Annotated in this window: 92 protein-coding genes and 1 pseudogene (1 of these 93 running past the window's edge); 59 read left to right on the top strand and 34 right to left on the bottom strand. The window is 71.9% G+C overall.

The window, feature by feature from the left end; translation table 11 throughout:
• The 3 genes in view from OJ962_RS01755 to OJ962_RS01745 are tightly spaced (at most 11 nt apart) and all read left to right on the top strand, a layout consistent with a single transcriptional unit that may run on beyond the window.
• Positions 1–725: the 3' portion of an ATP-binding protein gene (locus tag OJ962_RS01755; RefSeq protein ID WP_202953139.1), read on the top strand. The gene continues 976 nt to the left of window position 1, outside the view; only the last 725 of its 1,701 coding nucleotides appear in the window; its start codon lies beyond the left edge, outside the window; it ends in the stop codon at positions 723–725.
• On the top strand, positions 722–2,128 hold the full coding sequence (locus OJ962_RS01750; RefSeq protein ID WP_202953138.1) for a SpoIIE family protein phosphatase: 1,407 nt from the start codon (positions 722–724) through the stop codon (positions 2,126–2,128). The genes OJ962_RS01755 and OJ962_RS01750 overlap by 4 nt, the downstream gene beginning before the upstream one ends.
• A gap of 11 nt (positions 2,129–2,139) precedes the next feature.
• Positions 2,140–2,472, top strand: coding sequence for an STAS domain-containing protein (locus OJ962_RS01745; protein WP_202953137.1), 333 nt, complete (start codon positions 2,140–2,142; stop codon positions 2,470–2,472).
• A gap of 11 nt (positions 2,473–2,483) precedes the next feature.
• Here the strand turns inward: OJ962_RS01745 and OJ962_RS01740 are convergent, their stop codons facing one another.
• Positions 2,484–3,623, bottom strand: a complete 1,140-nt coding sequence (locus OJ962_RS01740; protein WP_202953136.1) for a DNA polymerase domain-containing protein — start codon at positions 3,621–3,623, stop codon at positions 2,484–2,486.
• 101 nt (positions 3,624–3,724) lie between these two features.
• Here OJ962_RS01740 and OJ962_RS01735 point away from each other — a divergent pair, with 101 nt between their 5' ends.
• From OJ962_RS01735 to OJ962_RS01725, 3 genes are all read left to right on the top strand, one after another.
• Positions 3,725–4,054, top strand: a complete 330-nt coding sequence (locus OJ962_RS01735; protein WP_202953135.1) for an STAS domain-containing protein — start codon at positions 3,725–3,727, stop codon at positions 4,052–4,054.
• Positions 4,055–6,133: a SpoIIE family protein phosphatase gene (locus OJ962_RS01730; protein WP_202953134.1), complete on the top strand. Its 2,079-nt coding sequence runs from the start codon at positions 4,055–4,057 to the stop codon at positions 6,131–6,133. It abuts the gene before it with no gap.
• A gap of 70 nt (positions 6,134–6,203) precedes the next feature.
• A complete protein-coding gene (locus OJ962_RS01725; protein WP_202953133.1) occupies positions 6,204–9,653 on the top strand; it encodes a M12 family metallo-peptidase in 3,450 nt (1,149 codons plus the stop codon).
• A 19-nt stretch (positions 9,654–9,672) separates the two neighbouring features.
• Here OJ962_RS01725 and OJ962_RS01720 read toward each other — a convergent pair whose 3' ends face one another.
• From OJ962_RS01720 to OJ962_RS01705, 4 genes are read right to left on the bottom strand one after another with little or no spacing between them, the layout of a single operon-like run.
• Positions 9,673–10,485 carry a carbohydrate ABC transporter permease gene (locus tag OJ962_RS01720; RefSeq protein WP_202953132.1) on the bottom strand — a complete coding sequence of 271 codons (813 nt, stop codon included), beginning with the start codon at positions 10,483–10,485 and terminating at the stop codon, positions 9,673–9,675.
• The gene (locus tag OJ962_RS01715) at positions 10,482–11,432 is read right to left on the bottom strand and encodes a carbohydrate ABC transporter permease (RefSeq protein WP_202953131.1); all 951 of its coding nucleotides are present in this window, start codon (positions 11,430–11,432) and stop codon (positions 10,482–10,484) included. Before OJ962_RS01715 ends, OJ962_RS01720 begins: the two co-directional genes overlap by 4 nt.
• Positions 11,413–12,708 (bottom strand): extracellular solute-binding protein, encoded by a 1,296-nt coding sequence (locus OJ962_RS01710; protein WP_202953130.1) that lies wholly within the window; start codon positions 12,706–12,708, stop codon positions 11,413–11,415. The genes OJ962_RS01715 and OJ962_RS01710 overlap by 20 nt, the downstream gene beginning before the upstream one ends.
• A gap of 15 nt (positions 12,709–12,723) precedes the next feature.
• Positions 12,724–13,707 (bottom strand): LacI family DNA-binding transcriptional regulator, encoded by a 984-nt coding sequence (locus OJ962_RS01705; RefSeq protein ID WP_202953129.1) that lies wholly within the window; start codon positions 13,705–13,707, stop codon positions 12,724–12,726.
• Between the two features lie 29 nt (positions 13,708–13,736).
• On the opposite strand from OJ962_RS01705, the gene OJ962_RS01700 reads away from it, so the two are divergent.
• The 7 genes from OJ962_RS01700 (at position 13,737) to OJ962_RS01670 (ending at position 22,544) form a co-directional block, all read left to right on the top strand.
• The gene (locus tag OJ962_RS01700; RefSeq protein ID WP_202953128.1) at positions 13,737–15,113 is read left to right on the top strand and encodes a glycoside hydrolase family 5 protein; all 1,377 of its coding nucleotides are present in this window, start codon (positions 13,737–13,739) and stop codon (positions 15,111–15,113) included.
• 11 nt (positions 15,114–15,124) lie between these two features.
• Positions 15,125–15,955, top strand: coding sequence for a patatin-like phospholipase family protein (locus OJ962_RS01695; protein WP_202953127.1), 831 nt, complete (start codon positions 15,125–15,127; stop codon positions 15,953–15,955).
• A gap of 82 nt (positions 15,956–16,037) precedes the next feature.
• Positions 16,038–17,012 carry a 1-acyl-sn-glycerol-3-phosphate acyltransferase gene (locus OJ962_RS01690; protein WP_202953126.1) on the top strand — a complete coding sequence of 325 codons (975 nt, stop codon included), beginning with the start codon at positions 16,038–16,040 and terminating at the stop codon, positions 17,010–17,012.
• 10 nt (positions 17,013–17,022) lie between these two features.
• Positions 17,023–18,147, top strand: a complete 1,125-nt coding sequence (locus tag OJ962_RS01685) for an AAA family ATPase (RefSeq protein WP_270006152.1) — start codon at positions 17,023–17,025, stop codon at positions 18,145–18,147.
• 22 nt (positions 18,148–18,169) lie between these two features.
• Positions 18,170–18,496, top strand: coding sequence for a bpX5 domain-containing protein (locus OJ962_RS01680; RefSeq protein ID WP_270006142.1), 327 nt, complete (start codon positions 18,170–18,172; stop codon positions 18,494–18,496).
• Positions 18,493–20,148, top strand: coding sequence for a hypothetical protein (locus OJ962_RS01675; RefSeq protein WP_202953123.1), 1,656 nt, complete (start codon positions 18,493–18,495; stop codon positions 20,146–20,148). The genes OJ962_RS01680 and OJ962_RS01675 overlap by 4 nt, the downstream gene beginning before the upstream one ends.
• Positions 20,145–22,544, top strand: coding sequence for a bpX6 domain-containing protein (locus OJ962_RS01670; RefSeq protein ID WP_202953122.1), 2,400 nt, complete (start codon positions 20,145–20,147; stop codon positions 22,542–22,544). Before OJ962_RS01675 ends, OJ962_RS01670 begins: the two co-directional genes overlap by 4 nt.
• On the opposite strand, the gene OJ962_RS01665 is transcribed toward OJ962_RS01670, so the two are convergent.
• A complete protein-coding gene (locus OJ962_RS01665) occupies positions 22,525–23,349 on the bottom strand; it encodes a class I SAM-dependent methyltransferase (protein ID WP_270006151.1) in 825 nt (274 codons plus the stop codon). The genes OJ962_RS01670 and OJ962_RS01665 overlap by 20 nt on opposite strands.
• 128 nt (positions 23,350–23,477) lie before the next feature.
• On the opposite strand from OJ962_RS01665, the gene OJ962_RS01660 reads away from it, so the two are divergent.
• Positions 23,478–24,902 carry an alkaline phosphatase PhoX gene (locus OJ962_RS01660; protein WP_202953120.1) on the top strand — a complete coding sequence of 475 codons (1,425 nt, stop codon included), beginning with the start codon at positions 23,478–23,480 and terminating at the stop codon, positions 24,900–24,902.
• On the opposite strand, the gene OJ962_RS01655 is transcribed toward OJ962_RS01660, so the two are convergent.
• The 3 genes from OJ962_RS01655 to OJ962_RS01645 form a co-directional block, all read right to left on the bottom strand.
• Complete coding sequence (locus tag OJ962_RS01655; protein WP_202953119.1) at positions 24,899–25,438, bottom strand: hypothetical protein; 540 nt, start codon at positions 25,436–25,438, stop codon at positions 24,899–24,901. The genes OJ962_RS01660 and OJ962_RS01655 overlap by 4 nt on opposite strands.
• 102 nt (positions 25,439–25,540) lie before the next feature.
• The gene (locus OJ962_RS01650) at positions 25,541–27,163 is read right to left on the bottom strand and encodes a S8 family peptidase (protein ID WP_202953118.1); all 1,623 of its coding nucleotides are present in this window, start codon (positions 27,161–27,163) and stop codon (positions 25,541–25,543) included.
• 45 nt (positions 27,164–27,208) lie between these two features.
• Positions 27,209–28,120: an NAD(P)/FAD-dependent oxidoreductase gene (locus OJ962_RS01645; protein ID WP_270006141.1), complete on the bottom strand. Its 912-nt coding sequence runs from the start codon at positions 28,118–28,120 to the stop codon at positions 27,209–27,211.
• Positions 28,121–28,271: 151 nt separating this feature from the next.
• Here OJ962_RS01645 and OJ962_RS01640 point away from each other — a divergent pair, with 151 nt between their 5' ends.
• The 4 genes from OJ962_RS01640 (at position 28,272) to OJ962_RS01625 (ending at position 35,291) form a co-directional block, all read left to right on the top strand.
• Entirely contained in the window at positions 28,272–29,249 is a 978-nt protein-coding gene (locus OJ962_RS01640; RefSeq protein WP_202953116.1) for a PucR family transcriptional regulator, read from the top strand.
• 140 nt (positions 29,250–29,389) lie between these two features.
• Positions 29,390–30,700, top strand: a complete 1,311-nt coding sequence (locus tag OJ962_RS01635) for a proline dehydrogenase family protein (protein ID WP_202953115.1) — start codon at positions 29,390–29,392, stop codon at positions 30,698–30,700.
• Positions 30,697–32,244, top strand: a complete 1,548-nt coding sequence (locus tag OJ962_RS01630; RefSeq protein ID WP_202953114.1) for an aldehyde dehydrogenase family protein — start codon at positions 30,697–30,699, stop codon at positions 32,242–32,244. Before OJ962_RS01635 ends, OJ962_RS01630 begins: the two co-directional genes overlap by 4 nt.
• A gap of 170 nt (positions 32,245–32,414) precedes the next feature.
• Positions 32,415–35,291 carry a M14 family metallopeptidase gene (locus OJ962_RS01625; RefSeq protein WP_270006150.1) on the top strand — a complete coding sequence of 959 codons (2,877 nt, stop codon included), beginning with the start codon at positions 32,415–32,417 and terminating at the stop codon, positions 35,289–35,291.
• On the opposite strand, the gene OJ962_RS01620 is transcribed toward OJ962_RS01625, so the two are convergent.
• From OJ962_RS01620 to zwf, 3 genes are read right to left on the bottom strand one after another with little or no spacing between them, the layout of a single operon-like run.
• On the bottom strand, positions 35,281–35,673 hold the full coding sequence (locus OJ962_RS01620; RefSeq protein ID WP_202953112.1) for a VOC family protein: 393 nt from the start codon (positions 35,671–35,673) through the stop codon (positions 35,281–35,283). The two genes, OJ962_RS01625 and OJ962_RS01620, sit on opposite strands and share 11 nt — an antisense overlap.
• Positions 35,670–35,942 (bottom strand): ArsR/SmtB family transcription factor, encoded by a 273-nt coding sequence (locus OJ962_RS01615; protein ID WP_202953377.1) that lies wholly within the window; start codon positions 35,940–35,942, stop codon positions 35,670–35,672. The genes OJ962_RS01620 and OJ962_RS01615 overlap by 4 nt, the downstream gene beginning before the upstream one ends.
• Positions 35,943–35,986: 44 nt before the next feature.
• Positions 35,987–37,405, bottom strand: coding sequence for a glucose-6-phosphate dehydrogenase (zwf, locus tag OJ962_RS01610; RefSeq protein ID WP_202953111.1), 1,419 nt, complete (start codon positions 37,403–37,405; stop codon positions 35,987–35,989).
• A gap of 241 nt (positions 37,406–37,646) precedes the next feature.
• Here zwf and OJ962_RS01605 point away from each other — a divergent pair, with 241 nt between their 5' ends.
• Positions 37,647–39,863: an LVIVD repeat-containing protein gene (locus tag OJ962_RS01605; RefSeq protein WP_202953110.1), complete on the top strand. Its 2,217-nt coding sequence runs from the start codon at positions 37,647–37,649 to the stop codon at positions 39,861–39,863.
• 120 nt (positions 39,864–39,983) lie between these two features.
• A complete protein-coding gene (locus tag OJ962_RS01600; protein ID WP_202953109.1) occupies positions 39,984–42,212 on the top strand; it encodes an LVIVD repeat-containing protein in 2,229 nt (742 codons plus the stop codon).
• A 51-nt stretch (positions 42,213–42,263) separates the two neighbouring features.
• Here the strand turns inward: OJ962_RS01600 and OJ962_RS01595 are convergent, their stop codons facing one another.
• Together OJ962_RS01595 and OJ962_RS01590 are read right to left on the bottom strand one after the other, a co-directional pair.
• Positions 42,264–43,982 carry an EAL domain-containing protein gene (locus OJ962_RS01595; protein ID WP_202953108.1) on the bottom strand — a complete coding sequence of 573 codons (1,719 nt, stop codon included), beginning with the start codon at positions 43,980–43,982 and terminating at the stop codon, positions 42,264–42,266.
• Between the two features lie 87 nt (positions 43,983–44,069).
• Positions 44,070–44,480 carry an MFS transporter gene (locus OJ962_RS01590; RefSeq protein WP_202953107.1) on the bottom strand — a complete coding sequence of 137 codons (411 nt, stop codon included), beginning with the start codon at positions 44,478–44,480 and terminating at the stop codon, positions 44,070–44,072.
• A 32-nt stretch (positions 44,481–44,512) separates the two neighbouring features.
• On the opposite strand from OJ962_RS01590, the gene OJ962_RS01585 reads away from it, so the two are divergent.
• Both OJ962_RS01585 and OJ962_RS01580 read left to right on the top strand, forming a co-directional pair.
• Complete coding sequence (locus OJ962_RS01585) at positions 44,513–44,827, top strand: DUF4242 domain-containing protein (protein ID WP_202953106.1); 315 nt, start codon at positions 44,513–44,515, stop codon at positions 44,825–44,827.
• Between the two features lie 100 nt (positions 44,828–44,927).
• Positions 44,928–47,738, top strand: a complete 2,811-nt coding sequence (locus OJ962_RS01580) for a helix-turn-helix transcriptional regulator (protein WP_202953105.1) — start codon at positions 44,928–44,930, stop codon at positions 47,736–47,738.
• On the opposite strand, the gene OJ962_RS01575 is transcribed toward OJ962_RS01580, so the two are convergent.
• Positions 47,728–49,530: an AMP-dependent synthetase/ligase gene (locus tag OJ962_RS01575; protein ID WP_202953104.1), complete on the bottom strand. Its 1,803-nt coding sequence runs from the start codon at positions 49,528–49,530 to the stop codon at positions 47,728–47,730. The two genes, OJ962_RS01580 and OJ962_RS01575, sit on opposite strands and share 11 nt — an antisense overlap.
• Before the next feature lie 401 nt (positions 49,531–49,931).
• Here OJ962_RS01575 and OJ962_RS01570 point away from each other — a divergent pair, with 401 nt between their 5' ends.
• Entirely contained in the window at positions 49,932–50,720 is a 789-nt protein-coding gene (locus tag OJ962_RS01570) for a hypothetical protein (protein WP_202953102.1), read from the top strand.
• 63 nt (positions 50,721–50,783) lie between these two features.
• On the opposite strand, the gene OJ962_RS01565 is transcribed toward OJ962_RS01570, so the two are convergent.
• Positions 50,784–51,335, bottom strand: coding sequence for a TetR/AcrR family transcriptional regulator (locus OJ962_RS01565; protein WP_202953101.1), 552 nt, complete (start codon positions 51,333–51,335; stop codon positions 50,784–50,786).
• A gap of 69 nt (positions 51,336–51,404) precedes the next feature.
• Here OJ962_RS01565 and OJ962_RS01560 point away from each other — a divergent pair, with 69 nt between their 5' ends.
• From OJ962_RS01560 to OJ962_RS01550, 3 genes are read left to right on the top strand one after another with little or no spacing between them, the layout of a single operon-like run.
• Complete coding sequence (locus OJ962_RS01560) at positions 51,405–52,538, top strand: acyl-CoA dehydrogenase family protein (RefSeq protein ID WP_202953100.1); 1,134 nt, start codon at positions 51,405–51,407, stop codon at positions 52,536–52,538.
• A 2-nt stretch (positions 52,539–52,540) separates the two neighbouring features.
• Positions 52,541–54,304 carry an acetyl/propionyl/methylcrotonyl-CoA carboxylase subunit alpha gene (locus OJ962_RS01555; RefSeq protein WP_202953099.1) on the top strand — a complete coding sequence of 588 codons (1,764 nt, stop codon included), beginning with the start codon at positions 52,541–52,543 and terminating at the stop codon, positions 54,302–54,304.
• Complete coding sequence (locus OJ962_RS01550; RefSeq protein WP_202953098.1) at positions 54,301–55,803, top strand: carboxyl transferase domain-containing protein; 1,503 nt, start codon at positions 54,301–54,303, stop codon at positions 55,801–55,803. Before OJ962_RS01555 ends, OJ962_RS01550 begins: the two co-directional genes overlap by 4 nt.
• Here the strand turns inward: OJ962_RS01550 and OJ962_RS01545 are convergent.
• On the bottom strand, positions 55,793–56,467 hold the full coding sequence (locus OJ962_RS01545; protein WP_202953097.1) for a hypothetical protein: 675 nt from the start codon (positions 56,465–56,467) through the stop codon (positions 55,793–55,795). The genes OJ962_RS01550 and OJ962_RS01545 overlap by 11 nt on opposite strands.
• A 38-nt stretch (positions 56,468–56,505) precedes the next feature.
• On the opposite strand from OJ962_RS01545, the gene OJ962_RS01540 reads away from it, so the two are divergent.
• Positions 56,506–56,697: a hypothetical protein gene (locus OJ962_RS01540; RefSeq protein ID WP_202953096.1), complete on the top strand. Its 192-nt coding sequence runs from the start codon at positions 56,506–56,508 to the stop codon at positions 56,695–56,697.
• On the opposite strand, the gene OJ962_RS01535 is transcribed toward OJ962_RS01540, so the two are convergent.
• Positions 56,679–57,230: a cysteine hydrolase family protein gene (locus tag OJ962_RS01535; RefSeq protein ID WP_202953095.1), complete on the bottom strand. Its 552-nt coding sequence runs from the start codon at positions 57,228–57,230 to the stop codon at positions 56,679–56,681. The two genes, OJ962_RS01540 and OJ962_RS01535, sit on opposite strands and share 19 nt — an antisense overlap.
• A gap of 60 nt (positions 57,231–57,290) precedes the next feature.
• On the opposite strand from OJ962_RS01535, the gene OJ962_RS01530 reads away from it, so the two are divergent.
• On the top strand, positions 57,291–59,402 hold the full coding sequence (locus OJ962_RS01530) for a M1 family metallopeptidase (RefSeq protein WP_202953094.1): 2,112 nt from the start codon (positions 57,291–57,293) through the stop codon (positions 59,400–59,402).
• On the opposite strand, the gene OJ962_RS01525 is transcribed toward OJ962_RS01530, so the two are convergent.
• The 9 genes from OJ962_RS01525 to OJ962_RS01485 are packed head-to-tail and all read right to left on the bottom strand — an operon-like array spanning position 59,399 to position 68,072.
• Positions 59,399–60,265, bottom strand: a complete 867-nt coding sequence (locus tag OJ962_RS01525) for a zinc-binding dehydrogenase (protein WP_202953093.1) — start codon at positions 60,263–60,265, stop codon at positions 59,399–59,401. The genes OJ962_RS01530 and OJ962_RS01525 overlap by 4 nt on opposite strands.
• Positions 60,262–60,582: a luciferase domain-containing protein gene (locus OJ962_RS01520; RefSeq protein ID WP_238930988.1), complete on the bottom strand. Its 321-nt coding sequence runs from the start codon at positions 60,580–60,582 to the stop codon at positions 60,262–60,264. The genes OJ962_RS01525 and OJ962_RS01520 overlap by 4 nt, the downstream gene beginning before the upstream one ends.
• A gap of 49 nt (positions 60,583–60,631) precedes the next feature.
• Entirely contained in the window at positions 60,632–61,813 is a 1,182-nt protein-coding gene (locus OJ962_RS01515; protein ID WP_202953091.1) for a Gfo/Idh/MocA family protein, read from the bottom strand.
• On the bottom strand, positions 61,814–62,815 hold the full coding sequence (locus OJ962_RS01510) for a sugar phosphate isomerase/epimerase family protein (RefSeq protein WP_202953090.1): 1,002 nt from the start codon (positions 62,813–62,815) through the stop codon (positions 61,814–61,816). It abuts the gene before it with no gap.
• Positions 62,816–62,831: 16 nt separating this feature from the next.
• The gene (locus OJ962_RS01505; protein ID WP_202953089.1) at positions 62,832–63,623 is read right to left on the bottom strand and encodes a DeoR/GlpR family DNA-binding transcription regulator; all 792 of its coding nucleotides are present in this window, start codon (positions 63,621–63,623) and stop codon (positions 62,832–62,834) included.
• Entirely contained in the window at positions 63,620–64,486 is an 867-nt protein-coding gene (locus OJ962_RS01500; protein ID WP_202953088.1) for a creatininase family protein, read from the bottom strand. Before OJ962_RS01500 ends, OJ962_RS01505 begins: the two co-directional genes overlap by 4 nt.
• The gene (locus OJ962_RS01495; RefSeq protein ID WP_202953087.1) at positions 64,479–65,702 is read right to left on the bottom strand and encodes a Tm-1-like ATP-binding domain-containing protein; all 1,224 of its coding nucleotides are present in this window, start codon (positions 65,700–65,702) and stop codon (positions 64,479–64,481) included. Before OJ962_RS01495 ends, OJ962_RS01500 begins: the two co-directional genes overlap by 8 nt.
• Positions 65,702–66,604: a sugar phosphate isomerase/epimerase family protein gene (locus tag OJ962_RS01490; RefSeq protein ID WP_407697478.1), complete on the bottom strand. Its 903-nt coding sequence runs from the start codon at positions 66,602–66,604 to the stop codon at positions 65,702–65,704. The genes OJ962_RS01495 and OJ962_RS01490 overlap by 1 nt, the downstream gene beginning before the upstream one ends.
• Before the next feature lie 40 nt (positions 66,605–66,644).
• Positions 66,645–68,072 (bottom strand): FAD-binding oxidoreductase, encoded by a 1,428-nt coding sequence (locus OJ962_RS01485; RefSeq protein ID WP_202953085.1) that lies wholly within the window; start codon positions 68,070–68,072, stop codon positions 66,645–66,647.
• Positions 68,073–68,119: 47 nt separating this feature from the next.
• On the opposite strand from OJ962_RS01485, the gene xylB reads away from it, so the two are divergent.
• The 6 genes from xylB (at position 68,120) to OJ962_RS01455 (ending at position 78,568) form a co-directional block, all read left to right on the top strand.
• Positions 68,120–69,556 (top strand): xylulokinase, encoded by a 1,437-nt coding sequence (gene xylB / locus OJ962_RS01480; protein ID WP_202953084.1) that lies wholly within the window; start codon positions 68,120–68,122, stop codon positions 69,554–69,556.
• Positions 69,557–69,626: 70 nt separating this feature from the next.
• Positions 69,627–73,049: a ThuA domain-containing protein gene (locus OJ962_RS01475; RefSeq protein ID WP_202953083.1), complete on the top strand. Its 3,423-nt coding sequence runs from the start codon at positions 69,627–69,629 to the stop codon at positions 73,047–73,049.
• Between the two features lie 93 nt (positions 73,050–73,142).
• Entirely contained in the window at positions 73,143–74,375 is a 1,233-nt protein-coding gene (locus OJ962_RS01470; protein WP_202953082.1) for an ROK family protein, read from the top strand.
• A 146-nt stretch (positions 74,376–74,521) separates the two neighbouring features.
• A complete protein-coding gene (locus tag OJ962_RS01465; RefSeq protein WP_202953081.1) occupies positions 74,522–76,354 on the top strand; it encodes a DUF1800 domain-containing protein in 1,833 nt (610 codons plus the stop codon).
• A gap of 1 nt (position 76,355) precedes the next feature.
• Positions 76,356–77,948, top strand: a complete 1,593-nt coding sequence (locus OJ962_RS01460) for a DUF1501 domain-containing protein (protein ID WP_202953080.1) — start codon at positions 76,356–76,358, stop codon at positions 77,946–77,948.
• Entirely contained in the window at positions 77,945–78,568 is a 624-nt protein-coding gene (locus tag OJ962_RS01455) for a hypothetical protein (RefSeq protein WP_202953079.1), read from the top strand. The genes OJ962_RS01460 and OJ962_RS01455 overlap by 4 nt, the downstream gene beginning before the upstream one ends.
• A gap of 7 nt (positions 78,569–78,575) precedes the next feature.
• Here the strand turns inward: OJ962_RS01455 and OJ962_RS01450 are convergent, their stop codons facing one another.
• The 3 genes from OJ962_RS01450 to OJ962_RS01440 all read right to left on the bottom strand — a co-directional run bounded on the left by OJ962_RS01450 (position 78,576) and on the right by OJ962_RS01440 (position 84,070).
• Positions 78,576–79,067, bottom strand: coding sequence for an AfsR/SARP family transcriptional regulator (locus OJ962_RS01450; RefSeq protein ID WP_202953078.1), 492 nt, complete (start codon positions 79,065–79,067; stop codon positions 78,576–78,578).
• A gap of 288 nt (positions 79,068–79,355) precedes the next feature.
• Complete coding sequence (hrpA, locus tag OJ962_RS01445; protein WP_270006139.1) at positions 79,356–83,168, bottom strand: ATP-dependent RNA helicase HrpA; 3,813 nt, start codon at positions 83,166–83,168, stop codon at positions 79,356–79,358.
• Positions 83,169–83,179: 11 nt separating this feature from the next.
• Positions 83,180–84,070, bottom strand: coding sequence for a M48 family metalloprotease (locus OJ962_RS01440; protein WP_202953076.1), 891 nt, complete (start codon positions 84,068–84,070; stop codon positions 83,180–83,182).
• A gap of 72 nt (positions 84,071–84,142) precedes the next feature.
• Here OJ962_RS01440 and OJ962_RS01435 point away from each other — a divergent pair, with 72 nt between their 5' ends.
• Genes OJ962_RS01435 through OJ962_RS01425 form a run of 3 tightly spaced genes read left to right on the top strand, consistent with a single transcriptional unit; the run spans position 84,143 to position 86,306 of the window.
• Positions 84,143–84,418 carry a YciI family protein gene (locus OJ962_RS01435; protein ID WP_202953075.1) on the top strand — a complete coding sequence of 92 codons (276 nt, stop codon included), beginning with the start codon at positions 84,143–84,145 and terminating at the stop codon, positions 84,416–84,418.
• Positions 84,397–85,422, top strand: coding sequence for an enolase-like domain-containing protein (locus OJ962_RS01430; RefSeq protein WP_202953074.1), 1,026 nt, complete (start codon positions 84,397–84,399; stop codon positions 85,420–85,422). The genes OJ962_RS01435 and OJ962_RS01430 overlap by 22 nt, the downstream gene beginning before the upstream one ends.
• A gap of 32 nt (positions 85,423–85,454) precedes the next feature.
• Positions 85,455–86,306 carry a hypothetical protein gene (locus OJ962_RS01425; protein WP_202953073.1) on the top strand — a complete coding sequence of 284 codons (852 nt, stop codon included), beginning with the start codon at positions 85,455–85,457 and terminating at the stop codon, positions 86,304–86,306.
• A 487-nt stretch (positions 86,307–86,793) separates the two neighbouring features.
• Here OJ962_RS01425 and OJ962_RS01420 read toward each other — a convergent pair whose 3' ends face one another.
• Positions 86,794–88,380 carry an EAL domain-containing protein gene (locus OJ962_RS01420; RefSeq protein ID WP_202953072.1) on the bottom strand — a complete coding sequence of 529 codons (1,587 nt, stop codon included), beginning with the start codon at positions 88,378–88,380 and terminating at the stop codon, positions 86,794–86,796.
• Positions 88,381–88,581: 201 nt separating this feature from the next.
• Here OJ962_RS01420 and OJ962_RS01415 point away from each other — a divergent pair, with 201 nt between their 5' ends.
• The 7 genes from OJ962_RS01415 to OJ962_RS01385 are packed head-to-tail and all read left to right on the top strand — an operon-like array spanning position 88,582 to position 96,292.
• Positions 88,582–89,730, top strand: a complete 1,149-nt coding sequence (locus OJ962_RS01415) for an aromatic ring-hydroxylating oxygenase subunit alpha (RefSeq protein ID WP_202953071.1) — start codon at positions 88,582–88,584, stop codon at positions 89,728–89,730.
• On the top strand, positions 89,727–91,328 hold the full coding sequence (locus OJ962_RS01410) for a phytoene desaturase family protein (protein ID WP_202953070.1): 1,602 nt from the start codon (positions 89,727–89,729) through the stop codon (positions 91,326–91,328). Before OJ962_RS01415 ends, OJ962_RS01410 begins: the two co-directional genes overlap by 4 nt.
• Before the next feature lie 34 nt (positions 91,329–91,362).
• Complete coding sequence (locus tag OJ962_RS01405; RefSeq protein WP_202953069.1) at positions 91,363–92,640, top strand: polyamine ABC transporter substrate-binding protein; 1,278 nt, start codon at positions 91,363–91,365, stop codon at positions 92,638–92,640.
• Entirely contained in the window at positions 92,637–93,518 is an 882-nt protein-coding gene (locus OJ962_RS01400; protein ID WP_202953068.1) for an ABC transporter permease, read from the top strand. Before OJ962_RS01405 ends, OJ962_RS01400 begins: the two co-directional genes overlap by 4 nt.
• Positions 93,515–94,324 (top strand): ABC transporter permease, encoded by an 810-nt coding sequence (locus OJ962_RS01395; RefSeq protein WP_202953067.1) that lies wholly within the window; start codon positions 93,515–93,517, stop codon positions 94,322–94,324. Before OJ962_RS01400 ends, OJ962_RS01395 begins: the two co-directional genes overlap by 4 nt.
• A complete protein-coding gene (locus tag OJ962_RS01390) occupies positions 94,308–95,351 on the top strand; it encodes an ABC transporter ATP-binding protein (protein ID WP_202953066.1) in 1,044 nt (347 codons plus the stop codon). The genes OJ962_RS01395 and OJ962_RS01390 overlap by 17 nt, the downstream gene beginning before the upstream one ends.
• The gene (locus OJ962_RS01385; protein ID WP_202953065.1) at positions 95,348–96,292 is read left to right on the top strand and encodes a TetR family transcriptional regulator C-terminal domain-containing protein; all 945 of its coding nucleotides are present in this window, start codon (positions 95,348–95,350) and stop codon (positions 96,290–96,292) included. Before OJ962_RS01390 ends, OJ962_RS01385 begins: the two co-directional genes overlap by 4 nt.
• Here OJ962_RS01385 and OJ962_RS01380 read toward each other — a convergent pair.
• A complete protein-coding gene (locus OJ962_RS01380; protein ID WP_202953064.1) occupies positions 96,286–96,882 on the bottom strand; it encodes a TetR/AcrR family transcriptional regulator in 597 nt (198 codons plus the stop codon). The two genes, OJ962_RS01385 and OJ962_RS01380, sit on opposite strands and share 7 nt — an antisense overlap.
• A gap of 26 nt (positions 96,883–96,908) precedes the next feature.
• Here OJ962_RS01380 and OJ962_RS01375 point away from each other — a divergent pair, with 26 nt between their 5' ends.
• Genes OJ962_RS01375 through OJ962_RS01365 form a run of 3 tightly spaced genes read left to right on the top strand, consistent with a single transcriptional unit; the run spans position 96,909 to position 101,586 of the window.
• Entirely contained in the window at positions 96,909–98,033 is a 1,125-nt protein-coding gene (locus tag OJ962_RS01375; protein ID WP_202953063.1) for an acyl-CoA dehydrogenase family protein, read from the top strand.
• Positions 98,030–100,000 (top strand): CoA-binding protein, encoded by a 1,971-nt coding sequence (locus tag OJ962_RS01370; RefSeq protein ID WP_202953062.1) that lies wholly within the window; start codon positions 98,030–98,032, stop codon positions 99,998–100,000. The genes OJ962_RS01375 and OJ962_RS01370 overlap by 4 nt, the downstream gene beginning before the upstream one ends.
• Positions 99,997–101,586 (top strand): phytoene desaturase family protein, encoded by a 1,590-nt coding sequence (locus OJ962_RS01365; RefSeq protein ID WP_202953061.1) that lies wholly within the window; start codon positions 99,997–99,999, stop codon positions 101,584–101,586. Before OJ962_RS01370 ends, OJ962_RS01365 begins: the two co-directional genes overlap by 4 nt.
• 6 nt (positions 101,587–101,592) lie before the next feature.
• On the opposite strand, the gene OJ962_RS01360 is transcribed toward OJ962_RS01365, so the two are convergent.
• A complete protein-coding gene (locus tag OJ962_RS01360) occupies positions 101,593–103,266 on the bottom strand; it encodes a catalase (RefSeq protein ID WP_407697475.1) in 1,674 nt (557 codons plus the stop codon).
• Positions 103,230–103,637: a Fur family transcriptional regulator gene (locus tag OJ962_RS01355; protein WP_202953059.1), complete on the bottom strand. Its 408-nt coding sequence runs from the start codon at positions 103,635–103,637 to the stop codon at positions 103,230–103,232. Before OJ962_RS01355 ends, OJ962_RS01360 begins: the two co-directional genes overlap by 37 nt.
• A 77-nt stretch (positions 103,638–103,714) precedes the next feature.
• Between OJ962_RS01355 and OJ962_RS01350 the strand changes: the two genes are divergently transcribed.
• The 12 genes and pseudogenes from OJ962_RS01350 to OJ962_RS01295 form a co-directional block, all read left to right on the top strand.
• Positions 103,715–107,272: an ATP-binding protein gene (locus tag OJ962_RS01350; protein ID WP_202953058.1), complete on the top strand. Its 3,558-nt coding sequence runs from the start codon at positions 103,715–103,717 to the stop codon at positions 107,270–107,272.
• A 111-nt stretch (positions 107,273–107,383) separates the two neighbouring features.
• Complete coding sequence (locus tag OJ962_RS01345; RefSeq protein ID WP_202953057.1) at positions 107,384–108,733, top strand: FAD-binding oxidoreductase; 1,350 nt, start codon at positions 107,384–107,386, stop codon at positions 108,731–108,733.
• A gap of 12 nt (positions 108,734–108,745) precedes the next feature.
• Positions 108,746–109,315 (top strand): pyridoxamine 5'-phosphate oxidase family protein, encoded by a 570-nt coding sequence (locus tag OJ962_RS01340; RefSeq protein WP_202953056.1) that lies wholly within the window; start codon positions 108,746–108,748, stop codon positions 109,313–109,315.
• Positions 109,312–109,659: a VOC family protein gene (locus OJ962_RS01335; protein ID WP_202953055.1), complete on the top strand. Its 348-nt coding sequence runs from the start codon at positions 109,312–109,314 to the stop codon at positions 109,657–109,659. The genes OJ962_RS01340 and OJ962_RS01335 overlap by 4 nt, the downstream gene beginning before the upstream one ends.
• Positions 109,616–109,954: a CrcB family protein gene (locus OJ962_RS01330; RefSeq protein ID WP_202953054.1), complete on the top strand. Its 339-nt coding sequence runs from the start codon at positions 109,616–109,618 to the stop codon at positions 109,952–109,954. Before OJ962_RS01335 ends, OJ962_RS01330 begins: the two co-directional genes overlap by 44 nt.
• Positions 109,951–110,259, top strand: a complete 309-nt coding sequence (locus OJ962_RS01325; RefSeq protein ID WP_202953053.1) for a CrcB family protein — start codon at positions 109,951–109,953, stop codon at positions 110,257–110,259. Before OJ962_RS01330 ends, OJ962_RS01325 begins: the two co-directional genes overlap by 4 nt.
• 33 nt (positions 110,260–110,292) lie before the next feature.
• Positions 110,293–111,486 (top strand): PP2C family protein-serine/threonine phosphatase, encoded by a 1,194-nt coding sequence (locus OJ962_RS01320; protein WP_202953052.1) that lies wholly within the window; start codon positions 110,293–110,295, stop codon positions 111,484–111,486.
• A gap of 65 nt (positions 111,487–111,551) precedes the next feature.
• Positions 111,552–113,015 carry a sensor histidine kinase gene (locus tag OJ962_RS01315; protein ID WP_255525743.1) on the top strand — a complete coding sequence of 488 codons (1,464 nt, stop codon included), beginning with the start codon at positions 111,552–111,554 and terminating at the stop codon, positions 113,013–113,015.
• Positions 113,012–113,458 (top strand): response regulator, encoded by a 447-nt coding sequence (locus tag OJ962_RS01310; RefSeq protein WP_202953050.1) that lies wholly within the window; start codon positions 113,012–113,014, stop codon positions 113,456–113,458. Before OJ962_RS01315 ends, OJ962_RS01310 begins: the two co-directional genes overlap by 4 nt.
• A complete protein-coding gene (locus OJ962_RS01305) occupies positions 113,455–114,552 on the top strand; it encodes a PQQ-dependent sugar dehydrogenase (protein ID WP_202953049.1) in 1,098 nt (365 codons plus the stop codon). Before OJ962_RS01310 ends, OJ962_RS01305 begins: the two co-directional genes overlap by 4 nt.
• A gap of 73 nt (positions 114,553–114,625) precedes the next feature.
• On the top strand, positions 114,626–114,796 hold the full coding sequence (locus OJ962_RS01300; protein WP_202953048.1) for a hypothetical protein: 171 nt from the start codon (positions 114,626–114,628) through the stop codon (positions 114,794–114,796).
• A 33-nt stretch (positions 114,797–114,829) separates the two neighbouring features.
• A pseudogene (locus OJ962_RS01295) lies at positions 114,830–115,343 on the top strand (hypothetical protein); the annotation flags it as partial.

Here is a 115,343-nt window from a genome sequence, read left to right as displayed (position 1 = left end):
ACGAGGCCAAACTCATCCAGGTGCTGCGCAACCTGATCTCCAACGCGGTCAAGTTCACGCCGCAAGGCGAGGTCCTCGTGAGCGCGGAGGTGCTCGGGCCGCGCGTGCGGTTCACGGTCGCCGACACCGGCATCGGGATCGCCGCCGACGACCTGCCGCGGATCTTCGAGGAGTTCGTGCAGATCCCGGGGGAGCGGCAGAAGGCGCGGCAGGGGACCGGGCTCGGGCTGCCGCTGGCCAAGACGCTCGTGGGGCTGCTGGGCGGGGAGATGACGGTCCGCTCGACGGTCGGCGTGGGGACGGCGTTCACGATCGAGCTGCCGCTGCGGCACGACGTCGACTCGTCGGTGCCGGACGTCACGGGCGCCGTGCTGGTGGTCGACGACGACGAGACCTCGCGCTACGTGGTCGAGGCGCACCTGCGCGACACGGCCTGGCGCACGGTCGCGGTCGCCGGCGGCGAGCCCGCCCTGGCCGCCCTGGCGGAGGCGCTCCCGGCCGCCGTCATCCTCGACCTGTCGATGCCTGATCTGGACGGCGTGGAGGTCCTGCGCCGGATGCGCGCCGATGCCAGGATGGCCGCCGTGCCCGTGATCATCCACACCTCGCGTCTGCTCGAGCGCTGGGAGGTCGAGCGGCTCGAAGGGCTTGGCGCGCACGTGCTCGACAAGTCCCGGACGTCGCGTTCGCAGCTGCTGGAGGTGTTGTCGGTGGCGACGCGATGACCCGCGAGCCGTCGATCCTGCTCGCGGACGACGACGATGTCGGCCGCTACGTGATAGCGACGATGCTGCGACGGTCGGGCTTCACGGTGCGGGAGGTCGCGGACGGGCTCTCGGCCGTCGCCGCCGTGCTGGCGGATCCGCCCGACATCGCGGTGCTGGACGTCAAGATGCCGGGGCTCGACGGGTTCGAGGCGTGCCGGCGCATCAAGTCCCACGAGGACACGCGGCACATCCCGGTGCTGATGCTGTCGGCGACGTTCATGGAGACCGAGGCGAAGGTCGAAGGGCTGGAGACCGGCGCCGATGCGTATTTGACACAACCCGTCGAGGCGCCGGTGCTGGCCGCGACGATCCGGTCGATGCTGCGGGCGCGTTCCCTGGAGGCCGAGGTGCGCAGCGCCGCGACCGAGTGGCGCACGACGTTCGACGCGATCTCCGATGCCGTCGCCGTCCTCGATCCCGACGGCGTGGTGGTGCGGGCGAACCCGGCGTTCGAGGCGGTGTTCGGCTCTGACGCGGTCGGCACGCGCGTGGAGGCGCTCGAGGTGGGGCGCTCCAGCGGCGAGCTCGAGCTCGAGAACCGGACGCACAGTGTGCGCGTGGACGTCGTGCCCGGCTCGCAGCGGCTGGTGGTGACGCTCAGCGACGTCACCGCGGCGCGGCGCACCGAGCGCGAGCGCGCGGCGGCGCTGGCGCGCGAGCAGACGATCTCGCGCACCTTGCAGCAGACGCTGCTGCCCGAGCGCCTCCCGTCGGACGAGCGGCTGGCCGTACACGCGTGGCACCTGGCCGCCGAGCAGGAGCTGATCGTCGGCGGGGACTGGTACGACGTGATCGAGACGCGCAACGGCGTCTGGCTCGTGATCGGCGACGTGGCCGGGCACGGCGTGGCCGCCGCGGCGCAGGCCGGACAGCTGCGCCACTCGCTGCGCGTGTACGCGCACGAGGGCTTCGGGCTCGCGGAGTCCGTGCGGCGGCTGAACGAGCTGGTCACGGACACCGAGCTCACCGACATGGCGACGATGTGCATCGTGGCCATCACGCACGACGATGACGAGGTGCGGGTGGTGTCCGCGGGGCACCCGCCGCCCGTGCTGGTCCCGGCGGCCGGGCCGCCGCGGCTCGCCGTGGAGGGGCACGGGGTCGTGCTCGGCGTGGTCGGCGCGAGCTACGCGGAGTCGACGTTCGCGTTCGAGGCGGGGGACCGGTTGATGCTCTACACGGATGGGCTCGTGGAGCGGCCGGGGGAGCTGATCGACGACGCGATCGACCGGCTGGTGACCGAGTGCGCGACCGTGGACGGGCTGGAGGCGCTGCGCGCGCACGTGGTGGAGCGGCTGGTCGGGGACACGCATCCGCGCGACGATGTGGCCCTGCTGCTCGCCCAGCGCTGCGTCCTCTAAGGTGGTCGCAGATGAAGCTGCCGGTGTTCAAGATCGAGACGCGCGAGCAAGCCGGCGGCCTGGTGCTCGCGCTGTCGGGCGAGCTGGACCTGGCGGGCGCGCCGGAGCTGACCGCGGCGCTCAACGAGGCGCAGTCCGGCGGCCGCGCCCTGACGCTGGACCTGAGCGAGCTGGAGTTCATCGACTCCTCGGGCCTGGGCGCGCTGGTGCGCTTCAACAACGCCGCGACGGCCGCGGGCTATGAGTACTCCGTGATCGCCGGCCCGCCGCAGGTCCATCGCGCGTTCGTGCTCTCCGGGCTCGATCAGGCCCTGCCGTTCGCGGCGAGCTCCGCGCGTTCGTAACGCGCATCCGGCTAGGACTCGTCGAACTCGTGCTCGTGGCCCTGGCCGGTCCGGGGCTTGGCGCCGAACCCGCGCTGGTTCTGCAGCGAGAAGCCGGGGGGAGGGCCGCCGGGCTGGGGATCGCCGGCACGCCCGCGCTGGGACGGGCGGTCCGCGTCGCGTGAGGGTTGGACGCGCTTGGGCTCGCGTGCGGCCTTCGGGAAGTGCGGTGGCCAGGGCGCGTCGCCGAGCCCGCCCTCCTCGTCACGCCGAGCGAGGTCGAGCAGTCCGTCGAGCGAACCCGGGACGTCGTCGATCGACTCCGCGGGATCGCCGATCGCCTTCAGCCGAGCGGGCACCGTGTCCAGACGCAGGTCACCGGGCTCGACGGCCGCCACCTCCGACCACTCCAGCGCGCAGGACACGCGCGCGTCCGGAGTCGGACGAACGCTGTAGCCGGAGGCCACGGTGCGGTCGCGCGCGTTCTGGTTATAGTCGACGAACACGCCGTGGCGCTCCTCCTTCCACCACTTGGCGGTGGCCAAGTCGGGCGCGCGGCGGGCGATCTCGCGCGCCAGCGCGAGCGCCGCGCGCCGCACCTCGAGGAACTCCCACAACGGCTCGATCCGCACCAGCACGTGGATGCCCTTGGACCCTGACGTCTTCGGATAGCCGCGCAGCCCGTGCTCGCGCAGCACCTCGTCCGCCACCAGCGCGACGCGGCGCACATCGTCCCACCCGACGCCGGGCCCTGGGTCCAGGTCGACGCGCAGCTCGTCCGGCCGGTCCAGGTCGGCGCGCCGGCACGGCCACGGGTTGAAGTCGATCACGCCGAGGTTGACGGCCCACACCAGGTGCGCCTCGTCGTTGGCCACGAGCTCCTCGGCGGTGCGCCCGGACGGGAAGGCGACCGTCGCGGTCTGCAGCCAGTCCGGCACCTTCTGGGGCACGCGCTTCTGCCAGATCGGGTCCTCCAGGATCCCGTTGACGAAGCGCTTCATCATCGTCGGGCGCTCGCGGACGTGGCGCAGCGCGGCCTCGCCGACCTCGATGTAGTACTGCGCGAGGTCGAGCTTCGTCCAGCCGGGCTTCGGGAAGTAGACCTTGCCGGGGTTCGAGAGCCGGACCTCGCGCCCGGCGACCTCGAGCACCGTGTACTCGCTCTTGGCCATGTCGAGAGAGCCTATTCGCGGGCATCGACCGGGGCCCGGAAGTCGTCAACTGAACTCAACTGGACTGGTGCAGCGCTTCAGGTCCTGAAAGGATCGCGGGCATGGAGGTTGGTCCGGAGTTCTCGGTGACGCGTCGGCGCGTGGGCGAAACCATCGTCGTCGCCCCCGTCGGCGAGATCGACCTCGGCACGGTCGACGCGGTGGAGGCCGAGATCGAGCAGGGCCTCGCCGAGCCGCACCGCGAGCTGGTGCTCGACCTGCGGGCGGTCAGCTTTCTGGACTCGACCGGGATCCGCCTCGTGGTCGAGCTCGCGCGCGACCACGGGCCGGCGTTCGCAGTCGTGCGCGGCACGGGCGAGGTGGATCGCGTGTTCGGCCTCGTCGGTCTCGACGGCCGCGTGCGGATGCTCGACCTCGCACCCGGGGAGTAGATGCGCGGGTCGACGCTGGTGGCGGCGCTCGGCGTGGCGCTGGTCGCAGCTCTGACGGTCATCGGCGTCCCGCCGCTGGTGAATGTGGCGGTCGCGCTGGCCGTGCTTGCGGCCCTGCTGCACTTGGCCGCCGGCGAGCGGCGGGCGCTGGCGGGCGACCACGAGCGGTACGCGCTCATCCGCGGCGCCGCGGTGATCGCCGATTCCGACCTCACGGTCGCGGAGGTCATCGAGCGGTTGACGGCGCTGCTGACGCCGGGCTATGCGACCAGGTGCGAGGTCGACCTCGAGACCACCGAGCCGCCGCGTCACCGCCCGCAGGCGCTCACCGTTCCGCTGGTCGCGCGCGGCCGCGACATCGGCACGCTGCGCCTCACAGCGACCGAGCGCACGTACGCGCCGGAGGAGCTGGAGTTCGCCCAGCTGCTCGCCGGTCGCGTCGCGCTCGCGCTCGAGAACGCCCAGCTCCAGCGCGTCGAGACCCGGCTCACGGCGGCCCTCGACACGCTCGCCGAGGCGGTCACGATCCAGGACCCGTCCGGACGGCTGATCTACGCCAACCAGGCGGCGGCGCTCGCGGTCGGCTTTGACACGCCCGAGGCGTTCCTGGCGACCCCGTTGGAGCAGGTCGCCGAGAATTGGGACACCTACACGGAGGCCGGTACGCCGGTCCCGCTCGAACGGCTGCCGGGGCACCGCCTGGTCCGCGGCGAGACGCCGGAGCCGCTGCTGATCCGCACGGTGCGCCGCGACATCGGGGCCGAGTACTGGCGGATCCTGAAGGCGACGGCGGCGCCGGGCGGCTACGCCGTCAACGTCATCGAGGACGTCACCGAGGTCAAGCGCGCCGAGCACGCGCAGCGCTTCCTGGCCCAGGCCGGTGCGCTGCTCGCGTCCAGCCTGGACTACGAGCAGACGCTCAACCGGATCGCCCGGCTCGCCGTGCCCCGCCTGGCGGACTGGTGCAACGTGACGATGCCCAGCGGCGAGCACCTGCGCAGCGTCGCGCTCGTGCACGTGGACCCGGAGATGCTCGAGCTCGCCCACGAGTACCAGGAGCGCTACCCGGCGCGGCTCGACGCGCCCGGCGCCGTGGCCGTGCTGAACGGGACGTCGCTGCGCGTGAACGACATCACCGACGAGGTGCTGAAGGAGATCGTCTCCGACCCCGAGCAGCGCGTGGCCGCGCGCCGGCTCGGCCTGCGGGCGTTCATGGCCGTGCCGATGCTCGGCTCCGGCGGTCCGATCGGCTCGATCACGTTCGCGAGCGCGGAATCCGGGCGCACGTTCAGCGAGGACGACCTGCGGCTGGCCGAGGACCTGGGCCGGCGCGCCGGGATCGCGGTCGAGAACGCGCGCCTGTACCGCGAGCGCTCCGAGATCGCGACCACGCTCCAGCGCGGGCTGCTGCCCGACGCGCTCCCGACCATCCCCGGCCTGCGCCTGTCGAGCCTGTACCGCCCGGCCGGCCTCGAGAACCTCGTCGGCGGCGACTTCTACGACGCGTTCCCCACCGACGCGGGTTGGATGCTGCTCGTCGGCGACGTCACCGGCCGCGGCGCGGCGGCCGCCGCGCAGACCGGCCAGGCCCGGCACACGCTGCGCACGGCGGGCCGCTTGCTGTCGGATCCGGCGGCCGCGCTGCAGCAGCTCAACCACACGCTCGCGGACCGCAAGGAGCTCACGCCGTGCACGGTCGCGGTCGTGCATGTCACCGCGCAGACCACGGACGTGCTGTGCGCGGGTCATCCTCGGCCGCTGTTGATCCGGGACGGCGAGCCCCGGCCGGTCGGCCACTTCGGCCCGATGCTCGGCGCCTGGAGCGACAGCCGCTGGAAGCCCGACTCGCTCGCGTTCGAACCCGGCGACGTGCTGGTCCTCTACACGGACGGCGTCACGGACGCCGAGGGCGAGCACGAGCGCTTCGGGGACGAGCGCCTGGTCGAAGCGTTGCGCGGCGTGAGGGACGCGACCAGCGCCGTCGCGGCCATCGACCGGGCGCTGAACGCCTTCCAGCGCGGTGCGCAGGCTGACGACACCGCCGTGCTGGCCATAGACCAACCGGTCAAGGGTGGTTGATTTCCTCTGCGGCGGCGGCCACACTGCCGCACTCGGAGGGGAATCGCGGAAGACCGAGAGGGGTCGAGGGATGAGAGTGGGACGGCTCACGGCTGGGCTGTTGACGGCGGCGTTCGTCGCCGCTGCGCCTGCGGTGGCGCAGGCGGACACGTGGGAACCCGCGCCTGCGCCGGCGCGGGGCGGCGAGGTGAAGCCCGAGCGCTTCAAGGCGTTCACGCTCGACGAGCGTGACCTGAAGGCGGGCCTGCAGGTGGCCGCCAAGAGCCGCGGTGCCGCCCCGAGCGCGACCGTGCTCGAGCTCCCCGGGCCGGATGGGAAGCTGCAGCGCTTCCGCGTGCACGAGTCGTCGATCATGGAGCCCGGCCTCGCGGCCAAGCACCCCGAGATCAAGACCTACGCTGGCCACGGCATCGACGACCCGCGCGCGTCGGTCGTCGCCGACCTCAGCCCGATCGGCTTCCACGCCGCGGTCCGCACGGGCTCGGGCAACTGGTACGTCGATCCGTACTACAAGGACAAGTCCGAGGACGTCTACGTCAGCTACTTCACGCGCGATCTCGAGCACGACCACGCCGAGGAGTTCAAGGAGGGCGCGGCGCTCGTCGAGGACGAGTCGTCGGCGACCGCGTCCGAACTGCTCGGGCCGGAGGTCCAGCTGCGCACGTACCGGCTCGCGCTGATCACCGACCCGAGCTACGCGACCTACCACGGCGCCGCCAACGTGACCGCGGCCAAGGTGGCGCTGATCAACCGCGTCAACCAGATCTACGAGACCGAGTCCGCGATCCGCATGGTGCTGATCAACGACACGGACAAGCTCAACCTCAACACGGCCGCGCTGGCCTCGCAGGCCAACGGGCCGTGCGGCTCGGCGCCGTGCTACCCGTCGGGCACGAACTCCTGCGGCGCGGTGCTCGACCGCAACCGGATCGTCGCGGGCCAGATCGTCGGCGCGGGCGCGTATGACGTCGGCCACATCGCGATGGGCAACTCGGGCGGCGGTGTCGCCGGCCAGGGCGTCGGCGGCGACCAGAAGGCGCGCGGCTGCACCGGGCTCTCGACGCCGGTCGGCGACTACTTCGCCGTCGACTACGTCGCGCACGAGATCGGCCACCAGTTCTCGGCGCCGCACTCGTTCAACGGCACGCAGGTCAACTGCGGCGGCAACCGCAGCGCCGCCAACGGCTACGAGCCGGGTTCCGGCTCGTCGATCATGGCCTACGCCGGCATCTGCGGCCAGGACAACCTGCAGCCGCACTCGGATCCGTACTGGGTTCCGGCCAGCTACCACACGATCCTCAACTACGTGAGCTCGGACCGCCCGGCGATCAACGAGGTCCAGAACATCGCGCTGCGCGACTTCGCCGGCACCGACTCGGTGTCGCTGACGTTCGGCGGCAAGACCGCCGGCCCGTTCGTCAACGGCGTGAACTTCACCGCCGCCGACATCCAGGGCGCGTTCAACGGCCAGGAGGTCCAGGCCGTCCGCCTGACGGGCTACGACGCCAACGGCGACAGCTACAAGCTCAGCTACAAGGGCGTCGAGAGCCACGCGATCGTGCGCGGCCAGAACAACACCGCGGCCGGCATCGCGAACGCGCTGCTCGGCGGCAACGAGCAGCAGCAGGTGATCCTCACCGGCTTCAACGCGCTGCAGAGCTCGTACACGATCCAGGTCAACGGCCAGAGCACCGGCGCGTTCGGCCTCGGCGGCGCGACGAATACGAACCTCAACATCGCCACCGCGATCAACGCCATCCTCGGCTCGACGGGCACGGCCACGGTCACCGGCGCGGGCAACACCGGCTTCACGGTGACGTTCGCCGGTGGCCTGGCCGGCACCGACGTCCCGTCGATCTCGGTTACCCCGAGCGCGGCGGCGGCCACCGCGACGGTGCGCGAGATCGCCAAGGGCGGCGCCCGCATCCTCCCGGAGGGGGCGACGGTCGGCGTCAGCAACCTCAGCGACACCGGTTACACGCTGCTGTTCGGCGGGACGCTCGCCGGCCAGGACGTCGACCCGCTCACCGTCACGAGCGCGACGGGCGCCGACGGCACGGTCGTGGAGACCAACAAGGGCGGCGCCGGCATCCTCGCCGCCGGCCAGACCGTGGCCGTGACCGGCTTCGGCGGCGGCGCGTTCGACACGACCGGCTTCCAGATCACCTACACGGGCACGCTGGGCGCCGCGGATCAGCCGGCGGTCGGCCTCGTCGTCGAGGGCGGCACCGGCTTCGTGGGCGAGACGGCCCGCGGCGGCGCGATCCAGAACGGCGGCTCGACGGTCACGCCGACCGGCAACCGCGCGCCGGACGTGACCGTGCCGACGAGCTACACGATCCCGCCGCGCACGCCGTTCGCCCTCACGGGCAGCGCGGTCGACCCCGACGGCGACGCGCTCACCTACATGTGGGAGCAGAACGACCCGGGCGGGCTGCAGAACGTCAGCAACGCGGGCACAGCACTGGTCAACCAGACCAAGACGAACGGCCCGCTGTTCCGCCAGCTCGGCGTCGGCACGGACATCTCGGCCGAGGACACGCTCAAGTACAACTCGCCGGGCCTGAACCTGGCCGGGACCAACCCGACCCGGACGTTCCCGGACATGCTGCAGATCCTGGCCGACAACACCAACGCCCGCACCGGGCGCTGCGAGACGGGCACGCTGCCGGGCGGCAACACGCCGATCCCGACGGCGGCGCGCGAGTGCTTCGCGGAGTGGCTGCCGACCTCGGAGTACGTCGGCTTCTTCAGCGACCGCACGATGAACTTCCGCCTGACCGCGCGCGACGGCAAGGCGGGCGGCGGCGGGCTCGGCTACGCGCAGACGAAGGTGACCGTCGCCCCGGCGGCGGGCGCGTTCCGCGTCACGTCGCAGAACACGCAGCAGGTCGTGTTCGGCACCACCAAGCAGGCCGTCACCTGGGACGTGGCGGGTACCGACGTCGCGCCGATCGGCGTGACCGACGTCAAGATCACGCTCTCGACCGACGGCGGCCTGACCTACCCGACCGTCCTCGCCGAGAGCACGCCGAACGACGGCTCGCACGAGGTGATGTTCCCGTCGGTGACGGCGGCGAAGGCGCGCATCAAGGTCGAGGCGATCGGCAACGTGTTCTTCGACGTCAACCACGCCGACCTCGCGCTGGCGGCGGCGCCGACCCTGCCCGTCGGCGGCACGGTCCCGGCCACGCTGTCGCTGGCCCTGGAGCCGGCGACGCCGCTGGGGCCGTTCGTGCCGGGCGTCGAGCGTGACTACGCGTCGAGCTCGAAGGCCAAGGTCATCTCGACGGCGGGCGACGCCAAGCTGACCGTCTCCGAGCCCGGCCACCTGACCAACGGCGCGTTCAGCCTGGCTGAGCCGCTGCGCGTGGCGTTCTCGAAGTCCGAGTGGACCGGCCCGGTCTCCAACGACACCGTGGACATCACCTACAACCAGCTCATCAAGCGCACCGACCCGCTGCGCACGGGCACGTACAGCAAGACGCTGACGTTCACCCTGAGCACGACCAACCCGTAGGAGAGGGCGAGCGGCGCGGTCAGCCCTTGACCGCGCCGCTCGTGAGCCCGCGCACCAGGTGGCGCTCGGCGAACGCGTAGAACGCGAGCGCGGGAACGATCGAGAGCGTCGTGAACGCGAGGATGCGCGCAATGTCGGCCGTGTACTGCGTGGAGTAGTTCGTCACGCCCAGCGGCAGCGTCCAGTTGTCGGCCTCGGTCAGCACGACCAGCGGGAGCAGGAACGCGTTCCAGGAGCCGACCAGCGCCAGCACGGCCACCGTTGCCAGCACGGGCCGCGACAGCGGCAGCAGGATCTGCCAGAAGAAGCGCAGCGGGCCGCAGCCGTCGATCGCGGCCGCGTCCTGGAGCTCGTTCGGGAAGCTGGCGAAGAACGGGCGCAGGATCACGATCGTCAGCGGCAGCCCGAATGCGGCCTGGGGCAGCGCGACGCCGAGCGGGTGGTCGAGCAGCCCGAGGTTGCGGACCATGATGAAGATCGGCAGGATCGCGACCGCGACCGGGAACAGCAGGCCGAGCGTGAAGACCGCGTAGAGCACCTCGCGGCCCGGGAAGGCGAAGCGCGCAAACACGAACGCGGCCAGCGCGGCGAGCGGGACGGTCAGCAGCGTGCTCACCACCGCGATCAGCGTCGAGTTCCACACCTGGCGCCAGAACGTGCCGGAGCCGAGGATCTCGCCGTAGTTGGAGAACACCCACGGATCGGGCAGCCCGACCGGGTCGGCGGCGAGCTGGGGGGTGGTGCGGAAGCCGCCGAGCACGGCGTACGCGATCGGGACCAGGATCGCGAGCGCGACCAGCAGCGCGAAGGCGTACAGCGCGATCCGCTTCATCGGCCCATGCTGGTCAGGGCGCCCTCGATGTCGCGGCGCAGGACGTAGCGCTGATAGAGCAGCGCGAACGCGAGCGAGATCACGAGCATGATCACCGCGACCGCGCTGGCGTAGCCGAACTGGAAGCGCTTGAAGCCCCAGTCGACCATGTAGATCGCCATCGTGTTCGACGCGTTCACCGGCCCGCCGCCCGTCATGACCCACACGAGGTCGAAGAGCTGCAGGGCGCCGATGATGCTCAGGAACGCGGAGATCCGGATGGTGGGGCCGAGCAACGGCAGCGTCACGTGCCGGAACACCTGCCAGCCGCTCGCGCCGTCGACGATCGCGGCCTCCTCCAGCTCGCGCGGGATCTGCTGGAGCCCGGCGAGGTAGAGGATCATGTGGAAGCCGAAGTACTTCCACGAGATCGCGACGAACAGCGTGTAGAGGACGATGCTCGGGTCGGCGAGCCACTCGCGGTCGACCGGCGACACGCCGTCCGCGAGCCCGCCCGGCTGCAGCATCAGCGTGAAGACGACGCCCGTGACCACCTCCGAGAGCACGAACGGCGCGAAGTACAACACGCGCAGCAGCGCGCGGCCCCTGATCCGCGCGTTGAGCATCAGCGCGACGCTGAGCGCGAACGGCAGCTGCGCCAGCAGCGAGAGGACGACGAACACGCCGTTGTGCCACAGCGCGCCGGTGAACACGTCGTCGGCGAAGGCCCGCCGGAAGTTCTCGAGCCCGACGAAGTCGTCGAGGTCCCCAAGCCCGTTCCACTTGAAGCCGCTGTAGTACATCGCCTGCAGCACGGGCGCGATGACCAGCAGCCCGTAGAGCACGAGCGCCGGGGCGATGAAGATGGCAATCGTGGTCCAACGCCGCCGGGCACGCGCGCGGCGTGCCCGGCGGACGTGGGTGGGGAGGAGCCCGGTGACGGCGGCGCTATCCGGCCTTGGCGGCATCCGCGATCTTGCCGGCGACGTCCTGGGGGGAGGCCTTGCCCGCGAACAGCTCCTGCACCGCGTCGTTGACCGCCTGGCCGACGGCGGGCGCGTAGGCCTGATCGAGGTAGAGCTGGACGAAGTCGGCCTGCGCGCGGGCGTCGAGCACGGATTTCATGTTCGGGTCGGTCACGGAGGACTCCGTGCCCTTCTTGACCGGCAGGATGCCGCCGCTGGCGCCGGCCTTGTTGGCGACGTCGCTGGTCACGAGGAACTTGATGAAGTCGACGGCCTCCGGCGGGGCGTCCTTGCCGATCGCGAAGCCGTCGCCGCCGCCGAACTGCTCGGTCGGGCCGCCGGCGCCCCCGTCGACGGTCGGGAACGGGAACCAGCCGAGATCGGCCAGCACTTCCTCGGACTCCTTGGTGTTGGCGGCGTACGTCGACGGCGCCCACTGGCCCATCAGGCTCATCGCGGCCTTGCCGTTGCCGATCTGCGCGGCCTCGCCTCCGGCGCCGTCCCACGGCGCGGCCAGGAAGCCCTTCTGGAAGGGCTGCAGGTCGATCAGGCGCTTGAGCTCCGCGCCCGCCTTCACGAAGCCGGGGGAGTCGAAGGAGCCGTCCTCGCCCGCCTGCGCGAGCGCGTCCTTGCCCGCGATCCGCAGGCTCAGGTTCGCCCACCAGAACATCCCGGGCCACTTGTCCTTCTCGCCGACGGCCAGCGGCGTGACGCCCTTCTGCTTGAGCGCCTGGACCGTGGTCAGGAACTCGTCCCACGTGGCCGGGGGCGCGTCGATGCCGGCCTGCTCGAACAGCGACTTGCGGTACCAGACGCCGACCATGCCGAGGTTGAACGGGACGCCGTACTGCTTGCCGTCGATCTGGTAGAGGCCGGTGGCGGCGGAGTTGAGGTCACCGATCCACGCCTTGGTGGGCTCGGTGACGTCCTGGACAAGGCCGGCCTCCACCTGCTCCTTGAGCGTGCCGCCGCCCCAGGACTGGAAGATGTCAGGCACCTTGCCGCCCTGCATGGTGGTCGTGAGCTTGGCCTTGAAGGCCTCGTTCTCGAGCACCGTGACGTTGATCTTGACGTTCGGGTTGGCGGCCTCATACTGCTTGACGGCGTCCGCCCAGACCGACTTCATGGGGTCGTTGTTCTGGATATGCCACCACTCGATCGTCACCGGCCCGGTGCTCTTGCTGGCCGAGCCGGAGCCGTCGTCATCGCCGCCACCGCCGCACGCGACGAGCAGCGCCGTGGCCGCGAGGACCAGCGCGCTGCGAACCGGTTGGATCATCTCCCTCTCCTCCTGTCATCGGGGGTTCGTGGTGCTCTGACGCACCACGAGCGTCGTCGCGAGCTCGACGCGACGGTCCTCGCCCTGGCCGAGGACGAGGCGAGCCGCCGTGGCCGCCATCTCGGTCAGCGGCTGGCGGATCGTGGTCAGCGGTGGCCCGACCCAGCGGGCCATCGGCAGGTCGTCGAAGCCGACGACGCTGAGTTGCGTGGGGATCTCGATCCCCTTCACGCGCGCGGCCTCGTAGACGCCGAACGCCTGCAGATCCGATCCCGCGAAGATCGCGGTCGGCGGATCGTCGAGGTCGAGCAGCGCCGTGCCGTGCTCGAAGCCGGCCTCGACGTGGAACGTCCCCCACCGGATCAGGTCCGGGTCGACCTGCTGGCCGGCGGTCTCGAGCGCGGCGCGGTAGCCGTCCACGCGGGCGCGGCTGCAGAGCATGCGCGACGGACCGCCGATCATGCCAATGCGGGTGTGGCCGAGCTCGAGCAGGTGGCGGGTGGCCGACAGCCCACCGTTCCAGTTGGTCGCGCCCACGGACGGGACGCCGGCCGCCGGCTCCCCGGCGGGGTCGACGACCACGAACGGGATGCTGCGGGCGGTCAGGCGCCCGATCTGCTCGGGGGTGAGCTCGCTCACCACGAGGATGAGCCCCGCGCTGCGCCGGCTCGCCACCGCGTCCACCCACGAGCGCCCGATCGCTCCCGGACCCTCCTGCGCGGACAGGACGACGCCGAGGTGGTTCTCTCGCGCGACCTCCTCGACGCCCTGGATGATCTCCATCGCCCACGGGCTCTCGAGCTCGTTGAACACGACGTCCAGCAGCTCGGCGTGGTTGGGCGCCTGCGGCCGCTTGTAGCCGTGCTCGCGCAGCATCCGTTCGACCCGCTCCCTGGTCTCCGGGGCCACGTCGGCACGGCCGTTGACGACCTTGGAGACCGTCGGGACCGAGACGCCCGCGGCGTCAGCGATGTGGGCGATCGTGACGCGCTGTGCCATGGCCGGAACGTATCAGATATGTTTCGACAATGGCGCGAAACTTTCAGGGTCTAAGCGTTCGCGGGGACGCGATCGTCGACTCGTCGGGCGTCCCCGTGGTGTTGCGCGGCGTCGGCCTCGGCGGCTGGATGAACATGGAGAACTTCATCACCGGCTATCCCGCCAACGAGAGCGCGATGCGCGAGGCGGTCGGCGGGGTGCTGGGCCTCGAGCGCGCGGACGCGTTTTTCGAGCGGCTCCTGGATCGCTTCTTCGAGGAAGACGACGCGGAGTTCCTGGCCGGGCTCGGCGTCAACTGCGTACGTCTCCCGATCAATCAACGGCACTACGAAAGTGACGCCGAGCCGTTCAAATGGCTTTCGAGAGGTTTCGAGCGGCTTTCGGCGGCGGTGGACCTGCTGGGGTCGTGCGGGATCTACTCGGTGATCGACCTGCACGCCGTGCCCGGCTCGCAGAACCAGCACTGGCACTCCGACAACGCCACCCACGTGGCCGCGTTCTGGAAGCACCCGCACTTCATGGACCGGGCGACGGCGCTGTGGGTGCAGCTGGCCTCGCGCTTCGCGGGCAACCCGTGGGTCGCGGGCTACAACCTGCTCAACGAGCCGGCCGACCCGACCGGCGCGGTCGTCGGGCCGTGGCACGAGCGCACGGTGCGCGCCGTGCGCGAGGTCGACCCCGACCACATCGTCTTTCTGGACGGCAACACCTACTCGACGGACTTCTCGTCGTTCGGCGAGCCGGTGGAGAACGCGGTCTACGCGTGCCACGACTACGCGCGCGACGGCATGGCCTTCGGCGGTCCCTACGCCGGCGACCGCGGGCGGCTGGAGACGACGTTCCTCAAGCGCACGGCCTACCAGCGGCAGACCGGGACGCCGATCTGGGTGGGGGAGTTCGGGCCGGTGTACACCGGCGTGCCGGAGCTCGACGAGCCCCGCTACGCGCTGCTCGAGGACCAGCTGGCGCTGTACGCCGAGCACGGCGCGGGCTGGTCGCTGTGGACCTACAAGGACATCGGGCTCCAGGGGTTGGTGTATGCGTCGCCGTCGTCGTTCTACCTGCGGCTGTTCGGGGAGTTCGTGTCCAAGAAGGCGCGGCTCGGCGTCGACTCGTGGGGCTCGACGGACCGCGAGCAGGCGGAGGTCATGGAACCGCTGCACGCGCTGATCGCGCGCGAGTTCCCCGCCTGGGAGCCGTACCCGTGGGACGCGCGCTCGACCACCGACGACCTGGTGCGCCACCTGCTGTTCGCGCAGGCCATGGTGCCCGAGTACGCGGCCTACTTCCGCGGGCTCGACGACGCCGGCCTGGACGCGCTGGCCGACTCGTTCGCGCTGCGTGCGTGCGTGCGGCGCGACCGGCTGTGCGAGATCGTGACGACGGCGGCGTTCGCCATGAGTTAGCGTCGGGGCGGATGACGACGGCGTTCGTGCTCGGCGGCGGTGGTCAGCTCGGCGCGCACGAGGCCGGGATGCTGCGCGCGCTGCTCGAGCGCGGGATCGTGCCCGACGTCGTGGTCGGCACGTCGGTCGGCGCGATCAACGGCGCCGCCGTCGCGTCGGACCCGTCCGTGGACGCCGCCCGGCAGCTCGCCTCGACGTGGCTGGACATCGAGCGCAGCGACGTCTTCGCCGGCTCGCTGTTCAACCGCCTGGCCACGCTGGCCCGGACCGGCACGCACCTGCACGACAACACGGCGCTGCGCGCGGTTCTGGACGAGGCGCTGGAGATTCCGCTGATCGAGGACCTGCCGGTGCGCTTCCAGTGCGTGGCGGCGTCGATCCAGAACGCCGCCGAGCACTGGTTCACGAGCGGGCCGCTGGTGGACGCGGTGCTGGCGAGCGCGGCCGTGCCGGGGCTGCTCCCGCCGGTCGAGATCGCGGGCGAGCACTTCATCGACGGCGGGATCGTGAACTCGATCCCGGTCGGCCGCGCCGTTTCGCTGGGCGCCACGCGGATCTTCGTCATGCACGTCGGCCGGGTGGACCGGCCGCTGGAGCCGCCGCGCCGGCCGTGGGAGGTCGCGGTGGTGGCGTTCGAGGTTGCGCGCCGGCACCGCTTCGTCGGCGACCTCGCCGCGCTCCCCGACGATCTCGAGGTCCACGTCATGCCCACCGGCCAGGCCGAGCCGCCCAAGTACAACGACCTCTCGGCGTTGCGCTACCGCGGCGGCCTGGATCTGGCCGCGAGCATCGAGCGCGCGCACGCCGCCTCGGCGGCGTACCTCGAGGAGCGCGGCCTGTGACCGCGCCGCGCACCTGCGTGGCGGGTTTTCCACCGCCACGGTCGAAAACCCAGCTCGTACCGGCGATCGGCGGGCGGGTCTGATGCGCGTCCCGCCGCCGCGCGTGCGCCGCGTCACGGTCGCGCCGCTCGTGCTCGCCGTCGAGCTGGCGCTGATCGCCGCGTCGCCCGTCCTGACCGCGCTCGCGGCGCTGCTCTCCCCGCTGCTGGGCGGGCGGCGGCCGCTGCGGCTGCTCACGATCGTGCTCGCCTACGCCGTCGGGCACGTCACGGCCGTCGCCGCCTGCCTGCTGCTGTGGGCGACCGGGCGCGGCGGCGCGCGCGGGCCGCACTACGCCGTGATGCGCTGGTTCGTCGGCGGGATCGCGCGGGCGGCGCTGCGGGTCGCGCGCGTGAAGCTCGTCATGCACGGGTCGGCGGCGGCCGAGGCCGCGCTGTCCGCGCGCCAGCGGCCGTTGGTCGTGCTCAGCATCCACTCGGGCGAGGGCGACTCGCTGCTCGTGCTCGACCACCTGCTGCGGCGCCACCGGCGGCGGCCGCGGATCGTCATGCACCAGCTGCTCTCGCTGGACCCGCTGATCGACATCATCGGCCGGCGGCTGCCGAACCGCTTCGTGGACCCGCGCGGCGGGGACATCGAGCAGGAGATCAAGGTGATGAGCCACGGGCTGGGCGCCGAGGACGCGGTCCTGATCTTCCCCGAGGGCGGCAACGTCACCGCCGAGCGGCGCAAGCGCGCGATCGAGCGGCTCCTGCACCGCGGCCACCACCGCGAGGCCAAGCGCGCGGCGGCGATGGGTCACCTCGGCGCGCCCCGGCCCGGCGGGGCGCTGGCGGCGCTCGAGGGCGCGCCCGACGCGGACGTCGTCTTCTTCGCGCACGCCGGCTTCCCGGAAGGGCTGCGCGACACGTGGCGGACGCTGCCCGACCGTAAGACGATCGAGGTCGAGCTGTGGTTGGTGCGCGCGGACGAGATCCCCGCGGGCACCGACGCGCGCATCGACTGGCTGTTCCAGTGGTGGGCCGAATTGGACGCGTGGGTCGCGGCTCGTCGCTAAGGTCGCGGGCATCGAAGTTGAGGTCAAACGGGTTCGAACCGCGATCGGGCGGGCGCAGAAGGGTCTCGTCGATCGTGAGTCGATCGCGGAGGCGGTCGTGCTGTGCGCGGTCGCCGGCGAGCACCTGCTCGTCATCGGGCCACCGGGAACGGGCAAGTCCGAGGCGGTCCGGCGCGTCGCCGAACAGCTCGGCGGGCGCTACTTCGAGTACCTGGTCGGGCGCTTCACCGAGCCCAACGAGCTGTTCGGCCCGATCGACCTGCGCCGCCTGCGCGAGGGCGTCGTGGAGGTCGAGACGGCCGGGATGCTGCCCGAGGCCGAGGTCGCGTTCCTCGACGAGGTCTTCCTCGGCTCGACCGCGATCCTCAACACGCTGCTCGGGATGCTCAACGAGCGCGTGTTCCGGCGCGGGCGCACCGCGCTGCCGGTTGCGCTGCGCGTGTGCGTAGGGGCGAGCAACGCGCTGCCGGACGATCCCGCGCTGGCCGCGTTCGCGGACCGCTTCCTGGCTCGTGTCTTCCTCGACGGCGTCGCGGACATGCGGCTCGAGGAGCTGCTGGAGGTCGGCTGGGCGGGCGAGCGGCCGAAGCCGGCTACTGAGCGCCCGCTGGACGCGCTCGACGCACTGGCCGAAGCCGCCCGCGCGTGTGACCTGCGCGCCGTCCAGCCGGTGGTCGGCCAGGCCGTGCGGCGCCTGCGCGGCGCGGGGATCGAGCTCAGCGACCGCCGCGCGGTCCGTTCCCAGCGCCTGATCGCGGCCGCCGCCGCGCTCGACGGCCGGTCCGCCGCCACGCCCGCCGACCTCTGGGTGCTGCCGATGATCGCCCCGACCGCCGACGACCAGGCGACCGCCCAGGAAGTCCTGGCCGACCTGATCGCCGATGCGCGCAGCGAGGCGCTCGTGCACGCCGCCGAGCAGTTCTCCCGCGGTCGTACCGCCCGGGCCGCGCGCCTGACCGCGACCGGCCGTGAGCTGCTGGAGGCCGTCGGCGACACGCCCGACGACCGGCTGCGCGTCGAGGCCGTGCTGCGCGAGATCGACGCCGGCTTCGCCCACAGCGAGATGCCCGAGGACCTCGCGCTCGTCCGCGCCCGCCTGACCCATGTCCTGGACGATCAGGCTCCGGCCGCGTGAGCCCCCGCTACCCGCGGTCGGCGTGGTCGCGACCGGCCCCGCACTGCGCGGGCTGACGGGGGCCGCCCGTCGCGCGCTCGAGGCCGGCGTGCGGCTGCGCGCGGCGCAGGGCGACGGCTGGCTCGTCGTGCTCGGCGGGTACAACGACCTTCCGTGGGCCGACGGCTGCGTCTACGTGGGCGCGGACGGGCCGCTGTTGCTCCCGACCACGCGCGCGCTGGACATCGAGGGGGTGGGCGGCGGCGCCGCGGTCGAGCTCGTCGCCGGCGCGCTCGGCGACGGGCTGATCGTCGTGCTCGACGAGGTCGTGCTGCGTGGCCCGCGGCCGATGAACACCGCCGCGCTGTGACGACGGAGCTGCCACCCGCGCTGCGGCCCTGGGCGGAGTCGCTCGGCTTTCTCACGGTCGATGCGGCGCTGCACATCGGGCCGCTCGTGCGGCGCCTGGACGCGCTCGTGCGCCGCCACGACGCGGCCGACGCGCGCACCGGCGTCCCCGATGGCTACGGCGGGCTCTCGCTGCGCGGCCATCCCGAGCGGTTGCTGCTGTCCGAGTGGTTGCTGGCGGAGGAGCTGCCACTCGAGTTCATCCGCCGCGCGGCGAACAACGAGCTGCTGTACGTCGCGCCCGCGTTCCGCGCGTCGGCGCCGGAAGGGCGCGTCGCGGTGTTCTGCGACGTCGGCCCGGACCAGCTCGGCGCGGCTCGGCTGGTGCAGCTGGCGGCGCTGATCGTCCTGCACCGGCGGGCGCGCACGCGCGGCACCGAGCTCGTCGTCGGCGTCTCCGGCGGCACGGGCTGGCACGCGGGCGGGCTGCCCGAGCTGTACGCGGCGTGGCGCGCCGCGCGTGAGCCGCTCGCGCCGACGGCGGCCGAACTGGAGGAGCGGCTCAGCACGCTCGACGCGGCCGACGAGCTGTGGGTGCTCGCCGGCGACGCGCTCGCCGAAGCCGGGCGCAAGCTCCCGCTGCTGCTGCACACGCGCGAGTCGGCGTGGGACGCGGAGGGCGTGACCGCGGTCGAGGTCCGGTTCGAGGGCCGCGCGACGACGCTGGCGCTCCCGGGCGGCCCGGTGTCGGTGGCCGCGCTGCGCGGCGCGGCGCTGCGCCGGGTCCCGCGCGAGCGGAGATCGGTGGCGATGGGCGCGCTGCGCTGCCCGACGTTCCCGGCGTCGGAGCGGCGCCTGCTGCTCCGTGGCGAGGAACCGGAGGAGCTCCTGGTGCTGCCGATGCCGACTACCGCCACCGGCGGCGAGGCCCGGCCGCGGCTGCACCGCTTCGCGCATCCGGTCGTGTCCGCCACCTTCTACAGCCGCCGCCTCGTCGTGCTGCTGCTGGACGGGGACCGGCTGCGCTGCGAGGTCGTCGGCAAGCGGCTCGCGCGCGTGGAGCAGATCGAGGTCCCGCTCGAGGATCTCGACCTCGACGCCGGGACAGTGGATCTCGACGTGCTGCCGCCGCTGTTCTTCGACAGCGGCAGCGTGCTGTGCCGGATCGGCGACGCATGGTGGCGGCTGAGCACGCACGCGCGGGCGAGCCGCGAGGACGACGTGGTCGCGGTCGGCCCGGGCCCGGCGCTCGACTCGCCGTACACCTTCCACCGCGTAAGCGAGCGCCTCCTGCTCTACGGCGGCCGGGATCTCGGCAGGTCGACCGGCGCCGTACTGGCCGGGGAGAGCTGGAGCGCGTGGGAGGACGGGGGCGTCTGGCAGCTCGCCGACTACCGGTTCCGGACGGAGGCGATTCCGGTGCCGGCGGACGACACCGTGCTGGGCCGGCTCTACATCGCCGCGGCGCAGGGCCTGGTCACGCTCGACGCGTCCGACACCGTCTGGCTGCGCACGCCCACGTCCGCCACGCCGGTCGGCGGCTGGTCCGGTCCGGGGCTCGACTGGGCGCTGCACCCGCGCCTGCCGCTGCTGGCGGTGCAGCGCTCGCCCGAACTGGTCGAGGTCATCGAGTACGGCTCCAGCGACCCGCCGGTCGAGGTCCGCGCCGGATGATGCGCGGGACGGTCGAGGCGGCCGGCTACATCCTCGACGTGCCGGTCATCGGCGAGCCCGCGGCGCGCGCACGCGTGCTGGCCGCGTGGGCGGCGGGCGCGTCGCTGCGCGCGCTGCCGGACGGCCGCTGGCTGGTCCTGCTCGCGGCGCCGGTGACGGTCCGCGCCGAGCGCGCGCCCGGGCTGCCCGTGCTGCGCGAAGGCACGACCTTGCGCGCCGGCTCGGACGAGCCGGGAAGCGGGCTCGTCGAGCTTCGCCACGGCCGCACGCAGCACCACGACGTCGACGCGCTGCCGCGGCTGGACCCGTCGGCGTGGCTGGAGCTGCCGCCCGTCGTGGCGCTGCGCCCGCTCGACGCGCCGCCCGTGCCGGTGACCGTCGTCCGGCCGGAGCCGCCGGAGGAGCTCGACCTGCGCGGGGTCGCGACGCTCGCCAGCGCGGGGGAGCAGACCGAGCGCCTGTTCGAAGCCGCCAAGGCTGGAACGCGCAGGCGGGGCTGGTTCGCGCGGCTCGTCCTGCGCTCGCCCGCGGCGGGCGTAGTCGGGCGCCGTCACAAGGAGTACCTGGACAAGCTCACGCGCGCGTTCGAGACGGGCGACTACGAGAACGCGCTGCGCGACGCGATCGCGCTCGGCGGCGCCGGGGCCGAGTGGCTCTCGCTCCGCCTCCCCGGCCGCCGCGAGGGCGAGCTGCGGCCGAGCGACCACCTCGGCGGAGGCGGCGGCGCGGTCCCGTGGCCCGACTCGATCGGCGACCTGCTGCGCCAGCTGTACCTGAAGGCCGCCAAGGAGCTCGAGTACGCGGACCAGATCGAGCGCGCCGCCTTCGTGCACTCCGACCTGCTGCACGCGCCCTACGACGCCGTCGCGCTGCTCGAGCGCCACCGCCGCTTCGCGCTCGCGGCGCGCCTGGCCGAGGCCCGCGACCTCGTGCCCGCGCTCGCGGTCTCGCTCTGGTGGCGCGCCGGCCGCCGCGAACGCGCCATCGCCCTCGCGCGCGAGCGCGGCGCCTGGTACTCGGCGCTGCAACGCGTCGAGAACGCGAACCTCGCCCGCGACCTCCGGGAGGCCTGGGTCGAAGCCGAGCGCGAACGCGGCGACCACCGCGCCGCCATCGACGCCGCCTGGCCCGACCCGCTCCTGCGCGAGCAGATCGGCCCGGACCTGGCTGCGCTGCGCGAGCTCGGCGGCGCGCCCGGAGCGACCGCGCTCGCGCTCGCGCTGGCCTGGAGGCCCGACACGCCCACGACGGAGGAGGCGCTCGCGCTGCTGGCGCCGCGCCCGTCCGGCGCCGCCGTGCGGCTTGCGCTCCTCGAAGGCCTCGCCGACCATCCCGCGGCCGACCCGCTCGCGGACCGGCGGCTCGCGAGCGCCGCGCTGCGCGCCGTGTTGCGCGAGGGCGCCACCGGCGAGCTGCGCACGACCCACTCCGGCCGGGCGCTGTTCGAGGCGCTGCGCGAACGGGCCGACCCGCTGCTGCGCGCCGACCTGCCCGTCTTCCGGGCCGGCCGCCAGCCTGGCGGGAACGTGCACTTCGAGGCGCCGGCGGACCGCGGCGCGCTCGAGCTGCGCGACGCCGTGCTGCTGCCCGCGGGCGTGCTGGTCGCCCACGGCGCGCTCGGGGTCCGGCTGCTGCGCCCCGACGGGCGCGAGCTCGCGCGCTGGGCGGACACGCCCGCCGACCAGCTGATCCCCGCCGACCACGGGACGTCGGCGCTCGTCGTCGCGCACGGCGAGTCGGTCGCGCAGGTCCGTCACCTCGATCTGACGACGCGGCGCCTGTCGCACGTCGCCGCACTGGCCGGCTACCGCTTCCTGGACACGTTCGACGGCGCGATCGTGATCGCCGCGCACGAGGGCATCGAGGGCGTCGACCTCACGCACGCGCCGCCGCGCACGGCGTGGTCCGAGCTCGACCAGCGCACCGAGGTCAGGCACCTCGCGCGCACGGCCACGTCGCTGTCGGCGATCGTCGACACCCCGCTCGAGGGGCGCCCCGGAGAGCGCAGCATCGAGCGCTGGACGTGGCGGATGCCGGCGCGCGCGTTGGAGCAGCGGGACCTGCAGAGCGACGAGTGGGCGCCGGACGCGCAGACGACCGCGGGTGGGCGCGTCGTCTGGATCGAGGGCGACCACCTGCGCACCGACCCCGGCCCGCGTGACGGCCGGCCGCTCGACGGCCCGAGCGCGGTCGCCGTCAGCGGCGATCGCTACGCGCTGATCACGGGCGGACGGGTCGAGGTCGCCCGCGCCACGCTCGAGTTCCCCGAAGCCGACGGCGTGCGCTTGCGCGTCTTCGGGGACGTCGCGACCGCGTTCAGCACGGACGGCCGCGTGCTCGCCGTCGACCTGACCAACGACGAGCTGCTCGCCCGCCTCAGGCTCGCACCCCGGTGACGAGCACGTAGCGCCCGCTGACCACCGCGGACGGCGGGCGGTCGTTGCACGACGCGAGCAAGCGGTCGAACGCGGGCCGCGCGTGCTCGTCGTCGGTCAGCTGCGCGAACAGCGCGTCCGCCGTGTCGAACTCGAGCGACACGGCGCGCGTGCGGATCACGAGGTCGTCGAGCAGCGGCTCGAGCCGCGTGCGCACGCGGTCCTCGACGCCCCACATCCCGGGGGAGACGACGCCGGTCGGGCGCGGCAGATGCTCGAACAACTCGCCGGGAAGCCCGCGCGGGCACCAGGCGGCCAGCGCCACCACGCCGCCCGGCTTGCACACGCGCACGAGCTCGCGCGCCGTCCGCAGCGCGCGTGGCGCCAGCGCGAACCCGAACGCCGAGATGACCGCGTCGAAGGACCCGTCGGGGTACGTGAGCGCCTGCACGTCGGCGAGCGAGAAGCGCGCCGCGCCGGCGACGCGCGCCCGACCGCGCGCGACCATCTCGGGCGACACGTCGCACGCCTCCACCTCCGCGCCCGCGGCGACCGCGGCCAGCGCGACGTTGCCGTCGCCGGCGGCCGCGTCCAGCACCCGCCAACCGGGCTGGACGCCCGCGCACTCGACAAGCGCCGACGCGACGGGTTCCAGCGCGCGCAGCAGCGCCGCGCGGTCGCTGCTCGACCACTCCTGCAGCACGCGCAGCGCGGCGCCGTCGTAGTCGATGTCATCCCGGAACAACGGCCCACGGCCGAGCCGGAGCAGGTCCCGCCGCGAGACCCGAGGCGTCGACTGCGGCAGATGTGCGTACCCGTCCCGCATGTTCACGAAGCGGGAAGATACGGCCTCGATCAACTACTACTGACCGTAGTCTCACAACTCGTTGACAACTCGAGGGTCATTGGACCGATAGACGTCCGATTGCCAGCCACCAACCGGAGGGAAGCACCATGGCAACGGACGTCAACCGGCGCACATTTGTGGCCGGGACCGCAGGAGCGGCAGCTACCGCGTACGCGCTGGGTGGGCCGATCACGGCGTTTGCCGCGAAGACCAAGCAGGACAAGAAGCGGCCCAAGGCCGCCGGCTACGGCCCGCTGCGGCCGACGCCCGAGCAGGACAGCGGCAAGGTCTACCTGCAGCTACCCGTCGGCTTCAAGTACCGCCTGATCAACCGCGCGGGCGCGCCGATGCGCAACGGCCTGCCGACGCCGGGCATCTTCGACGGCATGGGCGCCTACGCGGGCCCGGGCGGCACGACCGTGCTCATCCGCAACCACGAGAACCGCTCGCGCACCGGCGAGGTCACCGTCCCGGTGCCCACCGGCAAGCGCTACGACCCGGACGTCGCTGTCCGCGGCGGCAACACCAAGCTCGTCGTGAGCAAGGACCGCCGGCTCGAGTCGGTGTTCCCGGTCCTCGGCGGCACGCACACCAACTGCGCCGGCGGCGAGACGCCCTGGGGCACGTGGATCACGTGCGAGGAGATCTTCAACTACGGCTCGGCCGAGAACAACGTCGCGCCGGGCACGGGCGTCCCGCACGGGTACTGCTTCGAAATCGACGCGGCTGCCAACGGCCCCGTCACGCCGCAGCCGATCCTCGACGCCGGCCGCTTCTCGCACGAGGCGGTCGCGTGGCTGAAGGGCTCGCTGTACGAGACCGAGGACCGCGGCGACGCGTGCTTCTACCGCTTCATCCCGGAGCGTGAGCCGAAGGAGGCCGGCGACCTGGCGACGTTCGGCGGCACGCTGTGGGCACTCGCCGTCAAGGGTCGTCCGAACCTCAACGGCAACACCGCCAACCCGGGCGAGACCTACCCGGTCGAGTGGGTCCGCATCGAGGAGCCCAACCCGCTCGACGACACGGTCCGCAAGGAGGCCCAGAGCAAGGGCGCGATGGTCTTCGATCGCACCGAGGGCATCTGGACCGCCGGCAACAGCGTCTACTTCGACTGCACCACCGGCGGCGACGCCCGCCTCGGCCAGCTGTGGCAGTACACGCCCAAGGGCCAGTGGGGCGGCGAGCTCAAGCTCATCTACGAATCGACCGACCTGCAGGACCTCGAGAACCCGGACAACCTGGTGATCGTCCCGGACACTGGTGACGTCTTCCTGCAGGAGGACTCCAGCAACGAGCAGTACGTCCGCGGCGTCACGAAGAACGGCCTGATCTACGACTTCGCCAAAGCCGTGCTCAACACCACCGAGTTCTGCGGTGGCTGCTTCAGCCCGGACGGCAAGACGTTCTTCCTCAACCAGCAGGGCGACCGCCTGGCGCTGGGCGAGACCGAGACTTCGCAGCCGGACAGCAAGGCGGGCTTGACGTTCGCCATCTGGGGCGGCTTCGACGGCCGCGACGAGAAGGCGCTCTAACCGAAGATCGCAGCAGCGAGGAGGCGGGTGCCGTCCGTGTCCCGGGCATTGACCAGGACCGTGCGGCACCCCTTCACGCCGATCGCGACGCGCGCGCCGCTCTCGAGCGGCAGGATCGCGTAGCCCGTCCCGCGCTCGAGCTCGCCGTCCGCGCTCGCGATCAGCCGGGCGGCGTACTTCGTCGGGTCCCGGCTGGTCACCCCGACGATGCGCCCGACCACGACGCCGCCCTGGCGCACCTCGCGCACGTCCACCTTCCCGCCACCCTCCTCCGGGTGCAGCGCCTCGACGGTCTGCGCGCGCGTCGCGGCGTCCACCGGATCGTAGGTGAGGTCCTGCGGCGGCTTACCGTACGGCGGGTCGAGCGCCTTGCACGGCGTGGCGGTGGGCGTGGGCGTGGCGGCGGTCTCCGGTTCGTCACGCTCGGGGAGCAGCTGCGCGACCGCGACCGTGAGCGCGATCCCGACGGCCACGATCACCAGCGCGCCGAGCGGCCCGACCCGGCGGTTGAAGAGGCCGGAGAAATTTCTCTCCATGAGCGATGAGTTCCCCGTGCGGCCGTCGTCTATAGGGCAAGATGCAACGCACACCCCACAACCACCGCGGCGGACGTGAAAGCGGCGACGAGCCGCCTCCCGTTAGCGCACCTTGAAGGTGACCGAGCGCGAACCGGCGCCCGTCGCCACAGTCAGCGTGTAGGTCCCGGGCTTGAGCGTGCGCCCGGCGACACGGCGGCCGAGCGTGAAGGAGCGCTTGCCGGCCTCGGCAGTCAGAGACCACCGGCTGGTCGCACTTGCGGAGCCGGTACCCGTACGACGGACCGTCAGGGCGACCTTGCCCGTGCGGGAGATCGAGAACGTGACCCGGGCCGGGCGGCGCTGGGTGACGGTCCCGGAGACCTTGAGGGAGGAGACGACCGGCGTCGCGGCGGGCGGCGTGGGGGTCGGGGTGACGATCGGCGGCGGCGCGACCGGAGGTGGCGCGGGCGTGGGCGTCGGCGCCACCGGGGTCGGCGTGGGCGTCGGCGTCTCGACCGGCGCCGGCGGGGCGGGCGCGACCACCTCGAGCGCGGCGTTCGCGTCCAGGCGGCCGCCCGTGAGCGAGAGGCCGGTCAGCGTGCCGGTGACCTCCACCGAGCCCAGCAGCGCGCTCTTGAGCTCGGCGCTGCCCGCGGCGGGCTGGGCCGACGCGAGCAGGGCCGCGGCCCCCGCGACGTGCGGCGTCGCCATCGACGTGCCGTCCATGTACCCGTAGCCGTTCGGGATCGTCGAGTAGATGCTGACGCCGGGCGCGAACAGGTCGACGGCGGTTGCGCTGAAGTTGGAGAAGTACGCGCGCTCGTCATAGTCGTCGCTCGCACCCACGCACACGACGTTCGCGGCGTTGGCGTTGCACGGGAAGTAGGCGGCCGCGTCCGTGTCGTCGTTGCCCGCCGCGATGACGTACAGCGTGTTCGGGTGCGCCTTGATGACATTGGTGATCGTCGTGGACGTGCCAAGGCCGCCGAGCGACGCGTTGACGACGGGCACGCCGAGATCGCCGGCGTAGTCGAACGCGCTCGCGATCGCGCTGTTCGTGGCCGAGCCGGACGCGCCGAAGACCTTCAACGGCAGGATGCGGGCCGCGGGCGCGACGCCCGCCACGCCGATCGCATTGTCGGCGACCGCCGCGATCGTGCCCGCGACGTGCGTCCCGTGCGTCTGGGACTCGGTGTCGACCGTGTTGTCGCCCCGCGCGAAGTCCCAGCCCTGCCAGTCGTCGACGAAGCCGTTGCCGTCGTCGTCGACACCGTTGGTCTCGCGCCCGTTGCCGCGCTCGCCCACGTTGCCGGTGAACTGGGCGGCGAGATCCGGGTGCGCGGTCTCGACGCCGGTGTCCACGACCGCGACCGCGGCGCCCGCGCCGCGCGTGCGCGCCCAGGCGTCGATCGCGCGGATCTGCGGCAGCGCCCACAGCCGGAACGAATGGGGGTCGTTGGACGCGAGCTCCACCGGCAGGTCAGGCTCGGCGTACTCGACGTCGGGGTCGGCGTTGAGCTCGGTCAGCGCGGCGCCGACGTCACCGTCACGCGGGACGACCACCTCGGTGTCGGGCAGCGTCAGCGTGTCGACGAGCTTGACGCCCGCGTCCTGGCGCACGTCCGCGCGCTCGGCGCGATCGAGGCCGGCGACGCGCTTGACGACGATCGCGTCGTCGGCCCGCGCGACGCCCGGAAAGACGAGGAGGCCGAAGAGGAGGCTGATGGAGGCGGTGCGCCGCACACCCATTGATTCGGCAGCTGGCCCGCCGAACCGCAACGACCTGGCCTAGTGTTCGATGCCGAGGGCGAGTCCCGCCAGCCGTTCGCCGATCACGGGCGCGAACTTCATCGCGTTGCTCGCTCCGGACGCGATCACCCGCCCGGCCCGCAGCTCGACGAACCCGTCCCCGTGCTCGAGCCAGGGCGCGAACAGCGACACGCAGTCGATCCGGCCGACCGCGCGCAGCTGCGGGAACGCGGTTGCGACCCAGCCCTCCGCGCCAGGCTCGTGCATCCCGATCGCGTAGCGGCCGGTGCGGCCGAGCGGCACCCCGTAGGTCTCCGGCGAGATGAAGCACGCGGAGGGGCCGGCCGGCTCGTAGGTGAAGCGCGTGTGCGGCTCGGTGCGCAGCTGGAGGTCAAGGCCGAGCGGCGTGATGAGCGGCTGTGTGCCCAGCCCGGCGCACACGACCACGACGCTCGCCGACAGTCGCTCGTCAACGACCCACACGAACCCGTCCGGGTCGATCGCGGTCACGGTCCCGAGCCGCACCGGCAGGCGCGCGGCCAGCGCGTCGAGCGTGCGGCGGACGCGGATCGCGCCGGCCAGCGGATCGAGTTGCGCTTCGTGCCAGACGTCGGGCGCGAGGATCGGCAGCCGCGCGCGGATCGCCTCCGCGTCCAGCGGCTCGCCCTCGAAGCCGTCCATGCCGCCGACCAGAACCAGGCCTTCCTCCCCGAGCAGGTGCACGCCGAGCTCGCGCTCCCAGCGCCGCCAACCTTCCCGGGCGGTGAGCGCCAGTTCGCGCAGCCGGGCGTCCCGATGGGCGATCCGGAAGATGCGCGCAAGCCCGGCCGACTGCTCCGCGCCGACGCCCACGGCCTCGATCACCAGCACGCGCCGCTCGCGCCGCGCGAGCTCGTAGGCGGTCGCGAGCCCGCAGATCCCGGCGCCCACGACGATGGCGTCCCAGTGCAAGCGCCTAGCTTCGCACGCATAGGCTGTCGGGATCGCGGACCTCCAGGACATCGTCGACGACCTCGAGGCGGAGCTGCTGCGGCCGATCTCGGTCGAGGACCGCCGCTGGCGCCTGCTCGCGCACTCCGCGCAGCCCGACGAGACCGACGCGGTGCGGCGCAGCTCGATCCTCACGCGCGAGACGGCGCCGGCCGTCGCCGCGTGGCTGGAGGGCCTCGGCCTGCAGCGGGCGCGTGATCTCGTCGACCTGCCGGAGAACGAGGCGCTCGGGATGACCCAGCGCGTCGTGCTGCCGATCCGTCACGGCGACGTCCTGCTCGGCTTCCTGTGGGTGATCGTCGGCGAGCGGCCGCTGACCGAAGCCGACCGTGCCGCGATCGCGCGCGGCGGCGCCGAGGTCGCCGACAACCTGTGGGGGCGCCTGCGCGAGGCCGACGAGCGCCGTGGGCGCATCAACGCGCTGCTGGCCCGCGCGTTCGGCGGCGAGGCCGTCGGTGCCGAGCTCGCCGCGACGCTGCGCTGGCCCGCCACCGGCTCCTTCGCGGTCGTGGTGTCGAGCGGGGGAGACGAGATCCCCGAGCGTCTGCGCCGCCGCCGCGGCGCCGCCGACTACGCCTGGCTGGCGCTTCAGGAGCGCGTCGTGATCGTGGCCCGTGACCCCACGGCCGCCCTGCCCGACGAGCTGGCCACGGCCGGCGCCCGCGGCGGCCTCGCCCGCTTCCCCGGCCTGGCCGACATCCCCGAGGCGCTGCATCACGCGGAGCTCGCCGCGCTGTGCGCCCGCGCGGCGCCCGATCTCGGGCCGGTGGCGGTGTGGGGCGAGCTGGGCAGCTGGGGCCTGGTCGCCGACCTGTGGGTCTCCGCAGGCCGGCCGCTCCCGATCTCGCCCCTGCTCGAGCTGACCATGCATCGCCGGCGCGATCAGTTGTTGGAAGCGCTGACCGTGTTTCTCGAGTCCGGGGGAGACGCGGCCGCGGCCGCCAAGACGCTGCACCTGCACCGGGCCTCGCTGTACCGCCGCATCGAGCGGGTCGAGCAGATCACCGGCCTCGACCTCAGCCGCGGCGACGACCGCCTGCTCGCCCACCTCGGCCTCCGCCTGCTTCGCCTCCACGACGCGTTTTCCTAAAGAGGGACAGTCCCTCTTTAGCGACAATTGTCGCGCGAAGGGGACAGTCCCCTTAACGCGACAGGTGTCGCGTGTGGATCGGTGGAGACGCGACGGCGGGTACCTCGTAGTGCATGGCGCCGAACGCGAGGATTCCGGGCATGGCCGCACCGACCCAAGAGCGCCCGCTGGACCTGGAGCGCCCCATCAGGGAGATCGGGACCGATCTCGCCGCGCGGATGCCGCGTCCGCGCGCCGTCTCGACCGCGCGGGTCGAGCGGCGAATGACCGAGCTGCTGATGAAAGACCCCGCGCTGCGCGCGGCGCTGTTCCGCTTCGTCGACGTGCGCCCGGCGTGCTCCTCGCCGGCCGACGTCACCCGCCACCTGCACGAGTTCCTGGTCGACGCCGAGTCAAAGACGGCGCGCCGCGCGACCGGCATCACGGGCCGCCCGCTCGCGCAGCGGCCGATCGCGGTGGCCGCCGCGGCCGGCGTCAAGCGCATGGCGCAGCAGTTCATCATCGGCGAGGACGCCCGGGACGCGCTGCCGGAGATCACCAAGCTGTGGCGCAACGGCGTCGAGACGACCGTCGACCTGCTCGGCGAGGCGACCGTCTCCGAGACCGAGGCCGACACCTACATGCGCCGCTGCGAGGAGACGCTGCGCGCGCTGGCGTCCGCGGCCACCAAGCCCGGCCAGGTGAATCTGTCCGTCAAGGTCTCCGCGCTCACCCCGCTGCTGCGCCCGACCGCGCCGGAGCGCGGCATCGAGGGCGCTCGCCCGCGCCTGGAACGCCTGCTGCGGGTCGCGAAGGAGGTCGGCGCGCACCTGCACGTCGACATGGAGTCCTTCGACACGCGCGAGGCGATCACCGCGCTCACGCTCGACCTGCTCTCCAAGCCCGAGTTCGCAGACGGCCCGAGTGCCGGCATCGTCCTGCAGGCGTACCTGGTCGACTCGCCCGAGCACCTGGACGAGCTGCTGCACTGGGCGCAGAGCACGCCGCGCACGCACCCGTTCGTGATCCGCCTGGTCAAGGGCGCCTACTGGGACCACGAGGTGGTCCAGGCCGCGCAGATGGGCTGGGCGCCGCCGGTGTTCACCGACCGCCATGAGTGCGACCGCAACTTCGAGGCGCTGACCAAGCGCCTGATCGACGCCACGCCGACGGTCAAGGTCGCGATCGCCTCCCACAACCTGCGCTCGATCTCGCACGCCGCGGCCTACGCAGACGCCCGCGGCGTCGGCAACGAGGACCTCGAGTTCCAGATCCTGCGCGGCCTGGGCGACGACACGCAGGCCGCGATCGCGGCCACCGGCCGGCAGGTCCGCGCGTACTGCCCGGTCGGCGACCTCGTCGCGGGCATGGCCTACCTGGTGCGCCGCCTGCTCGAGAACACCGCCAACGACTCCTTCCTCGCCGCCGCCGCGAGCGGCACCGACACCGCCGAGCTCCTGGAGGCACCGTGAACACGACGTTCCGCAACGAGCCGCTGCTCGAGCTGCGCCGCGGCCCGGTCCGCAACGAGGCGCTGCAGGCCCTCGCCGCGCTCGACGCCAGGCTCCCGCTCGAAGTGCCGATGCTGATCGGCGACGACGTCGTCACGGGCCAGGTGTTCGCGAGCGTGGACCCGAGCAACCCGACGACGGTCGTCGCCAACGCGCACGCTGCCACCGCCGCACACGTGCACGACGCGATCACGGCCGCCGAGCGCGGGCAGCAGGTCTGGTCCAAGCGCCCCACGACCGAGCGTGCCGCCGCGCTCTCGCGCGCCGCCGGCATCCTGCGCAGCCGTCGCTTCGAGCTCGCCGCGCTGGCCGTCCGCGAGGCGGGCAAGCCGTGGGCGGAGGCCGACGGCGATGTCGCCGAGGCGATCGACTTCCTCGAGTACTACGCGCAGAATGCGCTGGTTCTCGACGCCGGACGGCCGTTGGTCCAGATGCCGGGCGAGCGCAACTCCATGCGCTACGTCCCGCGCGGCGTCACGGGCGTGATCGCGCCGTGGAACTTCCCGCTCGCGATCGCCGCCGGCATGGTCAGCGCCGCGCTGGCGACCGGCAACGCCGTCGTCCTCAAGCCGGCCGAGCAGGCGCCCGCGTGCGCGAAGGCCGTCGTCGACGCGCTGCACGCCGCCGGCGTCCCGCACGACGCGCTCGCGCTGCTGCCCGGCGGTGACGAGCCCGGCAAGGCGCTGGTGGCCGACCCGCGCATCCACACGATCGTCTTCACCGGCTCGGTCGCGGCCGGCCTGAACATCCTGCAGACCGCCCACACCATGGTCCCGGGCCAGCGCCACGTGAAGAAGGTCATCGCCGAGATGGGCGGCAAGAACGCGATCATCGTCGACTCCGACGCCGACCTCGACGACGTCGTCCCCGGCCTGCTGAAGTCCGCGTTCGGCTTCGCCGGCCAGAAGTGCTCCGCGGCGTCGCGCGCGCTCATCCACCGCGCCGTCGCCGACGAGCTCACCGAGCGCCTGGCGGGAGCGCTGAGCACGCTGCGCGTCGGCCCCGCCGCGGATTTCGGCACCGACGTGCCGCCCGTGATCGACATCGCCGCCCAGCAGCGCATCGAGGGCTACATCGACTCGGCGGCGCCGCTGGCCCAGGGCGACACGCGCGACGATGGCTTCTACGTTCCGCCGACGCTGTTCGCCGGCCTCCCGACCGACCACAAGATCATCCAGGAGGAAATCTTCGGCCCGGTCCTGTCGCTCGAGACGGTCGACAGCGTCGAGCACGCGTGCGAGCTCGTCGACGCGGGCGGCTTCGCGCTCACCGGCGGCCTGTTCTCCCGCTCCCCGCGCACCATCGAGCACGTCTCCGAGCGCACGCCGGTCGGCAACCTCTACATCAACCGCGAGATCACGGGCGCGATGGTCGGCCGCCAGCCGTTCGGCGGCGGGCGCCTCTCCGGCACCGGCCCGAAGGCGGGCGGCCCCGACTACCTGCTGCAGTTCGTCGAGGCCCGCGCGGTGACGGAGAACACCGTCCGCCACGGCCTGGTCGTGTAGTCCCGATCCCCCGAACGGTCCCGACTCGGACAGCGGACCTGACCGAAAGGTGAGGTCCGCTTTATGATCGCCGCGTGAGCCCCGGCAGGACGGAGGGGAGCGGGCTCGCGCACTGGGGGCTACAGAGGGATGGGGGGCAGTACATGGCGCGTACGCGTGGCCGTTTGCTGGTGCTTGCCGCGGTGTCGGCGGGCGTGTTGACCGCGAGCGCTCCGGCGTTCGCCAGCGGCACCGACGACGGGACGGTGCGGGTGAAGCTCACCGGCGCCGCGATGCTGGCCGAGGCCCAGGAGCGAGGCTTCGATCTCGATCACGGGCTCGAGCGGGTGCCCGACGGCATCGAGGCCAAGATGCACCTGAGCAAGGCGCAGGAGCTCGAGCTGCTCGCGATGGGCGGCGAGATCCTCGAACCCGGCGAGGAGTTCCAGTGGGGTCTCTCCAAGGCCCGGATCGTCGCGGCGGACGCGTTGCCGCGCCCGGCCGCGCCGACCGTGCGGATCGTGCGCGCGGACTACTTCTCGACCAAGGGTCAGGGCTTCCTGTACGTCGAGGCGCGGACCACCAAGGGCAAGGAGAACCTGCCCGGCGGGGATCCCGAGAATCCGCAACCGCTCGTGACGATGACGCTCGAGAGCGACAGCGGGCCGGGAACCGCGTTCGCGACGCCGCGCGCCATGAACCGCTTCATGGACTCCGGCGAGTACATGTTCCACCGCAACCGGATTCCCGTGGACAAGCGCCCGGACCAGATCCGCGTGACCGCGACGCTGCCCGGTCCGGGCGGCACGACGGTCACCGACGGCCAGGCCGTCGGGAAGGTCTCGGACTGGCTCGACGAGGTCACGCCGCTCACCGCCGCGCCGGGCTACAAGTACGACTTCGTCGACGGCTATAAGCACCCGCAGCAGCTGTACGCGCGCTTCGAGGAGATGGCGCAGCAGTACCCGGAGATCGCCGAGATCGTGCGGATGCCCAACCAGACCAACGGCTACCAGCGCAAGGCGCAGGCCACGATCGGCCCGGCGCCCACCAACCCCATGACGCCCGCGCAGTCCACGGTCGTCGTGAGCTCGGCGGCCTGGGGCCACGAGGGTGGCAACGGCATCTCGGTCGAGATGGTCGAGCGGCCCGGGGCGAACCTGCCGCTGTCGGTGACCGTCGAGGGCAAGGCCGTCAAGGTGCACCTCGCGAAGGACTCAGGCGGCGCGCTTGCGAGCACGGCGAAGCAGGTCGCGGACGCGATCGAGGCGGGCTCGCAGGGCCTGATCGACCGGGCCCACCCGTACCGCGCCAACGAGGGCACGGGGATCGTGCCGGCGACGACGGTCCCGATCGTCCTCACCGACTTCCTGAGCCAGAAGCGCAACGGTGCGCCCGCGGGCGAGGTCCCGCGCGGCCCGTACACCATCCGCGCGCTGCGGATCGGCAAGCACCGCGACGGCTCCAAGCCGGGCGTGCTGATCCAGGCGTCCGACCACGCCCGTGAGTGGGTGCCGATGACGATCACGCTGGAGGCGGCCGAGCGGCTCGTGCGCAACTACGCGACCGACCCCGCCACGCGCGACATCATCGACAACACCGACATCTTCCTGATCCCGGTCAACAACCCGGACGGCGCGAACTACTCGTTCTACAACTTCGCGTCCCAGCGCAAGAACATGACCAACCACTGCCCGGACGCCGCGGCCGACCCGGGCAACCGCAACGCCTGGGGCGTCGACCTCAACCGCAACTACCGCGTCGGGTCGGGCTTCGACGGCTACGACGGCGCGTCGGACAGCTGCACCAGCGGCAACTACATGGGCCCGGCCGAGCTGTCCGAGCCCGAGAGCAAGAACTCGGTCTGGCTCGTCGAGCAATACCGCAACATCAAGTTCATGATGTCGGTGCACTCCAACGGCGGTCAGCTGTTCTGGCAACCAGGCGCCTACATCGCCGAGGGGCGCATCACCACGCCGCGCCCGCCGCTCGGGCACGAGTCGTTCTACTGGCAGTCGGCGGAGCGGATCCTGTCGCACGTGCGCGCTACGCCGCGGCAGACCGTCGTGCAGACCGAGGACGTCGGCGGCTCCTCCGACGTCCTGTACTCCTCGGCCGGCAACGTCCGCGAGGACATGTACTTCAACTACGGGATCTTCTCGTTCGGCTGGGAGGTCGGCGGCTCGGTGTACGACCCGAACACCAAGCGCTTCGTCGACGGCTCGTTCCAGCCGCCATGGCCGGATTCACCGCTGATCAGCGGGCACGGCGAGACGCTCGAGTACGCGAACGGCATCATGGAGATGTTCCGCGTCGCCGCCGACTGGGGCCGGGACAAGGCGCCGGCGACGTCCACGCTCACGCCGAGCGCGCGGCAGTTCGACTCGCCCACCGCGGTCCGGTTCGACACCAACGAGCCCGCGACCATCTACTACACGACCGACGGCACGGCGCCGACCCTGCAGTCCACCCGCTACAAGCAAACCGAGTTCCGCGAGCCGGGCGAGGAGCTGTGGGTGGACAAGACCACGACGTTCAAGTGGTTCTCGGTCGACGCGGCGGGCAACGTCGAGCCGGCCGGCTATGACCCGAACAACCCGGCGACGGCGAACAGCTACCGCTCCGAGACGATCAACATCGGGGAGGGCGGCACCGTCGGCGGCACCGTCCCGGCCACGCTCTCGCTGTCGCTCGCCGGCACGGCCACGTTCGACCCGTTCGTCCCGGGCGTGGCGGAGGACTACGAGGCGTCGGTGAACACCAACGTCATCTCCACCGCCGGGAACGCCACGCTGTCGGTGGCCGACCCGAGCTCGACCCACACCGGCAAGCTCGTCAACGGCGCGTTCGCGCTGCCCGAGCCGCTGCAGGTGATGGCCACGGGCGGTCCGGCCTTCGCGAACGTCGGCGGCGCCGCCGCGCCGACCAACGTGCTGACCTACGACGCCCCGGTGAGCAACGCGAAGCCGACGATCACCTTCAAGCAGGCGATCAAGGCCAACGACGCGCTGCGCACCGGCACCTACAGCAAGACCCTGACGTTCACCCTGAGTACCACTAACCCGTAGGCAGGCTCGCGATCTGGATGAGGTTCCCGCACGTGTCGTCCAGGACGGCGGTCGTGACGGGACCCATCTCGGTCGGGGGCTGGGTGAAGGTGACGCCGAGCGCGGACAGCCGTTCGTGCTCGGCGTGCACGTCGTCGACCGCGAAGCTCAGGTACGGGATGCCGTCCTCGAGCAACGCGGTCTTGAACGTCTTCGCCGCCGGGTGCTCGTCCGGCTCGAGCGAGAGCTGAACGCCGTCCGGCGCCTCGGACGACACGACGGTCAGCCAGCGGAACTCGCCGGCCGGGAACTCGGTCTTCTTCACGAAGCCCAGCGTCTCGGTGTAGAACGCCAGCGCCTTCTCCTGGTCGTCCACAAAGATGCTCGTGACGGCGATCCTCATCGGGGCGGCTCCTTCCAGCGCCGGACGATCTCGTCCAGCGGTGCGGTGTCGAGGTGGTGGAACTTGAACCGGCCGTCCCTGCGCGTCTTGACCAGGCCGGCCCGCTCGAGCACGTCGAGGTGCTGGGAGACGGCCTGGCGGGACATGCTGTGCCCGTCCGCGACCAGCCGCGAGCACAGCTCGAACAGCGTCTGACCGTCGCGATCGGTCAGCGCGTCGAGGATCGCCCGGCGGGCCGGCGCGGACAGCGCATGGAAGACGTCCGTGATGCGCCCACTATAGGCAAGTCGCTACTTGCCTGTCGAGCCGGACGTCAGGTGACGGGCAGCCACCAGCGCCGCGGCGCGATCAGCTCGTGCATCTTCTGCGGGCCGTAGCTGCCCGGCGCGTAGCGGTGCAGCGGCGGCGGGTCCTCGAGCAGCGCCGAGGACGCCGCCCACAGGTCCTCGATGCCGTCCGAGTCGGTGAACAGCGTGCGGTCGCCGAGCATGGCGTCGTAGAGCAGGCGCTCGTAAGCCTCGAGCCCGGCCGTGTTGAAGGAGCCCTCGTAGGAGAACTTCATCTGCGCCTGGCCGAGCCGCATGCGCGGGCCCGGGACCTTGGCCAGGAACGAGGTCGTGATGCCGCCCGGGTCGCCGAAGTCGAACGAGATGTGGTCGGGCCCGTAGTCCTCCACGAACGCCTTCACGTCGCGGAACATCTTGCGCGGCGGCTCGCGGAACGCGATCGTGATCAGCCGCTTGGACTCGCCCATCGACTTGCCGGTGCGCAGGAAGAACGGCACGCCCGTCCAGCGCCAGTTGTCGATCTCCGCCCGCATGGCGATGAACGTCTCGGTCTGCGAGTTCGGGTCCACGCCCTCCGCGTCGCGGTAGCCGGCGTACTGCCCGCGGATCACGCTGGCGGGATCGATCGGCCGCATCGAGCGGAACACCTTGCCGCTCTCCTCGATGATCGAGCGGCCGTCCAGCGCGGTCGGCGGCTCCATCGCGACGAAGCCCAGCACGTGGAAGAGGTGGGTGACCACCATGTCCCGGTACGCACCGGTGCCCTCGTAGAACCCGGCCCGGTCCTCGATCGACAGCGTCTCCGGCACGTCGATCTGCACGTGGTCGATGTGGTCGCGGTTCCAGATCGGCTCGAACATCCCGTTCGCGAACCGCAGCGCCAGCAGGTTCTGCACGGCCTCGCGGCCGAGGAAGTGGTCGATCCGGAACACCCGGTGCTCGGGAAAGACGGAGTGCACGAGCCCGTTGAGCTCGACCGCGGTGTCCAGGTCGACGCCGAACGGCTTCTCGAGCACGACCCGCGCGCGCGTATCGAGGCCGGCGTCGCCGAGCGCCTTGACCGTGGCGCCGAACGCGCCCGGGGGCACCGACAGGTAGTGCAGCCGGCGCGGCTCGTCGAGGTCCTTCTCGGCTTCGGCGACCGCCTCCACGAGCGGCTTCGGATCGTCCGCGTTGAAGGCGCTGAAAGCTAGGCGGGAGGAGAAGCGGTCCCACACCTCGCCGGTCGCGGCCTTGCCGATCGCCGTCTGCGCGACCTTGCGGAAGTCCTCCACGGACCCGCCCTTGCGCGAGGTCCCGATGATCCGGTAGCGCTCCGGCATCAACCCGGCGCGGTCGAGGTGGAACAGGCCCGGCAGCAGCTTGCGGCGAGAGAGGTCGCCGAGCGCGCCGAACAGCACGATCACGTGGTCGTCGGGTGTGGTAGCGCCGTCAGATCGGGTCATCTCGCGCGGAGTATGGCGGGCGGGATGTTGAGGGAAGTCCACGCTCGCCCGCTTCTTTAAGACCTCATAACCCGTATAGCGTCCCGAGGAGGGTCCATGAGGGGACCGTTACGAGAGGGGTGCAATGCGTTTTAAGAGGGGCCTCGCCAGCGCGGCGGGGGTAGGCGCGATGCTGTTGGTCGGTGCTCTGGCGCCGTCGGCAGCGATGGCGCATCCGTGTATTTCCGAGACCGAAGCGGCCATGGGCAAGTCGCTTTCGCTCCACACCGGCGGGAACTGGGCCGGGGCGCTGCCGGCGTTCGAGAACCTCGACCACGAGTGCGCCGAGGACCTGAACTCCTACCTGTATGAGACCTCGGCCGTCGCGACGTCGGCGGTGGGCGAGGATCCCGGGCCGATCGTCTCCAACTGGGCCATCAAGAACCTGTCGCCGCTCGGCTACAGCCGCCGCGACGTCCCGTACACCGGTACCAGCGCCGGTGTCTACAACTCGGATCTGGCGTTCAAGGACAACCTGGTCATCGCCGGCACGTACGCGGGCTTCCGCATCCTCGACTTCACCGACAAGAAGAACCCGGTCGAGCTCGTCAACTACGACGGCTGCCCCGTCGGCCAGGGCGACGTCGTCGTCTACGGCGACATCCTGGTCCGCTCGTGGGACTCGCCGAACCACTCGAACCCGATGTGCGGCGGCGAGGCCGTGGGCGCGAACTTCGAGGGCATCCACGTCTTCAACATCAAGGATCCGACCAAGCCGGAGTACGTTCGCTCGCTGCGCTTCGCGGGGACCGGCATGCCCGAGGGCAGCGTGCTGCGCAACCAGGGCTGCGGCTCGCACACCGCGACGGCCGTTCCGGATCCGACGCGTGACGCGCTCTACATCTACAACGGTGGCTCGAGCGGCAGCTGCGAGGGCATCGACATCTTCAAGATCAAGATCTCGGACCCGAAGCAGATCGACATCATCGGTCGCGCCTCCAACGAGGGCATCGACGCCAAGACGGGCGTCGAGCGCGTGGGCAACAACTCCTGCCACGACAACAACGTGCTCCTGAACGTCGGCGGCACCACGACCTCCTACGCCATGTGCGCGGGCGGCAACGGCCTCGCCATGTTCAAGTTCGACCTCACCAAGCCGGTCGAGGAGGAGGGCTCGGTCGAGAAGCCGATCCAGCTCTGGACGCAGCAGATGCCGGGTGTCACGACGGGCCACTCCGGCTCGTTCACCTACGACGGCAAGCACCTGATCTACGGCCACGAGCCGGGCGGCGGCTCGGCGGCGCGCTGCCAGGCCACGAGCCTGCCGGTCGAGCGCACCCTGTACTTCCTGGATCCGCTCACGGGCAAGACGACGGGCGAGATGCTGCACCCGCGCCCGCAGGGCTCGCGTGAGAACTGCACCTGGCACAACTTCAACGTCGTGCCGACCAAGGCCGGTTACTACGCGACCGTCGGCTCCTACCAGTCCGGCATCTCCGTGTTCGACTTCTCGAACCCGGCCGCCCCGAAGGAGCTCGCCTACGCCGACCCGCCGGTCCTGCAGACCACGCCACCCACCACCGAGATCATCCTCGGCGGCGACTGGTCGACCTACTGGCACAACGGGACGATCTACCAGTCCGACATCAAGCGCGGTGTCCTGTCCTGGCAGCTCAACCTGGGCAGCGACGCCACGGCCACGCAGGCCAACGCGCACCTGAAGCAGTTCAACACGTTCGCCCAGTCGAACCCGCAGACGCAGATCGGTTCGTACGCGCCTGACGCGGAGATGCCGACGATCAACGTCCGCACCCCGGGCGAGGGCGCCGCCTACAAGGCCGGCACGGCGATGATGGCCGACTTCGACTGCGCGGACGCGACGGGCATCGAGTCCTGCGTCGGCACCGTCGACGACGGCGCCGCGATCGACACCAAGCTCGGGACCAAGACGTTCACCGTCACGGCCACCGACAAGTCGGGCAACATCTTCACCAAGTCGGTGGCCTACAAGGTCAACAGCATCGACGTCCCCGTGCAGGTCAACGGCGGCACGGTCGAGTCGATCATGAGCCTGTCGCTGCCGGGCTCGGTGCTGTTCGGCCCGCTCACGCCGGGTCTCACCAAGACCTACGAGGCGAACGTCAACGCGACGATCACCTCGACGGGGTCCGACATGACGCTGAGCATCTATGACGCCGCGACGACGGCCACCGGCCGTCTGATGAACGGCACGCGCGCGCTGTCCTCGCCGCTGCAGGTCTTCCTCACTACCAGCGGCAGCAACGGCGCGACCGCCCTCGCGGGCGGCAACGTCGGTGGCGCGAGCAACCCGACGCCGATCCTGTCCTACGCGACGCCGGTGGCGAACCGCTCGGCCAACCTGCACTTCAAGCAGGCGATCTCCGCCAACAACGACGCGCTGCAGGCCGGCACCTACGGCAAGACGCTCACGTTCAACCTGAGCACCACCACGCCGTAACGATGTGAGCGGGGCGTGGAGAAACCTCCACGCCCCGCTCCTTCATCTCACGCTCATAACGCGGATAGCTTTCTCGCATGGTCCATGAGGGGACCGCTTGACGAGAGGGGTGCAATGCGTTTGAAGAGGAGCCTCGCCGGTTTAGCGGGAGTAGGCGCGACGCTCGCGGTAGGGGCGCTGGCCCCGTCGTCCGCGCTCGCGCACCCGTGCACGGAAGCGTGGACGCTGTCCAACGCCACCTTCCTGACGGCGAACAACACCGGGACGGCCTGGGCCGGCTCGATCCCGCCGCAGAGCAACGACGCCGACTGCGCACCGATCACGGAGTCGCTGAGCGCGGCCAAGGCGCGCAGCGCCGTCGCGCCGGGCGACCCGGTCGCCGAGACGGCGACCTACGCCAAGAGCGAGAACCTGACGCCGCTGGGCTACTCGGCGCGCGTGCCCCCGCGGCACCCCATGACGAGCCTCCCGGACATCAACTCGGACATCGCCTTCAAGGGCAACTACGCGTTCCAGGGCCACTGGAGCGGGTTCCGCGTGATCGACATCACCGATCCCACCAAGCCCGAGCAGGTGTGGAACACCGAAAACTGCCGCCACACGTCCGGCCAGGGCGACGTGGTCGTGCACGGCAACATCCTCGTGCGCACGTGGGACTCCCCGAACTCCACGAACGCGAACGCGAACGCGACGTGCGAGGGCCGCGCGGTCGGCGCCGGCTTCGAGGGCATCCACATCTGGGACATCTCGGACCCGAAGAACCCGCAGTTCAGGCGTCAGGTTCGGATGGCGGCCACCGGCAACGAGGAGGGCGCGCCGGCGATCGGCTGCGGCGCCCACACCGCGACGGGCGTGCCGGATGACGCGCGTGGCGTCCTGTGGCTGTACGTCGGCGGCTCGGGCGCTGCGTGCCCGGGCATCGACATCGTCCGCATCAACCAGAACGACCTGATGGACGCGAAGTTCGTCAACCACGCGTACAACGAGCGCGGCCGGAACCCGACGACCGGCAACGGCCAGTCCTGCCACGACAACAACGTGCTGATGGGCGTCGACGGCTCGAGCATCGGCTACGCGATGTGCGCCGGCGGCAACGGCCTGACGATGTACAAGTTCGACATGAGCAAGGCCCCGGACGCGGCCGGCACGGTCGAGAGCCCGGGCGGCGTGGCGAACCCGACCGTGGCGTGGACGAAGGTCATCACCGGCGTCGGCATCGGCCACTCCGGCTCGTTCACCTACGACGGCAAGGTGCTGATCTTCGGCCATGAGCCGGGCGGCGGCACCGGCGCCGCGTGCGAGGCGACGGACAGCGTCGTCGACCGCTCGCTGTTCTTCCTGAACTCGGCCAACGGCGAGACGCTGGGCACGTTCGTCCAGCCGCGCCCGCAGTCCGCGACCGAGAACTGCACGTGGCACAACTTCAACGTCGTGCCGACGTACAAGGGCTACTACGCGGTCTCGGGCAACTACGAGATGGGCATCTCGGTGTTCGACTTCACGAACGTGCAGGCCCCGCAGCAGATCGCGTACGCCGACCCGAGCGAGTACACGCCTGAGGCGACCAACACCTGGCCGACGTCCGGCAACTGGTCCACGCACTACTACAACGGCCGCATCTACGAGTCCGACATCCGTCGCGGTCTGTTGATCTGGAACCTCGACCACGACTCGATGCGCCGGGTCCGCACGCCGGACCTGTCGAACCCGCAGACGCAGATCGGCGGCGTCGCCCAGGACCTCCAGGGCCCGACGATCACGTCGACCGATGAGGGCAAGGGTTACAAGCAGGGCTCCACGCAAGCGCCGCAGTTCACGTGCACGGACGCCGACTCGGGCGTCGAGTCCTGCATCGCGAGCGTGACCAACCTCAACACGTCGACCTTCGGGCCGGCGTCGTACACGGTGACCGCGACCGACAAGGCCGGCAATACGTCGACCAAGACCGTCAACTACACCGTGACGGCCGAGACGACGGGCACCGTGGGCGGTTCCGTCGGGGCGACGCTGTCGCTCGAGATGGGCACGGCGGCGTCGTTCGCGCCGTTCGTCCCGGGCGTGGCGCAGGAGTACACGGCGACCACGACGCCGACCGTGACCTCCACCGCCGGCGACGCGACCCTCTCGGTCACCGACCCGAGCACGACCAACAAGGGGCATCTGGTCAACGGCTCCTTCGTGCTGCCGCAGCCCCTCCAGGGCCTCGGCACCGTGAAGACCTACACCGGCCCGGTGTCCAACGACAAGCCGACGATCACCTTCAAGCAGGCGATCGGCGCCAACGACGCGCTCCGCACGGGCACGTACAGCAAGACGCTGACGTTCACGTTGAGCACGACGAACCCGTAGTCGCAGCGAAGTGCGGTTCGAGGGCCGTCCCGTCGGGGCGGCCCTCGGCGGTTAAGGAACGAGCACGGGGTGGTTGAGCCAGCCCGCGAACTCAAGGGCCGGCAGCGGCCGCGAGACGAAGTAGCCCTGCGCCAGGTCGCAGCCGAGGGCGGCCAGCGCGTCCAGCGTGCGCTGGTCCTCGACGCCCTCGGCCACGACGCGCAGGCCGAGCATGCGCGCGAGCTGGATCGAGGTCGCGACGATCGGCCGGTCGGCGTCGTGCATGTCGGCCACGAACGAGCGGTCGACCTTGAGCTCGGAGATCGGGAACTCCGACAGACGCACGAGCGAGGAGTGGCCCGTGCCGAAGTCGTCGACGGCGAGCTCGGCCCCGAGCTCGCGCAGCGCCGTCAGCACGTGCGCGGTGAGCGCGTTGTCCTCGACCGCTGCGGTCTCGGTGATCTCGAGCGTGAGCTTGGCCGCCGGGAACTCGTTGCGGCGCAGCGCCGCGAGCACGCGGCCGGGCAGGTCGGCCTCCGACAGGTTGCCGGTCGCGAGGTTGACGCTGACGCCCAGCGTGTGCCCCGAGCGGTGCCAGCCGGCGGCCGCCGCGAGCGCGCGGTCGAGAACCCAGTCGGTCAGCGGGCCCATCAGGTCGCTGCGCTCGACCGCGGGCAGGAACGCGTCCGGCGGGACGAAGACGCCGTCGGGACGGCGCCAGCGCAACAGCGCCTCCGCGCCGTGGACGTGACCGTCGGCGACGTCCACCAGCGGCTGGAAGTAGAGGTCGAGCTCGCCATTGCGCATTGCCTCGCGGACGTCTTCGACCAGCTCGCGGTCACGGGCGGCGGCGAGCGAGGCGCGCAGCCCGGTGGCGAACGCGCGGCCCGTGCCGTGGACGGCCACCAGCAGCGTGAGCGCGGCCAGCACGACCGAGACGGCGGGGATCGACAGCCACTCGTTCGCGACCAGCAGCGCGACCGACGCGACGGCGGCGACGAGCGCCGCGGCGTGCGTGCCGAGGCCGCCACGGCCGCGCGCGCGGCGCGGCTTGGCCGGCAGCCAGGCGGCCACGGCGACGAAGCTCGGCCAGAGCGGATATAGCGCGTTGGACGGCATGACCGGCTCCCACGTCCCGGCGTAGGCCTGCAGCGCCCACACGGCGTCCGCGCTGGTGAGGGCGAGCGCGCCGAGCGCGAGCAGCATCCAGGTGCGCCCGCCGCGCCGGCCGGCGACCGCGGCGCCGATCAGCGCGACCGAGAGCAGCGCGCAGTCCGCGACGGGGTATGTGAGGTTGACGATCCGCGCGAGCGTGCTCAGCCCACCGGCGTTCGCCGTCATCAGCGGGACGACCGCCGCCGTGACCAGTGCGGTCAACCCGAACCCGACCGCGAGCGTCTCGAGCGTGAGCGCCTTGGGCGCGCGGCGCAGCCACGGCCAGGCGAAGATCGCGAAGGTGGTGAACGCGAACGGGTACGAGCCCAACCAGAAGCCGTCGGAGATGCTCGGGAAGTCCGGGACGACGCCGTGCATGTCGCCGATGACCTGGACGACAAAGCCGAGCGTCCAGAGCGTCATGCCAACCGAGAGGACGGTCCAAGCGACCCGGTCCTGGCCAACCAGGACCGCGCGGGTCACGACCGCGACCGTCGGCACCGTCAGCAGCGCCAGGGACGCCCAGTGCGTGAGCAGGAGCGTGTCCACGCCGACCACCAGCGCCACCCAGTAAGTGGCGAGCACGGCGCCGGCGGCGGGAAGCGCGGCGCGGGGGTCAAGGCGCGGGAAGCCCATACCTCCGAAGAAATCGGCCACGCGTCCGGTTTCCGGAGCGGTCGGGAACTTTGTGGCGTGCCCGGGAACTTTCGGGCGCGCGCACGCTCAACTACCACTTGCGGCCCATGCCCTCACCTCCCTTGGACGCAGGGACGTGGTTCGCTCGTCCTCCGCGGGCGCGGGCGGGTTCAGCTTCCCGCGCAGGCGGGTGAGCAGCAGCGCGGACAGCGCGAACGTGAGCGCGTTGAACGCCAGCAGCGTGGACGGGTCGGCCACCAGCAGCAGGCCGGCCGCGGCCGCGGGCCCGGCGAGCTGACCGATCTCGCGGACGGCGCCGAAGCGCCCGTTCGCGCGCGCGAGCTCCTCCGGCGCGACGATCGCCGGCAGCAGCGCTCTGGAGATGCGCGGCGAAGAAGGGACGGGCCGGGTGCATGGCCAGCTTGCTCGGGTCCGGCGGCCATGTGGCGGTAAGGCCGCGGTAGAGGCCGCCGCGAATACGGCATAGGCCGCGCGCAACTACGGCAGTCGCGCGGATGCTGTGACGGCGCGTGTCGGAGATCGTTGGCGCCATGAACCTCTACGCCATCCGCCGCCGTGACTTCTGGGGTACGCCCGAGGAGCTTCAGCAGACCGCCGCCCGATCCGCCGAGGTCGGGGCCGAGATGTCCGACGACGTCCGCTGGATCCGCACCTACGTCGTGCAGGAGGAGTCTGGCAAGCTCGGCACGGTCTGCCTCTACGAGGGCACCAGTGCCGAGAAGGTCCGCGAGCAGGCCGAGCGCACCGGCATGCCCGCCGACGAGATCACCCTCGTCGCCGACACCGTGATCGTCAACCCGGATCCGGTCCCCGCGACCACCTGAAGGGTCAGACCCCTCAGGTGGCCGCCGATCGTCGACGCCCGATCCGGTCCCCGCCACCACCTAAGTGGTCAGACCCCTTAAGGTGCTTTAGACTCGCGCCGTGACGGCCCCGGCGCTCATCGGCCGCCGACAGGAGACCGCGTGGCTCGCGGACGCGGCCGCCGACGCGCTGGCGGGGCGCGGCGCGCTCGTGCTGCTGGCCGGTGAGGCGGGCGTGGGCAAGAGCCATCTGGCCGAGACCGCGTTCGCCGGCCTGCCGCTGCTGCGCGGCGCCGCCCACGCGCCGGCCGCGGCGCCCTACGGGCCGGTGGTCGCGGCGCTGCGGTCACGCCTGCGCGAGGACCCGGCCGCGCTCGACGCCTGTGGCCGGCTGCGCCCGCATCTGGCGCTGCTGCTGCCCGAGCTCGGCGAGCCGGACCCGAGCGGCGACCGGGCCACGCTCTTCGAGGCCGTCCATGGCGCGCTCGTGGCGGTCGCTCCGGCCGTCGTCCTGCTCGACGACCTGCAGTGGTCGGACGGCGCGACCCTCGACCTGCTGGCCGCGCTCGCCGTGCCGCTGCGGGAACAGGCGCTGCTCGTCGTGGGTGCGTATCGCACCGACGAGGTCCGCGCCCCGCTGCGGCGCCTGCGCGCCGATCTGCGCCGGGCGCGAGCGCTCCGCGAGCTCGTCGTGCGGCCGCTCGACGCCGCGGGCACGCGGGAGCTGGCCGCGCGGACGCTCGGATCGCCGCCCGCCCCGGCGCTCGCCGAAGCGCTGTACGACCGCACCCAGGGCATCCCGTTCTTCGTCCAGGAGCTCGCCGCCGGCCTGCAGGCCGGGGAGCGGCTGCGCGCCGGCCCGGACGGCCTGGAGCTCGAGCACGACGCGGACGTCCCGATCCCCGAGACCATCCGCGACGCCGTGCTGCTGCGCACGATGGGCCTGTCCGGCGCGGGCCGCGCCGCCGCCGAAGCCGCCGCGGTCGTCGGACCGGAGTTCCGGCTCGACCTGGCGCCCGCGCTGGACGAGCTGCTCGAGGCAGGGCTGATCGTCGAGATCCGTCCCGGCCGCGCCGCGTTCCGCCACGCGCTCGTCCGCGGCGCGATCTACGAGGACATCCCGTGGCGCCGCCGCCGCGACCTGCACGCCGGCTTCGCCGACGCGCTCGAGTTCGGCGGCGCGTCGCACGCCACGATCGCCGCCCACCGCCTGGCCGCCGGCGACCGCGCTCGCGCGCTCGACGCCTTCCTGGCGGCGGCCCACGACCTCGCGCGCGTGCACGCGCACCGTGACGCCGCCGCCGCGGCGCTGCAGGCGCTCGAGTTGTGGCCGGAGGGCGTCCGCTCCGGCGAGCGACTCGCCGCGCTCGACGTCTACGCCCGTTCCGCCGAGCTCGCCGGCGACCTCGCCGAGGCGACCCGCGCGCTGCGGGAGGCCGCCGCGCTGCGCCACGGAGCCGAGCGCGGCGTCACCGCGCGGCGGCTGGCCGGGCTCTATGAGCTGCAGGGCGATCGGGAACGTGCGCTGGTCGCGCGCCGCGACGCGGTCGCCGCCTTCGATCTCGGCGGGCGCCGCGCCGAGGCGGCCGGTGAGCGGCTCGGGCTCGCCGCGTACGCGCAGAGCGCGGGGCGCCATCAGGAGGCGGTCGAACTCGCACGCGCCGCGGCCGCCGACGCGCTCGCGGCCGACCGCAGCGACCTGCGGGCGCGGGCGTTCGGGCTCGAAGGGGTCGCGCAGGCCAAGCGCGGGCGGTACGGCGAGGGCGTCGAGACGATCCGGGCCGGCCTGGCGCTCGCGCTTGCGCACGAGCTCACCGCCGAGGCGGCCGAGCTCTACCAGCGGCTCGCCACCGCGATGGAGAGCGCCGCAGACTACGGCGGCGCGCGGGAGGCGCTGACGACGGCGGTCGGCCTGTGCGAGGCGACCGGCGAGCGCGGGCAGGAACACACGTGCCTGAGCTGCATGGCGTACGTGCTGCGCGAGCTCGGCGACTGGGATCAGGCCGCGGCGCTGTGCAAGGAGCTCGGCGCGGGCCGGGCGCGCGCTGACGACGCGCTCGTCGCGGACGGCATCCTCGGCTCGATCCTCGCGTTCCGCGGCGACACCCGCCACGCCCGTCCGCTCCTGCTCCGCTGCCGCGCCACGGCCGCGCGCCTCGACGTCGTCTCGATGGGCGTCGACAGCGTCGCCGCGCTCGCCTACCTGGACGCGCAGGACCCGTCCGCCGCCGTCGAGCACGCGCTCGCGGTGCTGGAGCGCTGGGAGCGCACCGAAGACCACCACTACGCCGTCTGGGGTCTGCGCACCGCCGCGGAGCTGCTGGCCCGCCACGGCGACCTGCCGCGGGCCCGCGCCGCGGCCGCCGCCCTGTCGACGATCGCCGCCGAGACCGCTCACGCCGACGCGCTGGCCGCGCTCGCGCACGCGCTGGGGGAGATCGCCCTCGCCGAAGGCGACACGCAGCAGGCCGCCGACAAGCTCACGCGCGCGCTGGACCTGCACGCCGACCTCGAGATCCCGTTCGAGCGCGCGCAGATCGCACTGCGCGCCGGCGTCGCGCTCGCGCGGAGCGACCGGCGGGAAGCGGCGCTGCAGCGGCTGGAGGAGAGCTACCGCGCGGCCAAGCGCCTGCAGGCCAAGCCGCTCGCAACCGCCGCCGCGCAGGCGTTCGAGCGGCTGGGCGAGCCCTTGGAGCGCCGGCTCGGGCCGCGCGCCGCCGCCCAGCATGCGTCCGCCGGGCTGACCCGCCGCGAGGTCGAGATCACCCGGCTCGTCGCGCTCGGCCGGACGAACCGGGAGATCGCACGCGAGCTGTTCCTGAGCCCGCGCACCGTCGACATGCACGTCCGCAACGTCCTGGCCAAGCTCGGCTGCCGGACGCGGACCGAGGCCGCCAACCGCGCCGGCCAGCTCGGGCTGCTCACTCGCTAGGCGTGCCCTCGTAGAGCGCGTCCACGTCCCCGGCGTACTTCTCGTACACGACCGAGCGCTTGACCTTCAGCGTCGGCGTCAGCTCGCCCGTCTCCTGCGAGAGGTCGTGCGGGAGGATCGCGAACCGCTTGATCTGCTCGATCCTGGCGAAGCGCTGATTGACGGTGTCGATGTCCTCCCAGATGCGCTCGCGCACCTTCTCGTCGGTCGCCATCGACTCGGGGTCGGCGGGCACGCCGAGCTCCGCGGCGAGCTTGGGCGCCTCGTCAGGGTCGATGGTCACGAGCGCGACGAGGTAGGAGCGGCGGTCGCCGGCCGCGATCGCCTGCGAGATCCAGCGCGTCTCGCGCAGCGCGGACTCGAGCATCTCCGGCGAGACGTTCTTGCCCGAGGAGGTGATGATCAGGTCCTTCTTGCGGCCCGTGATGCGGACGTAGCCGTCGATGATCTCACCCAGGTCGCCCGAGTGCAGCCAGCCGTCGTCGTCGATGATGGCGTCGGTGGCCTCCTGGTTGCGGTGGTAGCCCTTGAAGACGTGCGGGCCGCGCATGAGGATCTCGCCGTCGTCGCCGAGCGAGACCTCCGTGCCGGGAAGCGGGCGCCCGACCGAGCCGACCTGAATCTCCGACAGCGTGTTGAGCGTCGCCGCCGCGCACGTCTCCGTCATGCCGTAGCCCTCGAGCACGGGCACGCCGCAGGCGTAGAAGAACTCGATCACCTCCGCGCCGATCGGCGCGGCGCCCGTGATCAGCACCGGATCGTTGGGCCCGAGCGCGTTCTTGACCTTCGACAGCGCGAGCTTGTGGCCGAGCGCGGCCTGGATCTTGATCAGCGGGTTGACCGAGCCGCCTTCGCGCTGGGCCTTGGCCACCTTCTCGCCCGTGGACAGCGCACGCTTGAAGATCGCGGCCTTCGCGCCGCCGGCGCCTTCGGCCGTGCTGATCACGCGGGTCATGATCTTCTCGAGCAGCCGCGGGACGGTCGGGATGTGCGTCGGCTGGGCCTCGGCGATGTCGGCGGCGAGGTTCTTGGTGTCCCCGCCCCAGAACGCGAGCGTGCCGCCGACCTCGATCGTGACGAACGAGACCATGCGCGCGAGCACGTGGGCGAGCGGCAGGTACTGGAACATAATCGACGGCTTGTCCCGCAGCTCGAGCCGCTCGATGTACGCGCCGGCCGTGTAGAGGAGGTTGCCGTGCGAGAGCACGCAGCCCTTCGGCGGGCCGGTGGTGCCGCTCGTGTAGACGATCGTCGCCGTGTCGTCGGGCGTGATCGCTTCCGTGCGCTCACGCGCGACCTGCTCGCCGTTCTCGACGCCGCGCCCGCGCAGGTCGGCCAGCGTGATGGCGTCCGGCGCCTCGCCGGTGAGGACGACGACGTGCTCGAGCTCGGGCAGGTTCGGGCGCACGGCGGCGACCTTCGCCGCCTGCTCGGCGTCCTCGAGCAGCACGACCTTCGCGCCGCTGTGCTGGAGGACGTACTCGCACTCCTCGGGCGAGTTCGTGTGGTAGACGGGCACGACGACCGCGCCGGCGCAGAACGCGCCGAAGTCGGCGAGCGTCCACTCCGGGATCGTGCCGCACAGGATCGCCACTGGATCCCCGGGCTCGACGCCGAGCGCCGCGAGGCCGCCGGCGATCTCACGGATCGCGCGGCCGAACTCGGCGTAGGTGATGGCGGGCCGGCCCGGGGCGCGCATCGCGTCCCCCGAATGGCGGTCGGCGGCGGCGAGCGCGAGGCCGCCGAGCGATCGCTCCTCGGCGGCGGATGAGCGTTGGGCGGTGTCGGCCATGTTCACACAACCCTACTTCGAACGGACCCGAAGCGGGCGAGGTCGATGCACCGCTTGACGGCGTGTTTATCAAGTGACATTCACGGGGACTGAGCGGCCGTGACTCGCCGCGTTCCTCGCGCTGATCGCGGCGGGCGCCGCGCCGTCCACCGGTCACGCCTCGACCTCGGTCTTCGACACACGGGTCACCGCCCGAGGCGACGCCGCGGTGCAGTGCCGCCAGGCACCGCACCGCGGCGCGGCGGGCGTCGTCACGCGGCCGGTCCGCGTGTCCACGTGCTGGGCCAGCTCGAGCGCGCCACCTGCGACACGCGGTTCGCGCGCGGCGAGTACCGCGTGCGGGTGGTGAACGCCGGCTGGAGGGCGACGCTGGTCAGCCGCCGTCTGCAAACGTTCAGCGCATGGACACCATCCGGTGGAGCCATCCCGACGGCGACTTCACGATCTCCAACAGCGGCGGGCGCCTGCTGATCGGCATCGAGCCCAAGCCCGACGGCGGCTGGTACTCGATCTGGGCCGACTGGGGATGGGAGGGGCCGGAGCTGGGGCTGCACGAGCCCCTCGAATGGGAAGACGAGCACGGCAACCGCGCCCGGGCGGCGTTCGGGCTCGGCAACGCCGCGGTCCGCATCTCGATCCGCCCCGAAGGCGACGACGGCAGCCTCGACGACGCGCCGTCCGTGCTGCTGGACCGCGAGCACTGGATCGAGGCCGTCCACGCGCTGCTGCAGCCCGCCCGCGGGGAGTTCTGGGCGGAGGTGGCCGCCGCGCAGCCGCCCGAGGAGCCGTTGCCCGGCGAGGACGATGAGGACGACGAGAACGACGAGGAGTTGCCGGAGGTCCGCTGGACCGGTGACGGCGGCGACTTCGTCATCACCAACCACACGAGCGACCTGCTGCTCTCGATCGAGACCGACGACGACACGATCTCGGTCTGGGCCCCGGAGTGGGACCTCGCGACGCTCGCGGCGCTCGACGAGCCGGTCACGTGGGAGGACGACGACGGCTGGAGGGCGCAGATCGCCAAGCTCGCGCCCCGCAGCCGGCTGCGTCGTCCCGAGGTGCAGATCGGGTTCGGGTTCGAGCACGAGGCGCCGACCCAGGTGACGCTCAGCCACAAGCAGTGGAAGGGCGTCGTGGAGGTGCTCGCCGAGCCCCTCGACAGCGACTACTGGGACATCAGCGACTGAGGTCGAGCGACGTCAGGGACGTCGTCGACGTGCGCGCCCGCGAACCGAAAACAGCGGCGCTGATCACTTCAGGATCATGTCGCAGTAGCCGTCGGCGATCTGGTCGGCGCTCAGGCGGCCGTTCGGATTCACCCACGTGGCCGTGTGGTTGACCATGCCGAGCAGCGCGAAGTGCTGCAGGCGGTCGGTGATGCCGTTCGCGCGCAGCTTGCTCGCGAGGATCGCCTCGAAGGCGTCGCGGCTCGCGCGCACGGCCTCCCACTCGGGCTCGCGCTCGATCGCGTGGCGCTCCTGGGCGAACACCGCCATGTGGTCGAGGTGGGCCTCGATGTGCCGCACCCAGACGCGCACCAGCTCGCGCAGCTGCTGCTCGGGCGTGCCGCTGTCGATGGCCGCCGCCTGCTCGAGCAGCGGGTCCATGAGCTCGCTGAAGATCTGCAGCAGCAGCGCCCGCTTGGAGCCGATGTAGTGGTACAGCCCGCCGCTCCGGAGCCCGGTCGCCTCGCTGAGCTCGTCCATCGACGTCGCCTGGAAGCCGCGGCGCGCGAACAGCGCGGCGGCGATGCTGACGACCTCGCGCTGGCGGCGGTCGTATTTCTCTCTTCGGGCGGCCATTCTGTAACGAACCAGGGGCTCCGCCCCCGGACGCCCGTTTTTATAACGAGCGTTCGGTATAAGTTGTACATGAACTTCGATCTCCCCGACGACCACGAGCTGATCCGGCGCACGGTGCGCGACTTCGCCGAGCAGGAGGTCGCTCCGGTGGCGGAGGAGCTCGACCGCACGAAGGCGTTCCCGTACGCGATCGTCAAGCAGCTCGGGGAGCTCGGGCTGATGGGCATCCCGTTCCCGGAGGAGTACGGCGGGGCGGGGGCGGACTCGCTGGCCTACGCGATCGCGGTCGAGGAGCTCACGCGTGTGGACTCGTCGGTGGCGATCACGCTCTGCGCCCACACGTCACTCGGGACGCAGCCGATCTACCTGTTCGGCTCCGAGGAGCAGAAGGCCGAGTGGCTGCCGAAGCTGACGAGCGGCGAGGTCCTGGGCGCGTTCGGGCTGACCGAGCCCGAAGCGGGGTCGGACGCGGGCAACGTGCGCACGCGCGCCTCGCTGAACGAGGACGGCTGGACGATCAACGGCGCCAAGCAGTTCATCACCAACGCGGGCACGGACATCTCCGGCGTGGTGTGCATCACGGCGCGCACCGGCGAGGACGAGATCTCCAACCTGATCGTCCCGAACGGCACGCCGGGCTACTTCCAGGGCGAGCCGTACCGCAAGATGGGCTGGAACGCGTCGGACACGCGGCCGCTGACGTTCGAGGACTGCGTGGTGCCGGAGGAGAACCTGCTCGGCCCGCGCGGCGCCGGCTTCAAGCAGTTCCTGCACGTGCTGGACATCGGGCGCATCGGCGTGGCGGCGATGGGCGTCGGCCTCGCGCAGGGCGCGCTCGACCAGGCGCTGGCCTACGCGAAGGAGCGGCGCGCGTTCGGCAAGCCGATCTCCAAGTTCCAGGCCATCCAGGCCAAGCTCGCCGACATGGCGACCGAGATCGAGGCGGCGCGGCTGCTCGTCTACAAGGCCGCGCGGCTCAAGGACCAGGGCCGCAACTTCACGCTCACGGCCGCGCAGGCGAAGCTCAAGACGGGCCGGCTGGCGGTACGCTGCGCCGAGGAGGCCGTGCAGATCCACGGTGGCTACGGCTACATCGAGGAGTACCCGGTCTGCCGCATGTACCGGGACGCGAAGATCCTCACCATCGGCGAGGGCACCGACGAGGTGCAGCAGATGGTGATCGCGCGGGCGCTCGGGGCCTAGCCGTGTTCGACTCCGTGCTCGTCGCCAACCGCGGCGAGATCGCGCGCCGGGTCCTGCGGACGCTGCACGGGCTCGGCATCCGGTCCATGGCGATCTACACCGAGGCAGATCGCGACGCGCCGCACGTGCGTGAGGCCGACGCCGCCGAGCTCGTCTCGTCCTACTTGAGCATCGACGAGATCATGGTCGTCGCCGCGCGCTGCGACGCGGTCCATCCCGGCTACGGGTTCCTGAGCGAGAACCCGGCGTTCGCGCGTGCGTGCGAGGAGATGGGCGTCGTGTTCATCGGGCCGTCGGCGGACGCGATCGAGCTCATGGGGGACAAGGTGCGCGCGAAGGCGGCCGCGGAGGTTGCGGGCGTGCCGGTCGTCCCCACGTACACCCCGGAGACGGCGGAGTACCCGGTGCTGGTCAAGGCCGCGGCGGGCGGCGGCGGGCGCGGCATGCGGGTCGTCGAGCGTCCGGAGGACCTGGCGGACGCGATGGCGGCGGCGAGCCGCGAGGCCGCCGCGGGCTTCGGGGACGACCGCGTCTTCCTCGAGCGCTTCCTCCCGCGCGCCCGGCACATCGAGGTGCAGGTGATCGGCGACACGCACGGCACCGTGATCTCGCTCGGCGAGCGCGAGTGCACGCTCCAGCGGCGCCACCAGAAGGTGATCGAGGAGTCGCCGTCGCCGGTCGTGGACGCGGCGCTGAGGGAGGTCTTCGGCCGCGAGGCGGTGGCGCTGGCGCAGGCCGCGGGCTACGTCGGCGCGGGGACGGTCGAGTTCATCGCCGACGCAGACGATCCGTCGCAGCACTTCTTCCTGGAGATGAACGCGCGCCTGCAGGTCGAGCACCCGGTTACGGAGCTGGTGACGGGCCTGGACCTGGTCGAGCTGCAGCTGCGCGTGGCGGCGGGTGAGCCGCTGGACGTCCAGGTGGAAATGACCGGCCACGCCATCGAGGCCCGCGTGAACGCCGAGGACCTGCGCTTCTTCCCGTCCGCCGGTCCCGTGCTGCTCGCCCGGTACCCGTCCGGCGTGCGCGTGGACGCGGCGGTCGAGACCGGGAGCGTGGTCGGCACGGACTACGACTCGATGATCGCCAAGGTCATCGCGCACGGCCCGGATCGCCGCACCGCCCTCGCGCGCCTGGACCGTGCGCTCTCCAACACCGCGATCCTCGGCCTGGAGACCAACGTCGGCTTTCTGCGCTCGCTGCTTGCGCGCGACGACGTGCGCGCGGGGGAGATGGACACGGGCCTGATCGGCCGCCTTGACCCGCCGGAGCCGCCGCTCACCGACGAGGAGGCCGCCGCAGCCTGGGCTTCCGCACAACTGCGCCGCGCCGGCGACGACCCGTGGCAGCGCGTGGACGGCTGGCGCCTCGGCGGCGCGCGCGCCCCGTCCTACTGGACGCTCTCGGTCAACGGCGGCGCCCCGATCTCTATCGAACACAACCTAAAGGGGTCAGACCCCTTAAGGTTGTGTTCGGGTCCGTGGGTGGCGGTCGATGGGTGGACGTGGCGGGTCAGCGAGCCGAGCGCGGAGGACTTGCACCACGTCGCGGGCGACGGGGAGCTGCGGGCGCCGATGCCCGGGTCGGTGCTGCTCACGCCGCGGGCGGTGGGCGACGAGGTCAAGGCCGGCGAGCCCGTGGTGGTGCTGGAGTCGATGAAGATGGAGCTCTCGCTCACCGCTCCATCTGACGGCACGGTGACCGAGCTGAAGGTGAAGGTGGGGGACAAGGTGGGGCGGGACGAGATCGTGGCGGTGGTCGCATGACGCACGCGGAGCTGGTCGCCGACCTGAACGCGCAGCTCGAGCGCGTGCGGCTGGGCGGCGGGGAGAAGGCCCGCGCACGGCACACCAGCCGGGGCAAGCTGCTCCCGCGCGAGCGCGTGGACCGGCTGCTCGACCACGGCGCACCGTTCCTGGAGTTGAGCCCGCTCGCCGCGCACGGCATGTACGACGGGGACGCGCCCGGCGCGGGGCTCGTCACCGGGGTCGGGCGGGTGCAGGGCCGCGAGTGCGTGATCGTCGCCAACGACGCGACGGTCAAGGGCGGCACCTACTACCCGATGACGGTCAAGAAGCACCTGCGCGCGCAGGAAGTGGCGCTGCACAACCTCTTGCCGTGCATCTACCTGGTCGACTCGGGCGGGGCGTTCCTGCCGCTGCAGGACGAGGTCTTCCCCGACCGCGAACACTTCGGCCGGATCTTCTTCAACCAGGCGACGATGTCCGAGAAGGGCATCCCGCAGATCGCCGCGGTGCTCGGCTCGTGCACGGCGGGCGGCGCGTACGTGCCCGCGATGAGCGACGAGTGCGTGATCGTCCGCGAGCAGGGCACGATCTTCCTCGGCGGCCCGCCGCTGGTGAAGGCCGCGACGGGCGAGGAGGTCACCGCGGAGGAGCTGGGCGGCGGCGACCTGCACTCGCGCACGTCCGGCGTCACCGACCACCTCGCCGACGACGACGCGCACGCGCTGGCGATCGTCCGCGACATCGTCGCCACGCTCCCGAAGCCGACCCGCGCCTGGGAGCGGATCGCGGTCGAGCCGCCACACCACGACGCGGACTCGATCTTCGACGTCGTGCCCGCCGACGTCCGCAAGCCCTACGACCCGCACGAGCTGATCGCGCGGCTGGTAGACGGCTCGCACTTCCACGAGTTCAAGGCGCTGTACGGGCCGACGCTCGTCACCGGCTTCGCTCATATCCACGGCCACCCGGTCGGCATCCTGGCCAACAACGGGATCCTGTTCAGCGAGTCCGCGCTCAAGGGCGCCCACTTCATCGAGCTCTGCGATCGCCGCCGCATCCCGCTCGTGTTCCTGCAGAACATCAGCGGGTTCATGGTCGGCAAGGACTACGAGGCGGGCGGCATCGCCAAGCACGGGGCGAAGATGGTCACGGCGGTCAGCTGCGCGCGCGTGCCCAAGCTCACCGTGATCGTCGGCGGGTCGTTCGGCGCCGGCAACTACGGCATGTGCGGGCGCGCGTACTCGCCGCGCTTCCTGTTCATGTGGCCGAACGCGCGCATCTCGGTGATGGGCGGCCAGCAGGCCGCGACCGTGATGGAGACCGTCGGCCAGCCGGAGGTCGGCGCGTCGCTGCGCGAGCAGTACGAGGAGCAGGGCCACCCGTACTACGCGACCGCACGGCTGTGGGACGACGGCGTGATCGACCCGCGCGACACGCGCGACGTGCTCGGGCTCGCGCTCGGGGCGTGCTCCGGCGCGCCGCTGCGCGACGTGGGCTACGGCGTGTTCAGGATGTAGTCGACTGGAACGGCCAGGCCGTCACGTAGCGGATGCCCGCCGTGTCCTGGCCGAGCCGGAGTGTCTTGCGCGAGTTCGCCGGCACGGTGACCGCCGGTCCGGACGTGATCACCCAGTCGAACTGCTGCGGCGCGTCGCCCTCCTTCTCCTGCCACGCGATCAGCGCGATCTTGATCGTCAAGTCGTCGTCGTTGGGGTTGTGCAGCTCGAGCGCGTCGAACGGGTCGTCGAACTCCTTCGACGGCTTGCCCTCGTTGAGGTACTGCTCGATCACGACGCCGCCCTCGGGCATGTCCGGGTAGTCCACCTGCTTGAGCTCGACCACCTCGACCCGGACGTCGTAGACCTCGTCCGCACGGGCGCCCTCGAACTTGAGGATGTCGAAGTCCTCGAAGAACGACGGGATGATCATCGTGCCGTTCGTGCTGCCGAACGCGCTCGTCACCTTCAGGCCCGAGATCGGCTGGCTCGTCGAGTCCAGCGGTGTGATCTTCAGCTTCGGGGCGACCGCCCCCAAGCCGTCGTTCTTGATCGTGAGGACCTGGTCGAACTCGTCCTCCTCGCCGATCGCCTGATACGAGAAGCTCAGCTCCTCCGCGGTGGTATGCGTCAGCCAGCCAGGCGCGCCGAACAGGGCCAATCCGAGAATCACGATCGTGAGCACGCTCGCCCTCGTACCCCGATTGGGCTACAACAATGAGCATGACCATCGCACCTGAGAAGTCGAAGGTCGACGGCCCGACCCACGACGGCGAGAAGATCTGCCACATCGTCCCCGAGGACGACCCGGACACCGCCCTCTGCGGCAAGGACGTGACGGGCTGGCCGTGGAACCCGCCGTGGCCCTACTGCATGGTCTGCCTGGACCTCGCGGGCTACGACGTGACGGGCTGAAACACCTCGGCCGCCGGCGACAGGTCGGCGTGCAGGTTGCGCTCCATCATCTTCAGCGCGGCGTCCGCGAGCTCTTTGTCGATGTGCGCGACGGCGTCGCGCGGCACAGTCACCTCATACCCGCGCAGGTACGCGTCGAGCGCGGAATAGAGCACGCACTGCTCCGTGACCTGGCCGACGAGCACCACCTTCTTGACGTCGCCCACGCTCAGCACGTGGTCCAGGGCCGTCTGGTAGAAGATCGAGTGCCGGCCCTTGGGCAGGAACGCGACGCCGTCGCTGGGCGCGATCGGCTCGACGAGCTCGGGGTGCTCGCCCTTCAGCGCCCGGTCGACCAGCTGCTCGCGGCCGACCTCCCAGGCGTCGTAGTTGTCCTGGACGTAGACGAGCAGGATGTCGTCGCGCTCGGCGGCGGTGTCGCGCAGTTGAACCATCTGCGGCAGCTGACGCTCGACGCACTCGGCGAGTTGGTCGGCGTCCTCGTGGTCGTACGCATTGAGCATGTCCACGACGATCAGGGCGGTGGTAGGCACTTGACGGCGTTCCTACCGCACGGCAACGTTCCGTGAAACGAGAGGTTCCGGGAGGTTGATGTGCGCAGGCTCGTAGGGGTGATGGCGGCGTCGCTCGCGCTGGCACTGGTGCCGGCCGTGGCCGAGGCGAAGGGCATCTCGTTCAAACCGGGAGCGCCCGGGATCGGGGATCCGTACTTCCCGCTGGACGGCAACGGCGGCTACGACGTGTCCCACTACGGGCTCACGCTCAGCTACGACCCGGACACCGACGTGCTGCGCGGTGTCGCCAAGCTGGAGATTACCGCCAAGCAGGACCTCTCGAGCTTCAACCTCGACCTGATCGGGATGAACGTGCGGCTCGCGCTCGTGGACGGCTGGCCCGCGCGGGTGAGCCGCAGCGGCGGCGAGATGACGGTCAAGCCGCTGAAGGGGATCCGGCGCGGGGAGCGCTTCAACGCGTACTTCCTCTACGACGGCGTGCCGCAGACGATCGACGAGGGTGTCCTCGGCCTGTCCGGCTTCATCCACACCGACGACGGCACATACGTGGCCGGCCAGCCGGACTCCGCCGCGTACTGGTACCCGGTCAACGACCATCCGCTCGACAAGGCGTCCTACTCGTTCTCGATCACGGTCCCGCGCGGGCTGGAGGCGATCGCGAACGGCGAGTTGCGCGACGTGAGCACCTTCGGGCCGTGGACGACGTGGAAGTGGGAGGCGAAGGAGCCGATGGCGTCGTACCTGACGACGGCGACGATCGGCGAGTTCAAGGTCGACGCCTACAAGGCCAACGGCATCAAGTACTGGGACGCGATGGACCCGGACCTGCTCGCCGAGCCCGAGCCGCGCACCGGGCGTCAGATGGCGATCTCGCAGATCGCCGAGCCGTCTTGGAAGCGCCTCACTCGCACCATCGACGTCCCCGCGGGCGGCGGTGAGCTCTCGTTCTGGGTCCGGCGCGAGACCGAGCCCAGCTGGGACTTCTTCTTCGTCGAGGCGCGCCCGGCCGGCACCGAGGACTGGACGACGCTGCGCGACCTCAACGGTCACAACTCGCAGGTGACGGCCGGCGCGTGCAACGGCCTCGGCAGCATCTACGCGCAGGTCGCGAGCTACATCGACGTCGTCAACGGGCAGTGCGTCCCGACGGGCACGACCGGCGAGTGGTGGGCCGCGAGCGGCTCCAGCGACGGCTACGAGCAGTGGCGCGTGGACCTCGGCGCCTACGCCGGGCAGCAGGTCGAGTTGTCGCTCACCCACGCCAGCGACGACCTCTACCAGATCGCGGGCGTCGAGCTCGACGACATCGTCGGCCCGGGCGGGCAGGGCACGACCTCGTTCGAGGCCGACGGCAACGTGTTCGACGGCTGGACCGTGAGCGGCCCGCCCGCCGACGCGCCGCCGAACGAGAACGACTGGATCGTGGGCGGCGCCGCGCAGACCCCGCCGACCGAGGGTGAGGTCGCGCGCTCGGCGCTCGACCAGCAGCCGCAGATCATCACGTTCCTGGAAGGGCTGTTCGGCCGCTATCCGTTCTCGTCCGCGGGCTCGATCGTCGACGATGTCGAGGGCATCGGCTTCGCGCTCGAGAACCAGACCCGGCCGACCTACTCGCGCGCGTTCTTCAACGTGCGGTCCGAGCCGGCGGAGAGCGTGGTCGTCCACGAGCTCGCGCACCAGTGGGTCGGTGACTCGCTGGCGATCTCGCTGTGGCGGCACCTGTGGCTCAACGAGGGCTTCGCCACCTACACCGAGTGGCTGTGGAGCGAGGAGCAGGGCCGTTCGACGGCCCAGGACTTCTTCGACTTCTACGCCTCCCAGCCGGCCGACGACCCGTTCTGGTCGATCAAGATCGGCGACCCGGGCCCGATCGACCTGTTCGACGGCGCCGTCTACGACCGCGGGGCGATGACCCTGCACGCGCTGCGGACCCGGATCGGGGACGGTCCGTTCTTCCGCCTGCTGCGCGAATGGATCGCCCGCAACCGCGGCGGCAACGTGGCGATCCCGCAGTTCATCGCGCTCGCCGAGCGGATCTCCGGCCAGGAGCTCGACCCGTTCTTCGACGAGTGGCTGTTCACGCCGGCCAAGCCGGCCAGCCTCGGCGACGCGGCCGCGATGCGCAAGGCCGGCTCGACGCTGCGCGTCGTCCCGGGCGGCCACGGTCCGATGAAGCGGGTGACGCGCTAGAGCACGAGCAGGGTCTTGCCGACCGTCGCGCGCGCCTCGATCGCGGCGTGCGCGGCGGCGGCCTGCTCGAGCTCGAAGCGCTGGCCGATGATCGGCTTCAGGCCGGCGGTCAGCGCGCGCTCGGTGTGGTGGCGCTCGGGGCGGCCGGTCTTGACGAGCGTGACGTCCCGTGCGGCCGCCTGCTCGGGCGTGATGTCCGCCCAGGCGCCGCTGGCGAGGCCGTAGGAGAGGATGCGGCCGCCGGGGGAGAGCGCTTGGAAGGCCGCGCGGGCCGCGGCGCCGCCGACGCCGTCGAACACCACATCGGCGGCCGGCAGGTCGTCATAGCGCCTGGGCGCGCCGCCCAACCGCTCGACGACGTCGTGCTTGGACTCGCTCGCGGCCCCGACCACCGTCGCGCCCGCCCGCCGCGCGAGCTGGACGAGCAGCGTGCCGACGCCTCCCGCCGCGGCCAGGACGAGCACCCGCTCACCGGGCTGGATCGCCGCCGCGTCGGTGAGCAGCGTCGCGGTGCGGCCGTCGGCGAGCAGCGCGACCGCGTGATCGAGCGGGAGCTCGTCCGGCACGTCGAAGAGCTCACCCGGGACGGCGCGCTCGGCGTAGCCGCCGCGGCCGTTGAGCGAAGCGACCACGCGTCGCCCCTCCAGCCGGCCGCCGACGCCGTTCCCGGGGATCATGGGGAGCTGCACCGGGAACGGGCCGCGGCCGGCTCGGACCTGCGTCTCGACGAACGTGACGTTCGCGAACTCGACCTTGATCAAACCTAAAGAGGGACTGTCCCTCTTTAGGTTCGTGGGCTCCGGCGCCTCACCCGCCTCGAGCACCGAAGGCGGGCCGAACGCGCGCAGCCAGACGGCCCTCACGGGGTGGGGAGCCCGTAGCGCTCGATCACGCGGTCGTAGTTGAGGCGCAGCAGCTCGATCGCGTCGCGCACGTCGTCCTCGCTGCGTAGGTCACGCGAGCCGAACCCCGGCTTGTTCGGGAAGACGGGGTGGTAGTCGATCCGGCCGGCGTCGTGGAGCTCATGCCAGACGGCCTTCGGGAAGCCGATGTGCAGCACGCGGTCACCGTGCACGTGCCCGATCTCGCGCGCGCCCACCTTGAAGGCGTACTCGCCCCGCGAGCCGTGCTCGGCGTGCACGCCGGGCCACGCCTCGACTTCTTCAGCGATCGTGGTCATACCGGGCATCGTCGCTGGGACGACGCCCGGTGACCAGACGCCTTTGGTCCTAGGACCGGTAGCTCAGCGTCTCGCGCGCGCCGTTCCCGGCGGAGCGCAGCATCGCGTCGCAGATCTCGGCCGCGCGGTAGCCGTCCTCGAAGGTGGCGCCGTGCGGTCCGATCTCCGTGTCCTCGCGGATCGCCGAGAGGAAGTGGTGGATCTCGTGGACGAACGTGTGCTCCCAGCCGATCATGTGCCCCTGCGGCCACCAGTGCTCCCAGAACGGGTGGTCGGCCTCGGACACGAGCACGGTGCGGAAGCCTTGCGCCAGGTCGCCGGGCTTGGAGTCCCGGTAATGGACCTGGAGCTCGTTCAGGCGCTCGATGTCGAAGCTCAAGGACCCCTTGGAGCCGTTGATCTCGAACGTGAGCCCGTTCTTGCGGCCCGACGCGAAGCGCGTGGCCTCGATCGTGCCGACCGCGCCGTTCTCGAAGTCGACGATGGACTCCACGGCGTCGTCGACGGTGACGGCCTGCCCCTCGCGGTTCTTGACGAAGGTCCGCGTGTGGGCGCTCACCGCGCTGATCTCACCGACCAGGTAGCGCGCCAGATCGATCACGTGGGCGCCGAGGTCGCCCAGGGCGCCCGACCCGGCCACGTCCTTGTCCAGCCGCCAGACCATCGGGAAGTCCGCGTCGATGATCCACTCCTGCAGGTAGCTCCCACGGAAGTGGAAGATCTCGCCGAGCTCGCCCGACTCGATGATCATGCGCGCGAGCCGAACGGCCGGCACGAAGCGGTAGTTGAAGGCGCACATCGCCTTCACGCCCGCGGCCTGCACGCGCTGCCACGTCTCGTACGCCTCGTCCGCGGTGCGCCCGAGCGGCTTCTCGCAGATCACGTGCTTGCCCGCCTCGGCCGCCGCGATCGTCGGCTCGGCGTGGAAGTTGTTGGGCCCGGAGTTGTCGAACACGCCGACGCGGTCGTCGGCGATGATCTGCTTCCAGTCGGTCACATAGCCGTCGAAGCCATAGCGGCGCGCCGCGCCGGCGACGGCCTCCTCGTTGCGCCCCGCGATCGACACCAGCTGCGGCATCAACGGCGGCGGCCAGGTCATGTAGGCGAGCGTCTTGTACGCGTTCGAGTGGGCCTTGCCCATGAACCCGTACCCGAGCATGCCGATGCCGACGGTGGGGACGTCATCCCCGCCCGCCGACTCTCCCATCGTGACGAATCCGACCTTGCTCATCTACGCCTCCCGCGCGAACGCCGCGTCGAACGCCACCGTGGACGGCGCGAAGTCCGTGCGCCGCACGAACGCCAGCGCGTCGGGCGCGCCCCAGTCCCGGTCCATCCCGGAATCCTCCCACTCGATCGACAACGGCCCGCGGTAGCCGATCCGGTTCAGCGCCCGGAACAGCGCCTCGAAGTCCACGTCGCCGTGCCCGGGGGACACGAAATCCCAGCCGCGGCCGGCCTCGCCGAAGTTCAGGTGCCCGCCGAGGATCGACGTGCGCCCGTCCAGCGTCTTGATCGAGTCCTTGACGTGCACGTGGTAGATGCGGTCCGCGAACTCGGTCACGAACGCGGCGCTGTCGAGGAACTGGTGCGCGAAGTGCGACGGGTCGAAGTTGATGCCGAACCCGGGCCGGTTGTCGAGCGCGTCCAGCGTCTTGCGCGTGGTCACGAAGTCGTAGGCGATCTCGGTGGGATGGACCTCGAGCGCGAAGCGCACGCCCTCGGCGTCGAAGACGTCGATGATCGGCCCCCAGCGCTCCGCGAAGTCCTCGTAGCCGCGCTCGATCTCCGCGAAGTCGTTGGGCGGGAACGAGTACAGCTGGTGCCAGATCGACGAGCCGGTGAAGCCCGTGACGACCTCGATGCCGAGTTGCGCGGCCGCGCGCGCCGTGTCCTTCATGCGCTCGGCGGCACGCTGACGCACGCCCTCGGGGTCCCCGTCCCCCCACACCTCCGGGTCCAGCACCCCTTGATGGCGCGAGTCGATCGGGTCGCACACCGCCTGGCCGGTGAGGTGCGCGCCGATCGCCCAGATGTTGAGACCGTGGCGCTCGAGCACCTCGCGCCGGCCGGCGCAGTAGGAGGGGTCCGCGAGCGCCTTGGGCACCTCGAAGTGGTCACCCCAGGTCGCGAGCTCGAGGCCGTCGAACTCCCACTCGCCGACCTTCTTGGCCAGCTCCTCGAAGCCCAGGTCGGCCCATTGGCCGGTGAACAGCGTTACGGGTCGTGCCATCCCTCGTTCTCCTCCGTTACTTTGCGATCTCGAGCGCCACACCGGCCGCCCGGAAGTCGTGCGCGGTCGCGTCGTCCAGTCCCTCATCCGTGACGATCGCGTCCAGGTCCTGCGCGCGGGCGATCGTCAGCAGCGACGCCCGCCCGAACTTGTTCGAGTCGATCAGCCCGACGGTGCGGGCCGCGTTCGCGCTCGCGACGTTGATCACGTCCGCGAGCGCGCGGCGCGAGGTCGTGAGCCCCGCGTCCAGCGTCACGCCCGCGCACGAGACGAACGCCAGCTCGAAGTTCAAGCCCGACATGAAGTCGGTCGTCCAGCGCCCCGCCAGCAGCCGCATGTGCTGGTCGAGCTCGCCGGGCGTGACGATCACCAGCATCCGCTCGTCCGCCAGCTCGTAGGCGATCGCGGGCGAGTTGGTGACCAGCGTGAGGTTCGACGCCGACTCGCTCACCAGCTGCCGCGCCAGCGCGAGGCAGGAGGACGAGGAGTCGAGGAAGATCGTCGAGCCCGAGCGGACCTCGCGCGCGGCGTGCGCGGCGATCGCGGCCTTCGCGCCACGCGAGGCCGCCGCCCGCTGCTCCCAGCCCGTCGGCGGGATCGCCGTCGCCGGCCCGGCCGCCGCCAGCGCCCGCGCCCCGCCGTGTACGCGCTCGACCAGCCCGTCCTTAGACAGCTGCTCGAGGTCACGGTGGACCGTGATCGACGACACCGTCAGATCGCGCGCCAGGTCGGCGACGGACACGCCGCCGTCGCGCTGGATGCGCTCCAGGATCTGCTGGCGCCGCAGCGCGGGCGGCGTGGTGCTCACACGCGCTCCTCGAACGCGCGCCGGCGCACGTCCACTTTCAGCGGCCGGAACTCGTCGATCGCCCGCACCAGATGACCGGAGAAGCGCGAAAGCGCCTCCTCGCCCTTCTCGGCGGTGGCCGTCAGCGGGTTGCCGATCACGCCCGTGCGCGAGAACTCGCCGTGGTCCATCGGGAACGAGAAGTACTGGTAGCCCTCGAACTGGACGTCGGGCGCGCCGTCGGACTTGAGCATCGAGTCCGGCAGCCACTCGGGCGCCTGCGCGCGGTCCTCGGCGGCGCGGTCCATCCGCACCAGCGCCGCGTTGTGCGCCAGCACCTGGGAGGTCTCCAGCTCGCTCGCGTGCCAGCCCGGCGTCTCCTCCGGCGGGTTGTCCAGCAGCCCTTCGAGGATGCCGATGTAGCGCTCCGCGTACGGCTTGTAGAGCGCGACCAGCGCGCCCGTCTCGTACTTGATGCGCCGCAGCAGCGGGTCCAGCACCTTGACGTTGGAGCCGTGCCCGTTGACCAGGATCAGCTTGTTCCACCCGTGGTGGATCAGCGAGCGCAGGATGTCGTAGAGCACCGCGTTGAGCGTCTCGGCACGCAGCGTGATCGTGCCCACGGCCGACTCGGTCTCGCGCATGTGCTGCGGCGAGTAGCCGGCCCAGAACGGCGCGGTGTAGGGCACATCGGCCTGCTCGGCCGCGCGCCGCGCGACCTCCAGCGCCGTGATCGTGTCCGTCCCGAGCGGCAGGTGCGCGCCGTGCTGCTCGCACGACCCGATCGGCACCAGGATGATGTCCGACTTCTCCTGGAACCACGCGATGTCCGGCGGCGCGAGGTCCATGATGCAGTGCGAGACGGGACGAGCTGAATCAGGCATAGGCTCCGACGAGGGCGAGGTAACGGGTGGCGACCACGTCGGCGAAGTCGTGGTCGTCGACGTGGGCGTCGACGGCTTCGAAGCGGATGTCGGCGCGCAACGCGCCGCTCAGGGCTTCCAGGAAGGCGGAGTCGGCCTCCGGGTCCCACAGGTCGCCGCCCTCGGCGTCGGCCAGCGAGAACCCGCGCAGCGGCGCGACGACGTGCACGGGCCCGGTGGCGCCGTTCAGGCGCTCGGCGACGATCGCGCCGAGCTCGGCCTCCTCGTCGCGGTCCAGCCGCACGAGCGTCATCACCGGGTTGTGGAAGTACGTCTTGCGCGCGCGGTATTGCAGCGGCAGCGACTCGCGCGGGCCCTGGTTGAAGAAGTCCACGCAGCCGGGGACGACGACCTGGGGGAGGCCGAGCCGGCCGGCGACCGTGAGCCGCTCGGGCCCGGTCGCGTGCATCCCGTCCTTCAAGGAGTTCGCGACCTCGGACAGGGTGTAGTCGACCACACCCTGCAGCGCACCCTCTTCGCACAGGTGCTCCATCGCGGGTCCGCCGACGCCGTTGGCGTGGAAGATCACGGGCTCATGCCCGGCCAGCGCGAGGTGCTCGCGCAGGCGCATCACGCCCGGGGTCGTCTGCCCGAGCATCGTGACGCCGACGCAGTGCTCGCCCAGCGTGCCCAGCGCGGAGCCCGCGTCGTGGACCATGCCCGCCATCGCGGCCGCGGCGTTGTCGAAGATCGGCCGCGAGATGCCGTTCAGGCCGAGGATGTCGACGACCGAGTGCATGACGCAGACGTCGCTCTCGCCGACGAAGGCCGCGAACGTGCGCCGCCCGCTCGCGCTCGGCGACACGAGCAGCTTCGGGACGCCCACCGGCAGCGCCTGCATGGCCGCCGCGCCCAGCAGCGCGCCCTCCGCGCCGCCCAGGCACAGCACGCCCTGGACCCGCCCCTCGGCGAACAGGCGCACCACGAGCGCCCGGACGCCGTCCACCATCAGCGACACGGCCGCGCCGCGCGAGCCCGCCGCCTGCACGTCGGCCAACGCGTGGCCGCCCGCCGCGGCCACCTCCTCCCGGCCGATGTCCGCCTTGCAGCCCGGCTCGCCCAGGATGCCGCTGTCGATCACCACCGCGCGCACCCGGAACGCCTTCAAGCGCTCGCGCACGTACGCGATCTCGTCGCCCTTGGTATCGAGGGTCCCGATGAGGGCGACGGCGGGCATCAGACGGTGGATGTGCTCCCGGCCAACGCCGCGCGCAGGTGGTCGATCGACGCCTGGGCGCAGCGGTCGTAGTAGGCCTCGGGGACCGCGCCGGTCGAGTGGTCGCGCAGGAACTTCTCCATGGCGACGCCGCCGCCGGCCTCGGACGCGTCGCCGATCTCGCGCTCGGAGATTGAGCTGCGGTCCAGCGAGGGGACGAACTCCGCCGTCATGTGCCCCTGGTAGCCGATCGTGTGCAGCGCGCGGACGATCGCGTCCCAGTCGAGCGCGCCGTGGCCCGGCGGCATGCGGTTGTTGTCGGCCACGTGGAAGTCGGCGAGCCGGTCGCCGGCCTGGTGGATGGCGTCGATCAGGTCGGCTTCCTCGATGTTCATGTGGAACGTGTCCAGCGCGACGCCGCAGTTGCCGCCGACCTCCTCGGCGAGCGCGAGCGCCTGCTCGCCGCGGTTGAGGAAGTACGTCTCGAACCGGTTGAGCGGTTCCAGCGCGATCCGGACGCCGACCGACTCGGCGTGTGCCTGGCACTCACGCAGCGACTCCACGCACCAGCGCCACTCGTCCGCGGGCGAGCCCATCGGTGTGATCTTGCCCACGGTCGACGGCACGACCGTGACGATCTGGCCACCGAGCTGGGACACGAACGTCAGGCAGTCCTTGACGTACTCGACGCTGCCGATCCGCATGTAGCGATCCTCATGGCACAGGTCGCGCGCGCCCATCATCAGCGTCACGGCGCCCCAGCAGACGAGCCCGTGCTCCTCCAGCAGCCCGCGCACCCGGCCGACGTCGTATTGATCGGGCTCGCCCGAGATCTCGATCCCGTCGTAGCCCAGACGCGCCAGCCGCTCGATCGTGCGCTCGATCGGCTCCGGCCGCATCCAGTTGTGCATCGACACCTTGATCGCCACTGTCTTCCTCTCCTCCTCCGGCACGGCCTTCTCCTCAGAGGCCGAGCTTGCCGGGATTCATGATGCCGAGAGGATCTAACGCGGACTTCACCGAGCGCAAGGCCTCGAGGCCCGCTCCGTGTTGTGCCTGCATGAAGGGTGCGAGCTTGAGGCCCACACCGTGGTGGTCGTTCATCACGCCGCCGGCGGCGAGGACGGCCGTGACGCCGTCGGCCCAGACCTGGTCGTGCAGCTCCCGGGCGTCTTGCCCGCCGTCCGGGATGAGGAAGCGGGCGTAGATCATCGTGCCCCAGCGATACCAGTGGGAGAAGTGCATCCGCAGCTGGAGGCCGTCCGGCGCGTAGCGGTCGCGGACGGCGGTCTGCAGCGCCCGGTGCACGTCGTGGATGGTTCGGTAGGACGCGACGACGTCGATCGTGCCCCAGACCGAGGGCAGCTCCGGGTGGTGCGGCGGCTTGTAGAAGTCGTAGCGGCGGTCCCACCACGTCCGGGCGAGGGCCGGATCGAGCTCGCGCGCGCCCTCCGTGCGCGCGAGCCCGATGGTGGCGGCGCGCTCGGCCGCGGTGACCTCCGGCTCTCCCCCCTCGAACACCACGATCGCCACGACGCCGTCGAGCCCTTCGCCGACGACGGGCGAGAGCGTGCGGCGCGTCGCCTCCTCGTCGTACATGCGGATCACCGACGGCCGGTTCCCGCGCGCGAGCGCGGTGCGGAAGGCGTCCACGCCGGCGTGCACGCTCGGGAAGTGCAGCGCCGCGAACGTGCGCTCGGCGGGAGCAGGGACGACCTCGAGCGTCGCGCGGGTGATGATCCCGAGCGTGCCTTCCGAGCCGACGAACAGCGGCGTGAGGTCGGGGCCGACGGCGTGGCGCGGCGCGGGCACGCTGTCGAAGAAGGTGCCATCCGGGAGCGCGACGCGCAGGCCCAGCACCAGATCCTCGATCTTCCCGTAGCGGGTGGAGAGCACGCCCGAGCCGCGCGCCGCGACGTACCCGCCGACCGTCGCCCACTCCGAGCTCGCCGGGTAGTGGGGGAGCATCAGCCCGCGCTCGTTGAGCGTGCGCTCCAGCACGTTCCCGTTGACGCCGGCCTGCGCCGTCACGGTCATCGAGACCTCGTCGATCTCGACGATCGTGTCCAGGCCGCGCAGGTCCACCACGAGCCCGCCCTCGATCGCCACCGCGCCGCCCTGCGTCCCCGAGCCACCGCCCCAGGCGGTCACCGGCACGCGGTGGGAGGCGGCGATGCGCAGGATCGTGGCCACGTCCTCCTCACGCCGGGGCACCGCCACCACGTCCGGCCGGCCCAGCGGCGCGCCGGCGGCGCGGGCGTGGATCGCCGGCCAGTACGTGTCGGCCGTGTAGGCGTCAAGCTGTGCGTCGTCGGTGAGGACCGCGTCCCCGCCGAGGACCGCGGCCAGGGCGGGGGCAAGCTCGACCAGCTGCGTGACAGAAGACTTCATCTATTGACAGGCAAGCTTGCATTAGCCTTCAATTGCTGTCAAGCCAAATGTCATCAACACTTCAGAACCCGTCACGAACCGCGATCGGCATCGATGTCGGCACGTCCGCGGTCAAGGTCATCGCCGTCGCTGAAGACGGCGAGGTGCTCGAGCGCCGCGAGGTCTCCTACCCGCTCTCGACGCCCAAGCCCGGTTGGTCCGAGCAGAACCCGGACGACTGGTGGGCCGCCACCGAGCAGGCGCTCGACGGCCTCACCGAAGGCGTCGCCGGCATCGGCCTCTCGGGCCAGATGCACGGGCTCGTCACGCTCGACGCCTCCGACCGCCCGATCCGGCCCGCGATCCTGTGGAACGACCAGCGCACCGGCGCCGAGTGCGCTGAGATCGAGCAGCGGGTCGGCTTCGATCGGCTCGTCGAGTTGACGGGCAACCGCGCGCTCACGGGCTTCACGGCGCCGAAGCTGCTCTGGCTGCGCAAGCACGAGCCGGACGCCTACGCCCGGATCGCGCACATCATGCTGCCCAAGGACTACGTGCGGCTCAAGCTCACCGGCGAGCGGGCCATCGACGTCGCCGACGCCTCCGGGACGCTGCTGCTCGACGTGGCCCAGCGCCGCTGGAGCGACGAGGTCCTGCAGACGCTCGAGATCGACCCGGCGTGGCTTCCGACCGTGCTCGAGTCGCCGGAGGTGAGCGGCCGCACGGCGGGTGGGATCGCGGTCGCGGCGGGTGCGGGCGACCAGGCCGCGGGCGGGCTCGGCGTCGGCGTCGACCGGCCGGGACCGTTGAGCGTGGCCATGGGCACCTCCGGCGTGGTCTTCGCGGCGCTGCCCGAGTACCGAGCGGACGCCCAGGCCCGCGTCCACGCCTTCTGCCATGCCGTCCCCGGCGCGTGGCACCAGATGGGCGTGATGCTGTCCGCGGCCGGCTCGCTCGCGTGGCTGCGCGGCGTGGTCGGCGGCGAGTTCTCACAGCTGACCGAGGAGGCGGCGGCATGGGGGCCGGGGGCGGACGGGCTGACGTTCCTGCCGTACCTGACCGGCGAGCGGACTCCGCACGCCGACCCCGACGCGCGCGGCGCGTTCACCGGCCTCGAGATCCGCCACAACCGCGGCGCGCTCACCCGCGCCGTGCTGGAGGGCGTGGCCTGCGGCCTGCGGGACTCGTTCGACCTCGTCGGCGGCGGCGAGCGCGGGCGCGTCTCGGGCGGCGGCGCGCGCAGCGAGCTGTGGCTGCAGATCGTCGCCTCGGTGCTGGAGATCCCGCTCGAGCGGCTTGCGGTGGAGGAGGGCGCGGCCTACGGCGCGGCGCTGCTGGGCGGCGTCGCCGGAGGTTTGTGGGGGGATGTGCACGAAGCCGTCGCCGCGTGCGTCCATACGCACTCCGAAGTCGAGCCCGTCGCGGAGTGGATCGAGCCCTATCGGGAGCTCAAAGCACGCTACACGGCGCTCTACCCCGCGCTGACACGTGCCAACGCAGCCTAGTTGACAAGCGATTGTCAGACAGGTTTAGTTGGCACGCCGGACCAAATAGGGTCATATGAGGGGAGAGAGGGTGTACAGGAGAGCCGCGACCGCGGCTGCGGTCGGAGCTGCGCTGGTTGCGCTGCCGACCGCGGCACACGCGCAGGACACGACGCCGCCGGTGATGGCGCCGGCCACGTTCGCCACACCGGCGAGCGGCAACGGCAACTGGCGCTTGACGGCGCCGCAGACGCTGAACCTGTCGGCGACCGACGACGTCGCCGTGACCAAGTTCCAGTACTCGCTGGACGGCGGGGCGACCTACGTCGACGTCCCGGCGACGGCGGGGGCCGCGAGCCTGACGCTCTCGCAGGAGGGCAACACGCCGCTGCGCTACCGCGCGGTCGACGAAGCGGGCAACGTCTCGCGCGCCACCGTCAACACGACGCTCAACCAGGCCGCGGCCGCCGGCGCGAGCGCGGTCCGCCTGCAGAGCACCGCAGGGCTGGCCCCGGGCGACCGGCTGCAGCTGAACACGGGTGCGACCCAGGAGACCGCGACGATCGCGACGATCGTCGCCCCGGCGCCGCCCGCCCCGCAGCCCAACGTCACGCTGACGGCGCCGCTGGCGAACGCCCACCCCGCCACCACCGCGGTGGCCGGGACCGCCTTCGCGCACACGATCGCGCTGCAGATCGACACCAAGGCCCCGGTCGCGACCTGGGGCACGCAGGCCTCGACGCTGGCCGCGCCGGCGGCTGCGGGCGCGACGGGCATCCGGATCGCGAGCGTCAGCGGCCGCACGGCCGGCGAGACGCTGCAGGTCGACCAGGGCGGCAACGCGGAGACCGTGAAGGTCGCCAGCGTGGATCCGACCGCGGCCGCTCCGGCGCCGAACGTCGTGCTGACGAGCGCGCTGACCAAGGCCCACATCTCGGGGGCGAACGTCTACGTGCCGCAGGTCGTCGACGGCAAGATCCTGCAGTCCCAGACGCTGACGCCGCTGCGCAGCGATCCGCGCCTGCGTGACTCGTCTGACACCGTGGCCAGCGGCGCCGGCGGCGCGGCACCGCGCCGGATGACGCTCGACGGCGAGTTCATGGTCCCCAAGACGGTCAACCTCAACCGGCTGACGGTCGGCAAGCACACCCAGACCGTCTCGCTGCAGGACGCCGCCGGCCAGACGGCCAAGTACGTCAACACGTTCGTGGTCACGACGTCGTTCGCCGACCTGGCGACGGTCATCGACCAGCACGCCGACAACGCGCTGCGCACCACGCTCAACGGCGCCCAGGCCGTCGGCGCGACCGGCCTGCGCCTGACGGCGCCGGTCGGCGGATTCCGCGCGGGCCAGCAGCTCGTGGTGGGCACCGGTGACGGAGCCGAGACGGTGACGATCGCCAAGGCGCTCACCCCGCCGCCGACGCTCAACACCACCCTAAGCGCGGCCGCGACCGCGGGCGCGACCCAGATCCGCCTGGCCAGCTACACGACCGAGACGCTCACCGGGCCCAACCCGCCGAGCAACAACGGCCCGATCATCGGCCAGCCGATCGTGCTCGACACGGGCGCCAACCAGGAGGTCGTCTACGTCAAGCGCCACCTCTCGCCGCTGCCCCCGGCCCCGGCGCCGAACGTCGAGCTGAGCGCGCCGCTGGCCAAGGACCACGCGGCGGGCACGGCGACGAGCCTGAACAACGTGACGCTCACCACGCCGCTGACGAAGGCGCACGCGACCGGCACCACCGTGGCCAACCCGCAGCCGCTGATCAGCGCCGCCAAGGCCACCGAGCTGCGCGCCCTGCTGGCCGACGCCAAGGCCAAGGCCGACGCGGGCCAGACCGCCGCCGCGATCACCGCGCTGCAGGCGTTCAACGCCGCCGCCGCGGCGTCGCGTCCGCTGCAGAGCGCCGGTGAGGCCCTGATCGCTCAGCTCAACGGCACGCCGGTCGACACCACCGGCACGGGCATCACGGTCGAGGCCGCCGAGGACGGCGTGCAGGCCATCCGGGTGTTCAACAACCCGAGCCCGTTCGTCAACAACCCGATGGCGACGTACAAGATCCTCGTCAACGGCCGTGCGGGCGGCTTCCGCCACCAGTCGATCGTGGACTTCCACTGGATGTTCCAGCAGCTCGGGTTCGAGCACGGCTTCAACGTCGACATCTGGGACCCGAACATCAACGGCAGCCCGGGCCGCCAGGCGCCGGCCGGCGTCTCGCTGCCCACGAGCCCGTTCCTGGACTACGAGCAGCTCAAGCAGTACAAGACGATCATCTTCAACTCGACGGTCGGCCTCAACGCCACGTCGACGGTCAACGCGGTGGAGTTCGCCAACCTGCAGCGGTTCGTCCGCGAGGGCGGCGGCGTGATCGCCATCCACGGCGGCACGGACGCGATGCAGAACGTGCCGTGGTACATGGACCTGGTCGGCGCCGGCTTCACCAACCACGGCTCCAACCAGGGCGGCATCCTGATCGACACCGAGTCCGGCGGCCACGTCGAGCTCATCAACGCCGACCCGGCGCACTCGACGATGCAGGCCGTGCCGCGGCGCTTCTTCTCGATCGAGGAGCTCTACAACACCAACCGCGACCCGGCGGCGCTCGGGATCGCGCACCCGCTGATGTACGAGAACGAGGACACGCTCGTCGGTCAGCTCGGCTACGGCCCCGGCAACGGGCTGCACAACACCGACAAGCACGTGATGACGTGGTGCCGGAACTTCGACGGCGGGCGCTCCTTCACGACCACGCTCGGCCACAACTGGCAGTACGCGACCGAGACCTGGTTCCGCGACATGATGCTCAACGCGGTCCAGTGGACGGCGGGCCAGGAGTACTCGAACTGCGTCACGTTCAACGAGGTCCGCGACCTGCTCGCGAAGGCGCGGGCGGACGGCAACGTCACCGCCGCGGGCAACACCGCGCTCAGCGCGGCCCTCGAGGAGGCCGACACGGCCTACCGCGCGGACGACTTCGCGGGCGCGGCGACGCACGCGCGGACGTTCGTGGCGGAGGCCAAGCGGGCGGTCCACGCCGGCGCCGACAACGGCGCGGCGCTGCTCGCGCTCCAGACCAAGGGCGCCGAGCTCGTGGGCTGGATGAGCGGCAACGAGGCCCAGCCGGCTGCGCCGGTCCTGCAGACGGACGCCACCGGTACCGTGGGCGGCACCGTGCCGGCGACGCTCGCCCTCTCGCTGGCCGGCGCGGCGACGTTCCAGCCGTTCGTACCGGGCGTCGAGCAGGAGTACACGACCAGCGTGGGTGCGAAGGTCATCAGCTCCGCGGGTGAGGCGACGCTCAGCGTCTCCGACCCCGGGCACATGACCAACGGCGCCTTCGCGCTGGCCGAGCCGCTGCGCGTCTCGTTCAGCAAGTCCAGCTGGACGGCGCCGACGGCCAACGAGAACGTGGACATCACGTTCAAGCAGCTGATCAAGCGCACGGACCCGCTGCGCACGGGCAGCTACCGCAAGACCCTGACGTTCACGCTGTCGACCACGACTCCGTGAGCGCGTGCACGCCGCGGCGACGACGTGGGTCGTCGCCGCGGCGGTGCCGCTCCACACGCGATGACCGGGCCCGTCGATACGGTTACCGGTCTCATGTGGACCCCGAAGCCCGCCATCGAGCTCTCGAGCCAGCGCGCGGTGCGGCGCCACAACCTCAGCGTTGTGCTGCGCCAGGTGGTCGAGCGCGGGCCGCGCTCGCGCGCGACGATCGCGACGGACACCGGACTCAACAAGAGCACGGTCTCGAGCCTCGTGAGCGAGCTGATGGACTTCGGGCTGCTGGTCGAGCGCGGCGCCGAGCACCGCGGCACGGCCGGCCGGCCCGGCCTCGTCGTCGACGTCGCGCGTGACGGTGTCGTGGCGCTCGGGCTCGAGGTCAACGTCGACTACGTCGGCGTGCAGGCCACCGATCTCGCGGGCGGCTCCCGCTACAAGGGCATGGAGGCCGTCGACAACCGCGGGCGCGGCGTCGACGAGGTGCTCGACCGGCTCGGCGAGCTCGCGCGCAGCGCGCTGGTGGAGGTCCAGGCGCAGGGCCTGCGCCCGATCGGCGCCACCGTCGCCGTGCCCGGTCTGGTGGACATCGAGCGCGGCGCGCTGCTGATCGCGCCGAACCTGCACTGGAGCGACGTCCCGCTCGTGGACGCGCTGCGCGAGCGCATCGACGCACCCGGCCTGGAGATCGGCGTCGACAACGAGGCGAACCTCGCCGCGCTGGCCGAGCTGTGGGAGGGCGCGGCCACGGGGATCAGCGACTTCATGTACTGCTCGGGCGAGATCGGCGTCGGCGGCGGGCTCGTGCTCGGCGGCGAGCTGTTCCGCGGCTACCGGGGCTTCGGGGGCGAGTTCGGGCACACGACGGTCGAGCACGACGGGCTCCCGTGCGCCTGCGGGTCCCGCGGGTGCCTCGAGACCCGTGCCGGCCTGGAGCCGGTGCTCACCGCGGCTGGAATCAACGGGACCGGGGAAGCGCGCTCGCGCGGCCTGGCCCGCCCGGTGGCCGACCTGGTCAAGCGCGCTCAGGCGGGGGAGGCGCAGCCGCTGGCAGCGCTGGAGGACTGCGGGCGCTGGCTCGGCATCGCGCTCGGGACGGTCGTCAACCTGCTCTCCCCGCAGGCGATCGTGCTCGGCGGCCACTTCGCGCCGATGACCGAATGGCTCAAGCCCGTCATCTGCTCCGAACTCGCGACGCGCGTGCTCGGCGGCAACGGCGCCGTCCCGCCCGTGCTGTCGTCCAGCCTCGGCGCGGAGGCCGCGATGCGCGGCGCCGCCGCCACCCAGTTGCGTCGGCTGTTGGCCGACCCAACACTCGTCGCCGCCGCCTGACCGACCGGTCAGGGGTTGTCACCCCTTTCGGATGATGCAAAAGTCGCATCATGGATGGGGGGTCGGTCTTCGGACGCAAGTCCGCAGCCAGGAAGCGGTTGGCCGCGCCGCGATCGTTGAAGGTCGCGAGCGTCGGACCAAAGGGAGTGACGCTGAAGTGGGCGGCGCCGAAGGGCGCCAAGCCCGCTTACTACGTCGTCGTGCGCGACGGCAAGAGCCTCGGCCGGACGACGAGGGCTTCGTTCACGGATACGACCGTCAAGGCGGGACGGACGTACCGGTACGCGGTCCGGGCCTACGACAAGGCCAAGCGCGCGGGCGCGCTGACGCCGAGCCGGCGGGTCACCGTGCCCAAGCAGACGGACGTTCCGACGCCGGGGACACCGGGGACGAGCAACCCGGCGGCGCCGATCGCGGCGGTCACGCCGACGCCTGAGATCCCGTCGGTTCCGACGCCGGTCGCGACGCCGACGCCCGTGCCGTCGCCGTACGACACGATGACCGAGGCGATGGTCGACCGCCTGTTCTGGCGGGCGGGCTTCGGGCCGACGCAGGCGCAGCGCGACGCGTGGGTCGGCAAGCGCCACGCGGATCTGGTCGAGTGGCTGGTGAGCACGCCGGCGAGCATCGACACGAGCATGCTGGCGCCCAAGACGGCCGCGGGCGCGACGACGATCGACCCGCTGGCCGGGCAGGTCGAGCTCGAGCTCGAATGGATCGACCGCATGCAGCGGGCGGTCAACCCGCTCCCGGAGCGGTTGGTGCTTTTCTGGCATCGACACTGGGTGATCTCGCTCAACGACGGCTCGGTCTCGAACAAGTGGGCGTACGCGTACCGCAACCATCTGCTGCGCTATTCGGACCTCGGCGCCCACCCGGGCGCGACGTTCCGGCAGCTCGCGTACGAGATGACGACGGCCAACGCCGCGATGTCCTCGTACCTGAACCTCAACGCGAACACCAAGACCCGCCCGAACGAGAACTACGCGCGGGAGATCATGGAGTTGTTCTGCCTCGGGCCCAAGGATCCGGCCGGCAATGACAACTACACGCAGGAGGACATCGTCGGCCTGACGCAGGCCTTCACCGGCTGGCGGCTCAACGGGGCAGAGTTCCTCGCCGACAAGGTCACGCCGAACCCGGACTACGGGAAGATCACGTTCGATCCGAAGCAGTTCCACATGCCGGCCAAGACCGTCCTCGGCCGCGTGATCGCGGCGGAGACCGGCAAGACCGACGCCACGAATCCCGACAACGTCAACTGGGGCCCGCGGGCTGTCAACGCCGGCGTCGACATCGTGCTCGAGCACCCGCAGCACGCGCAGTTCCTGATCCGCAAGCTGTGGGGCGAGTTCATGGCGGGACCGATCCCGCAGGCCACGCTCGACGCGCTCAGCGCCGAGTACCGCGCCAACGGCTACCAGCTCAAGCCGCTCATCCGCGGGATCCTGCTCAACACCGAGATCTTCGAGTCGCTCGAGGAGCCGAACCTGATCAAGCCGCCGGTGGTCTACATGGTCGGCGTCCTGCGGGCGCTCGGCGCGCCGGTCAAGGGCAACGTCCTGCAGGGGCCGATGAACAGCATGCAGCAGCGCATCTACAACCCGCCGAACGTCGCGGGCTGGGAGGGCGGCATGTCGTGGCTGAACACCAACACGGTCCAGGCCCGCTTCGACATGGTCAAGGTCGCACAGAGCCTGCGGTACTCGAACGGCTACTACGCGGACGCGAACGCCGCCGCCAGCTACGCGCCGGACGTCCGGGGTGAGACCGCGGCGGAGGTCCTGGAGCGCGCGTACGCGTCGGTCGGGCGCCCGTGGATCTCCGGCGCCACACGGGCCCAGCTGCTGGCCTTCGCCCAGACGCTGACCGAAGCGAACCGCACCGGCACCTCGGCCGCGGCGATCACCGCCCGGCGTCAGCGCTTCTACGCGCTGCAAGCGATGATCCTCGGCGGTCCCGACGGGCAGGTGATGTGAGATGGAGCGTCAGCGCTGCATCGAGTGCGAAGAGATCGAGCTGGCTCGCGTCCGCGACCAGCCGCCGAGCCAGACCATGCCGGTGCCCTATCAGGCCCTGGACGGGTTCCCCGCGGGGCGCACGCCGCGCGACCTCACGCGCCGGCGGCTGCTGCAGTGGGGCATTGCCGGGTCCGCGTCGATCTACGGGGCGCACCAGCTCGGCTGGGACCAGATCTGGGACTCGGTCGCCAACGCCAACGAGGCGGAGAACGAGAAGTGCCTCGTGCTGATCTACCTGGCCGGCGGCAACGACGGCCTGAACGTGATGATCCCGACCGAGGCGGCCGACTACGCGGCCTACGTCGCGGCGCGCCCGGAGATCCACCGCGCCCAGGGCGTCACGCCCGCGAACGGGCGCGTCGGCTCCACGCCGCTGGCCGGCCCAGGCGGCGGGGCGCTGGCGTTCGCGAACGTCGTGGTGTCCAAGAACGGCGGCGGGGACAACGGCCAGGCGCGCTTCAACTTCGCGGCCGGCGGCGACGGCTACGGCCTGGACACGCTGTACGGCGACGGCACGGGCGGCCCCGGCTCGGACCTCGCGGTCCTGCCCGCGGTCGACGCCAAGCAGTACAGCCTCTCGCACTTCGACAACTCCGACATCTGGTTCGCGGCCTCCAACGACCAGAACACCAAGACGGGGTGGCTCGGGCGCTGGATCGATCGCAACGGCAAGCCCGACAACCCGCTGCAGGCGGTCTCGATCGACACCGCGCTGTCGAAGGCGATCCGGACCGAGCGCAACCCGGTGTGCGCGGTCCCGTCGCTCTCGATGTCGGGCTTCACGAACAACCCCGGCGGAGCGGTGGGCGGCGGAAGCTCGGATCTCAACGGCGTGATCAGCCAGCTCGCCGGGATCCAGGCCGGGGCCGGCAACGCGTACCTGCAGCGCTCCCGGTACACGTATGGGCTCGCCCACACGACGTACATGAAGGTCAAATCGCTCACGACGACGCCGAGCCCGACGCCGACGCCCACGGCGACGCCCGTCCCGATCGCCTACCCGAACACCGGCACGCTCTCGGCGCGTCTGAAGACGGCGGCGACGCTGCTGGCCGCCAACCTCGGCACGCGAGTGATCACGATCCACTGGGGCGGCTTCGACACCCACACGGGCCAGCTCGCCTCGCAGGACCGCCAGATGGCCGAGTTCTCGCGCGCGCTCGCGGCCTTCCGGGCCGACCTGCAGGCGCGCGGCATCGAGCAGCGCGTCGCCACGCTCGTGTTCTCGGAGTTCGGCCGGCGCGTGCGCGAGAACGGCTCCGGCACCGAGGCCGGCACCGATCACGGGATCGGTGGCCTGATGTTCGCCATGGGCAGCGGCGTCCGCGGCGGCTTCGCGGCGGACTGGCCGGGGTGCGAGCTGCGTGAGCTGCAGCCGGTCAACAGCGCGACGCAGGGCAACCTCCAGGTGGCGACGGACTACCGGTCGGTCTACAAGGCGGTGCTCGACGAGTGGCTGGGCGAGCAGAACTCGCAGTCGCTGCTCGGCGGGCCGGTGGTCGAGGACCTTCGGCGCGGCGATCAGCTGACGGGACGTAGGCTGTTCAAGTGAGCTGGCTCGCGATCCTGCTGACGCTCGCCGGGCTCGGCGGCAACCCGGCCCCGGACGCCAAGCCGCGCCGGTGCGGTGCGGCCGCGAGCAGCCTCGGCGCGGCGAGCGCGGTGCCGATCAAACAGCCGTGCGTCAAGGCCAAGAAGAAGCGCCCGGCGCCGGCCAAGCCCGCGCCGCGCAAGGACGCGCCGGCGAGCACGAATCCCGCGCCGCGGTCGGACGCCCCGGGCGGCGAGCCCGGTCCGCAGGCGACGCCGACCCCCAGGCCCGGAGCGACGCCGACCCCGACGGCCACCGCGACGCCCGTGGCCACCGCCACCCCGGCGCCGCTGCCGTCGCGCACCAACGTGGACCTCACGGACATCCGCGAGTGGTCGGTGCGGCCGTCCTACCGGCTGCTGGCGGCGGGCCGGGTCGAGTTCAACGCCAACAACCGCGGCGAGGACGAGCACGACCTGACCGTCCGCGACGCGGCGGCGCGCGACCTGGGCGAGCTCCCGCTCGCGCCGGGCGAGTCGGGCACGCTCGCGGTCGACCTCCCCGCCGGGACGTACACGCTCTACTGCTCGCTGCGCGGCCACGAAGCCGCCGGCATGGTGGCCGAAATCACGACGCGCTGAGGTCGCTTTACTGAGACTTTGCCGCCCCGGCCGATGCTGCCGGTGCCGCCCGGCCCGGTGACGGGAGCAGCCGCACGTCCGGGTCCTCCAGCAGCGCCTCCGCCGTCTCCAGGTGCTCCTCGCGCCCGAGCAGCGGCGTCGCCGGCAGCGGCAATGGCGGGGTGTCGGCCGCCGGCGCGGGCGAGGATGAAGGGTCAGACCCCTTCTGTGAGCGAGCGGTGAGGCTTACGTCGTGGGCGAGGATCCGGGCTTCGAGGCGCTGGAGGTCCGGGCCGGGGTCCAGCCCGAGGTCCTCCACGAGCGCGTGGCGGGCGCGGCGGTAGGCGTCGAGCGCGTCGGCCTGGCGGCCGGCGCGGTAGAGCGCAAGCATCAGCTGCGCGTGGAAGCGCTCGCGGTACGGGTGCTCGGCGGTCAGGCGCTCGAGCTCCGCTCCCGCGCCGAGCTCGATCTCGCCGTCCGGCCCCACGACCCGCAGCGGACCGAGGATCGCGAAGTCCATCGCGGCGCCTCTTTACCGAGCCTTTGCCGCCGCGTAGCCCCCGCGGAGACTGATCGCAGTCAACTACGGAGGGAAGCAGTCATGGGCTTCCGCATCGACAGCGCCGGCTGGCGCTGGGGCTGGCGTATCTGAGCCTTCCGCGTCTGCTGGGCATGGTCGCTCAGACAGCGTGAAGCTACGACGACCCCGCCACCGGGAGATCCGCGAAGCGATCTCCAAGCCGAAGTGGCCACGCACCGGCGAAGCCGGTCGCGGACACCAAGCGCAACGGAGCGGGGTCGTCCGTCGCTAACGGGCGGCTTCGTCGAGGATGCGGCGGATGCCCCGGGCGGTGACGTGGCCCTTGGTGCCGACGGACTGCGCGAACTGGCTCATGCGCAGCTCCTCCAGCATCCACGGCACGTCGGCGAGCTCGGGGTTCGCCCCGACCTGGGCCCGCAGCGCCGCGTCGTAGGCGCGCTCGAGCTCGTTGAGCGCGAGCATCCGGTCGCGGTCGACGGCCGCGTTCTTGGTCAGCCGCTGCAGGCGCCACTCGGCGCCGCGCAGGTAGCGCTCGACGTCCGCGAGCCGGTGCGCGCCGGTGGGGGTGACGAAGCCGGGGAACACCAGCCGGCCGAGCTGCTGCGCCACGTCGCGGCGGACGGGCTCGAAGGCCGCGCCGCGCAGCTGGTCGAGCTCCGCGCGCACATCCCGCGCCGCCTGGATGATCTTCACCACGGCCGCGACGATCTTCGCCGTCTCGTCCGCGACGTGCCCGGCGACGTACTGGCGCAGCCGCTCGAAGCTCTCCGCGTCGAACACGGGCCCGCCGGCGCGGTCGAGCAGCGCGGCGATCGCGGCGCTGGCCGCGTCCTCCAGCACCGCGCGCGGGGAGCCGTGTGGCGCCTCGATCAGCACGAGCTGCGCGGCATTGCCCAGCTTGGAGCCCTGGTACTGGCGCAGGGGAGAGGGCGTCGTCAGCGCCAGCAGGCGCCGGGTGCCGGCGCGCATGTGCAGCGCCTGCGCCTGCGGGCTCTCCAGCGCGCGCACGCCGACCGTCTCGCCCTCGTCCACCAGCGACGGGTACGCGCGCACGGTCTGGTTGGTGCCGGGCAGCGCGACGACCTTCGGGATCTTCCCGAAGGTCCAGCTCGTCTGGCCCGTGCTCTCGAGCTTCTTGGTCGCGGACGCCAGCGCGCGGCGCAGCTGCGGGCGCACCTGCTCGCGCACGGCGGCGAGGTCCTGCCCAGCGGCGACGACGCGGCCCTCGTCGTCCTCGACGCTGAACGTCATCTTCAGGTGGTTCGGCAGCCGGGACAGGTCCCAGTCGCCCGGCGCGATGCGCACGCCGCGCTGCGCCTCGATCTCGGCCGCGAGCGCTTCCAGCAGCGGGCGCTTGCGCGGCTCAAGCCGCTCCAGCACGGACGCCGCCACCTCCGGCACGGGCACGAGCCGCTTGCGGACGTCCTTCGGCAGCGAGCGGATCAGCGCGACGATCAGCTCGGCGCGCATCGCGGGCACCAGCCACTCGAACCCCTCGGGCCGCAGCGCCATCAGCCGCTTGAGCGGGACGTGGACGGTCACGCCGTCGTGCGCGGAGCCGGGGTCGAAGCGATAGCTGAGCTGGAGCTCGAGGTCCCCCTGACGCCAGACGTCCGGGCGCCCGGCGATGTCCTCCGCGGCGGTCGGGTTGATCAGCAGCTCACGCGTGAACGTGAGCAGGTCCGGCCTCACGCGGCGCTCGTCACGCCACCAGCGGTCGAAGTGGCGGCCGGAGATGACCGTCTCGGGGATGCGGGCGGCGTAGAAGTCGTACAGCGTCTGGTCGTCGACGAGGATGTCGCGCCGGCGCGCGCGCTCCTCGAGCGCCTCGACCTCCTCGACCAGCGCCTGGTTGTCCGCGAGGAAGCGGTGGCGCGTGTCCCACTCGCCCTCGACCAGCGCGCGGCGGATGAACAGGTCGCGGCTGAGTGCCGCGTCGATCTGCCCGTAGCCGACGGTGCGTCCGGCCACGATCGGCAGCCCGTACAGCGTCACGCGCTCGGTGGCGACGACCTGGGCGCGCTTGCGATCCCAGCGCGGCTCATCGTAGGTGCGCTTGAGCAGGTGGCCGGCGAGCGGCTCCACCCAGCGCGGGTCGATCCTCGCCACCGTCCGGCCCCACAGCCGCGACGTCTCCACCAGCTCGGACACCATCACCCACGCGGGCTGGCCCTTGACGCCGCTGCCTGGCCACAGCGCGAACTTGGCGTTCCGCGCGCCGGTGTACTCGCGCCGGCCGCTGTCCTTGAGGCCGATGTGGCTGAGCAGGCCGGCGAGGATCGCCTGATGGATCTGCTCGGGCTCGGCCGGGACGTGGTTGGCCTTGATGCCGACGCCCTTGGCCGCCTGGCGGATCTGCCCGACGAGGTCCTGCCACTCGCGGATGCGCAGGTAGTGCAGGAACTCGCCCTTGGCCTGCTTGCGGAACTGGTTCGCGGACAGCTCGGCCCGCTGCTCGTGCAGGTAGCGCCACAGGTTCCAGTAGGCGAGGAAGTCGGAGTTCTCGTCGGCGTGACGGGCGTGCGCCTGGTCGGCCTGGGCCTGCTGGTCGGCGGGGCGCTCGCGCACGTCCTGGATCGACAGCGCGGCCGCGATCACGATCACCTCGTCCACGCAGCCGAGCCCGGCGGCCTCGAGCACCATCCGGCCCATCCGCGGATCGATCGGTAGCGCGGCCAGCCGGCGGCCGATCTGCGTCAGCGTGCGTCCGGACTCGTCGAGCGCGCCGAGCTCCTGCAGCAGCGCGATGCCGTCGCGCACCTGGCGGCGGTCCGGCGGGTCCAGAAAGGGGAAGTCCTCGACGTCGCCAAGGTCGATCGCCGCCATCTGCAGGATCACCGCGGCGAGGCTGGTGCGCAGGATTTCGGGGTCGGTGAAGCGCGGGCGCTCCTCGAAGTCCTCCTCGGAGAACAGCCGGATCGCGATGCCCTCGGCGACGCGGCCGCAGCGGCCCTTGCGCTGGTCGGCGGAGGCCTGGGAGATCGGCTCGATGGGCAAGCGCTGGACCTTCAGGCGCGCGCTGTAGCGGGAGATGCGGGCCGTGCCGGGATCGACGACGTAGCGGATGCCGGGCACCGTGAGCGACGTCTCGGCCACGTTGGTGGCGAGCACGACGCGCCGGCCCTTGTGCGGCTTCCACACGCGTTGCTGCGCGGCGGTGCTCTGACGGGCGAACAGCGGCAGGATCTCGACGTTGCGGAAGCGCCCTTCCAGCGCTTCGGCGGTGTCGCGGATCTCGCGCTCGCCGGAGAGGAAGACGAGGATGTCGCCGGGCGGCTCGCGCAGCAGCTCGTCGACGGCGTCACCGATCGCGTCGGTCTGGTCGGCGTCCTCGTCGGGCTCGCGGTAGCGGACCTCGACCGGATACGTGCGGCCGGAGACCTCGATGATCGGCGCGTCGTCGAAGTGGCGCGCGAACCGCTCGGGGTCGATCGTCGCGCTCGTGATGATCACCTTCAGGTCGGGCCGCTGCGGGAGCAGCCGCTTGAGGTAGCCGAGCAGGAAGTCGATGTTCAGCGACCGCTCGTGCGCCTCGTCGACGATGATCGTGTCGTAGCGGCGCAGCAGCCGGTCGTTCTGGATCTCCGCCAGCAGCAGGCCGTCCGTCATCAGCCGCAGCAGCGTGTTCTCGCCCGACTTGTCGGCGAAGCGCACCGCGTAGCCGACCGCGGAGCCCATCGGGACCTTCAGCTCGTCCGCGATCCGCTCGGCGACGGTGCGCGCCGCGAGCCGCCGCGGTTGCGTGTGCGCGATCGTCCCGCGCACGCCGCGGCCCAGCTCCAGGCACACCTTGGGCAGCTGCGTCGTCTTGCCCGAGCCGGTCTCGCCGGCGACGATCACGACCTGGTGGTCGCGGATCGCGGCGAGCAGGTCCTCGCGCCGCGCCGAGACTGGCAGCTCCTCGGGGTAGGAGACGGCCGGGACCGCGGCGCGCCGCTGCTCGAACCGGAGGACGGCCTTCGCGATGTCGGCGTCGAGCCGCGCCTGGCCCTTCTCGTCTCCCTTGGCCAGACGCTTGAAGCGCTGCTCGAGACGAAACTCGTCCTGGAGCGTGAGTTCGGGAAGACGCGCCTGAAGCACGCCCACTTACGTTATCCGCGTTGGAGGGCGCGTTCGAGCCGCTCGAGGCGCTCGATCCGGGCGGCGAGCGGCGGGTGCGTCGGCGGCAGCATGAACTGGCGGGCGTCGCGGGCCGGGAGCAGGTGGAACGCGTCACCGGCCGCGGCGGCGCGCAGGTCCTTCTCCGGGATGGCCACGAGCCCTTCGGAGACCTTCATCAGCGCCGCGGCCAGCGCGGCCGGGTTGCCGGTCATGCGCACGGCCGCCGCGTCGGCGGCGAACTCGCGGTAGCGCGAGAGCGCGCGCCCGCCGAGCGTGCCGACCCAGCCGATGAACGTCGCCACGCCGCCGCCCAGCACGAGCGGCCACCAGCCCTGGTTGACGACCCGCACGCCGCCGGACAGGAGCGCCTCGCCCGGGCCGGCGACGACCGTCATCACGGCCGCGTCGCGGTTGGCGACGTGCGCGAGCTCATGGGCGATCACGGCTTCGAGCTCGTGCGGCTCCAGCAGGTCCAGCAGCCCTTCGGTCAGGTGCAGCCGGAACCCGCCGCGGCTCGTCCCCTCGATCCAGCTGTTGGGCATCGCGTGGCGGTCGAGCACCAGCGCCGGCTTGGCGAGGTCCGCGACCACGCACAGGCGCTCGACGACCGCGTGCAGCTCGGGCGCGTCGGCGGTTGAGAGCCGGCGCCCGCGTGAGGAGATCGCCACCCGCTCGCGCACACCGACCCACACGCCGAGGGCGAGCGCGAACAGCAGCACGGACTGGACCTGCCAGTCGTGCACGTGCAGCGCGCGCCACGGGACCACCGTCAACGCCGCGATCAGCGCGGCGAGGACCAACAGAGGCGTGATCAGCCCGACCGCGACCATCCGGAACACCAGGCCGGGGTCGGCAGGGAAGAGGTCGCGGCGCGCCCTCATGCCGTCAAGTATTGCGCGTTCGCCCGCCCACGGCGAGCGTGATGTCGACAGCGAACCCGTATTGTCCGGCAGGTGCCCGAGACCTTGCAGCTGTTGCAGTACGAGTACGTGCCGGACATCGCTGAGAAGCGCGCACCGCACCGGGCCGCGCACCTGAGCCTGATCGAGGAGTACCACGCGGAGGGCAAGCTCGTGATCGCCGGCGCGCTCGGCGATCCGCCGCATTCGGGGCTGCTCGCCTTCCGCTCGGTGCAGGACGCCGAGGCCTTCGCGGACGAGGACCCGTACGGCAAGGCGGACCTCGTCGTGTCGCGCAAGGTCGAGCCGTGGACCGTCGTGGCGAGCTGATGTTCGAGCGCCTGGCTTCGCTCCCGCTCGAGATCGAGGGCTACACGCTCGAGCGGCTCACCGGCGGTGAGCGCGTCACGACGCTGCTGCGGCTGCAGGGGCGCGGGGAGGAGGGGTTCGGCGAGGACCTGCTCCAGATGCCGGGCGAAGCGGACCCGATCGAGGTCCCGGCCGACCTGCCGCTCGCGGGTTCGTGGACGCTGGAGTCGTTCCTCGACGCGCTGGGCGGCATGAACCAGTGGGTGGAGGAGCCGCCCGAGGAGTGGGGCGACTTCGCGGCGCGGCTGCGCAACTGGGTGTTCGAGTCGGCGGCGCTGGACCTCGCGCTGCGCCAGGCGGGCGTGCCGTTGGCGGCGGCGCTGGGGCGTGACGAGCCGCGGCCCGTCACGTTCGTGAACTCGTTCGGGCTCGGCGACCCGCCCGCGCTGGACCGGTTGCGCGCGACCATCGAGCTGTACCCGACGGTCGGGTTCAAGCTCGACGCGGCGCCGACCTGGACGCGCGAGGTGATCGCAGCGCTGGCCGAGACGGGGATGGTGCGGACGGTCGACTTCAAGGGCCACTACGGGCTCGAGATCGAGGGCGACATCGCGCCCGTGTACGAAGCGGTCGTCGAGCTGTTGCCCGAGGCGCTGATCGAGGACCCGCACGAGGGCGTCGACGGGCTGCCGCTCGAGCGCGTCTCCTTCGACGCGCCGATCACGCGGGTGCAGGACATCGGGGACACGCGCACGATCAACGTCAAGCCCTCGCGGATCGGGTCGCTGCGGCGGCTGCTGGAGATCTACGCCTGGTGCGAGGAGCGCGGGGTCGCGATGTACGGCGGCGGGATGGGCGAGCTCGGTCCGGCCCGGCGCCAGATCCAGCTGCTCGCCGGGCTGTTCCACCCTGACGGGCCCAACGACGTGGCGCCCCCACCGTTCAACCTGCCCGACCCGGCGCCGGGCCTGCCGTCCAGCCCGCTGGACGTCAGCGGGCCGCCGCCCGGATTTCGTCTTAAGTAGCGCCTTAGGCAACGGGGTACTCGGATCTCATGATGAGACGGGCCCTCCTCGCAGTGACCGCCGCCTCGACCCTCGCCCTCAGCGCCTGTGGCGCCGAGGAGGCGTCGGTCGTCAAGACCGCATTCGAGCAAGACATCGAGTCGGCCGACGTCACCGTCGCGCTGTCCATGAAGTCCGCCCAGGGCGAGTCGAACGTGTCGCTCAGCGGCCCGTTCCAGTCCAACGGCGAGAACAAGCTCCCGAGCGTCGACTGGCGGCTCAGCCTCGACGGCATGATGCCCCGGCCCGTCGAGGGCCGGATCATCTCCACCGGCGATGACGCCTTCGTCCAGTACGGCGGCGAGACCTACCAGGTCGGCAAGGACAAGATCGCCCAGCTCGGCGCGCTCGGCGCCGGCAGCGGCATGGAATCCGCGGACGTGACCAAGCTCATGGCCAGGATGCAGGACTGGTTCCCCGAGAGCGACGCCCAGTCCGACGCCGAGCTCAACGGCGAGCGCGTCACCCGCATCACCGGCAAGCTCGACCTCTCCGCCGCCCTCGAGGACATGAAGGAGATGGCCAAGCAGCCGGGCGCCAGCGGCTTCGAGGGCCTCGAGCAGCTCTCCAACGGCGACATCGACCAGGTCGAGAAGATGATCAGCGACCCGACCTTCACCGTCGACGTCGCCCAGTCCGACGACAAGCTCCGCCGCGTCGCGGCGCGCATGACCGTCGACAATGGCTCCGACAAGTCCACGATCTCCTTCTCGATTCAGCTCAAGGACGTCGACAAGCCGGTGCAGATCACGCCGCCCGCCTCGGGCCGCCCGATCGAGGAGCTCATGCAAAAGCTCCAGCAGGACTTCGGCCGCAGCGTGCCGGAGGAGACGACGATCTCCTAGCCGCGCTCGGTCCTCGGGCCCGTCTCGTCATGCACGCGGCGGGCCTCTTCTTTGCGCCGGCCGCGGGATTGGCAACGGCGGGCGTGCAACGTCCCAACAAGCCGGGTTCCCCGGACTGCGCAAACGCTCGCGCGTGTGCGCAGAGCTACTTGCTAGCCCCCGGCGGTGAGTGGTCAGTTCGGGCCCCTATGGGGCCTGAACTGACCAACGATTCCGGTCACGCCACGCGAGGGTTCACTCAGTCGCCTCCTGGGGGCCTTAGTGAACGCTCGCGTGCCAGGCGGCCCTCCACAAGCGCTTGCGACCCACTCCGGCGGCCCGAGCCCGAGCGAATGGCCCGTGCGTGAACGCTCGGCGTTTCACGCAGTCCGGGGAACCCGGCTCCAGTGGGTGTGCTCGCCGTTGCGGAGAACCGCGCGGCAAGAACGCTTGGCCCGCCGCCTCTCCCCACGAGGGGCCGCGGGTCAAGGTCTGGGGAGGGAGAAACTCAGGCGACCGCCGTGAGCTGCGGGACCTCGGCGTCCACGGTGCCGAGGTTCGGGCGGGCGAGGTAGAAGCCCTGGCCGCAGCCGACGGCGAGGCCCCTCAGGCAGCAGAGCTCGGACTCGTTCTCGATGCCCTCGGAGACGACGGTCGCGCCGACGTCCTTGGCGAAGGCGACGATGGCGCTCGCCAGGGACTGGCGGACCGGGTCGTCGTCGATGCCGCAGACGAGGGTGCGGTCGAGCTTGAGGATGTCCGGATTGACGCGGGTGACGTGGCGGAAGGAGGCGAAGCCGGAGCCGACGTCGTCGACGGCGACGCGCACGCCGAGCGCACGCAGGCGGTCCAGCTGTGCCGAGAGGGCGACGTAGTCCTCGACGGGCTGGTGCTCGGTGATCTCGACGACGAGCGGACGGTCGGTCCTGTGGCGCGCGATGGCGAAGGCGAGCTCGTCCTGCTCGAGCACGGCGGGGGAGACGTTGAGCGCGAGGTAGCGGCCCTCGGGGAGGCGGCGCTCGTGGCACTCGAGCGCGAGCTTGATCACGGCGAGCTCGAGCTCGACGCCCATGTCGACGGCGTGCGCGTCCAGGAAGCAGCGCTCGGTCGGGATGGCGGTGCCGTCGGCGTCCTTGAAGCGCGCGAGCGCCTCGGCGCCGACGACCTTGCCGGACGCGAGGTCGACGATCGGCTGGAACGCGACGTCCAGGCCGAAGCCGTTGGTCATGCGCCGGATGCGGGCCTGGATGCGCTCGCGGCGCTCGGCGTCCAGGGTCACGCGCTCTTCGTGGGCACGGGCGCGCTCGCGCTCGGCCACCAGGTTCTGCGCCAGCTCGCGCTCGAACTCGCGCAGCTTCTCGGCCACGGCGATGAAGCCGATCAGCAGGCCGACGGCCGGGATCGCGAACTGGCCGGCGCGCAGCGCCAGGGACGCCCACCAGGAGCCCTCGAACACGCCGGTCGCCCACACGTACGCGAAGGCGTCCAGGGCGGCGAGGCCCATCATCACGAGCACGCACAACTCGCCCCAGTTCAGGGCGCCGCCGGCGCGCCGCCACCAGGCGAAGGCGACGCCGGCCTGCGCGAGGACGATGACGGCGACCAGGACGCGCATCGTCGCGGTCAGCCCGTCGCCGTCGGCGAGGTTCCCGAGCGGGGAGGAGGCGACGGCGGCCCAGGCGAGGAGGAGGGCACCTGAGCCGCCGAAGATGAGAAGGTTGCGAAGGGTCGCCTGCACACCCACGAGGGCGAAGACGCCGGCGAGGATCAGCGCGACGTGCCAGATCACGTAGCGCGCGGCGGCCGAGTTGGCGCCGGAGTCGACCGGCCCGCCGCCCGGGAAGACGCTCGGCAGCGCGACCAGGGAGGTGATCAGCCCCAGCATCGCGACGGTCGTGCCGATCGCGAGCCACGCCATGCGGCGATCGTCGAGCGCCTTGGAGGACGCGTAGAGCATGTGGCTCATCAGCGCCGCGCAGATGATCGCGACGGTCAGACATGCGGGGACGGCGGCACTGGACTCGCCGTCTCCGCCGGCCAGCGGAACGAACGCGGCCACGACGGCGGTGACGGCACACGCACCAAGCAACCGCATCGTGACTGAGACTGATGGGCGGGCTGTCAGCAATGGAGACATATCGGCATTCCGTGGGGTGGCCGTTGGACGCAAAGCTCAAACGCCAAGCGGCGTCCAGACTTGCGGCGCACGTGGCCAATCGGACAAACTGACCTTGTTGCCAGTCGCACAATCCTCGTGATAGGGTCTTGTCAGGTCAACCCTCGAGGAGTCGCCGCCGTGGCCGTCGCGAACCCGTCTCTGCCGCTCTACGCCGCCGAAATCGAGCGCACGATGCTGCCGCTCGAACGGGCCACGCAGCTCCCCGGTCCGGCCTTCACGGACCCTAGTGTGTTGGCGTGGGAGCACGCCAACCTCTTCGCCCGCGGGTGGGTCTGCGCAGGCCACATCGAACAAGTGTCCAATCGGGGCCGGTTCGTCCGGATCGAGGCCGGCGGGGAGAGCGTGATCGTGGTCGGCGACGACGACGGCCTCCCGCGCGCGTTCCTGAACACGTGCCGGCACCGCGGCGCGCGCCTCGTGGACGAGCCCGAGGGGCAGCTGCGCCGCCTCCAGTGCCCGTACCACGCGTGGGCCTACGGGTTCGACGGCAGCCTCAAGAGCGCGCCTTTCACCGACGGCCTGGCGGACTTCGATCCTGGCTGCTTCGCCCTGCACGAGGTCCGGCTGGCGGTGGTCGAGGGACTGGTTCTGCTCGATCTGAGCGGTGAGGCGCCGGCGCCGCAGGACCACATCGGAGATCTGGCACCGCACATGGCGGCCTACCGGCTGCCGGAGCTCAGGCGCGGCGCGCGGATCGTCTACGACGTGCATGCCAACTGGAAGGCGATCGCCGAGAACTACAGCGAGTGCCTGCACTGCCCGGGCGTCCACCCGGAGCTCAACCGCCTCAGCCACTACCTGACGGGCGAGACCTACGAGGGCGCGGGGCTGTGGTGCGGCGGCTCGATGACGCTCGCCGACGGCGTGGAGACGATGTCGACCGACGGCGCGACCCACGCGCGCCGCGCGATCGCGGGCGTCGACGAGCGCGTGATCCTGTACTTCCTGATCTTCCCGAACACGCTCGTGTCGTTGCATCCGGACTATGTGATGCTGCACACGCTGTGGCCGAAGGCCCCCGACCGCACCGAGGTCGTCTGCGAGTGGTTCTTCGAGCCCGAGACGATGGCCGAGCCCGGGTTCGACCCGTCCGACGCCGTCGAGTTCTGGGACCAGGTCAACCGTGAGGACTGGCACGTCTGCCAGCTCACCCAGCAGGGTATGCGCTCGGCCCGCTTCACACCCGGCCGCTACACGACGCAGGAGGGAGACGTGCACGCCTTCGACCAGATGGTCGCGTCCCGCTACCTGGAGGCGTTGCGATGACCGACTTCGACGCGATCGTCGTCGGCGGCGGCCACAACGGGCTGACCGCGGCCGCGTACCTCGCGCGGGCGGGGCTGCGCGTGTGCGTCCTCGAGCGCCGCGCGCTGCTCGGTGGCGCGTGCGTGACCGAGGAGATCAGCCCGGGCCGGCGCGTGTCGAGGGCGAGCTACGTCGTGTCCATGCTGCGGCCGCAGGTGGTCAAGGACCTCGAGCTCAAGCGCTTTGGCTACCACCCGATCCCGCTCGACCCGCCGTTCGCGACCTTCGCCGCCGACGGCACGCCGATCCTGTTCCACAACGACGAGCGCGCCGCCTACGAGAGCCTCGCCCGCGTGTCCAGACGCGACGCGGACCGGATGGGCGAGTTCGAGGCGATGATGGAGCGCGTCGCCGACGTCCTGCGCCCGATGATGCTCAAGCCGCCGCCCGCGGTCGGCTCCAAGCGCCCGGGTGACGTGATGGAGCTGCTGCGCGAGGCCGGCCGCGCCGCCGGGCTCTCCCAGCGGGGCTTCCACGAGCTCTACCGCGTGATGACGATGTCCGTCGGCGACCTGCTCGACGACTGGTTCGAGAACGATGCCTTGAAGGGCGCGTACGCCTCCACCGGCGTGGTAGGCGTGTGGGCCGGCCCGCGCACGCCCGGCACCGCCTACAACCTGCTCCACCACGAACTGGGCGAGCTGGATGGCGTCGGCGGCGCCTGGGGGCACGTCAGAGGTGGGATGGGCGCGATCTCCGAGGCGCTGGCCGGGTCGGCGCGCGCGTTCGGCGCCGTGGTCCGCACCGGCGCGCCCGTCACCCGGATCGACGTCGCCGGCGGCCGCGTGACCGGCGTGACGCTCGAGGACGGCGAAACGATCTCCGCGCCGGTCGTGCTGTCGGGCGCGCACCCGAAGACGACCGTGCTCGACCTGGTCGGCGCCGAGCACTTCCCGGACGAGGTCGGCGAGGACATGCGCCGCTACCGCTCCCGCGGCGGGTCCGTGAAGGTCAACTGGATCCTCTCCGAGCCGCCGCGGCTCCCGGACGAGCGGCTGTTGCACACGAGCCTCGCGATCTGCCCGAGCATCGACTACCTGGAGCGCGCCTGGCAGGACGCGACGCTCGGCAAGCCCGCGCAAGCGCCGTACATCGAGGTCGAGGTGCCCACGGCGATCGACCCGACGCTCACCGACGACGGCACGACCGTGATGACGATGTTCACCCAGTACGGCCCGCACGACGAGGCCGGCTGGCCGGACGGCGCGCGCGAGGCCTACGCGCAGCGCTGCCTGGACCTCATCGCCGGCTACGCGCCGAACGTCCGCGACGCCGTCATCCACTACGAGGTGCTCGCCCCGCCGGACCTGGAGCGCATCTTCGGCCTCGTCGGCGGCTCGATATTCCAGGGCGAGCAGGGCCTGGACCAGATGGCGTTCATGCGGCCGACGCCGCTGCTCTCCCGCTACGCGACGCCCGTCCACGGCCTCTACCTGTGCGGCGCCGGCACGCATCCGGGCGGGGGCGTGATCGCCGCGGCCGGCCACAACGCGGCGCAGCGAGTGCTCAAGGACCGCAGGCGGGCTGAACGCCGGTTCAAGGTGCGAACGCGGGCTTGACACATTAGGCACAAACCGAGAGGATCGGTGTGTCTTGAACGAGCCTTCAGGACTGTCCCGGAGGGGGTTGCTGGCATCGGCCGGTGCGGTCCTCGCCGGGGCGAGCCTGACGGGCTGCGAGAACACGACGACCCCCGTCGCCACCGCCGAGGGGACCGGCGGGCCGGGCATCATGGGGGACGAGACGGCGGGCGGGCCGGTCGACGCCGCGGGTATCCCGCTCGCCCGCCGTGACTACCCCGTCACGCTGCCGCGGATCGGCGACCCGGTGAAGGCGGGCGCGCCCGAGAAGGGCGGCGAGCTGCAGGTCTACAACTACGCCGACTACCTCAATCCCGAGGTCATCCAGGCGTTCGGCAAGCAGGAGGGCGTGAGCGTCCGCGTCACGACGTTCCAGTCGCTCGACGAGGCGTTCACGAAGCTCTCGACCGGCCGCTTCCAGTTCGACGTGGTCTTCACCGCGCCCGACCACCTCCCGCGCCTGGTCGGCCGGCGCCTCGTCCAGCCGCTGAACTTCGACCTGATTCCGAACCTGGTCAAGGAGACCTGGCCCGAGCTGCACTCGCCGTTCTATGACGTCGGCCCGCGCTACTCGGTCCCGTACACGCTCTACACGACCGGGATCGGCTGGCGCAACGACCAGATCGGCGCGCTGGACCCGAACGCGCTCGGCTGGGAGGCGTTCTGGGAGTCGCAGGCGCTGCGCGGCAAGGTCGCCGTGCTCGACGACGCGCGCGAGGCGCTCGGCATGGCGCTGATGCGGCGCGGCGTGTCCAACCTCAACACCGAGGACGAGGCCGCGCTCAAGCGGGCTTCGGACGACCTGGTCGAGCTCAACGACATCACCCGCGTGAAGGTGGCGATCAACGGCTACGAGACGCTGCCCGCCGGCCGCATGACGATGAACCACGTCTGGTCGGGCGACATGCTCAACGCGGTCATCTCCTACCTGCCCGAGGGGACGTCGGGCGACGTGCTCAGCTACTGGTACCAGAAGGTCGGCGGCCCGGTCTTCAACGACTGCATGTGCGTCGGCGTGGAGGCGCGCAAGCCGGTGATGGCGCACCGGTTCCTCAACTTCCTGCTCCGGCCGGACGTCGCCCTGACCAACTTCACGGGCTACGTCGGCTACCAGCCGCCGATCACCAAGATCGACGCCGCCGCGCTGTTCGAGCAGCAGGTGCTGCCGGCGAACCTGCGCAACTGCGTCGTCACGCGCGAGGACTACGCCAACGGCAACGCGTACCTGGCGCTGACCGCCGAAGGCCGGCGGCGCTGGGATCAGGCCTGGGGCGCCTTCCGGAACGGATGAGACGGTGGGCCCTGTTCGCGGCGCCGGGCATGGCGTGGCTCGCCGCGTTCTTCCTCGTCGCCTTCTACGCGGTGGTGGCGGTCGGCTTCGGGAACGTCACGGACGTCTACGACCCGGTCCCGCACTGGAACCCGCTCGAGTGGAACGTCGGCTACATGCTGCAGGCGCTCGAGGACATCGCGCCCGGCGGCCGGACCTGGCCGGTGTTCGTGCGGACGCTGCTGTATGTCGCGATCGCGGTGGCGCTGTCGCTCGCGATCGGCTACCCGGTCGCCTACTACGTCTCGCGCTACGCGCACGGTCGGATGAAGGCGCTGCTGCTGATCCTGCTCGCGGCGCCGTTCTGGATCTCCTACCTGATGCGGATGTTCGCCTGGACGAACCTGCTGGCCGACGGCGGCTACGCGGCGACCGTGCTCAACGCGCTCTCGCTCGACGCGCTCTTGTTGGACGGCGAGGACTGGCTCGGCGGCCAGCACGTCGCGGTGGTGATGGGGCTCGTCTACGGCTACGTGCCCTACCTGATCCTGCCGCTGTACGCGTCGCTGGACCGGATCGACGAGCGGCTGATCGAGGCCGCGCGGGACCTCGGCGCCTCCTCGGCGGGCGCGTTCCGGCGCGTCGTGCTGCCCCTGTCACGGGCCGGCACGCTCGGCGGGATCGTCCTGATCGCGCTGCCGATGTTCGGCGACTACTACACGCCGGACCTGATGTCCGGGTCGCCGCGCACGGCGATGCTCGGCAACACGATCAACAACTCCGTCCAGGGCGGGCCCGACAAGGCGCTCGGCGCGGCGCTGACGCTGCTGCTGTCCGCGTTCCTGCTCGTGTTCATGCTCTATTACCTGCGCGAGCTGCGGCGGGAGAACGCGCTGTGAAGCGCTCTCGCCTGCTGCCGGCGGTCACGTGGATCTACGTGGTCTGGTCGCTGCTGCCGGTGCTGATCGCGATCCGGTTCGCGTTCAACGAGGGCCGCTCGCGCACGACGGGGCAGGGCTTCTCGCTGCGCTGGTTCTGGACGGACCCGACGCTGAGCGTGCGCAACGATCCGACGCTCGCGAGCGCGCTCGAGCACTCGCTCGTCCTCGCCGGGCTGAGCATGGTGATCGCCGTGCCGCTCGGGACGGCGCTCGCGCTCGGGTTGCAGCGCTGGCGCGGGCGGGGCAGCGGAGTCTCGAACGTCCTCATGCTGCTGCCGCTGGTGACGCCGGAGCTCGTGTTCGCGGTCGGGCTGTTCCTGCTGTTCACGAGCGCGTTCGGGTTCATCGGGCTCGGGACGACGGCGCAGGTCATCGGGCACGTGACGTTCTCGCTCAGCTGGGTGGTGCTGATCGTGCGCGGGCGGCTGGTGATGATCGGCCGCGACGTCGAGGAGGCCGCGGCCGACCTCGGCGCACCGCCCTGGCACGTGCTGCGACGCGTGCTGCTCCCGCTGCTCGGCCCGGCCCTGGCGGCCTCGCTGCTGACGGTGTTCGCCCTCAGCATCGACGACTTCGTGGTCGCGCAGTACATGGCGTCCGGCGCGGACACCACCACCGTGCCGATGCGCATCTACGCCAGCGCTCGCGCGGCGCCCACGCCCGCCTTGAACGCGCTGGTGACGATCATGCTCGTGCTGTCGCTGGCCGCGCTCGCGCTCGCGTGGGTCCTGGGACGGGGGAGGCCGGTTGAGCCTCGCGCTTGAGCACCTGGTCAAGCGCTACGGCGACGTGCGCGCGGTCGACGACGTGTCGATCGAGATCGCGCACGGCGAGTTCTTCACGCTGCTCGGGCCATCCGGCTGCGGGAAGACGTCGACGCTGCGGCTGATCGCCGGCTTCGAGACGCTCGACAGCGGCGCGATCACGCTCGACGGCACCGACATCGCGGGCAAGCCGCCACACAAGCGGCCGGTCAACACGGTCTTTCAGTCCTATGCGCTGTTCCCGCACATGACCGTGGCCGAGAACGTGGCCTTCGGGCTGCGCTACAAGCGGGTCGGCAAGGCCGAGGTCGCCCGGCGCGTGGGCGAGGCGATGGAGCTCGTGCAGCTGGGCTCGCTCGCGGCGCGCCGACCCGGGCAGCTGAGCGGCGGGCAGCAGCAGCGGGTCGCGCTGGCCCGCGCGCTCGTGCTCGAACCGCCGGTGCTGCTGCTGGACGAGCCGCTCGGCGCGTTGGATGCGCGGCTGCGGATCGACCTGCAGGTGGAGCTCAAGCGCATCCAGGAGACGCTCGAAATGACGTTCGTCTACGTCACGCACGACCAGGACGAGGCGCTCACGATGAGCGACCGCGTGGCGGTGATGAAGGGCGGGCGCGTGGAGCAGTGCGACGAGCCGCGCGTGCTCTACGAGGCGCCGGGCACGGCGTTCGTGGCGAACTTCCTCGGCTCCTCGAATCTGATCCCGGCGGCGGTGACGGGTGACGGGCTGCAGGTTGGGGAGTTCACGCTGCGCGCGGACGTCAACGGGCGGACCGGCGACGCGCTGGCGATGATCCGGCCCGAGCGGGTGCGGTTGGAGCCGCACGGGTCGGCCGGCGAGAACCGGGTGCCGGGGATGGTCGAGGCGGTCGTCTACCTCGGCTTCCATCAGGACGTGCGCGTGCGGCTGGCGAGCGGCGCGCTGGTGCGCTGCGACGTGCCCAACGACGGGTCCGCAGTCGAGCACGCGAGCGGCGATCCCGTGTGCGTCCACCTCCCGGCCGACTGCTTGCGGGTGCTGGACCCATGAGGCGGCGCGACGAGCTGCTGGGCGCGGCGCGCCGCGTCATCGGGCGCGACGGCTTCGCGGCCGCCACGGTGGGGACGATCACGCGCGAGGCGGGCGCGTCGCTCGGCCTGGTCAACTACCACTTCGGGTCGCGCGACCAGATGGTGGCGGAGGCGTTCGCGGCCGCGGCGCAGGAGGACCTCGCGGCGCTGGAGGCGATCTCGCGCCGCCACGAAGACCCGCCGCACCGGCTGGCGGCGTACCTCGCGCAGTCCGAGTGGGAGGACAGCGGGTCGTGGCGGCTGTGGGTGGACGCGTGGGGCTCGTCCGTGCACTCGTCGCTCGTGCGGGACACGCTGGGCCGGTTCGACGTCGGCTGGCGGGCGGTGCTCGCCGAGGTGCTGGCCGACGGCGTCCGCCAGGGCTGCTGGGCGTGCGCGGACGTGCAGGACACGGCGGCGCGGCTGGTCGCGGTGCTGGACGGGATCGGGCTGCACGCGACGGTCCACGGTGAGGACGTCCCGCCGGCGCGCGCCGCCGGCTGGGCACGGCGGCTGGCGGAGCTCGAGCTGGGGGTGACGCTGCCGGACCCGCCCGTGGTCGAGCCGGTGCGCGGCGCGTCCGTGCACCGGATGGTGCTGTCGATCCGGGCGCGTGATCTGGACGCGCACGGGTTCGTCGATCCCGCCGTGCTGTTCACGTTCCTCGAGGAGGCGCGGCTGGCGTGGCTCGGCGGCCGCGTGCCGGAGGCGGTGGTGACGCACGTCGCGGTGCGGTACCTGCGGTCACTGGGGCGCGACGACGTGGAGGTCACGTGCACGCTGGACACGGTGGGGCGCGCGTCGTTCCGGACGCGCGAGACGGTCGCGACCGCGGACGGCGTCGGCGTGGAGGCGGCGACCACGCTGGAGGTCCCGGGCCGGGCGCTGACCGCCGAAGAGCGCGAGGCGCTCGCTCAGTGAACGCCCAGCTCGGGCGCGATCGCGGCCCAGATCTCCTCGTGCGCGCGTTCGATCGAGAAGTCCTCGATCAGCGCGCGGATGCCGTAGCCGTCGAGCAGCGCGAGCAGATGGTCGACGGTGCGCGAGCGGTCCTCGACGCGGAACTCGTGGCTGGCCTCGCCCTCGGCGATCGCCTCGTCGAACCACTCGTGCATGCGCGCGTACAGGCGCGCGGCGGTCGGGCGCAGCTCGGGGCGGCGGCCGGCGTGCAGCCACAGCTCGACCCACAGCATCCAGTCGTCGTGCTGGTGGCCGGGGAGCGGCAGGCACCAGTCGATCATCCACCTGAGGCGGGCGGGCGCTTCGGTCGGCTGCTCGCGCCGGTTCGTGCGCAGGTCGCCGGCGAGCTCGTAGGAGTGCTCGAGCGCCTCGGCCAGCAGGCTGTCGCGCGAGGCGAAGTGGTAGTGCAGCAGGCTCGCGGAGACGCCCGCCTGCATCGCGATCCGCGCGACCCGGACGTCGTTGATGCCCTCGCGGGCGATGAGCATCACGGCGGCGTCGAGGATCCTCGCCCGGGCGCTGGCCCGAGCGGCGGCACGGCTGGCTTCCACGGCGCGCAACCTACAGGAGGACCACGGTGAATCCAGCCGCTGAACGGGCGCGTGCGTTCGTGGACGAGATCCTGATCCCGCGCGAGATCGACGCCGAGCTGGGGCGGCTCGGGGCCGGCGACGTCGCGCTGATCCGGCGCGAGGCGCTGGCGCGGCGTGTCTCGGGGGGTTTGCACGCGGTGGAGCACGGCGGGCAGGGGTGGTCGCACGTCGAGTGGTTCGAGGTCGAGGAGCAGTTCGGGCGCTCCACCAACGCGTTGTCGTGGCACGTGCCGACGGCCTACAACGTGCTCGCGCGGGGGTCGGCGGAGCAGATCGACCGGTGGTTGAAGCCCGCGCTACGCGGCGAGCTGCACGACGCCTACGCGGTGACGGAGGAGGGCGCGGGGTCCGATCCGTCGGGCATCGAGACGCGCGCCACGCGTGTGGAGGGCGGTTGGCGGCTCGACGGCGAGAAGTGGTTCGTGACGTACGGAGACGTCGCGGCGGTGTTCATCGTCATGGCGTTGGCGCCTCAGCCGACGCTGTTCCTCGTGGACGCGTCGTTGCCGGGGATCTCGGTGGTCGACGATCCGCCCTTCACGCACACGTATCCGCACGGGCATCCGACGATCCGCTTCGACGGCGTCGTCGTGGGCGAGGACGCGGTGATCGGCTGCGTCGGCGGTGGCGACGAGCTCCAGCGCGCGTGGTTCGCCGAGGAGCGCCTCGGGATCGCCGCGCGCGGCTGTGGCGCGATGCTGCGGTTGATCGAGGAGACCACCGCCTGGGCGATCGAGCGCGAGCAGGGCGGCGCACGGATCATCGACCACCAGGGCGTGGCGTTCCCGTTGGCGGACTCGGCCGCGGACGCCGCCGCGGGCCGGCTGCTCGGGCTCGAGGTGGCGCGGCTGGCCGACGCCGGCGAGGACCCCAAGCTCGTGCACGCGAAAGCGTCGATGGCCAAGCTGTTCGTGAGCGAGGCCGCGAACCGCTGCGCCGACCGGTGCCTGCAGGTCTGGGGCGGCCGCGGCTACACGCGGGTCAACGTCGCCGAGCGCTTCTGGCGCGAGCTGCGCGTGGACCGCATCTGGGAGGGCACGAGCGAGATCCAGCGCCTGATCGTGGCGAGGGCGCTGGAGCGCCGCGGCGTGCAGCGGGTGCTGTGGTGACGCGCCCGCCCACCGCGCCGCTGACCGGGTCGCCGCCCGCGTCGGCGCGCTCCGCCGCGCCGCTCGGCGCCCGCCTCTTCGCGCCGCGCAGCGTGGCTGTGGTCGGCGCGTCCGAGCGCGCCGGCTCCTACGGCGGCGAGGTCCTGCTCAACCTGGCGCGGATCGGCTACGGCGGGCGCGTTTTCGCCGTCAACCCGCGGCGGTCCGCCGTGCACGGCGTGGCGGCGGTGCCGTCGCTCGACGACCTGCCCCAGGTGCCCGACGCGGTAGTGGTCGCCGTGCCCGCCGCCGACGCGACCGACGTGGTCGCGCGGGCGGCGTCGCTCGGCTGCGGCGGTGCGGTCGTGTTCGCGGCGGGGTTCGCCGAGGTGCGCGCCCGCGGTCTGCAGGCGCGGCTCGTCGCCGCCGCGGACGGGATGCCGGTGTGCGGCCCGAACGGCAACGGGATCGTCTCCCTGCCCGACCGCGTTGCGCTGTGGGGAGACCCGATCCGGCACGTCGAGCCCGGTCCCGTCGCGCTGATCTCCCAGTCCGGCAACGTCGCGGTCAACGCGCTCGCGTCGCGGCGGGGCCTGCGCCTGCATACCGTGATCTCGTGCGGCAACCAGGCGGTGGTCGACGCCGCCGACTTCCTGCTCGCCGTCGCGCAGCGCGAGGGTGTGCGGTCGGTCGCGCTGTACGTCGAGGACGACGGCGACGGTCCCCGCTGGTGCACCGCCCTCGAGGCCTGCGCCCGCGCGGGCGTCCGCGTCGCCGTGCTCAAGGCGGGCTCCTCCCGCGCCGGCCGCGCCGCCGCCGAGGCCCACACGGGCGCGATCGCCGGCGACCAGCGCGTCTTCCGCGCCGTCTTCGAAGAGTGCGGCGCCGCCTGGGCCGAGGACCCGCACGACCTGTTGGAGATCGCGAAGGCGCTCGCGATGCCGGCCCGCCGGCCGAGTGCGGGGGCGCCGCCCGCCCCCCAGCCCGGCGCGGCGAACGCGCCGGCCGCCGCGGCCTCGCCGCGCGGCGTGGCGGTCATGACGTGCTCCGGCGGAGATTCGGCCGTGGCGGCCGATCTCGCGGCGTCCCTGGGCGTCGACCTCCCGGCGCTCGCGCCGGACACCATCACCGCGCTCGAGCGCCACCTGCCCGCGGCGGCCACGGCCGGTAACCCGCTCGACTACACGGCGTTGCTGTGGGAGGACACGGCCGCGCTCACCGCGCTGATCGAGGCGCTCGGCGCCGATCCCGCGATCGGGCGCGTGCTCGTGCTCTTCGACGCGTACGACGGCCACGCGCCGATCGTCGACGCGGTCGCCCAGGCCCGCGCCCCGACGCTGCTCGCCTCGACGATCCCCGAGCTGATGCCCGAGGACGGGGTCGCCGGCCTCAGGAGCGGGCTGCTCGCCGCCCGGGCGCTCACGGTCACGCCGGATCCCGAGCGGATCGCGCAGCTGGAGCGTCCCGTCGACAAGGGCGCGCCCATCCCCGAGCACGAGGCCAAGCAGCTCCTGCGCGCAGCGGGTGTCCCGGTCCCCGAGGGCCGGATCGCGACCGACGCCGAAGACGCCGAGCGCCTCGCGCGCGAGCTCGGGCCCGTCGCGATGAAAGCGACGAGGTTGCGACACAAAGCGGCCGCGGGTGGCGTCGAGCTCAATGTGCGCGACGTACGCGAGGCCTTCGCGCGCGGCCTCACATACATCGAACGGATGACGGCGCCCGGGCTGGAACTGCTGGTCAGCGTCGACCGGACCGGCTTCATGCCGGTGCTGGTCGTCGGGCTCGGCGGCACGCACACCGAGCTGCTCGACCGGGCGACCATCGTCCCGCTGCCCGCGCCGCGCGAGCGGATCGAGCCGCGCGTGGCCGACATCGCCCACACGCTGCAGCAGCTCCCGCTCGCGCTGATCGAGCTCAACCCCGTGATCGTGACCGCCGACGGCGCGGTCGCCGTGGACGCCCTGGCCGACGAGGAGGCTCAACCATGAACGAGATCGCCGCGAAGCTGGGGGAGGTCGGGCTGCCCGCGCCGGTGCGTGAGCTGGCGGCCACCCACTGGGACGCCGTCATCGTCGGCGGCGGCCACAACGGGCTCACGGCCGCCGCGTACCTCGCCCGAGCGGGCCAACGCGTCCTCGTCCTCGAACGCCGGGAGCGGCTCGGCGGCGCCTGCACGCTCGAGCGCCCGTTCCCGGATCAGCGCTACAGCGTCTCGCCGTGCGCGTACGTCGTCGGCCTGCTCGACGACCTCGTTATCCAGGAGCTGGACCTCAGACGACGCGGCTTCGAGTGCTACGTCGCGGACCCCAACCTGTGGGTTCCGTTCGAGGACGGCACGTCCTTCGGCCAGTGGCTCGACGACGCCAAGACCCAGCGCAACCTCGAGGAGCTCAAGGTCAGCCGCAAGGACATCGACGGCTACTGGGCCTACGAGCACCTCTTCGACGAGATCCGCCAGCGCCTGCGCACCCGCGGCCGCGACGCCTGGCTCGACGAGGCCCCGACGCGAGCCGAGCTGGAGGAGCTGCTGCACGGCGAGCAGCACATGATCGACATCGTCTTCGATGCCTCGATCGCGGAGGTCCTCGACGAGCACATGGACGACCAGCGCCTCAAGGACGCACTGTTCGGCCAGGGCGTGATCGCGGCCTACGGCGGCCCGCAGGACAAGGGCACCGCCTCGATCAAGCTCATGCACTACCAGGGCGACCTCGAGGGCCAGGGCCCGGTGTGGGGCTACGTGAAGGGCGGCATGGGGATGATCTCCTTCGCCATCGCGCACGCCGCTCAGGAAGCCGGAGCGACCCTGGCGACCGGCGTCCCGGTGAGCGCCATCACGCCCGGCGAGGGCGTCACGCTCGAAGACGGCACGGTCATCCGCGCGCGCACCGTCCTCTGCAACGCGGACCCCAAACGCGCGCTCGCCCTGCTCACCGAGCTCCCGCCCGCCTACGAGCAGCGCCTGCGCGAGTGGGAGATCCGCAGCCCGGTCGTCAAGTTTAACGCCGCGCTCACCGCGCTCCCGGACTTCACCGCAGCGCCCGGCGCCACGTGGCCCGCCCGCGCGACGATCGACGTCACGGAGGGCCTCGACGCCGCCCAGCGCGCCTTCGAGCGCTGCGCGGCCGGCGAGCCCGCGGTCGGCTTCGGCGAGATCTACATCCAGACGGGCTACGACCCGTCGCCGGCGCCGACCGACCGCCACCTGCTGAGCGTCTTCGGCCAGTACGCGCCCTACGACATGGACTGGTCGACCCGCCGCGACGAGGTGGCGCGCCAGTTCATCGACCTGATCGCCCGCTTCGCGCCGAACTTCCCGGACATCGTCGAGACCTACGAGGTGCTCGGCCCGCCCGACATCGAGGAGCGCATCGGCCTGACGGGCGGCAACATCTTCCAGGGCGAGGTGATGCCCAACCAGATGTGGGAGCACCGCCTGACGCCGCGCACGCCGATCGACGGCTTCTACTTCTGCGGCGCCGCGACCCACCCGGGCGGCAGCGTGATCGCGCTCAACGGCCGCAACGCCGCGATGGCGGTTCTCGCGGACAGCCGGGTGCCCGCGAGAACCTGAATGCGCCTACGCCCCGACCGGAGTCTCGGTGACCTCCACGTGCTCGTTGGGCACGCAGTGGGTCATCTCCACGTCGCTCACGTCCCGCGGGCCGTTGTGGCCGAGGTTCGCGAGCCGCTCGCGCTCCTCGTCGTTGAGCGTCTGGGAGGCGAGCGGCTCGAGGCCCTTGACCTCGTCGAGCCCGATCCCGATCCCGTCGCCCACGCGGGACCCGAGCTCGTCGTCGACCATGTAGAAGTGCCAGACCATCCGCTCCTGGATCGGACGGTCGCACTGCGACAGCGCGTCGACCAGGTTGGCGACGAGGTCGTCCTTCTCCCACTGCTCGGAGAGGTGGTAGCGCTCGCCGGCCTGCTTGTAGTCGTTGGTGCGCGGGAGCCGCGCGCGACCGAGCCGGCCCTCGATCATCGGCCCCTGCTCGACGTGCCCCGGCTTGGGCGCCTCCTCGAGCCCGCCCGTGATCGACGGCTCGTAGTTGACCGACGGGTTGCCGCCGTTCTCGTCGACGTAGTAGGTCATCTCGCCGTCGCGCAGGTTCGTCGCCACGCGCGTCTTGGGCGCGTTGACCGGCAGCTGGAGGTAGTTCGTGCCGACGCGGTAGCGCTGCGTGTCGCTGTAGGAGAAGGTGCGCCCGACGAGCATCTTGTCGTCGGAGAAGTCGAGCCCGTCGACCAGCACACCCGTCCCGAACGCGATCTGCTCGGACTCGGCGAAGAAGTTCTCCGGGATCCGGTTGAGCTGCATCGTGCCGACGTGCCGGAGCGGAAAGTCGTTCTCCGGCCACGTCTTGGTGTCGTCGAGCGGATCCCAGTCGAGCTCCGGGTGGTCGTGGTCCTCCATGATCTGCACGTAGAGGTCCCACTCGGGGTAGTCGCCGGCCTGGATCGAGTCGTAGAGGTCCTTGGTGTGGACGCCGAGCTCGGAGCCCTGCACCGTCGCCAGGTCCGAACCGGCCCAGGAGGCCACGCCCTGCTTGGGGTGCCAGTGGTACTTGACGAGCACCGTGTCGCCGGCCGCGTTGACCCACTTGTAGGTGTTGACGCCGAAGCCCTGCATCGTCCGGTACGACGCCGGCGTGCCGCGCGGCGAGAACACCAGCATCACCATGTGCATGGCCTCGGGCGACTGCGAGATGAAGTCGAAGACGCGGTTCGGGACCTGGCGCTCGAACGTCACCGGGTCCGGCTTCTGGGAGTGGATGAAGTCCGGGAACTTGATCGCGTCGCGGATGAAGAAGACGCCGAGGTTGTTGCCGACGAGGTCCCAGTTGCCGTCCTCGGTGTAGAACTTGATCGCGAAGCCCCGCGGGTCGCGGACCGCTTCGGAGGAGTCCCGGCCGCCCGCCACGGTGGAGAAGCGCAGCGCGACGTCCGTCCGCTTGCCCGCCTCCTGGAAGAGCTTGGCCCGGGTGTACTTGGCGACCGGCTCGTCGCCCACCTTGCCCGTGGCCTCGAAGTGCCCGAAGGCGGTGGCGCCGCGCGCGTGCACCACCCGCTCCGGGATCCGCTCGCGGTCGAAGTGGCTCATCTTCTCGAGGAAGTGGTAGTTCTCGAGCGTCGCCGGGCCTCGAGCACCGACCGTCCGCAGATTCTGGTTGTCGTAGACCGGATGCCCCTGACGGGTGGTCAGGTCCTTGCGCTCGCTCATCCCGCTTCCCCCTTGACTAGACAGCTGGGGCATGTGCCCCGGAAGGTGATCTCGGCCTCCTCGACCGCGAGGCCGGGCGCGTCGACGCATGGGACGGCGCAGGTGACGTCCGTGGTCCACCCGCACGAGCGGCACACGAAGTGGTGGTGTCCGTCGTCCGCACCCGCTTCCCACCGCGCCGGGCCGCCGTCGAACGCCACCCGGCGCGCCAGGCCGCGCTCGCGCAGCGCCTCGCACACGTCGTACGCCGCCTGCGTGGAGATGCGCAGCCCCCGTTGATGCACCCGCTCGATGACCTGGTCCACGCGCGGGTGATCCCGCGACTCGGACAACACACGCAGGACGGCGACCCGCGGCGCGGTCACGCGGAGCCCCACGCCGCGCAGCTGCTCTTCGATCTCCACGGCCGAGCGCTACCCACCGCTTCCTGGAATCGATCAAAAAGCTGCAATCGCCCGGACCGGTCGTTAGATTTCCGCGCGTGGTCGTGAAGGACTCGACCCGCATCCAGCTATGCGGTCGACTCATCGTGGAGCTCCAAGGACGGAGGCTCGAGGAGAGTCTGCGCGGACGCCAAGGGCGTCTGCTGTTCGCGTACCTCGCGATCAACCGGGACCGTCCCGTCCGCCGCGATGAGCTCGCCGAGGCGCTGTGGTCGGGCAAGGGCGCGCCGCCCGCGTACGAGTCGCTGCTCGCGCCGCCGCTCAGCCGCCTGCGCAAGGCGCTCGGCCCGGGCGTCCTCGAGGGCCGCTCCGAGCTGCAGCTGCAGCTGCCGGAAGACGCGTGGATCGACTGGGAGGTCGCCCGCGCCCGCGTGCGCGACGCCCGCGGCTCGACGCCCGCCCACGCCTGGCAGGCTGCACGCGAGGCGGTCGAGATCGCCGAGCGCGGGCTGCTGCCCGGGCTCGAGGCGCCGTGGATCGACACCAAGCGCTCCGAGCTCGCCGACCTGCACGTGGAGGCGCTCGAGGCGGCTGCGCTCGCGGGCGCCCGGCTCGGCGGCGCCGCGCTGCCCGAGGCGGAGGAGGCGGCCCGCGCCGCGGTGAAGGCGCAGCCGTACCGCGAGTCCGCGCGCGCCGCGCTGATGGAGGTGCTGCGCGCCCGCGGGAACGTCAACGAGGCGTTGCGGGTGTACGAGGACATCCGCGTGCTGCTGCGCGAGGAGCTCGGCTCTTCGCCCGGCTCGGCGCTCGTCGCGCTCCACCAGGAGCTGCTGCGCGACGACTCCGCCCCACCGAGGCCGACGGCGCGGCCGGCGGTCGCGCGCGCGTCCACGCTCGTCGAGCGCGACCGCGAGGTCGCGCTGCTCGACGGCTGGCTGCAAGAGGCGACCCTGGGCGACGGCCGCGCGGTGCTGATCGAGGGCCCGCCCGGGATCGGCAAGTCGCGCCTGCTGGCCGAGTTCCGCCGCCGCGCGGTCACCGAGGGCGCGCTCGTCCTGAACGCGCGCGCGGGCGAGCTCGAGCGCGAGTTCCCGTTCGGCGTCGTGCGCCAGCTGTTCGAGGGCGTCGTGACCGATCCGGACTCGCTCGCCGGCGCCGCCGCCGCCGCGCGGGTCGTGTTCGCCTCGCCCGAGAACGGCACGCCCACCGGCGACGCCAGCTTCGCCGCCCTGCACGGCCTGTACTGGCTTGCGCTCAACCTCGCTGCCGAGCACCCGCTGCTGCTGGAGATCGACGACCTGCACTGGTGCGACCGCCCGAGCCTGCGCTTCCTCGCCTACCTGGTGCGCCGCCTGGAAGGCCAGCCCGTGCTCGTCACCGCGAGCGTGCGCACGGGCGACCAGCCGACGGACGCCGCGCTGCTGGCCGAGATCGCCAACGACCCCGCGACGGCGCACGTGCGGCCGGGCCCGCTGTCGGAGGAGGCGGTCGGTGACCTCGTGGCCAAGCGCCTGGGCGCGGAGCCCGACGACGCCTTCCGCGAGGCCTGCCACAGAACCACGGGCGGCAACCCGCTGCTCGTCCGCCAACTGCTCAACGCGCTGGAGACCGACCACGTCAAGCCGGACGCGGCGCACGCGGACGTCGTGCGCGCGATCGGCTCCCGCGCCGTCTCCAGCTCCGTCCTGCTGCGGATGGCGCGGCTGCCGGGCGAGGCCGCCACCGTCGCGCGCGCCGTCGCGGTGCTGGGGGAGAGCGCGGAGCTGCCGACCGTGGCCGCGTTGTCGGGGCTGGACGAGGCGCAGGTCGCGGGCGCGATGGCCGCGCTGGCGCGCGCGGAGATCCTGCGCCCGGAGCCGCCGCCCGGGTTCGTGCACCCGCTCGTCCGCGACGCGGTCTACACCGGCCTGCCCTTGGGCGAGCGCGAGCTGCTGCACGCCCGCGCGGCCGCGGTGTTGCGCGAACGCGGCGCGGACCTCGACCAGGTCGCGGCCCAGCTGATGCTCACGCCCGGGCGCGGCGACGCGGCCGTGGCGCGCCTGCTGCACGAGGCCGGCAACGCCGCGATGTCGCGCGGCGCCGTTGACAGCTCCGTCGGCTACATGCAGCGCGCGCTGGAGGAGCCACCGGCGCCCGAGGACCGCGCGCGGCTGCTGCTCGACCTCGGCGAGGCGGAGGCGCTCACCCGCGGCCCGGACAGTGCGCGCCACCTGCGCGAGGCCTACGACGGGCTCAGCGACGCGCAGCTGAAGGTCCGAGCCGCCAATGCCCTCGGCCGCGCGCTGCTGTTCACCAGCTCGCCTGCGGAAGGCTCGCGCGTGGCCCTGGAGGCCGCGGACGCGCTCCCGCCCGAGCTGGCCGACGAGGCGCTCGGCCTGCGCGCCTTCGCGCTGATGGGCATCCCGTTCGGCTCGATGGAGCCGGAGGAGTGGACACCGGCCCGCGCGTGGCGGGGCAAGCCGATGTCCACGATCGGCGAGAAGCTGATGGGCGCGGTCTCCGCGCTGGAGTGGACGCAGGCCGGCGGGCACGTCGACGACGTGTTGCCCCAGGCGTTCGGCGCACTTGCCGGCGGACAGCTCCAGCTGCGCGACCCCAACCTGCTCACGCTCGCCGCCAGCCTGCCGCTGATCGTCGGCGACCGCGACGAGGCGCTGCAGATGTTCGACCTCGCGATGGTCGAGGCGCACCGGCGCGGCTCGCTGTTCGCGGTCACCGGCATGTACCTGTGGCGCGGCTTCACGTTGTTCTGGCGCGGTGACCTGATGGACGCCGAGGAGGAGCTGACCGCGGCGTTCGAGCAGGCCGAGGCCTGGGGCTATGGCGCCGACACCCTGCAGTGGAACGCCGCTCACCTCAGCTGGTGCCTGACCGAGCGCGGCAAGCTCGCCGAGGCCCGCACCGCGCTGATGCGCGCCCGCGAGCGCGGCCCGCGCTCGGACGGCGCGCGCTACTGGTGCAACGCCCGGCTCGAGCTGCTCGTCGCCGAGGGCAAGTACGAGGACGCGGTGGAGGCCGCCGAGGACTATGCCGTGCGCTTCCGGCACTACCACAACCCTGCCGCCGCGCGCTGGAGCGGCCTGCGCGCCGTGGCGCTCGACGCGCTGGGCATGAAGAAGAAGGCGATCGCGCTCGCCGCCGAGGAGCTCGACCGCGCTCGCGACTGGGGCGCCCCCGGGACCGTCGCGCGCTCGCTGCGCGTGCTCGGCCTGCTCGAAGGGCCGGAAGGCCTGGAGCGGTTGGAAGAGGCCGTCGAGCTCGTCTCGCGCGCCTCATCGCGGTTGGAGCTGGCCAAGTCCCTGGCGGGCCTGGGTGTGCTGCGCCGCCTGGCCGGCCGTCCGGACTACGCCCGGGAGCCGCTCACGCGCGCTCACGAGCTGGCCGAGGTGTGTGGCGCCGAACGGCTGCTGGGCGACATCCGGCGCGAGTTGGTCGCGGTCGGCGTCGAGCCCGCGTCGGCGATGCCGCACGGCGTGGCGTCCTTGACCGCGACCGAGCGGCGCGTGGCGGCGCTGGCCGCGGCGGGCCGGGCGGAGCGCGAGATCGCGCAGGAGCTGTTCGTGACCCCGCGGATCATCGAGATCAAGCTGGGGAGTGCTCTGAGGAAGCTGGGGGCGAGCTCGACGCGGGAGCTCGCGCTCGCGCTGGAGACCTAGGGGTGCGTCGAGAACCCGTCCTCACAGGACGCTTTCTCGACGCACCCCCGGGGTTCACGCGGCAAGGTCGTGGCAAGCCGTCGGCAACCCGGCCCGGCGACCGTGTCACCCATGACGATGATCGATCCCGCCACCGCGCTCCGCGACCTCTGCGGCGGCGCCGTCGCGCTGCCCGGAGACGAGGGCTACGACGCCGCCCGCCAAGCGTTCAACCTGACGGTCGATCAGTGTCCTGCGGCGGTCGTCTACCCGGCGGACGCGAACGAGGTCGCGGCCGTGGTCAACGCCGCTCGCGAGGCCGGGCTGCGCGTCGCGCCGCAGACCACGGGCCACAACGCGGCGCCGCTCGGTGATCTCGGTCGGACGATCCTGCTCAAGACGAGCGCGATGGGCGGCGTCGAGATCGACGCGGCCAACCGGATCGCGCGGGTCGGGGCGGGCGCGCTGTGGGAGGACGTCGTGGACCAGGCGGCGCCGCACGGGCTGGTGGCGCTGCACGGGTCGAGCCCGAGCGTCGGCGTCGCGGGCTACTCGCTCGGCGGCGGCATGGGGTGGCTGGCCCGCAGCCACGGCCTGCAGGCCAACAGCATCACCGCGATCGAGCTGGTGACGGCGGACGGCGAGCACGTGCGCACGGACGCGCAGCACGACCCTGAGCTGTTCTGGGCGCTGCGGGGTGGTGGCGGGAACTTCGGGATCGTCACCGCGCTCGAGTTCCGCCTGTACCCGCTGAGCGAGGTCTACGCCGGGTTCCTGCTCTGGGACTGGGCGCACGCCGAGCGCGTGCTCACGGCGTGGGCGGCGTGGGCGCAGGACGCGCCCGACCACGTCACGACCTCGCTGCGGGTCATGCAGCTGCCGCCGCTCGAGGAGCTCCCGGAGTTCCTGCGCGGGCGCAGCGTCGTGATGATCGACGGCGCGGTCCAGGGCGACCCGGCGGTGCTCCGGCCGCTGCGCGACCTCCGGCCCGAGATCGACACGTTCGCCATGGTCCCCGCTGCCACGCTCGCGCGCCTGCACCAGGACCCGGAGCAGCCGATGCCGTTCGTCGGCCGCTCCGCGCTCGTCGACGGGCTCACGCCGGAAGCGATCCGCGCGCTGCTCGCGCAGGTCGGCCCGGGCTCCGGCTCGCCGCTCGACAGTGTCGAGCTGCGCCAGGCCGGCGGCGCGCTGCGTCGCCGGACGCCGGGCCACGGCGCGATCGCGGGCATCGACGGCGACTTCCTGCTGTTCATGGCCGGCCTGGTCACGGACGGCCAGGTCGGCGCGGTCAAGGAGGTCGCCATCAAGCGCGTGCTGCGCGCGATGGAGCCGTGGACCAACCGCAGCGTCTACCTCAACTTCGTCGAGCACCAGGTCGGCCTGGAGGACGTCCTGGAGCCCGAGACGTTCGCGCGCCTGCGCGCCGTGCGCGCCCGCGTGAATCCGGACGGGCTCGTCCACGCGAACCACGCCATCTAGAATCGCCGCCACATGGGGCGGATCTACGACAGCATCGACGAGCACCAGCGCAAGTGGATCGCGAATCAGTCGATGTTCTTCGTCGGGACCGCCCCGGCCGCGACCGACGGCCACGTGAACGTCTCGCCGAAGGGTCCGATCGGCTCGCTGCGGGTGCTCGACGATCACACCGTCGCCTACCTGGACATCGTGGGCAGCGGCGCGGAGACGATCGCGCACATCCGCGAGAACGGGCGCATCGTCGTGATGTTCTGCGCCTTCCAGGGCCCGCCGCGGATCCTGCGCCTGCACGGCCGCGGCGAGGTCGTCCTGCCGGGTGACGAGCAGTTCGACGAGCTGCTGCAACGCGGCTTCCACGAGCCCGAGGCGCCCGAGGCGCGGCGCGCCATCATCGTCGTGCACGTGCAGCGGATCGCCGATTCCTGCGGCTACGGCGTGCCGCTGCTGGCCTATGAAGGCGAGCGCCCGCACAGCGACCTGTCAACGGCGAAGCGGTTGCGGGTAGAAGGGCCAGACGCCATGCGCAACTACGAGGCCAAGCACAACCGCGTGTCCATCGACGGGCTTCCGGCACTGTCATGAGCATCCGCGGCGTTCACACGATCATGTTCGGCGACAAGGCCGACGCCCTGCGCGACTTTCTGCGCGATGTGGTGGATCTCGACTACGTCGAGGCCGGCGGCGGCTACCCGATCTTCAAGCTGCCGCCCGGAGAGCTCTCGGTGCATCCGAGCGACACCTCCGGTCACTACGAGCTGTACCTGATGTGCGACGACATCGAAGAGACCCGCGCCGCCCTGGAGGCCAAGGGCGTCGAGTTCACGGCTCCCGTCCAGGACCAGAGCTGGGGCCTCGTCACCGCGATGCAGGTTCCCGGCGGCGGTGAGCTCGGCCTCTACCAGCCGCTCCACGCCACGGCCATCTGAACTTCTCGCCGTCTTCGCGGGCGGGTGCCTGGGGGCGCTCGCCCGCGCCGGCGTCGCCGAGGCGCTGGCCGTCCCGTGGGGCACGCTGCTCGTCAACGTCGTCGGAGCGTTCCTGCTGGGTGCGGTCGTCACGCGCGCACCGAAGTTCCTCGGCACCGGCTTCTGCGGCGCGTTCACCACGTTCAGCACGATGCAGGTGGAGCTGCTCGAGCTCCGGGTGCTCGAAGCGGCGATGTACGGCGCTGCGTCGATCGTCCTCGGACTCGCCGCGGTCGCCCTGGGACGCCGCGTATGACGAGCTGGCTCGCCCTGGCCCTCGCGGGCGGCCTCGGCGCCATGGCGCGCTACCTCGTCTCCTACGCGCTGCCCGTGCCGTACGGCACGCTGGCGGTCAACGTGAGCGGGGCGTTCGCGCTCGGCCTGCTCGGCGACAACTTCGTCCTTGGCACCGGTTTCGTCGGCGCGTACACGACGTTCTCCACCTGGATGCTGGAAACGGACCGGCTGTCCCGCAACGCGGCGATCTTCAACATAATGGGCAGTTTGGTCCTCGGTCTGGCCGCCGCCGGACTGGGGATTACGTTCCGAGGGGCTGGGTAGAGTGGAGCGGCTCCCAGAGCGCCGACCACTCACTTGACTCCACCAGAGACCGCCAATAGGGCTCCGCGGGACACCGCGGCTGGATCAGGGCCGATCCGCCTCCTGCTCGTCGAGGATGACGACGGCGACGCGCTCCTGGTCGAAGAGCTGTTCAACATCAGCGGCGCGTACATGGAGATCGTGCGCGCGACGACGCTCGCCGAGGCGCGGCGCGAGGACCTCACGCAGATCGACTGCGTCCTGCTCGACCTCGACCTCCCGGACGCGCATGGCCTGGCCGCACTGCACCAGCTCAAGACCGACCGCGCCGACATCGCCGTGCTCGTGCTCACCGGGCTCGACGACGAGCGCCGTGGGATGGAAGCCGTCGGCGCCGGTGCGCAGGACTACCTGGTCAAGGGCCAGATCGACGGCCAAGGGCTCACGCGCGCCGTGCACTATGCGGTCGAACGTCTGCGCGCGGACGAGGCGCGCCGAGAGCTCGAGGTCGCGCGCCTGCACGCCGAGGAGAACGCACGCCTGGAGCGCGGCCTGCTCCCGGCCCCGTTGGTCAACGACCCGAACCTGGTCCTCAACGCGCACTACCGCCCGGGGCGGCGCCGCGCGCTGCTGGGCGGCGACTTCTACGACGCCGTCCAGGCCGCGGACGGCTCCGTCCACGCCGTCATCGGCGACGTCTCCGGCCATGGGCCGGACGCCGCGGCGCTCGGCGTGTCGCTGCGGATCGCGTGGCGCACGCTCGTGATCGGCGGGCGCGAACCCGAAGAGCTGCTGCCGACGCTGCAGGTCGTACACGGCCACGAGCGCCACCACTCGTGGATGTTCACCACGTTGTGCATGGCGACGGTCGCGCCGGACCGCCGCAGCGTGCGCCTCCAGCTCGCCGGCCATCCGCCGCCGCTGCTGATCACCGAAGCCGGCATCACGTCGCTGGAGCCGGCGCAGGGCGAGCCGCCGCTGGGCGTCGTCGACGACTTCCGCTGGACGACCTACGAGCACGCCCTGCCGGAGGCGTGGTCGCTGCTGCTCTACACGGACGGGCTGATCGAGGGCCGGACCGGCATGGGGAACGCGCGCCTGGGCGGGGACGGGCTCGCCGCGATGGTCCGCGGCGTCCTGGACAGCGGCCCGCCGGGGCTCGTCGCCGCGCTCGTGGAACGCGCGGAGGAGCTCAACGGCGGTCCCCTGCTGGACGACGTCGCGGCTTTCGTGGTGCGCACGCAGTGAGGCGCCGCGGGAAGCGGCGCCTGCGGGCGGGACAGTGGTTCGCGCGCGGGGTCGCTTTCCTGATCTTGGTCGCGATCGTCGGCACGGTCCGGAGCGCGTTCTCGCTCAACGGGCTCGCCAACGCGCGCAGCGAGCTCGTCGACGAGCTCGGCCCGACGAACCTCGCCGCGCAGGACGTCGTGATCGCGATGGTCGACCAGGAGACCAGTCTGCGCGGGTTCGTGATCTCCGGCGACGAGTCGTTCCTGGAGCCCTACCGGGACGGCCGCCGGAGCGCCGACGAGGCGCTCGCGCGCATGCTGGGATTCCTGCGCTTCGACAGCGTCCAGCCGCTGCGCCGCGAGCTGCAGGAGGTCGACGCGGCCGCCCGTGACTGGGAGCGCAACTTCGCCGACGTGACCGTGAACGAGATGCGCTCGGACCCGGCGAACGCGCGCTCGATCATCCGCGCCGACGCGGGCAAGGCGCAGTTCGACCGCTTCCGGGAGGCCGTGCGCCGGCTACAGGTCCGCCTCAGCCCTGCGCGGGCGGACGCGCGTGAGGCCTTGCGCGACAACGCGAACGTCGTCTGGTTCTGGGTCCTCTTCACCGGCGCCGTGATCCTCATCAGCCTCGCGGCGGTGGCGATCATCCTGCGGCGTCAGCTCGTGATCCCGCTGCAGACGCTCGCCGGGCGGGTGCGCGCGGTCGCGCGCGGGGACTACGACCGCGAGGTGCGCAGTGAAGGCGCCGCCGAGGTGGTCGAGCTGGCCGAGGATGTCGAGGCGATGCGCGCCCGGATCGTCGCCGAGCTCGGCGCCCTGCAGACCGCCGAGGCCGACCTGCGGCGCTCCAACCAGGAGCTCGAGCAGTTCGCCTACGTCGCCTCCCACGACCTGCAGGAGCCGCTGCGCAAGGTCGCGTCGTTCTGTCAGCTGCTCCAGCAGCGCTACGGCGGGCAGCTGGACGCGCGCGCGGACCAGTACATCGGGTTCGCGGTCGACGGTGCCCAGCGCATGCAGGACCTCATCAACGACCTGCTCGCGTTCTCGCGGGTGGGGCGGATGGAACAGCCGCACACCGACGTCGACCTGGGGACGCTGCTCGAGCGGGTGCGCACGGACCTCTCGCGGGCGATCGAGGAGAGCGGTGCTGAGCTCGTGCTGGACGGAGAGCTCCCGACCGTGCGCGGGGACGCGTCGCTGCTGCGGGTCGTGTTCCAGAACCTGATCGGCAACGCGATCAAGTTCCGCGGGGAGGCCACGCCGCGGGTCGAGCTGTCCGCGGTGCGCGATGGGGAGTGCTGGTGCTTCCGTGTGGCCGACAACGGGATCGGCATCGACGCCGAGTACGCCGAGCGCATCTTCGTCATCTTCCAGCGCCTCCACGCGCGCTCGCAGTACGAGGGGACCGGGATCGGGCTCGCGATGTGCCGCAAGATCGTCGAGTACCACGGCGGCCGCATGTGGCTGGACACCGACGGTCCGGCGGGCCAGGGCTCTACCTTCTACTTCACTCTGCCTGCGGAAACGGACACGGAGAGTCGATGACCGACGACGACAGCCAACCGATCAGCGTCCTCCTGGTGGAGGACGACCCGGGCGACGTCGTCCTCATCGAGGAGGCGTTCGAGCACAACAAGGTGCGCAACTCGCTGAAGATCGTCGGCGACGGCGTAGAGGCGATGGCCTGGCTGCAGGACCCCGCGAACCCGCGGCCGGACCTCGTCCTGCTCGACCTCAACCTGCCGCGCAAGGACGGGCGCGAGGTGCTGGCCGAGATCAAGTCCGACCCTGCGCTGCGCTCGATCCCGGTCGTGGTCCTTACGACGTCGAAGGCGGAGGAGGACATCCTGCGCTCCTACGACCTGCACGCGAACGCGTACGTGACCAAGCCGGTCGACTTCAACCGCTTCATCGAGGTCGTGCGGCAGATCGACGAGTTCTTCGTCACCGTCGTCAAGCTGCCGGCGCACCGCCCGCCGCCGCGATGAGGCGCGTGTCGGTCCTGCTCGCGGCTGTCGTCCTCGCCGGGTGTGGGTCCGACCAGCCTGAGCCGAAGGCGGCCGCGAGGACGGTTCCCACCACGCCACCGGCAACGGCGACGCCGGAGGAGACGCCCGGGCCGTCGCCCACGGCCACGCCGCGTCCGCCCGCGCGGCGCGTGATCGCGACCGGGCTCGACGTGCCGTGGGGCATCGCGTTCCTGCCTGATGGAGACGCGCTCGTGGCGGAGCGCTCGACGGCGCGCGTGCTGCGGATCGACGCCGGCGGCGGCGAGCCGCGGCGGGTGATGACGGTCCCGGGCGTGGCACGCGGGGCGGGCGAGGGCGGGCTGCTCGGACTCGCGGTCTCCCCGGCCTACGCGCGTGACCGGTGGGTCTACGCGTACCTGACGTCAACCCAGGGCGACAACCGGATCGTGCGCTTCCGGCTGGGCGAGCGCGTGCGGCCGGTGCTGACGGGGTTGCGCTCGGCGGGCGTCCACAACGGCGGGCGGATCGCGTTCGGGCCCGACGGCAAGCTGTACGCGGGCGTCGGCGACGCGGGGGACACGTCGCTGTCACAGAGCCCGTCCTCGCGCAACGGCAAGATCCTGCGCATGGACCCGGACGGCGACAACGTGCGCGTCTGGTCGCTGGGGCACCGCAACGTGCAAGGGCTCGCGTGGGATCGGCGCGGGCGGCTGTGGGCGAGCGAGTTCGGCCAGAACGCGCGCGACGAGGTCAACCTGATCCGGCGCGGGCGCAACTACGGATGGCCGGAGGTCGAGGGCGTCGGGCCGACGGGCGGACGCTTCACCAACCCGGAGGTCACCTGGTCGACGTCGGAGGCCTCGCCCAGCGGGGCCGCGATCATCGGCCGGAACCTGTACGTGGCCGCGCTGCAGGGCGAGTGCGTGTGGAAGGTGCCGCTCGACGGCGCGTCCGCGGGGAAGCCGACGCGGATGCTGAGCGGGCGCTACGGGCGAATCCGCACGGTCGTGGCCGCGCCGGACGGCACGTTGTGGGTGGCGACGTCCAATCGCGACGGCCGCGGCTCCCCGCGCGACGGCGACGACCGGATCATCGCGGTCCGCGTCGCATGACTCGCGCTGCGCGTTCGCGTGCTCGGGCGGGAACGCGCCCAGGGGCTCGCTCCCGCGTCTTGATGGAGGGCTCGTGACCCGGCGCGGCGTTCCGGTATCGGACGAGGTCCTGCGCTCCATGCAGATGACGGCGGGCAACCAGGCCGTGGGCCGCGCGATCGCCGAAGGCCGGATCACGCCCGACACCCCCGCGGGCGAGCCGGGCGACGACGCGCCGCGCGAGGAGCCCGACCGCGACTCTTAGCCCGCCCTCCTACGATGGGGAACCATCGCGATGATGAGCCTTGACGAGCTCACCTTCGAGCTCGAGCGCTTCGACTGGCAGGGGCCCGAGCGGCTGGAGGTCCGCGGCCGCTGGTTCGGCGTGCGCGGCCAGCGCTTCATGCGCCCGACCCTGCACCTGAAGGCCGGCGGCCGCCGCCGACGCCTGATCGCCGCCCTCGACCACAAGCCCTGGGCTCCCGACGACGACGGCGTCTGGATCGCCGCCTTCGCCTGGCGCGGCTCCCCCGAGGACCACGTCACCGGCGCCCGCCTCGAGCTCACCCCGGAGATCGTCCTCGACCTCGGCGCCCCGGGCGAAGCCGCGTCCGGCCAGTCCCTGACCCCGCGCCCGCGCCCGCGCCGCGTCGCGAAGCCGAAGCCGGCCCCGGTCGCGCCGGCCCGCGCGGCCGCACCTCCGACGTCCTCGCCCGGGGCGGCCGCGAGCTCGCCGCCCCCCCCTACGTCGGCCCGGGCCGGCGCCCCCTCGCCCCGCCCCAGTCGGAGGGCCAGCGGACTTAGGGAGACAA

Source organism: Solirubrobacter deserti (assembly GCF_027587175.1).
Taxonomy (GTDB): Bacteria; Actinomycetota; Thermoleophilia; order Solirubrobacterales; family Solirubrobacteraceae; genus Solirubrobacter; species Solirubrobacter deserti.
Note: the sequence above shows the minus strand (reverse complement) of the source record. Positions and strands in the feature narration are given on the sequence as shown.

Bases quoted from the DNA above. Each gene is read 5' to 3' on its own strand.
- OJ962_RS01660 (WP_202953120.1), top strand. From the start codon at position 23,478: ATGGCAACGGACGTCAACCGGCGCACATTTGTGGCCGGGACCGCAGGA.
- OJ962_RS01425 (WP_202953073.1), top strand. From the start codon at position 85,455: ATGAGACGGGCCCTCCTCGCAGTGACCGCCGCCTCGACCCTCGCCCTC.
- OJ962_RS01340 (WP_202953056.1), top strand. From the start codon at position 108,746: ATGGGGCGGATCTACGACAGCATCGACGAGCACCAGCGCAAGTGGATC.
- OJ962_RS01550 (WP_202953098.1), top strand. From the start codon at position 54,301: ATGACGCACGCGGAGCTGGTCGCCGACCTGAACGCGCAGCTCGAGCGC.
- OJ962_RS01325 (WP_202953053.1), top strand. From the start codon at position 109,951: ATGACGAGCTGGCTCGCCCTGGCCCTCGCGGGCGGCCTCGGCGCCATG.
- OJ962_RS01310 (WP_202953050.1), top strand. From the start codon at position 113,012: ATGACCGACGACGACAGCCAACCGATCAGCGTCCTCCTGGTGGAGGAC.
- OJ962_RS01335 (WP_202953055.1), top strand. From the start codon at position 109,312: ATGAGCATCCGCGGCGTTCACACGATCATGTTCGGCGACAAGGCCGAC.
- OJ962_RS01720 (WP_202953132.1), bottom strand. From the start codon at position 10,485: ATGAAGCGGATCGCGCTGTACGCCTTCGCGCTGCTGGTCGCGCTCGCG.
- OJ962_RS01485 (WP_202953085.1), bottom strand. From the start codon at position 68,072: ATGAAGTCTTCTGTCACGCAGCTGGTCGAGCTTGCCCCCGCCCTGGCC.
- OJ962_RS01665 (WP_270006151.1), bottom strand. From the start codon at position 23,349: ATGCGGGACGGGTACGCACATCTGCCGCAGTCGACGCCTCGGGTCTCG.
- OJ962_RS01655 (WP_202953119.1), bottom strand. From the start codon at position 25,438: ATGGAGAGAAATTTCTCCGGCCTCTTCAACCGCCGGGTCGGGCCGCTC.
- OJ962_RS01520 (WP_238930988.1), bottom strand. From the start codon at position 60,582: ATGACCACGATCGCTGAAGAAGTCGAGGCGTGGCCCGGCGTGCACGCC.
- OJ962_RS01745 (WP_202953137.1), top strand. From the start codon at position 2,140: ATGAAGCTGCCGGTGTTCAAGATCGAGACGCGCGAGCAAGCCGGCGGC.
- OJ962_RS01715 (WP_202953131.1), bottom strand. From the start codon at position 11,432: ATGCCGCCAAGGCCGGATAGCGCCGCCGTCACCGGGCTCCTCCCCACC.
- OJ962_RS01620 (WP_202953112.1), bottom strand. From the start codon at position 35,673: ATGAGGATCGCCGTCACGAGCATCTTTGTGGACGACCAGGAGAAGGCG.
- OJ962_RS01470 (WP_202953082.1), top strand. From the start codon at position 73,143: ATGTGGACCCCGAAGCCCGCCATCGAGCTCTCGAGCCAGCGCGCGGTG.
- OJ962_RS01420 (WP_202953072.1), bottom strand. From the start codon at position 88,380: ATGCGGTTGCTTGGTGCGTGTGCCGTCACCGCCGTCGTGGCCGCGTTC.
- OJ962_RS01740 (WP_202953136.1), bottom strand. From the start codon at position 3,623: ATGGCCAAGAGCGAGTACACGGTGCTCGAGGTCGCCGGGCGCGAGGTC.
- OJ962_RS01515 (WP_202953091.1), bottom strand. From the start codon at position 61,813: ATGAGCAAGGTCGGATTCGTCACGATGGGAGAGTCGGCGGGCGGGGAT.
- OJ962_RS01735 (WP_202953135.1), top strand. From the start codon at position 3,725: ATGGAGGTTGGTCCGGAGTTCTCGGTGACGCGTCGGCGCGTGGGCGAA.
- zwf (WP_202953111.1), bottom strand. From the start codon at position 37,405: ATGACCCGATCTGACGGCGCTACCACACCCGACGACCACGTGATCGTG.
- OJ962_RS01460 (WP_202953080.1), top strand. From the start codon at position 76,356: ATGGAGCGTCAGCGCTGCATCGAGTGCGAAGAGATCGAGCTGGCTCGC.
- OJ962_RS01440 (WP_202953076.1), bottom strand. From the start codon at position 84,070: ATGAGGGCGCGCCGCGACCTCTTCCCTGCCGACCCCGGCCTGGTGTTC.
- OJ962_RS01570 (WP_202953102.1), top strand. From the start codon at position 49,932: ATGGACACCATCCGGTGGAGCCATCCCGACGGCGACTTCACGATCTCC.
- OJ962_RS01705 (WP_202953129.1), bottom strand. From the start codon at position 13,707: ATGGCACAGCGCGTCACGATCGCCCACATCGCTGACGCCGCGGGCGTC.
- OJ962_RS01605 (WP_202953110.1), top strand. From the start codon at position 37,647: ATGGGCAAGTCGCTTTCGCTCCACACCGGCGGGAACTGGGCCGGGGCG.
- OJ962_RS01400 (WP_202953068.1), top strand. From the start codon at position 92,637: ATGAGACGGTGGGCCCTGTTCGCGGCGCCGGGCATGGCGTGGCTCGCC.
- OJ962_RS01730 (WP_202953134.1), top strand. From the start codon at position 4,055: ATGCGCGGGTCGACGCTGGTGGCGGCGCTCGGCGTGGCGCTGGTCGCA.
- OJ962_RS01500 (WP_202953088.1), bottom strand. From the start codon at position 64,486: ATGCCTGATTCAGCTCGTCCCGTCTCGCACTGCATCATGGACCTCGCG.
- OJ962_RS01695 (WP_202953127.1), top strand. From the start codon at position 15,125: ATGACGACGGCGTTCGTGCTCGGCGGCGGTGGTCAGCTCGGCGCGCAC.
- OJ962_RS01750 (WP_202953138.1), top strand. From the start codon at position 722: ATGACCCGCGAGCCGTCGATCCTGCTCGCGGACGACGACGATGTCGGC.
- OJ962_RS01365 (WP_202953061.1), top strand. From the start codon at position 99,997: ATGAACGAGATCGCCGCGAAGCTGGGGGAGGTCGGGCTGCCCGCGCCG.
- OJ962_RS01450 (WP_202953078.1), bottom strand. From the start codon at position 79,067: ATGGACTTCGCGATCCTCGGTCCGCTGCGGGTCGTGGGGCCGGACGGC.
- OJ962_RS01495 (WP_202953087.1), bottom strand. From the start codon at position 65,702: ATGCCCGCCGTCGCCCTCATCGGGACCCTCGATACCAAGGGCGACGAG.
- OJ962_RS01510 (WP_202953090.1), bottom strand. From the start codon at position 62,815: ATGGCACGACCCGTAACGCTGTTCACCGGCCAATGGGCCGACCTGGGC.
- OJ962_RS01345 (WP_202953057.1), top strand. From the start codon at position 107,384: ATGACGATGATCGATCCCGCCACCGCGCTCCGCGACCTCTGCGGCGGC.
- OJ962_RS01565 (WP_202953101.1), bottom strand. From the start codon at position 51,335: ATGGCCGCCCGAAGAGAGAAATACGACCGCCGCCAGCGCGAGGTCGTC.
- OJ962_RS01670 (WP_202953122.1), top strand. From the start codon at position 20,145: ATGATGCGCGGGACGGTCGAGGCGGCCGGCTACATCCTCGACGTGCCG.
- OJ962_RS01725 (WP_202953133.1), top strand. From the start codon at position 6,204: ATGAGAGTGGGACGGCTCACGGCTGGGCTGTTGACGGCGGCGTTCGTC.
- OJ962_RS01360 (WP_407697475.1), bottom strand. From the start codon at position 103,266: ATGCCCCAGCTGTCTAGTCAAGGGGGAAGCGGGATGAGCGAGCGCAAG.
- OJ962_RS01560 (WP_202953100.1), top strand. From the start codon at position 51,405: ATGAACTTCGATCTCCCCGACGACCACGAGCTGATCCGGCGCACGGTG.
- OJ962_RS01540 (WP_202953096.1), top strand. From the start codon at position 56,506: ATGACCATCGCACCTGAGAAGTCGAAGGTCGACGGCCCGACCCACGAC.
- OJ962_RS01710 (WP_202953130.1), bottom strand. From the start codon at position 12,708: ATGATCCAACCGGTTCGCAGCGCGCTGGTCCTCGCGGCCACGGCGCTG.
- OJ962_RS01635 (WP_202953115.1), top strand. From the start codon at position 29,390: ATGGCCGCACCGACCCAAGAGCGCCCGCTGGACCTGGAGCGCCCCATC.
- OJ962_RS01410 (WP_202953070.1), top strand. From the start codon at position 89,727: ATGACCGACTTCGACGCGATCGTCGTCGGCGGCGGCCACAACGGGCTG.
- OJ962_RS01575 (WP_202953104.1), bottom strand. From the start codon at position 49,530: ATGGCCGACACCGCCCAACGCTCATCCGCCGCCGAGGAGCGATCGCTC.
- OJ962_RS01595 (WP_202953108.1), bottom strand. From the start codon at position 43,982: ATGGGCTTCCCGCGCCTTGACCCCCGCGCCGCGCTTCCCGCCGCCGGC.
- xylB (WP_202953084.1), top strand. From the start codon at position 68,120: ATGTCATCAACACTTCAGAACCCGTCACGAACCGCGATCGGCATCGAT.
- OJ962_RS01700 (WP_202953128.1), top strand. From the start codon at position 13,737: ATGGCGCGAAACTTTCAGGGTCTAAGCGTTCGCGGGGACGCGATCGTC.
- OJ962_RS01385 (WP_202953065.1), top strand. From the start codon at position 95,348: ATGAGGCGGCGCGACGAGCTGCTGGGCGCGGCGCGCCGCGTCATCGGG.
- OJ962_RS01690 (WP_202953126.1), top strand. From the start codon at position 16,038: ATGCGCGTCCCGCCGCCGCGCGTGCGCCGCGTCACGGTCGCGCCGCTC.
- OJ962_RS01305 (WP_202953049.1), top strand. From the start codon at position 113,455: ATGAGGCGCGTGTCGGTCCTGCTCGCGGCTGTCGTCCTCGCCGGGTGT.